Consider the following 115,343-nt stretch of genomic DNA (forward strand, 5'->3'; position numbering starts at 1 on the left):
CCGGCAGATCGGCCTGGCGATCGCCCGCCGCCGGGCCGAGGCGCCGCGCTCCGACGACGGCGGGGTCGACGGACGGCTGATGGACAAATCGCTCCAATCGCTCTCGCCGCACGAAGCGGCGCAGCTGCGGCGCGAGGTGACACGCCTCGTCGCCCGCCTCCGCAGCCGCGCCGCCCTCCGGCAGCGGCGCGGGCGGACCGGTCGGCTCGACGCCCGCCGGACGATCCGCGCCAGCCTGCGCTACGGCGGCACGCCCGTCGAGCTGCGCTGGCGCAAGCGGCGCCTCAAGCCGAGCCTCGTCCTCATCTGCGATGTCTCGACGTCCATGCGCCCCGTGGCCGAGTTCATGTTGCGCCTGATCTACGAGCTCTCCGATCAGGTCGCCCGCGCCCGCAGCTTTGCGTTCAACGCCGACCTCGAGGAGATCAGCGTCGCGATGGGCGCCCAACGCGCCGGCGACGCCGTGGCCGAGGTCCTCTACGCGATCCCGCCCGGCTACTACGCCACCGACCTCGGCCGGAGCCTGCGCACGTTCCACCACCGCCACCTCGACGCGATCGACCGCCGCACGACGCTCATCGTCCTCGGCGACGGCCGCAACAACCACAACAACCCGCGCACGGAGCTGCTGGCCGCCCTCAAGCGCCGCAGTCGGCGCCTCGTCTGGCTGAACCCCGAGGCCCCCGGCCAGTGGGGCACGGACGACAGCGACATGCTGGCGTACGCGCCGGTGTGCGACGCGGTGTACCCGGTGCGCAACCTGCGGCAGCTGTCGGCGGCGGTGGATCGCCTCCTGACGGACACCTGATCGGGTAGAATTCGAACCATGTCGAGCACCGCCAGCCCCCGCATCTGCATCCTGAAGGCCGACGGCACGAACTGCGAGGTCGAGACGGCCACCGCCTTCGACCTCGTCGGCGCCCGCCCGGAGATCGTGCCGATGAACCGGCTGCGGTCCGGCGAGCGCCGCTTGGCGGACTATGACGTCCTCGTCGCGCCGGGCGGCTTCTCGTACGGTGACGACGTCGCGGCAGGCAAGGTGATGGCCGTCGAGCTCATGCAGCGCCTGGCCGACGACATGGCCGAGTTCGCCGCGGCCGCCAAGCCGATCATCGGCATCTGCAATGGCTTCCAAGTGCTCGTGCGCACCGGTCTCCTGCCGTTCAACCAGCCCGGCGTCATGTCGGCCACGCTGGCCCAGAACGCCGTCGGCCGCTTCGAATGCCGCTGGGTCGATCTCGTTGTCGAGGCGGCAACCGTCTCGCCGTTGGCCGACGCCCTGCCGCCGCACCTCCAGCTGCCCCTGGCCCACGCGGAAGGGCGCTTCTTCGCCGACGATGCCGTGCTCGCCCGGATCGAGGCCGACCACCAGGTCGTCCTCCGCTACGCCGACCGCGATGGCCGGCCGACCGCGGCGTACCCGGCGAACCCGAACGGCGCGCTCGGCGCGATCGCCGGCCTGTCCGATCCATCGGGCCGGATCTTCGGCCTCATGCCGCACCCCGAACGGTTCGTGCGCCGCTTCCACCACCCGGACTGGCGCCGCCGGCCGGTGGATGAGCGGCCGCACGGTTTGGCGTTCTTCGAGCGCATCGTGACGCTGGCGTAGCCCGTCATCCGGACGACGATCCGTTCGAACCCCTTCGGCAACCCTGTGGGCATTCCAGCCGCATCGACTGCGCCGTCCGCACGCATCGACGTGTCCGTGATCGGAGGCACCCCCGTGAAGCTCGTGTTCATCGTCCACCAGGACCAGGAAGCGCTCGATCGCTTCGTGCGTGCCGTGGCCAAGGAAGGGGTGGCCGGCGTCACGTTCTTCCCGTCGTCCGGCATCGGGCGGAAGCCCGAGCGCACCGCCGAGGAGTTCAAGTTCGGTTTCGGCACCGCGTTCGAGTCACGCTTCGCAAAGCACACGACGCTGTTCTCGATCGTGCCGAGCGAGCGGTTGGCGCGGCTGCTCGAGCTCATGCACGAACACCTGCCCGAGGTCGATCGGTCAGGCGGCGGTCTGTACGCGGTGTTGGATGTCGCCGAGGCCGGAGGCGTGTTGTGACGCCGGCCGCCGAGCTGCTCGCCGTGTTGGCCGTCATCATCCTGGGCGCCAAGCTCGGCGGGGCGCTCAGCATTCGACTTGGTCAACCGGCCGTGCTCGGCGAGATCCTCTTCGGCTTGCTCCTCGGCCCGACCGGCCTCGACCTCATGCACCGCGCCGTCGCCGGCCGCCCGATCTTCAGCCACGGTGAGGTCGTGGTCGAAGGCGTCCACCTGTTGGCGGAGCTGGGCGTCGTCCTGCTGATGTTCTTGGCGGGCCTCGAGACCGACCCGGCCGAGATGAAGCGGGTCGGCCTGCCGGCAACCGGCGCTGCGGTCGGCGGCGCGCTGCTGCCGTTCGCCGGCGGCTGGGCGGTGGGCACCGCGTTCGGCCTCGAACTCGGTCCGGCACTCTTCCTGGGGACGATCCTGTGTGCCACAAGCGTCTCGATCAGCGCCCAGACGCTCGTCGAGCTTGACGCGCTCGACAGCGACGAAGGCCGCGCGATCCTCGGGGCGGCCGTCATCGACGACGTCCTCGGCATCCTGTTGCTCAGCATCGTCGTCGGCGTGCTCGGCACCGGCGGGAACGACAGCTCGGTCCTCGGCCTGATCCTGCGCATGCTATTGTTCTTCATCGTGGCCGTCGCCGTCGGCCGTCCGGCTCGGCGCTTGGTGCGCCGCTTCGCGCGACAGCCGGTCAGCGAGGGTCTGCTGGCGGGCGCGCTGGTCATGACGTTCGCGTTCGGCTGGCTGGCCGAGGCGCTCGGTGGGGTGGCGGCCATCACCGGCGCGTTCATCGCCGGCGTGTTCCTCGGCCGCACCGAGATGGGGCACGAGATCGAGTCGCGGGTCAAGATCGCCGTCTATGGTCTGTTCCTGCCGATCTTCCTCGTCGATATCGGACTGCGGGCCGACGCGCGTGCCGCGTTGGGCGGCGCGCTGGGGCTTGCGGTCGCAGTGGTCGTCGTCGCCGTCGTGACGAAGTTCGCCGGCGCAGCGTTGGGAGCGCGCATCTCCGGCTTCGGCTGGCGATCGAGCGTGCGGGTGGGTGCAGGCATGGTCAGCCGTGGCGAGGTCGGGTTGATCATCGCCGGAGTCGGGCTGGCGCAGGGCGTCGTCAGCCAGAACGAATTCGCCGTGGCCGTGTTAATGGTCGTGGTGACGACGGTCGTGACGCCGCCGTTGCTGCGCGCAGCGTTCAGAGGGGCGCCCGCGGCGACTTGACGTGGCGTTCTGATCCGACAACGATTGCCCTGCGGCCGGTCTGCCGCGGGGGGAGCACGAACCGGCCGACCATCGGCCACAGGCAGGGGACTGACATGGCGTGGCCAACGATCATCCAAGGCGGCATGGGGGTCGCCATCTCCGACTGGCGCTTGGCGCGAACTGTCGCCATGGCCGGTCAGCTCGGTGTCGTGTCCGGCACCGGGATCGCACCGGTCATGATCCGGCGCTTGATGGACGGTGATCCGGACGGCGACACCCGGCGCGCGCTGGCGCACTTTCCGGACGCGGCGCTCGTCGAGCAGATCCTCGCCAAGTACTACTTGCCGGAGGGCCGCCCCGAGGGCATGTCGTACAAGACGATCGTTCCGTACAGCCTGAAGCCGTCGCCCTGGCTGGACGGTGTGACCGCGGCAGCCGGGTTCGTCGAGGTCTGGCTGGCCAAGGAAGGCCACGACGGGCTCGTCGGCGTCAACCTGCTCGAGAAGATCCAGCTCCCGCACTGCGCCACGTTGTACGGCGCGATGCTGGCCGGCGTCGACTACGTCCTCATGGGCGCCGGCCTGCCCGGTCAGATCCCCGGCATCCTCGACCGCCTGGCCACCCACAGCCCCGTCCGCTACCGCGTCGACGTCCAGGGCGCCTTGCCCGGCGAGGATTACGGCATCACGTTCGATCCGACCGCCGTGTTCCCCGGCTTGGCCGAACGCCTCGGCGGACTCAAGCGGCCGCACTTCCTGGCGATCATCAGCACCGAGGTCGTCGCCCAGGCGCTGCTCAAGCGGGCCGAGGGCGTGATCGACGGCTGGGTCGTCGAGTTCCCGATCGCCGGCGGCCACAATGCGCCGCCGCGCGGCCAGCTGAAGGTGGACGAGACCGGCGAGCCGATCTACGGCGAGCGCGACGAGCCCGACCTCGAGAAGTTGGCCTCCTTCGGCAAGCCGTACTGGCTGGCCGGCGGATTCGGCAGCCGCGAGGGGCTCGTCAGCGCGCGCGAACGCGGCGCCGTCGGCGTCCAGGTCGGCACCGCCTTCGCGCTGTGCGACGAGTCCGGCATGCGCCCCGACCTCAAGCAGAAGCTGCGCGAGATGGCGCTGGCCGGTGAGGCGCCGGTGCGCACGAGCGCCTTCGGTTCGCCCACAGGCTTCCCGTTCAAGGTGGCGACCGTCGAGGGCACGGTGGCCGAGCCCGAGGTGTACGCCGCCCGGCCCCGCCTGTGCGACATGGGGTTCCTCCGCCGCATCTATCGCCGCGACGACGGCCAGGTCGGGTACCGCTGCTCGGCGGAGCCGGTGGCCGACTACGTCCGCAAGGGCGGCGATGAAGCGCAGACCGAAGGCCGGCTCTGTCTCTGCAATCACCTGATGGCCACGGTCGGCGGCGGCCAGACACGCAAGGACGGCTATCACGAGCTGCCCATCGTCACGCTCGGCAACGACATCGCGTGCGTTCTGAACTACATGTCCGACAGCGACACGGGCTACAGCGCGCGCGCCGTCGTCGCGGGCATCCTGGGCGAAACGACATCGATGGCCCCGTCGATGCCGCGGGTGGCGGCGGTGGCCGAAGTCGCCAAACGGTGACCGACGGCACGGGCGCACGGCGGTGCGGCCCCGCGCCCGCAGCGCGACGATCCACAGGGTCCGATCAAGGTACGCGCCGCATCAGTCCGCCAACGTCACATCCGCATCCGCCAGCCGCTCGTGGAGAAACGCCAACAGCCGCGGCCGCACGCCTGCCGCCGCCCCGAAGCGGGCCTTGGCGACCACGAGCAGTTGGGTCTCGTGGCCGATCAGCCCGTCCTCGCTGATCACCTGCCACGGCTCGATCAGATCCGGCAGCGCCGACATCGCCTCGCCGCGCATCGCCTCGAGTGCCAGCAGCGTCCGGCCGAGGTCCGCCGCCTTGACCCGGATCCGCACCGAGGCCGATGAGAACAGTCCGCGGCTGAAGTTGCGTACGACCCTGACCTCACCGTTCGGCACGACCAGCAGCTCGCCCGACGGCGCACGCAGGTGCAGCGTCGACAGGTTCACCCGCTCGACGATCCCCTCGACCTCGCCGGGCGCCGCCCCGAGCAGGCTGACCTTCTCGCCGACCGTAAAGCGGTCGCCGAAGATGAACGTCAGGCCGATGAAGTAGTCGCTGATCACGGGCCGGGCGCCGAGGCCGATGCCGGCCGACAGCAGGCCGATGCCCCACACGAGCGTCCGCGCATCGACGAGGTCGGACTGGGCCAGCGCGACCATCGCGGCGGCAGTGAAAGCCGTGACGCGGATGAGGTCGCGCACGAGCCCCTCGATCGTGGCGCGCCGCGCCGGACGTCCGGGCGCACGACGGGCCCACCCCGCCAGCCGCACGATGCGCCGCGAGAGAGGCGCCGCCGACCGCGCCACGATCCAGGCGACGACGAACGGGGACACGATCATCGCCGACAGCCGCAGCCACGGCGGCAGGCGGCCGAAGGCATCGACCACGGCGGACCAACTGAGGATCATCCAGCGTCACCCATCATCGTCTGGCGCAACCCGACCCGTCGCGCTGCCGTAAGCTGTGGGTACCCACCGCGGCGGATTATAGTGTCGAGGTCGGACACGGTTTGATTCCGTTCCGCTGTTTTCGATGTTGGAGGTCGATTGCGCATGACGCACTCTCGCTTGACGAAACATCCCGGCGATCGCGTCTGGGCCGGCGTGTGCGCCGGCATTGCCCGCTGGCTGGGCGTCGATCCAGTGCTCATCCGGCTGGTCTGGTTGGCGTGGGCCGTGTTTGGCGATACCGGCACCGCATTCCTGGCCTACATCGCGCTCATGATCGTCCTGCCGGACGCCAGCCGTGAGGAGCGGCGGGCCGAGGCTGAGCGCCGCGGACGGCCACGGCACACCTCGACCCACACCGCCAAGCACGCGGCCCATGCCGCCCCTGCTGCCCATGTCACGCCTTCGCCATCAGCGGTCGCTGCGGGTCCATCGATGCCGACCGGTGCGACGTCCCCGACCTCGCCCGCCCCTCGATCCCCCTCGCCAACCGCCGACGAGCTCGGTGACGTGCTCCTCAAGCTCCTCGATGCCACCGCCGCCGTCGCCGTCAACGTCGCGCGCGCCGCCGTGCTGGCCGCACGGGCTGCATTCGTCACGGGCCACGCGAACTACCGCGCGACGCAGCGGCGGTCGGAAGCGCGCCCCGGCGGCACATCGCCGACCGCTGCCGCGCCGGCCGCCCCATCGCCGCTTGCGGCCGGTGACGTTCAGCCGGCGGCGACGGTGTCGTCCGCGACATCCGCTGCGGCGACGTCGCCCGCGTTGTCCACCGCGACAGCAACACCCACACCGGACGAACCGCACATCGAGTCCGACGAGGAGCGGCTGCACCGACAGATCCGCGACCGGCTCGAGGGGCAGGTGGCCGGCGCCCGCGCCGTCATCGGCGCCGCGGGACCCCAGGCGGCGGCTCGCGAGCGCACGGCGCGGCGGGGGCGGCTGCGGCAGCTGGCTGGTTTCGGCGTGTTGGCGTTCGGTGCCTGGGGCCTCGCCACGACCCTCGGCCTCGAGCCTCTGGCACTCACCGCCGCCGCCCTCCCGACGTTCGCCAGCGCCGCCGTCGTCATCGCCGCCTCCCTCGTCTGCCTCGGCACCTACCTCCTCTGGACGGCGGTGCGGCGGCACCCCTGACGTCGTGGCCGCCGCAAGGCGCTTTCGCTCTCCGTGCGGCGCCCGGTACAATGGCCGGGCGCCGCTTTGCGTTCCCAAGGGCCGGTGGGGCCGATGGGCACGGATCGCCTCGGGCGCGTCTTGTTCGGCGAGGAGGGGCGATGCACCGGGCTGTTGGCCGAATCGGCCGATCGACGGGCCGCTGGCTCGTCGGCGGCGCAGCGGCGGCGCTCGTCGCCGGCCGGGCGATCACCGGCGGGCCGTTCGTCGAGCCGGCGCGGCTTGACTCGGTCGCGGCCGCGCCGGCCCAGGACCGGGTATGGTTCGAGCAGGACGGCGCGACGGATCAGACGCTGCGCGACGTCGCCGCGCTGGGCAGCGGCATCGTCTGGGCGGTGGGCGGCGAGGGCGAAGAGGACTGCGCGATCCAACGCTCGGAGGACGGCGGGACGAGCTGGCGGCAGCAAGGGTGCCCCGTGCGCTGGAAGCTGCAGGCCATGACGGCGATCGACGCGCAGACCGCCGTGGCCGTCGGGCTGAACGGCACGGCGATCCGGACGGACAACGGCGGCGCGAATTGGGCCGCGCTGGACGTCGACACGAGCCAGGGGCTGACGGACGTCTACTTCATCGACGCGCAGCGCGGCTGGATCACGACGCGCAACGGCGGCATCCTGCGCACGACGGATGGCGGGGCGAGTTGGCGCCGGTCCGATGTCGGCGGCGGCCTCGGGCTGTTCGGTCTGAGCTTCGTCGACGCGCAGCGCGGCTGGGCGACGGGCAGCGACGGACTCGTGCTGTCCACCGAGGACGGCGGCGCTTCGTGGCGCCGACTCCCGCGACCGGGCGATGCACGCCTCTTGGCGGTGCGATTCCTCGACGCGACGACCGGCTTCGCATGCGGCAACGTCATCCTGCACACGTGGGACGGCGGCCGCACGTGGGCGCCACGACTGGCGCGACCCGAGAAGACGCTGAACGACATGGTGTTCGCCGACGGCGCACATGCCTGGGCCGTCGGCGACGAGGGCTACATCGTCCGATCCGTGGACGGCGGGGCGAGCTGGGTCAAGGTGCCGGCCGACACGGGGCGCAGCCTGACCGCGGTATCGTTCGCCGGCCCGGACGACGGCTGGGCGGTCGGGACGGGCGGCGTCGTCGTCCGCTGGGGCATCCGGCCCCCGACGCGCACGCCGTCACCGACGATCACGCGCACCCCCACCGCCACCCGCACGCCGACGCCGACGCCGTCCCAGCCGTGGCTGACGATCGACTGGCCCGCCGGGGTGACGTTCTACGCCGGTGCGCCCGACCGCGCCCGCACCGTGCACGTGCGCTACGGCAACCAACCGGCCCCGACGGTGCTCACCGCCACGCTCACCGGCGGTCTCGTCTTCCCGAACGGCCGCGCCGTGCTGACCGAGGCGCTCTCGGCCGACTTCGGGACGCTGCGGTTCGTGCTCCGGACACCGCCCGAGGTCGTCGCTCGCCAACTGTTCGAACTGCGCGTGATCGCCGGCGGCCGCACCGTCAGCCGCAGCGGCCGCGTGCCGTGGTCGCTCTGGCTGCCCATGCTCCACCGGCTGGCCGATAGGGACGCGCCGCCGCCGGTCGAGCCGACGGAGGAACCGACGGAGGAACCGACGGAGGAACTGACGCCCATACCGTCATCGACGTCAGCCACGACGCCCACGTCACCCACCTCGCCCACGGCGGAGTCCACGCCGACGGCGACGCCGGTGGAACCGGATCCGACGTCGACGCCCGAGGTCGGGTCGACGCCGTCGCCGGAGCTCACGCCGACGGCGACGGCGACGGACATCGTAGCTGCGACGCCCGAGCCCACGTCCACGGACATGTCGACCGCGACGCCCACGGCGACGCCTGCCACGCCCCACCGCGACCAGCGCGCGCCGTCCGACCGCAACCCGTAGGGGCACGGCGGCGCCGTGCCGTTCCCCCGCTGAACAAGACCCCCCGGAGACCTCCATGCGCCGCCTGTACGTGAGCCACAACGGCGAGTTCGAGGACAACCCGGACATTGCCGGGATCGCAACCGACCTGCGCGACCTGACGCGGACGACGTGGCTCGACATCCGCCGCGATCCGAATGCCGAGGACATCGCGATCCTCCGCGAGGTCTTCGGCTTCCACCCGCTGGCCCTCGAGGACGCGCTGCACGTGCGGCACCCGGCCAAGGTCGACATCTTCGGCCGCAACATGTCGTTGATCGACGGTGACGCCGGCGCGAAGAGTACCGACCTCGACGACGACGGGACGCCGAAACTGTGCGGCGATCACTACTTCCTCATCGTCTACACCGCCCACTGGGATGCCGAGCGCCGGCGCACGTCGCTGCAGCCGCTGTCGATCTTCGTCGGCCGGAACTACATCGTCACTCTGCACCGCGGCGTCCTCGCGGACATCGAGGACACCGTGCGGCGCTGGCGCGCGCCCGACGGGCCGCTCGGCGACACGACCGGAGCGCTCCTCCACGCCCTCCTCGATACCGTCATCGACGACTACTTCCCGGTCCTCGACCGGATCGCTGACCAGCTGCAACGGCTGGAGGACGCGATCTTCGAGGATTTCGACGAGGGTCTGATCCGCGAGATCTTCCGCCTCAAGAAGGACTCGCTGCGCATCCGCCGTGCTCTGGCGCCGATGCGCGACATCCTCAACACGCTGCTCCGGCGCGACGTGCCTGTCTTCGACAGCGCCGACCTGGTCTACTTCCGCGACGTCTACGAGCACGTCATCCGCCACATCGAGTCCGTCGACATCGACCGCGATCTGCTCACGGGCGTGCTGGACAGCTTCCTGTCGATGCAATCGAACCGGCTCAACCAGGTCGTCAAGGTGTTGACGGTCGGGTCGATCGTCCTCATGAGCGTGACGCTCATCGCCGGGATCTACGGCATGAACTTCGAACACATGCCCGAGCTGCGTTGGACGTACGGCTACGCATGGGCGCTCGGCCTGATGGTGGCCATCGCGATCGGGTTGGTGGCGCTGTTCCGGCGGATGAAGTGGCTGTAAGCGGGAGGCGCGCGGACGGTTCGCGTCGCCGCTTGCTCATCGGCACGTCGTGATCACCGTCGCGATCGCGGCGTAGATCCGACCGAGGTCGTCCGTCGACGGTGCGGCGAAGAAGCGCCTGGCATCGCCGGCCGCAGCCGCGAGCAACACGGCATCGATGTCGCTCGACCGGCCGAGGCCGATCGTGAAGAGCGTCGTGCCGCGGGCGGCGGCGGCGCGGGCGGCGGCCAGGACCGTGTCCTCCTGGCGGCCGGACGGGATGGGCGTCGGGACGCCGTTCGGGAGGCCGTCCGTGAGGACGATGACGACGGGCGTGTTCGTGCTGCGGCGCGACGCGCTCTGGAGTGCCCGCTGCCCGAAGGTGAACGCCAGATCGATGCGCGTCCCCTCGCCCGACTTGGCCGCCAGGCGGTCGAGGCCGCCCAGCGCCGCGCCGCGGTCGACGGTCAATGCCTGCTCGATCCAGCCCGTGCGGTTGAACCCGACGATCGCCACTTGGTCGCCCCGCCGGCGGCGATCGCCGGTCAGCGTCAGGCGGCCGAGGAACGCGCGCGCCGCCGCGAAGGCCGCTTCGTCCTTCGTCTGTGTGCCCGCGCCGATCGTCCGCTGCATGGACGTCGAGCGGTCGAGGACGAGGACGATGTCGGCGAAGCGCTGCTCCTTGGCGCACTGGCTGCGGTTCGTGAGCGGCAGGTAGATCGCGAAGATCGCCGGCGTTGGGCTGGGCGAGGGCGTCGCGGTGCGCGATGCAGTCGCGGTGGATGTCGGCGACGGGGTTGCGGTGCGCGTCGCGGTCGGACTCGGCGAAGACGTCGCGGTCTGCGTCGGGGTGCTCGACGGCGTGACGGTCGCCGTCGCGGTCGACGACGGGGTGGTCGTCGGCGTGGGCGACGATGTCGGCGTGCGCGTCGCGGACGGCGTGACCGTCGGTCGCGGCGTCGACGTCGGGAACGGCGTGCGCGGTGGGGGAGGCGGCGGCTCCGACAGGCGGCCGCACAGGCGCTCGACGTCGCCGAGGCCGTTGTCCTCGCTGAACGTGCGCGCGCCGCGGCCGTCGTACAGTTCGAGGCGGGCGAGGCCCTCGCCCGTCGCGTTGTCGTGCCAGACGGCGCCGCCGGATGCGGCCGACAGCGGCACCATCGCGCTCGAGACCGTCCAGTCGCGCACGACCGGCCGCGCCAGGCCGCCGAAGACGATCTCGCCGAGGTGGTTGGAGACGAAGCCGGGGCCGGCGTCGCCGGTGAAGAACTCGGGGGCCGGCGTCGCCGCCCAACCGGCGGCGTCGGGACGGGCACGGACGATGTCGCCGGCGGGCAGGCCCGGCAGCTCGGGCGTCGGGATGGGATGGGCCGGCGGGTGGAGGGTCTGGTCGCCGAAGCGGTCGCGGAAGCCGAGGATCATGTCGCCGCCGTCGCTGAACTCGATGTCGCTGAGGATCGGCTGCGGCCAGATCGCGTCGATGCGGTCGGGATCGAGCGTGTCGTGGCCGCTCCGCCATCGCTGCCAACGCGCCGGCACCGCCACGCGCGCCCAGCCGCGGTCGTAGTCCAGCGGCATCGACAGCACGGCGCCCATCCGTGTGCCGACATCGCTCGACCGAAAGACGTGGGCCATCGGCCGCCCCTGCCCCGTCGGGTCGCTCGTCCCGCCGACGTCGACGACGCCGTGGAAGACGTCGTTGCCGCGCACCTTGAGGCCGAACGGCCGCGCGTCGGCGGCCCAGGAGAGCGACGCGGCGCCGTTGGCGAACGTGCCGTCGAGGACGGCGCGGTCGCCGAGGAGGTAGCGGTAGATCCGCCGGTCCGCCAGGTTCACCGCGAAGAGGTAGCCGTCGACGGGGTCGAGGTCGAGGTCGCCGAGGCCGACGCGGCCGACGGCGTTGCCGGCCGCCACGTCGGGGTAGAAGTGCGGTCGATCGTGCGGATCGGCGCCCGCGCTCGGCACCGTCGCCCAGCGGATCACGATGTCGGTCGCCAGATCAAGCCGATAGATCGCCCCCGGCCCGCCCGGCCCGAGCGGCGCGCCGCGCTTGACGAAGGCGCCCGCATACACCTGGTTGCGCGCGTCGTCCACGGCCAGGCCGTAGACGGCGCCCATGTCCTCCTGGCGCGCCAGCGTGTACCGTTCGCCGCCGGACTGCGACCACCGGAAGGCGATCAGCGCGGCGGACGATTCGGCACCGGGGCCGAGGAGGAGCGACGTGACGAAGAACGGGTGCTCGTCGAGGCACTCGGCGGCGAAGCGTTGGATGGGTGCCAGCGGGGCGGCGCGTCCGGGCCCGCCCGACAGGCACGACGACACAACGGCCACGGCGACTGCCGTGCCGCCCATGATGCGCGCGGTCGCGATGCCGAGCCTTGATGCCACGAGGCGCCCGTCCCTGTCCCAGGCGCGCGGTGCTGCGCTGCCTGACAGGACGTGCACGTACGGTCGACCGTTATGGCCGAATGGGATAGGGCCGAATGGGACGATGTTTCGGTGGAACGTCGTGCGATCGCCCGGCATCTGCAGCGCGTGCGGGCGTGATCGGGCGACGGTCCCGCCCCGTCACACCGTCACGGTGCCGTTCCGCCCGCCGCCCACGCCGCCGCCACCGCGTCACACGTCGTCGCCGCGCCGTCGGCGAGGCGGACGACCCGGATTTCGGCCGGCAGCGTAAAGTCCGGGTCGATCGTCACGCCCTCCACGGCGAACGGCGCGGCAATGTCCAGCGTTCCCTCCGCTCCCGCGAGCCGCGTCCCGGCGCGCGCGGTCCGGCCGCCGCCGTGCGCCGCGGCGACGATGGCCAGGTCGAACGGCTCGCCGCCCTGGCAGAACTGCACGCGGACGGTGCCGTCGCCGGCCGGCCGCCAGCCGGCGTGGATGAGCGGCTCGCCGGCACGGTGGACGAAGCTGTCGAACAGCGCCGCGACGTCGACGCCCGTGCCGGCCGCAGCGGCCGTCATCGCCGCTTCGAAGTCGTCCGTCGAGGCCGTCGCGTAGCGGTGGGCGGCGTAGTAGGCGCGCATCCCTTGCCAGAACGCGGTCTCGCCGAGGCGGACGCGGAGCATATGTAGGACGAGCGAGCCCTTGTAGTACGCGTTCCAGTCGAACGCGCGGACGGGGGGGTTGAGCGGTGTGCCCTCGCCGTACCGCAGGACGAGTTCGCGGACGGCCTCCATCCGCCACGCGCTCGGCTCGATCCCGGCGCCGTCGTCGACCCCGACCTGCTGGAGGAACGTCAGCATGCCCGCGATCAACCAGCTGTCGGACCACGAACGCGGGCTGACGGACGCGCCGAACCACTGGAAGGATGTGGTGTTCGCGATCCGTGGTTCGAACATGCGCGGGTTCTCCGTCAGGAGGCGTTGGTCGTCCATTGTGATCGCCGCCTGATACGACCCACCGCCGGACACCCCCGTGGCGACGAAGAGGTCGAGGCTCTCGAACGGATAGGGCGCGATCCGCCGGCTGAACGCGGCGACGAAGTCCGATGTCCTCCAGGCGGCGCGCAGCGTCGTCGCTGGGTCGTCCAGTACGTGGAAGCGGATCGGCAGCCCGCCCGGCGTGGCGTGCTCGACAATCGTGAACGGACCTACGCTGACCGCGACGCCGAACGGCGCCATCGGCTGGCGCATCTCGTAGACGAAGGTCGATGCCGCATCGCCGGCGCGCTCCTCGACGAGGACGCCGCCGGCGACGGCCCGGAACGGGTGCGGGGCGGTGAGCTCGAACCGCCAGGCCGCCTTGTCCAGCGGGTGGTCGTTCACGGGGATCCAGTTGCCGGTACCCGTTGGTATCCCGGCCGACCGCATCGTCTGCCGGCCGCCCGGCCGCAGCCCGCCGCGCACGACGCGCGGCGTGCCGGCGTAGGCGAAGCGCATCGTGAACGGCTCGCCGGCGGCCATCGGGCGCGGCAGGTCGACCCAGAGCTTCTCCGCGTTCGCGGGCTGCTCGTACGTCGCGGCCACACCGTCCACCTCGACCGCCGAGAGCGTGAGGCCGGCGCTGCCGACGACGCGCAGGAAGTCCAGGCTGAGCCGGGTCAGGTCGGTGACGACAGAGCGCGCCGCGATCGTCGTGTCCGCCTCGACTCGCTTGGCCACCGGGTCGATGCGGGCCTGGACGGTGTACGTGATCACGTCGTAGCCCGTGTTGCCGAGTGTCGGCTCGAACGGGTCGCCGATGGAGGGCTCGCCAACCGCGTCGATCGTCCCGCCCGCCGCCGGGTCCGCCGTGCGGCTGGGCGATTCGTCCGGGATCTGGGGTTCGGTTTGGGCGATGTCCTCCCCACCCGCCGGCGCACGGCCGTCGGCCGAAGGGAACGCAGGCGGCGGCAGGTCGGCGCACACCGGGAGCGCCGCGTCCCACATTGGCCGGACGACGACGTCGGCCAGGATCGCCTGCTCCGGATCGGGCGTGACGGCCTCGAGGATCCCGGCGTACGGCAGCTCGGCGAGCTGATCGGAAGCGTGGATCGCTAGGGTCGATGCGACGACGCCGGCGCTGCCGTGGAGCGCGATCGGCAGCGCGAAGGACACGGGCTGGGCCGTCCACTGGCAGATCCGGACGCGGACCTTGCCGTCGGCGCGCGACCACGCCAGGTGCATGCGCGGCACGGCAGCCTGGTGGAAGTCGACGTCCAGCCGGGCGCGCATCGCCGCCCCGTTCGGCCCGGCGGCCTCTATCGCCGCCGCCTCGAATGCCGCGAGCGACAGCTCGCCTGGCCGGAGGCCGGCGTGATAGCGCCGAAGCGCCGTCCAGAAGAGCGCATCGCCAAGGGCGAGGCGGACGGTGTGAACGCCGAACGGCGGCTTGTAGTTCGCGACGCTTCCCAGGTTACGGTCCTCGTAGACTCCCTGCAGCGTCGCGAGCGGGGCGTCCGCGGTGACCCACTGGATGTAGTCGCGCTCGAACGCCGTCAGCCTGGCGCGCACGGGCTCGGGGCCTTGGTCGCGTGCGCCGTATAGGAGGCCGAGGTAGTCGTTCAGGCCGTGGTGGAACCAGTACGTGTCATCGTACGCGACCGGGAACCACAAGCCGGCCAGCCGGACCACGGCGCTCCGGTCGACGTACCGCACGCCGTCCTTCGCGTCCGCGGAGCCGAGGACGAACATCCCCGGCAACGCCTCCGAACTCTGCGGGCCGGAGTAGTACTTCTGCGGATCCTCGGTGCCGCCGTCGATAATCCGCAGCTTCGGGTATGGCGTGCCCAGCCGTATCGCGAGCCAGTCGAACTGGCGAACGACGGCGTCGAGGACGGGCCCGCTCTGCTCGGACGGCCGTGGGCTGTACAACGTGAGCGGGATGCCCGCCGCGCTGAGCCGCTCGACGACGCTGAAGCGGCCGAAGTGCACCTTGAGATCGTCCGGCAGGATCGAGTCCGCGCGCCAGATCGAGGTCACCTGGCCCTCCGTCCGGTCCTCGCGCTCGCGCTCCGCGTTCACGACGACGGTGATCGGCTCTGGCACGGTGACGCTCAGCCGGAAGCGCACCCGGTCGTCCGCATCCGGGCTGCCCGGGTACCAACCACCTGGCCCGGCGCCCGCCCAGGCGTGGACGATCACTTTTCCGTCCGGCTGGGTGTGTCGCCAGTTGAAGCCACTGCCGTGTTCGTACGAGATCTTGAGCTCGAAGGGCGTGCCGCGTGGCGTGGCCCGCGGGAGCGCGACCCAGAGCCGATCCTTGTCCGCGTTCGATCCCCAGCGGGCCGGTGCGCCGTCGAGGCGGACCTGGACGGGTTCGTCGTTCAGGCGGAAGAACAGGAGGTCAATCTCCGACAGGCCGTCGACCGTCGTGCGGCCCCGGATCGTGACCCCGCCGGAGACCCCCATCGTTTCCTTCTGGTTCTCGCCCGGGAAGGTCACCATCTGGACCTTCAACCGGATGTCGTAGCTCTCGACGTCGTATCCCGGCTCATCGGCGGCGAACCACGCCCGCTGGAGCATCGGCAGGTAGGCCAGCGAGCGGGGGCCGGCCGGCGGCGTCGGGGCCTGGGCGGCGGGGCGGGCCGAGGCGACGGCCGAGCCGGCGACGACGGCGCCGGCGACGATCGCGGCGAGGCGGCGGAGGGCGGGCGCGGCGAGAGGCGAGCGAACCGTGGTCATGATGTAGGCTCCGAAGTCTGGGTTGCATTCGCTGGGGCAAGACTAGGCGATGGGCGCGAGCGTCGTCAAGCTGCGCCCGTTGCGCGCAGCGGCCGGACGAGCCCGGCCGGCGGATCGTCAGGGCGTCCCCCCCGCCGCCCACGCCGCCGCGATCGCGTCGCACGTCGTGGTCGCGTCGAGGTTGGCCAGCCGGACGACGCGGATGTCGGCCAGCAGCTCGACGTCGGGGTCGACGGTGACGCCCGTGACGTCCTTGAACGGGAACTCCGTCGTCGACACTTCGAGGTCCGACTGGGCGCCGGTGAGACGGCCCGATGCCCGAAGTGCCCCGAACTTCTGATGGGCCGCGACGGTGATCGGGAGGTCGAACGCCGGTTCGCTTTGGCACAGCCGCACGCGCACGACGTCGTCCGCCCCCTGCGTCCAGCCGGCGTACACCACCGGCTGGCCCGCCCGATGGACCCACTGGTCGAACGCCGCTCCAACGTCCACGCCCGTCCCGGCCGCCTCGGCCGCCAGCGCCGCCTCGAGGTCGTCCGTCTTGGCGTTGCCGTACTCGAACGCCGCGTAGTACGCCCGCAGGCCCTTCCAGAAGGCCTCCTCGCCGAGCTGGGCGCGCAGCATGTGGAGCACCCAGCCGCCCTTCTCGTACGTGTTCGTGCCGAACATGTCGGCAGGGATCGGCTGGCTGACGGGCGCGTTCGCGCCGCCGTTCAGAATCGTGTAGCGCAGGCCCTCCATCCGCCACCCAAGCGGCTCCGGGCCGACGCGGTCCGCGCGCCAGAGTTCGGCGAAGTACGTCGCGAAGCCCTCGTTCAGCCAGATGTCGGCCCATGAGTACGGGCTGATCGCGTCGCCGAACCACTGATGGGCGGCCTCGTGGGCGATCAGGCTGTGGGAGCTGCGCGGTGCGCGCGTCGTGAAGACGTTGGCGCCGATCGCCGTCATCGACTGGTTCTCCATCCCGCCGCCGAAGTCGGGCGCCGCGAAGTGGCCATAGCTGTCGAACGCATACGGCGCCACGAGGCGGCCGAAAACGCTCAGGATGTCGGGCGTGACGTCGACGACACGCATCCCGACGGCCGGATCGTTGAGGAAGTAGTGGCGGATCGTCACGCCGTCCGGCCCGGCCTGGTCGGCCGTTCGATAGCGGCCGACGGCGGCACCGGCCAGGTAGGTGCTCATCGGCTGGCGCATCTCGAAGACGGCCGTCGATTCCGTCTCGCCGACGCGCTCCTCGACGAGGACGCCATTGGCGGCGGAGCGGAAGGGCGCCGGCGCGGTGATCTCGAAGCGGAACAACGCCTTGTCGCGCGGGTGGTCGTTGCAGGGGATCCAGTTGCGTGTGCCGTTGGGCTCGGAGATCGCATACATCGTCTGCTGGCTGTGCGGCATCAGGCCGCCGCTGAAGATGTCCGTCCCGCCCTCACGCGGCTCGCCGCCGTAGACGAAGCGCATCGTGAAGGCTTGGCCGTCGGCCAGTGGTTGCGGAAGGTCCAGCCAGAGCTTGTCGACGTCCGCCGGCCGCTCGTACGCCGCCGCCTGGCCGTCGACCTCGACGGTCGTGATCGCCAAGCCGTCCTTGCCGTCCGCGCTCATGCGGATGAAGTCGAGGCTGATCCGGCTCAGGCCGCTGATCACGCTCCGCGCCTGAACCGTCGTGTCGGCGTCGACCCGTCCCGCCACCGGGTCGATCCGGGCCTTGACGGTGTAGGTGATCACATCGTAACCGGTGTTCCCGAGGTATGAGATGTACGGATCGCCGATCGACGGCTCGCCGGGGACGACGGCGTCCGGGTGCGCTTCGGCGCCCGCGGGCACGACGGCGCGCAGCGGCGGCGGGAGGTGACGAAGGGCGTGCGACCGACGGTGGGTGCCCTCGACGCCGGTCCCGTCCTCGGCTTCGCCGCCTTCGGTCGCGTCCAAATCCATGTCCACGTCGCCGTCGCCGCCGTCGATCCGGGCGTGTTTTGTGACGATCTCCGCCCCGGGCATCCCCATCGCCGCCGCCCCGCCCGTCGCGATCGCCGGCTGCGGCAGCGCGGCGCACTCGGGCAGCGGCGCCTCCCCCATCGAGTGAACGATGATATCGGCGAGGGCGATCTGATCGGGGTCGGGTGTCATCGCGCTCAGCGTCCCGTCGTACGGAATCTCGAAGACCTCGTCTACCTTGCCGATGACCAGCGTTCCGAGGGCCGTGCCGGTGCTGCCGTACAGCTGGAGCGGCAGCACGATCCCGTTTGGCTCGGTGGTGAGCTGGCAAGCACGCGCCCGGACCACGCCGCCGGCGCGCGACCAGGCGAGGTTCAGACGGGGCGTCTTGGCCGCTCGGAAGTGGATGTCGAGCACGGCACGGAAGAAGGCCGTCGGCTCGCTCGGCGGCAGGTTGTCGATCGTGGCGGCTTCGAACGCGGGCAGGGAAGCGAGCAGCTGCGGCGTCGTCTTGATGTAATCGCGCAGCACCTGCCAGAACACGTCGTCGCCGAGCCGCCAACGCACATTGTGATAGGCCCACGGCGCCTTGTTCGCCGCGACGGCCTGCGTCGACGCCGAGCCGTCGCCCGGCAGGTCCGAGAGAGCGATGTCGCGCGTGACGCCGAACGCGTAGGCCGACTCGAGGGCCGCAAGGCGGGCGCGGATGATCTCCGGTCCTTGGTCGCGCGCCTGGTACAGGTAGCCGAGGTATGTCGTCAGACCGGTGTTCAGCCAGTCGTCGCCCCGTTTCTGGACGCCGACGGCGCCGCCGAACCACTGCCGCGCGATGAGGGCGGCGTTGCGCTCCCAGTAGACCGTTCGCGCGTTCACCTGGTTGCGCCCGACGACGAACATCCCGGCCAGCGACGCCGAGCCCGTCGCGCCGGTTTCGACGAACGTCATGTTGCCGTACGGATTGCCGAACAGGCGATCGCCGAACCACTCGAGCTGGCGGGTGAGCGCCTGAATCGTCGGCTTCGCCTCGTCGACGGGCCGGAACGTGTAGCTCATCAGCGGCACGCCGCTCTCGCTCTCGGACTCGTCGACGATGTAGCGGCCGATGTTCACCATCGCGTCCGCGGTGGCCATCTGCCGCTTCGTGAAAAAGACGGATGTCGTGGCGCCGGAATCGTGGAAGTGGTTCACCCGAAGGCCGTTGGCGACCGCCAAGTACGGATCGGGCGCCGTCAGCGTGAACGAGAACTCGGCGCGATCGCGCGGGTGGTGGTTCACCGGGAACCAGCTGCTGGCGTTGCCGACTGGCGTCCAGATCTGAAGCGTGTCCGGGTTGTCCTGGCTGGCCCGCCGGACCGAGAACCCGGCGCTGCTCTTGTACTGGAACCGGATGTTGAAGCGCGTTCCGCGCGCCCAGTTCGGCGGCAACGCGACCCATACCTTGTTGCCCGCCCCGGCCCACCATCGGACCGGCGAGTCGTCGAGCAGCACATCGACCGGCCCGGACGGCAGCACGAAGTCGAGTGCGATCTGGTCGACGCGGTCGACGTTGGTGTACGCGTAGACGAACGCGACGGCGGTGTACTCGACGCGCGGCGGCTGCCCGCCCTGGCCGACCGTGCCCGGATCGATGTTGAACGCCAAGCGCACGTCATAGCTGTCGACGTCATAGCCCGGGTTGCCGAGGCCCGGCGCGCCGGGATCACCGAGCGTGCTCGTCGCCATCGACCAGCTGCGCTGGAGGACGGGCAGGTAGATCGTCGGCCCTCTTGGCGTCGGCGCGGTTGGCGTCGGCGCCTGGCCGAGCGGCCGTCCCGCTACGGGTGACGAAGCGACGAGCGACAGTGCGACGAGCGACAACGCGACGAGCTTCGCGCCGACCCCCGACGTGGACGTCATACGAGCGAGTTGGCGGCGAACGAGCGGACGGCGGGGCGACATGGGGCTACTCCAGCGGGACCGGGCCGAGGGCCGGAGCGTATCGTCACGTATCGTCGCGGTCAACCGGTCCCCGAGGAGAGCCGCCGACCGCCGGGCCGTCTCACCCCTCGGCAGCCGCGCTGGTACTCCGTCACTGGACACACTTCGGATATCCGACAGAGGGAGTTATAAGCAGACCCTGCAGTGACAGAGGACTAGCGCAGCGCATCCACCGCCACCACGCGTCCGCCACCACCCGACGCCGCGCTCTCGCCCAGCTGCCGCTCGACGCGCTTCATCACCCACGCCGCGTCCCGCCCGACGCCGCCGATCAGCTCGGAGACGCGGCTGCGCATCCACGGCAGGCCGATCGCGTACAGCCCGGGGACTTCGCCGACGCCGCCGGCCTGCCGCAGCTGTCCGTCCGGCCGGAGCGCGCCGTCGATCGCCAGCCAACCGTGGTCCGGGCGGAAGCCGGTGCACCACACCACGGCCTCGAACCCGCCGATCGCCGCGGCGGCGCCGGCGTCGTCAGCGGCCAGGAAGCCGTGGCGGGCGGCGAAGCCGAGCACGCGGCCGACAGAGCGGATGCGGCCATCCCGGAGGGCATCGCGCAGGGCGTAACCCATGATCACCTCGCCGGTGCCGAACGTCCACCGCACGAGCGGGTTGGAGGGACCGATGTAGTTGTAGCCGAGCGTCTCGCCCCAGCAGAAGATGCTGCGGCCGAGCACGGTCAGCGGCATGAAGCGCATCCGGTCGCCGACGGCGATCGTCACATCCTTGCCGGCGTCGGCCAGCTCGACGCTGATCTGTGCGCCCGAGTTCCCGGCCCCGACGACGAGCACGCGCCGCCCAGGCACTTGGCCGGGATTGCGGTATTCGCCGGAGTGGATCTGGAAGATGTCGCGCGGCAGCTGCGTCCCGAACTCGGGCACGATCGGCTGATGGCACCCGCCCGCCGCCACGACGACGGCCCGCGCCCGCCACGTACCCGTGACCGTGGCGACGACGAACCCCGGGACGCCATGGCCGGCGTGCGTGGACGCGGATCGGGCCGCGGTACGCGGCGCTGCGGCCAGCGTGACGCGCCGCACGGGCTCGCCGTACGCCACGTCGATGTCCATCGCCCGGGCGTAGCGCTGCAGATAGGCCACGATCTCGTCGCGCGTCGGGTACCCGTTGGGGCGGCCGGGCATCGCCAGGCCGGGCAGGGCGGAGAACCGGCGCGGGGTGTACAGCACCAAGCTGTCGTAGCGGTTCAGCCACGCCGATCCGGCCACATCCGCAGCCTCGAGGACGACATGGTCCAGGCCGGCCCGTTTGGCGAAATAGGCCGCCGCAAGGCCGGACTCGCCCGCGCCGATGATGACCACATCCACCGATCTCGTCTGGCCCACGCCCACGTCCTCGTCGTCCATCCCAAAGGCAGCCGTCGGGCAATTCTCGCCGCGGACGGCCAAGGTTGCCACTTCCGCCCACCCTCGCGGGCCGGCGATCGGATGATAGACCCTCGGACAATGCCGTTGACGTGCCGGCCGCGGCCGTCTATCGTTCCGCCATGTCCCACCGGAGTCCCGACGTCCTGTTGACCGAGCGCCGCGCGCTCGTCCTCGGCCTGATCGTGCGCGAGCACATCGCGCACGGCCAGCCCGTCAGCTCGCACTGGCTGATCGACCACTACGATCTCGGCGTCTCGAGCGCGACGATCCGCAACGAGATGGCCGCGCTCGAGGACATGGGCCTCCTCGGCCAGCCGCACACCTCGGCAGGACGCGTACCGACGGTCGCCGGCTACCGCCTGTTCGTCGAACGCCTGATGCGCCACGCCGCCCTCGCCCCGCGCGAGATGCGCACGATCCGCCACCAGTTCCAGCAGGCCGGCGGCGACGTGGAGCGCTGGCTGCGCCTGGCCGCCGGTGCCGTGGCCAGCGCGACGGGCGCGGCGGGCCTCGTGGCCGTGCCGGAAACGCCGACCGTCGCCGGCACGGCGGCGCTGCCGCTCGAGCTGACCGTGCCCCGCCTCTACCACGCCGGCCTGGCGGAGTGCATCGAAGCCCCCGAGTTCGCCGAGGCGGAATCGCGCCGCGGCATCGTCAGCCTCCTCGAGCGCGGCGACGGCCTGCGCGCCGTCCTCGACCGCCTGCCGCCGGAGGGCGTCCACGTCCTCATCGGCGGCGAGCCCCCCCTCGAGCACGTCCCGTACCTCACGCTCGTCCTCGCGCGCTTCGGCCGCGGCGGCCACGGGGCGGCATCGGCGGCGTCGCGGCCCGTGCCGGCGACCTGGCCCGTGGCGGCGCGGGTCGGCGGGCCGTTCCCGGACGGTGACCCGGGCAATTTCGGCGACCAGACCGGCGGGGCCCCGGGCCCGGCCCCCCCGGGGCCCCCCCCCCCGCCCGTGTTAGCGGGACGTCTGTCGGATGCCCCGCAGGCGACCTGGGACCGCGCGGCGGATCGGCACACGCGTGGCGGCCCGCGATCGGACGCCATGGCACCGACGCCCGATCCCGGGGCGCCCGGTTGAACGTCCGTTCCCTGGGTGGCCGCACGCCGCGGCGCGCTCGGTCGGGATCACGTACCGCTGGCGCTCGACCTGACGGGCCAAGCCTGGCCTTGTGCCGGCCTTGGGCGGCGTCGGGCGGAGCGGATCGGCGGCCAGCCTGGCCTCGGCGGCTCCCGGAAGTCCGCTGAACCGGGGGGACGTGCGCCTGGGCGAGTCGGGACTGGGCGGCGAGGTCTCCCGTGCGCCCTGCGGCGTCCGCATCCTGACACACCGCCACCCCATGCGCCCTGCCCCGCCTGCGCCCCGTCCCTGCCTCGCCCTCCCGGCGCCCCCGCACCCCCCTGGCGGGGGGGGGGGGGGGGGGGGGGGGGGTGCGGGGGGGGGGCCCCCCGGGCCGCGGGCCGGGCGGGCCCCCCCGCCCCCCCGCCCCGCGCCGCCCCGCCCCCCCCGGCCCCCCCGCCCCCCCCCGCCCCCGGCGGGGGATTGCCCGCTATACTCACCCGAACCCCGTCCCCAGCCGGTCGGTCCCGCGCGCCCATCGCCCGCCCACCGACTGTTTCGTGGAGTCCCAGGACAGATGGCCACCGACTTCTACGTGACCCTCGAGGTCGATCGCTCCGCCACCGACGATGAGATCAAGCGCGCCTACCGGCGCCTTGCGCGGCAGTACCACCCCGACGTGAACCCCGATCCCGTTGCGGCCGATCGGTTCAAGGCCGTCAGCGAGGCGTATGAGGTCCTCAAGGATCCCCGCAAGCGCGCCACCTATGACCGCTACGGCCACGCCGGCGTGCGCGGCGTGGCGGGCGGCGGCGCGGCCGGCGTCGACATCGGCGACATCTCCGACCTGTTCGAGCAGTTCTTCGGCGGCTTCGGCGGCCGGCAGCGGCAGCGGCCGAGCGGTCCGCAGGCCGAGCGCGGCGCCGACATGCGGCTGCGGCTCAAGCTGACGTTCCGGGAGGCCGTCTTCGGCGTCCGGCGGAGCATCGAGGTCGTGCGGCGTGAGACGTGCGAGGGGTGCGAGGGGTCGGGCGCAGCGCCCGGGACGGCGCCGACGACGTGCCCGCACTGCAGCGGCACCGGCCAGGTGCGCCACGTGCAGCAGAGCATGCTCGGCCAGCTCGTGAACGTCCGCACGTGCGCCGAGTGCGAGGGCACCGGGCTGTACGTCGAGACGCCGTGCCCGGACTGCCGCGGCCGCGGCCGCTCGCAGCGCACGCGGGCGCTCGAGATCGACGTCCCGGCCGGCGTGGACAAGGGCACGCAGGTGAGGCTGACCGGCGAGGGCGAGCACGGCCGACACGGCGGGCCGCCCGGCGACCTGTTCATCGTCCTCGACGTCGAGGCCGATCCGACGTTCCAGCGCGACGGCGATGACGTCCTGCTCGATCTGAGGATCAACCCAGCCGACGCCGCCCTCGGCGCCGAGATCGAGGTCCCGACGCTGGACGGCGTGGCAACCGTCCAGCTGCCCGCCGGCACCCAGACCGGCGACAACCTGCGGATCCCCGGCGAGGGCGTGCCACACCTCCGGCGAACGGGACGGGGCGATCAGGTCGTCACGGTCTTCGTCAAAACACCCGACAAGCTCACCCGTGAGCAGCGCGACCTCCTCGAGCAGCTCCGCAGCACGCTGCCCCGCGCCGAGGTCGTCGAGCGCGGCTCACGCAGCCGGTTCTGGGACCGTGTCAAGGAGCGCTTCTCGTGAAGCACGCCGGCAACGCATCGCCGCAGCAGCCCTCGACGGACCGCGACGAGGTTGTGCCCGGCGCGTTGTCGGACGCAATGGGATCGGACCTGACGGGATCGGACGCAACGGGATCTGACGCGGCGGTTTCGACGGCGCTCATCGAGATCGCCGTGCCGGTCGAGGGCGAACTCGTCGAGCCCGTCTTCGAGCTCTTCGAGCGACATGGCGGCGGCGCCGTCATCGAGACGCGCGTCCGCGGCGCCGAGTCGGGGTACGACGACGCACGCCCGCAGACCTGGGTTCGGACCTACCTCCCGGCCGGCGATGCCGAAGCGCGGCTGCGCGTCGAGATCGGCCTGTGGCACCTCGGACAGATCTACCCGCTGCCGGAGGCCATCGTCCGCGAGCTGGCCGAGGCGAACTGGGCCGAGGCATGGAAGGCGCACTACACGCCGCAGCGCGTCGGCCCGTTCCTCGTGGTCCCGAGCTGGATCGATGCCGATGCGGCGTTGCTCGCCGACGCCGACAGTGTCGCCGATGACAGCGGAGATGCGCCGCCGATGCTCGATGCGCCCGCTCCGATCGTTCCCCACGTCATCCGGCTCGACCCGGGCATGGCCTTCGGCACCGGCCAGCACCCGACGACGCGGCTGTGCCTGATCGCCCTCGCCGAGCACGTCCGCGGCGGCGACCGCGTCCTCGACGTCGGCGTCGGCAGCGGGATCCTGGCGATCGGCGCCGGGCTGGTGGGCGCCGGCGAGGTCGTCGGCGTGGACATCGACCCGCGCGCGGCCGAGACGGCGCGGGCGAACGCGGCGGCGAACGGCGTGCTGTTGGACGCGCGGGCAGGATCGTTGAGCGCCCTTGCAGCCGATGCTGCGGCAGACGCCCCGGCACTGACGCCGTTCGATCTCGTCGTCGCCAACATCCTCGCACCGACGGTCATCGAGTTGGCCGGCGGGCTGGCGGATTGGACACGGCCGGGGGGGTCGCTCATCGCCAGCGGCATCCTGGCGGAGCAGGCGTCCGATGTGGCGGCCGCATTGTGCGCCGCCGGCTTCGCTGCGCCCGCGGTGTGCGTCGACGGCGACTGGGTGGCGCTCGTGGCCGTTCGCAGGGCCGAATCGGCGTCCGACGCCGGTGCACGATGACGGCGGACCAGACGACCACCGATCCGCTGCGCGTGTTCGTCCCGCGCGGCGCGCTGCATGACGGCGCCCTCCGCCTCGACGGCGACGACGCCGCGGCCCTCGCGGCGCGCGGCGTCGCGGCGGGCGACCGCATCGTCGCGTTGGACGGCTCGGGCTGGTCGGCTTGGATCGACCTGACGAGCGTCGGCTCGGCCGCGTGCTCCGGCCGCATGGTCGAGCGGCGGTTGGCAGCGGCTCGTCGGACGAAGGTCAGCCTCTACTACAGCCCGCTGGACACCCCCGCGGCGCGAACGCTCGCCGGCGGCGCGACGACGGCCGGCGTCGTGGCGATTGCGCCGGTGTTCTCGTCCGCCAGCCGGGTCGACGTGATGCCCGTTGAGCCGGCGATGCTGGCGACCGTCGTGCAGGAAGCGGCCGAAGCCGCCGGCTGGGGCCGCCGGCCGCTCCTCGGCGACGCCGAGTTCCTCGACCAAGCCGTCGACCGCGCCGCACGCGCCGGCGCCGCCGTCCTCATGGGGGTCGCCGGCGCTGCGCCTGTCGGAGCCTCGCTGCCGAACCATCCGTTCACCGTTGCCCTCTTCTGCCCGACCGCCGGTGCGTACGCGCCCGATGAGCTTGCCCGCGCCGCAGCACGCGGCGCGGTGGCTGTCGCATGGCCGGATGGCGATCCGGTGGCATCTGCGCTGGCCATGCTCGGCGAGGTCTTCGCGGCGCTCGAGCCCGCATAGTTCCGGGTGCGGCCGCTCCGCGAGGCACCGACACCGCGCCTCAGATCGGCCGCCGCAAGATACCGTTCGCGGCCTTGACGGCTCCCACACCCCCGACTATCATCAAAAGGTTGAACTGCCCGGCCTCAACCCGTCGCCCGACCGGACACGACCCCGAATATGCCGAACCGCATCGATAGCGCAGAGTATTGGATCGAGGATTTCGAACCTTCCGGTGACGACCTCGAGGCCTTGTACGCCCATATGCTCGACGTCTTGCAGCCTGCCACGATGGTGGCGTTGGCGGCGACCGTGGTCCGACGGCGGGTATCCGCCGCGCTGGCGGCGCAAGCGGTCAACACCAAAGGCGACGGCGCCGTTTACATGCCGGTCAACCGGTTCGAGGTCGGCCAGAAGCTCGTCTTCCCGGCCGTGGGCGGGGCGAACGGCAAGGTTGAGGCGGTGCGGCCCGGCAACAACCCGGGACAGTACGGCGCATACGACGTCATCGCCGTAACGCTCGATGGGCGGCGGCGTGAGTTCGCCGCCGGGATCGGGTTCCCGCACGAGCTGGCGCAGGCCATCGGCGACCTGGATGCCGACGCGCTGGCCGACAAGTGGTCCCGTGTGATCGAGCCCCGGTTGCGCGAGCGGATTGGCGGCGACGGGGAGTGGTCCAACCTCGGTGACCGGTGGATCCTGAAGTCGCTTCTGCCGGAGGTCAACACCGGCCATCGCAACTTGGCGGAGGCGATCCTGATGCTGGCCGGCGAACCGTTACCCGCCAAGAAGATCCTGAAGGATCTGGACGTCGACAAGTCCGCGCCCGAGGCCACGCGCGAGCTGGGGCTTGACCTGGCGCTGTCCACCGACAAGCGATTCCGCAATGTCGGCGCCATCGAGGCGCCATTGTGGACGCTGGCTACGCTGGGCTGATCCATGCACACGATTGCCACGATCCACACTCCGTTTCACATCGACCTCAACTGGTGGGCCACGCACGGCCGAAACCTGGGGCGCTTCCTGGCTGAGATCGTCGGCGCCGAGGACGACACGCGCGCCACGAACACGGCCATCGACTTCATCCATCCCCGCACCGCCGAAGTCCGCCAGATCGATCCGCTGTGGGCACGCGTCCTCACCGAGCGCGCCTACCAGCCGGACTACATCACGCCGTCGACACCGCTGACGAACGCGCTCCTGCGCGCCCTCGTGGAGAACGTCAACGAGCCGATGACGGCCGTCGAGATGCACCGCCGCCTGAACCGCTCGAACCCCGAGACGCTGCTGCGCGTCCTCAAGACGGCCCGCACCGAGTACGGCATCGTGCCCGCGGAGAACGTCGCCCGGCAGTAGGCCCGTGGGCATCACGGACAGGCCACGGCTCCGTGCGCTCGATCCGTCGGCGGCGGCGACGATCGCCGCGTGGCTCATCGTCGCCCTTGCCCTCGCCGCTCGCCTTTTCCGTGCCGACGCCCAGAGCCTGTGGTACGACGAGGGCACGAGCGCCCAGTTGGCGACGCGGACGGCCCGTGAGATCGTCACCGCGGCGGCCGGCGACATCCACCCGCCCCTCTACTACCTGCTCCTCGCGGCGTGGTCACGCCTCTTCGGCCACGGCGTCGTGGCGCTGCGGGCGCTGTCAGCCGTCCTCGGCACGGCCCAGGTGGCCGCGACGTTGGCGATCGGGCGGCGCATGGGCGGTTCGCGGCTCGGGCTCGTCGCCGGCCTGCTGGCGGCCACATCACCCTACTTGATCTGGTACGGCCAGGAAGTGCGGATGTACGTACTGGCCGGTGCGCTCGGCGCGTGTCTCGTCGCCCTCGCGGTGAGCGATGTCGATGCGCTGGTCAGGCGTGGAGACGGGGTTCGTGCCGGGGACAGGGGTGCCGGGGACAGGGGTGCCGACGTCGCGGTGCGCCCGGTCGCCGCCGCCGCGCGCACCGCGCTGATCGCTCTCGTGGCGACGGCCGCGCTTTACACGCAGTACCTTGCCGGCGCGGCGGCCGTGGCGGTCGGCGGCGCGGTGATCGCGCTCGGCTGGGCGGCGGTGTGGCGGCGGCGCGGCGTCCTGCCGCGCGCATCGATGGGCCGCTGGATCGGCGCGTATGCCGTGGCCGCCGCGCTGTTCGCGCCGTGGATCGCAAGGGCGTGGCCGGTGCTGCGCGATTGGCCGGCGCTCGGGGCGCCGGTGGCGCTCGGGTTTGTGGGGCGGGAGGCGGTGGGGACGTACGCGGTTGGGGTGAAGGGGCCGGTGACAGGGTGGTGGTGGTGGGCGATGATGGCGGGGGTCGTGGTGGTGGGTGCGGCGTGGGCGTGGCGCCCGGGATCGTTGCGGCGCGGGCGGCCTGTGGGCGACGCGTTCGCATCGCCCCTACGCGGGGGGGTGTTGGGGAGCGACGGGGTGGCATCTGGGGCGGGGATGGGGGAGCGGTGGAGGGGGCGGTGGGCGGTGGGGGTGGCGATCGTCGTCGCGGTGGTGCCGCCGGTCCTTGTTTGGGTGGCTTCGCTGCGGCGTCCGGCATGGAATCCGAAGTTCATCATCGCGGGGGCGCCGGGGTTCGAGTTGTTGTTGGCGTTGGGGGTGGTGGGGATTGCGGAGGCGGTGCGGGGGTGGTGGACGGCGAGGGCGACGCATGCGTCGCCCCTACGCGGGGGTGCGGGGGGAGGGCGGCGTGCGGGTGATGCGGAGGATGGGGGCGACGGGGGCGGGAGGTGGCGGCGGCGCGGTGGGTCGATCGTCGGTGCGGTGGTCGGCGCGATCGCGCTGGGCATCGTTTTCTGGCCGCGGCTGGTCGTCTGGCGTGCGAACGCGTACGACGCGGCGTATCAGCGGGACAACTACCGCGGGATCGCCGCCGAGATCGCGGCGCGGGCAGGGCCGGACGACGCGGTGGTGCTGAACGCGCCGACGCAGGTGGAGGTCTTTGGATTTTACGATCGGGGAGCGCACGCGACGTTTCCGCTGCCGATCGGCCGGCCCGTCGACGTCGAGGCGACGAACGACGCTCTGGCGGCATTGGGGGCGCGCCATCGCGACGTCCACGCCGTTCTCTGGGCGACGAACGAGAGCGATCCGGACGGCCGGGTCGAGGCGTGGCTGAACGCGAACCGCTACAAGGTCGATGACCGTTGGTTCGGCAATGTGCGGCTCGCAACATGGGTCGCGGATCGCCAGCCGAGCAGCCGTCCCGTGACCGCGAATTCGGTCGTTTTCGGCGCGGTCATCGAGCTGATGGAGGTCGTCGCAGCACCGGCGCGCCCGGGCACGGGCGCATACGGCGGGGTGTCGCCGGAACGGCGGCCGTTGGTCCTGGACGCGCGTGCCGGCGACTACATGACGCTGGATGTCACTTGGCGAGCCGTGCGTCCCGCCGATGGCGACTATGTCGTCTTCACCCAACTCGTCGATCGCGACGGACGAATGGTGACGACCCGCGACATGCGCCCGCACGGCGGGATGTTGTCGACATCGGATTGGCGCGCGTCTCCGCTCGATGGGTCCACAACGCCAGCGGAACCGTACGACAGCGGGACGCCCGACGGTCCGGTCCTCGACCTCATCGCCCTGCGCGTCCCCCCCGACACCCAACCCGGCGACGGCTACCGCCTCGTCCTCGGCCTGTACGACCCCGCCACCGGTCAGCGCCTCGCGCCCGACACCGGCGGCGATGCGTTCGAGGTCGCACGCGTCACCGTGACGCCGCGCTGATCCCCCATCGCCCGTCCCGGCGCACCCCTACCCCAACACCCCCGCCACCCGCAGATTCAACGCCATCCGCTCCCCCGGATCCGCCGAATCCGGCACGAACGCCTCGCCCGTGAGGCGCTCGAACGCCTCGATGTACAGCCGGCTCATGCGTTCCGCCAGCGCGCGCGGCAGGGGCGGCGGGTCGCCGTCGCCGCGGTAGCCGGCTTCGTCGACGTACCAGCGGCGGAGGAACTCCTTGTCGAACGTCTCGGGCTCCTCGCCGGCGGCGAAGCGCGCCGCGTAGTTGTCCAGCATCCAAAAGCGCGAGCTGTCGACGGTGTGGATCTCGTCGATGAGCGTCAGCTGCCCGTCGACGTCGCCGAACTCGTACTTCGTGTCCACCAGGATCAGGCCGCGCTCGGCCGCCAGCTCTTGGCCGCGGGCGAAGAGGCGGCGGGTGGCGTCCTCCATCTGAGCGTAGACATCCGCCGGCACGAAGTCCGCCGCCAGGATCTCCTCGCGCGTCATCATCTCGTCGTGCTCCCCCGACGTCGCCTTGCTCGTCGGCGTGATGACCGGCTCGGGCAGGCGCTCGTTCTTGCGAAGCCCATCAGGAAAGTCGATGCCGTACAAGCGACGCTTGCCCTGGTCGTAGTTGAACCAGAGCGCCGTCTTCGTGACGCCCGTGATGTAGCCGCGGATGACCATCTCGACCGGCCAGACGCGTGCGTCGCGGGCGATGATGACGTTCGGGTCCGGGACATCGACGACGTGGTTGGGGACGATGTCGGCCGTCCGCTCGAACCACCACTGCGTCAGACGCGTGAGCACCTGGCCCTTGTAGGGAATCGTCCCGACGACGCGGTCGAAGGCGGACTGGCGGTCCGTCGTGACGATGATCCGCTTGTCGCCGACACGCCAGATGTCGCGAACCTTGCCCTGCTCCTTGCCGGGCAGCGGCAGGTCGACGGTCAGGACGTCCGTCGTCGGGATGGCGGCCAAGCGGGCGAGGTCGTCGGTCAGTGTCGTCATCGCATGTCCCCCACGGTCATCGTTGCTGTCCTGCCACGTAGGCGTCGATCCCGATCTCGTCGAGCCGCGCGTTCTTGGCCATCAGCCCGTCGGCCAGTTCGATGCGATACTCCTCGAGCAGCCCGGCCAGCTCCGCGTCGCCGAGCGCCAGGATCCGAACCGCCAGGTGAGCCGCGTTGCCCGCCTGGCCGATGCCGACGCACGCCACCGGGATGCCGGGCGGCATCTGCACCGTACTATACAGCGCATCGACGCCGTTCAACCCTGCCGATTCGCTCCTGAGAGGCACCCCGATGACGGGCAGAACGCTGTGCGCCGCGACGACGCCCGCCAGGTGCGCGGCCATCCCCGCCCCGCAGATGAACGCCCGCACCCCGCGGTCCGGCGCTGTCTCGACGTACTCGACCGTCTCGGCCGGCGAGCGGTGCGCGGACAGGAATCGCACCTCGTGCTGTACGCCGAAGCGGTCGAGGACATCGGCCGCGGCGCGCATCATGCCGAGGTCGCTGTCGCTGCCCATGAGGATGGCGACCCGTGGGTTGGAACTCGACATCGAACTAGCCTCCTGCGCCTGCGACCGTGGCCGGTCTACGTCAACAGCTCGCCCAACCGTCCCTTGTACGCCGCCGCCTTCAGCTCCATCGCGATCCGCTCGCCCACGCTCACCGAGCGGCCGTGCAGGTAGGCACTGTACGGTGTCGCGCCGATGCCGGGCGATCCGGGCACGCGCGGGCTGACGTCGACGACGACGAAGTCTTTCTTCGGCGGTCCGGGCACGACGATGCTCTGCAGCGCGAACGGGCCGATCACGCCCGGCGCGTACAGCCGCGCGGCCGCCGCGGCGAAGCGCTCGCCGGCCTCGAAGATGGATTCCAGCATGCTCTCGAGAACGGTCACGGCCACGTGGCCGGCTTCCTCGTACTTCGGCGCGATGTAGTCGAGGATCTCGGCCTGCAGTGTCGCCGGAACCGTCGCCAAGCCGCTGATGTTCGTCTGGCGGCGCGTGTCCGTGCCGAGGAGCTCGACGCGCCCGGTCAGGGGCGATTGGAAGAAGTTGAAGTTCACGTGCGCGCCGAGGACGAACTCCTCGATCGTCGCGGCGGCCAGCGCCGCCTCGGTGATCGTCCCTGCTGCCAGCCGCGCCTCGGCGACGCGCTCGAAGTCCTCGGGCGTGCGGGCGACGAAGAACGCCCGCTCGAAGCCGCGCGCAGCCTCGAGGACCTTGACCAGGACGGGGCGGTCGATGTCGCGGTGGCTGGCGAAAAGCCTGGGGTGGCGGATCTCGGCCGCGTCCAGCAGGTCGTACTGGTTCGGGTGCTGGTCGCGCTCCTCGATCCGGAGCAGCCGGCGGTTGCCGAACATCGGTACGTGGAAGTCGTTCTCGATCGCGTCGAGGTCGTTCACGTAGACCTCGAACGAGCGGTGCGGGACGAAGACGCAGTGGCGCGCGTTGAGTTCGGCCTGCACCTCGGGCGCCATGATCGATGCGAACCGGTCGACGAGGATCGTCGCGTCCACGCAGCCGCGGCCGGTGGCGGCGTCCGTCGCGAAGTGCTCGGCGTAGGTGCGGTGGCGGCCGTTCTCGACGACGACGAGCGTGCCGAAGCCCTGCAGCTTGGCGCCACGGCAGATCTCGAGGGCGGAGTGGCTGCCCAGGGTGGCGATCGTGAGCTTGTCGCCGGACAGTTGGGCAATGCGGTCGTCGAGCCAGTCGGTCATCGCGCGGCCTCGTTCATCGGGTCGGTGCGGCCCTGGCGATCGAATCGGTCCCATCTCGGCACGTGTCCCGTCACGATCTCACCCAGCGTGCCCCCCGCATGCGCCTCCCGCACCTCGCGCGCGATCCGCCGCCCGGTGCTCATCGGCTCGTCGAACCACAGCGCGGCATAGGGGCTGCCGTCGACGAAGAGGTTCGTGCCGGCGACGATCCGGCAGCTGATCTCGATCACGTGGAACCGCAGGTCGGGCGTGATGATCGTCTCCAGGCAGAACGGCCCCCAGAAGCCGCGCGGGTCGATCCGATCGCGCGCGGTCTGCACGACGCGCTCGCCCATTCGGTACGCCTCTTCGAGCATCGACTCCCGCAGCACGAGCGGGCTGTTGCCGACGACGACGTAGCTCGGTACGGGCTCGACGGCCTGCTGGACGTGCCACGGCAGCCGGCCGAGACCGTCGACGTTCGTCTCGTAGCGGCGGTCCATCGACAGGATCTCGAGGCGGTCGTGGACGACGCTCTGGAAGTAGTGGACGTAGAGCGTGACGCCGACGATGTAGCGCTGGATGGTGTAGCGACCGTGGCCGAGCGCAGCGAGCTGGTCGTCCAGGTGGCCGCGCGAGCGAGCGAGGAAGTAGCCCTGGCCGCCGGCCGCCCCGAACGTCTTCACGATGACCGGCCAGTCGCCCGCGCCGATGTCGTCCGCCGTGGCGAACCCGGCCGGCATCGGCACGTCCGCGGCCGTCAGCCACTCCCGCTGCAGATCGCGATCGCCCTCCCACCGGAGGACGGCGCGGCTGCCGTAGTAGCCGGCGCGCAGCGTCTGGTTCGTCGTCTCGCCGAGGTAGGCCACGAAGCTGCCGTGCGGAACGAGAAGCGCCTGGCGGTCGATCAGATCGTCCTCGAGCGCCTCGAAGTCGTCGTAGGACGGGATCGCGATGACGTCGTCGATGAACGGGTAGCGGCGGTAGAGCGTGTCCTTGCCCGCCGGCGCGACGACGGCGCACGCGAAGCCCTCGTCGTGCGCGCCGCGCAGGATCTGCAGCGCCGAGTGGCTGCCGAGCGTGGCGATGAGCGGTCGGGTCATGCGCCGGCGCCCGTGCCCAGATCGGTGTCATCCCCGATCTGCCGCCCTGCGGCGTCGACGCCGTCCACGGGTTCGACGCCGTCCACGCTGTCGCCGATCGCATCGGTCAGCGCCCGCCAGCCGATGTCGTGCCGTACGACCATGTCATCGAAGTGCACGCCGCCCGGTCCGATCGCCGCGTACGTCGTTCGGAGCGCCTCGACGACGCTCGGGCCGACGCCGGTGACGCCGAGCGCGCGTCCGCCCGATGTGCGCACGACCTCGGTGCCGTCTTCTTCGCGGCGCGTGCCGGCGTGGAAGACCTTGACGCCGCCGCGCATGTCGGCGCCGTCGAGGCCGTTCACCGTCGCGCCGGTCGTCACGGGGCCGGGGTAGCCGGGGCAGGCGAGGACGACGCACGCCGCGGCGCCGGGCGCGAGGTCGAACGGCGCATCGGCCAGACGACCGGCGGCGGCGAGCGCGAAGAGGAGGGCCATGTCGCTCTGGACGAGCGGCATTTGTACCTGGGTCTCGGGGTCGCCGAAGCGGGCGTTGAACTCGACGACCTTGGGGACGTAGTGGGGCGCATCACCGGTCAGCATGAGTCCGGCATACAGGCAGCCGGTGAACGGGTGCCCGTCGGCGCGCAGGCCATCCAGCGCAGGGGCGATGATCGTCGCCTCGATCCGCGCCATGAGCTCGGGCGTGGCGATCGGCGCCGGCGCGTACGCGCCCATGCCGCCCGTGTTCGGTCCGGTGTCCCCTTCACCGACGCGCTTGTGGTCTTGCGCCGGCGACAGCAGTCGATAGGTGTTGCCGTCCGAAATCGCCATGACGGACAGCTCCGGCCCCTCCATCCGCTCTTCGACGACGACGTGCGCGCCGGCCGGACCGAAGGCGCCGTCCTCCATCATCGCGGTGACCGCCGCCCCGGCCTCCACCGCGTCGTCGCACACCACCACCCCCTTGCCCATCGCCAGCCCATCCGCCTTCACGACGCACCGCCCGCCCAGCTCCGCGACGGCGCGCAGCGCGTCCTCGACGCTCGAGGCGGTGGCGAACGCCGGGCCCGGGATGCCGTAGCGGGCCATGAATGCCCGTGCCCAGCCCTTGCTGCTCTCGATCCGCGCCGCCTCCCGCGACGGACCGAACACCGCGTGCCCGGCGGCCCGCAGCGCATCCGCCAGCCCGGCCGCCACAGCGTCATCGGGCCCGATGACGGTGAGGTTGACGTCTGCTTGCGACGCGAGTGCGACGAGGCCGTCGATGTCGTACACCTGTACCGGCACATTGCGGCACTTTGCCTCCCGCGCCGTACCGCCGTTCCCGGGCGCCACGATCACCTCGCTCACGTGCGGCGAGCGGGCGATGGCCCAGGCGAGCGCGTGCTCGCGGCCGCCGGAGCCGACGACGAGGACGCGGGCGGGGTGGGGGATGGGCATGGGCGCTGGATCTCCTCAACGGGACAAGCCGGCCGGCGGCACAGCCCTCAGGGGCGCGATTCTATCACGTGCGGGCGAGCAGGGATCGACGACGAGCGCGGTGGAATCCCGCCGTCACCCGTCGCCCACGACGGCGTCGACAACCGCCGTCAGGTCCACCCCTCGATCGACTTGCGGCGCCACCCCCCACCCTTCCCCGACCACCCGCATCGTCTCGAGCATCAACGGCACCTCCCGCATCACCCCGCGCCGCCGAATCGCCCAAAACAATGCGTCCCCCGTCTCCCGCTTCTTCGCCCGCTCCCCCGCGATGTACGCGGCCCGCTCGGCGCGTGCGGCCGGGTCGCCGTCGCCGCCCGGCAGCGCGGCCCACAGCGGCATGAGGTCCGGCGACGCGATCGCGTACCGGCAATAGCTGACGACCGGCCCTTCGTCGACCTCGACGATCACGCGGTGCAGCATCGCACCGGACTCGGCCGGTGCTTCCGCCGTCCCCGGCCCGCGCTCGACCAGATCCCAGATCACGTCGAACCACATCTTCCCCAGCGGCCCCCACGGCAGCGCCGGGTGCAGGTTCACCCCGCGCCGTTCGGCGCACTCGCGCGGGCCCCAGATCCACATGTCGCCCAGCAGGAAGTCGAGGGCCGTCGCCGGCAACCGCTCACGGTGGGCGGTGTAGTATGCGTCGCGCCACGCCATCAGCGGGGCCGGGTCGCCGGCGGCCTCGGCGGCACGCGCCGCCTTTCGCTGCGCAGGCGCGTGGCGGACTGCCGATGTGCGGACGATCGGGACATCGGGGAAGCGTGCCGCGAGGAGGTCGACGGAGGCGTCCGTGTCCGCGCTCTCGCCGGCGACGCGGTTGACGGCGATGAAGGCGATGGCGACATTGCCCGCCCGGCCGGCGCGCACGGCGTCGACGATGGCCAGAATGCCGTCGCGGGAGCTCGGGCCGGTGAACGTCGTGAAGAGGCCGATGGGGGTGGGGGTCGACATCGGGGGGTATTCTAATTGCGCCGGATGCGGATTGCGCCGGATGCGGATCGGGCTCGGCGCCGGATCGATGACTTGCGCCGCGAACGCCCATGCGAAAGGAGCGAAGGCATGTCGGTGCGCTATCAGGACCACGTCGACGACCTCTCACCCGACCACCTGCGCGGCGGGTTCTGGGACGGGTGGTCACCCAACCCGCCTACGCCCGCGACGCACCTGGCGCTGCTGCATGGCAGCACCCACCGTATCGTGGCCATCGACGCGGCCACCGGCCACGTCGTCGGCTTCGTCACCGCCGTGAGCGACGGCGTGCTGTGCGCCTACATCCCGCTCCTCGAAGTGCTCCCGGCGTACAAGGGTCGCGGAATCGGCACCGAGTTGATGCGGCGGCTCCTGGCGGCGCTCGACGATCACTACATGATCGATCTGCTGTGCGACGAGGACGTTCAACCGTTCTACGCGCGGCTGGGGATGCAGACGACGACGGGGATGGCGGTTCGGAACTACGATCGCCAAGCGGGCGCGGACCTGCCCGCTTGACGCCTTGCACCGCTCATCCTACCATCGCCCCGCTTCCGAACATCCGTTCATCTTTCGCCCCGGAGCCGTCCATGGGCCGCGTGATCAACACCGACTCCACCGGAGCGCAGCGCTCGCGCCTGCGCCGGACCATCGCCGAGTGCCTGAACCGCCTGATGGCCAAGCCGGAGCTCGATGCCGAGGCCAAGGACATCGCCTCGCTCATCGTCCTGGCGTTGCGCGAGATCACGGACGGCGTGGCGCAGAGCGCCGACGTCTGGGACAAGCGCGGCTACTACCTGAAGAGCGACGCGCTCCGCAACGACTGGGACTGGGCCGATCGAACCGCCGACCGCATGGGCAACCTCATCCGCGTCGGCGACTGGGCCCGGCTGCCGGTCGTCCTGGCGACGCTCGTGCCGCGGTTCGCGGACGTCGACGTCGTCAAGCTGACGCGGACCGAGGCGCTGTGGCGCGGGGCGTACGCGCGGCTGCTGGCGGACGAGACGAAGCGGCGGGCGAAGGTGCAGGGGACGACGTGAAGCCGGCCGCACGGTGAAGCGGGCCGCACGCGTGCCAGGCCGTCACGCCTCCTCCTCCGGCGCGACGCGGAAGACGAAGCGCTGGTAGACATAGGCCAGTCCGAGCAGCGACACGCCGAGGCCGAGGAAGCTGAAAACGCGGTACAGCCCGGTCAGCCCCGCGACGTCGAACAAGAACACCTTGCACACGGTGATGATCATCACCGCCAGCGAGGCATAGCGCGCCGCGGGCAGCTTGCGCAGGATTCCGAGGCCGAGCAGCGCGATCCCGAAGATCGTCCAAGCCAGAGAGTAGCTGTACATCTCGCGCGTCGTCGTCTCGCCGACGGTGAGCACGCTGCCGTGGAACGCCTGACGCACCTCGAGCGACAACAGCGCGAACCCCAGGACGCCGATGAGCGCCGCGGCCGCCCGCTGCAGCCATCGATCCTCGTCGGGCCGCACCGCCCGGGCGACGAGGAAGCACAGCACCGCCGGCACGCCGTACAGGAGCAGCAACCCGTTCAACACCCGCCACGGTCCGACCGGCATCCCGTTCGCCCACGGGTTGGCGACCGCCAGGCAGGTGACGACGGTCAGCACCAGCCCCCACCACGCCAACAGCCACCCACCCATGACGACCGCCCGCCACGGCCATCGTCGCGCCGCGAATCGGAGCGCCAACGCCAGCCCGAGCGGCGTCAGGACGTGCAGCGTCCACTCGAGGATCGCCCACCGCCCGTCGCCCGGGTCCCACAGGCCAAGCTCGCCGTGGAATCCATGGCCGACGAGCAGGTGCACGAGCAGCACGGTGAGCGCCAGGGCCATCCATCGCAGCGCCTCGCTCAGCCTGGTCTCTGCGCGGTCCGTCCATGGGCGGCGCCAAGGCGCACTGTCGAGCGCACTGCCGACTGCCTTCTCAGTCGGCGCGACGGCGACATCCGCGGCGCCGGCTGATGCGACGGCGCCAGGAGCGGCGGATCGACGAACTCGCAGGCCCGACGCCCAGTGCGCGGCCGCCAGCAGTGCCGCGATCGGCACCCCATATCCGAACAGCGCCGCATTCGCAACGGGCGTCGGGCCGATCTCGAACGCTGCCGTCTCGGGAACCACGAGGAGCCGGAGCGTCACGAGCGCCGCCAGCGGCCAAGCCGTCTGCGCCAACGCCCACAGCCCCAGCCACCGCGCCGTCCAGCATGCGCCGGCCGCGATCACCGCCCATCCGACGGCCAGCCACCAGTCCTCGAGGTCGATGCTCGCGCCGATGAACAGGAGCGCGACGACGCCGATCGTGAGCGCGGCCAGCGCGCGGTCGTGCGCCGCCGGGCCGGCGACCGAGGGCGCCGCTGCCGGTGATGGGGCCGTCAGCGCTTTGCCCAACAGCGCATCGCCCGACGATGCGCCCCCCGACCGAACGCCGCCCAACCTCGCCCGCCGCCGGGCGATCGGCACGGCCGCGATCGCGAGCACGACCGCGAGCATCGTCGCGACGGTGCCCCAGGCGATCGGCATCCCGTTGGGATAGAGCAGGCTGTCCGGCCAGAGCACATTGCGGGCGACCACGAAGTAGGCGAAGCACACGCCGGCCACGAAGCCCGCCCATCGGTCGACACGCGCCGCACTCCAGCCGAGGGCGTAGCCGCCGCAGGCAAACAGGACGCCGAACGCCCCGACGAGCCAGGCCGGTACGTCGCCGTCCTGCGCGGCGCCCGATAGCAGCAGCACGGCGGTCGTGATCGCCGCCAGCCAGGGCACACGATCCCAGTCCGCGCGCAACCGGCCGAGGGCGAGCGAGCCGGCGCCGAGGAAGCCGATGAACAGCCAGTCCGTCAGCCGGTAGCCGCCGGTGTCGAGGCTGATGCCCAGCAGGAAGGCGGCGTAGATCGCGCCCGCCCAACCCGCCGCCACCGCGATCGCCTCGCGCTGCGCGCTCCACTCGTCGCCGCCCCGGCCGAGCCGGCTTGCCGCGCCAATCGTCGTCGCGGCGCCGAACAGCGCAAAGAACCCGAGGACCGTCCCGTCGCCGGGATCGTAGGTTCCACTCAGCAGCCAGAGCACAAACCACGCGGCGCCCCCGCCCAGCACGGCCAGACCGGCCCACCACCAGTCGCGCTTGCGGGCCACCGTCACGACGCCGAGCTGCAGGAGCGCCAGGTAACCGAACAGCCGCAGCGGACTCGGGTCGGGCACGTCGAGCAGCGCCGGGGTCAGGAAGCCGCCGATCATGCCGATGATCACGATCACCGGCCCATAGCGCAGCGAAAGCAGCACGGCGACCGCGGTTGTCGCCGCCATGCACAGACTGCCGATGGCCAGCGGGAACAGCCCGTAGATGTTCGTTGCGACGAGGAACGTCGTGTAGAGCACCGCGATGCCGGCCGCCGCCGTGCCGCCGGCCACGGAGCGCGACCGTCCCCGGATCCGCTCGGCCACGCCGAGCGCGCCCAGCCCGAACACGATGCCCGTCACGACGCGCGCCGTCTCGCCGAACCAGCCGTTGTCGATCGCCCACTTGAAGAAGAACACGCCGGCCAGCGCGATCAGGATCGCGCCGACCCACAGCAGGCCGCGCGTACCGAGCATCCGCTCGAACCCGCCGCCGCGCCTGGCGGGCGGTGGTGCAATGGGCGCGGGCGGTGCAGGCGGCGACACCTCTGGCGACGTCGTGGTGGCCGTCGGGACGCCCGCAGCAGCCGCGGCGACGGTCGGGGCGGACACGGGCGTCGATGGCATCACGGGGCTCGGTGTCGCAGGGCTCGAGGTCGCCGTGCGCGGCGGCTGGGGCGCCGGGACGGGCACAGGACGGCCGACCGGGGCCGGTACCGGGGGTGCCGACGTCGCACCGTCCGTGCCCTTCCGCTCGCCTCCTGTGGCCCCCTTGAGCTCGCTCACCTCGCGCTCGAGCCGCTGGACGCGCTGCCGGAGGTTGAGCACGACGACGAATGCCGCAAACGGCAGCAGCGCAAGGCCGCAGATGAGGAATGCCCCGAGGATCTCGTACCCCATCGCCCGTCTCCCCTTTGATCGGCCCGTCGTTCGCCGGCGCTGCAGCGACCGGGGTAGCATATCACCGACCTTCGAACCAAAGACGCCCGATCATCCCGGCCTCTCCCGATGATCGCCTCCTTCCCCACCGAAAGGCGCTGCCGATGTCCTGCCCGTTGCCCCGGCGCCGTCAGCGCGCCGCGAGTGCCGCCGGTACCGTCCTCGCCCTCGCTCTCACGCTCACCCCGGCTGCGTGCACGCCGGCGGCGTTGACGACGTCGCAGCCATCGCCTGACGGCGCCGTCGCCACCCCGCCGAACACCGCCACCCTCGCAGCGACGGCGCTGGCGCCCACCACCGCCCCGACCGAGACAACGGCCGACCGTCCGACGTTGCCCGCCCCGCCTGAGATCCCCGCCGGCGCCGCCCCGCCGACGCTCGCCGAGATCGGCATCACCAGCGCCGCCGCCGAGACGTTCGACGCCGTCGCGACGCTCGGCGTGTCGAGCCCGTCCGGCGACCCGTTGTGGGTGGCCTACACCACCGGCCTCCGCAGCTTCGACGCAGGCGCCGAAACACCGCACACCGTCGCCATCCTGGCCCGCGAGGGCGATGCGTGGCGGGTCCTCGATCGCATGGAACTCGGCGGCGACGTGTCCAAGGCCGATGCGGCGGCGACGCCGGATGTCGACGCGTACTACGGCCCGGACTACATGGGCGAGGGCGGCGTCGCCCAAGTGCAGATCGAACCCAATCGTCTCTGGCTGACCGTCGACGGCGGCATCGGCGCCCACAGCGGCAGCTTCGCCGTCCTCTCGTTCGACGGCGAGCACCTCGAGCTCGAAGCGCACGCATCGAACAGTTTCCCGGGCGTCGGGCACGTCGAGGACCTCGACGACGATGGGATCGGTGAGCTGGTGATCGACCAGACGGACGCCTACGTGTTCTGCTATGCGTGCGGGGTGCGCGAGGCAAGCGTAGGTGTGCTGAAGTGGGATGGCGATCGACTGCAGCCCATCGTGCTCCAGCCCGTTGCGGACGACGACAACGCCGACGATGCGCGCTACGCGCTCGACGCGGTCGCCGGTGGATTCTGGGAGACGGCGGCCGCATTGGCCCGCAGCGCCTTGCAGTCCCAACCGGCGCCCCCCGGCGCACCGGTCACCGCATCGAACGCCAATTGGGACATCCTGCGGAACAACAGCATCGTGGTCGACGCGAACTTCGAAGCCCGTGCAGCGCTGACGAGATCCGGCAACCCGTACCCCGTGCTCCATCACGTGTTCCTCGGCGACTGGCCCGGCGCGGTCGACGCCCTGCGGGCCCTCACGCCCGAGCTCCTGTTCGCGCCCGATTCGCCCCTCGTCGTCGGCACGCCCGCCGAAGGCAATGTCCCGGCGCTCGCCGAACGGATCGGTATCGCCGCAGGCAGCGCGCTGAACTATGGACCGAAGTTGGCCGGCGCGCCCACGGACTTCCAGTGGGACGCAGCCCCGATCCACTTCCTCCGCGGCTGGTCCACCTGGCTCGCCGCCCCCGGCTCCGCGGCGGCCCGCGCCGACATCGCCAGGGCCGCCGCGCTGGCGCCCGACGATGACCTCTTCACCGCCTCCGCCGCTTGGATTGCCGCCCAACCATAGCAGCAGAGTCAACGGCCGAAGCCGTTGGTTCTCCTGCGCCCGTGTCCTTTTCAGACCGCCTTAGGACCACCCCGCCCAGGCGCCCGACAACCCGTCGCCCTCCATTGGCTATAATCCGCTCCCCCCACGCCTGCCGCCCGCCGACCACCTCCCCCGGAACCCCATGGACATCGTCTGCCTAGGCCTCTCTCACCACACCGCCCCCCTCGGCGTGCGCGAACGCGTCGCGCTGGACCACGCCGCGCGCCACGATCTCATACGCGGCTTGACCGACGCCTCGAATTTTGGGTTGGCGCACGAGGCCGTTGTCCTCTCGACGTGCAACCGGACGGAAATCTATTCCGCCGGCGACGACATCGACGCGCTGTGCGCCGCGCAGCTCCACGCCTTGGCGTCGACGGCGGGCGTAGCCCCCGACGAGATCGAGCCCCACATCTACCTACACACCGGCCCCGACGCGGTCGCCCACCTGCTTCGCGTCGCCGCCGGCCTCGACAGCATGGTCCTCGGCGAAGCGCAGATTCTCGGCCAAGTCCGCACCGCCGCCGCCGAGGCCCGCGCCGCCGGCACCGCCGACCTCATCCTCACCACCCTCTTCAAGCACGCCGTGCGCGCCGGCCGCCGCGCGCGCGCCGACACCGACATCAATGCCCGCGCCGGCAGCGTGCCATCGGCCGCCGTCGAGCTGGCCGGGCGCGCGCTCTCGCAGATGCAGCGGACTCGGACCGACTCGCCGATCGTTCCGTCGACGGACGCTTCGGACCGCCCGTCGGCAGACCCGTCGGCAGACCCGTCGGTCGGCCTTTCGACCCCAACGAGTCCCCGCGTCATCGTCGTCATCGGCGCCGGCAAGATGGCCGTGCTGGCCGCCCACGCCTTCGGCAAGGACGGCACGAGCCACATCGTCGTCACGAACCGCAGCTACGACGCCGCGATGGCATTGGCGCGCCAATGGAACGGCTGTGCCGTCACGTTCGACCACCTCCTGGATGCCGTCGGCCGCGCCGACATCGTCCTCTCCTCCACCAGCGCGCCGCACGCCGTCCTGACGCAAGCCGACGTCGAAACCGCGATGCGCACCCGCCCCGACCGCCCGCTCGTCATCGTCGACATCGCCGTCCCACGCGACGTCGAGCCCGGCGTCGCCGACGTGCCGGGCGTGCGCCTGCTCGACGTCGACGACCTGCAGAGCGTCGTGGCCACCAACCTCGCCGAACGCGCCTCATCGATTCCGCTCGTCGAAGCCATCGTCACCGCCGAGGCGGAGCGCTTCGCCCGGTGGCTCGCGGCGCTCGACGTCACGCCCACGATCGCCGCCCTCAGGCAGTGGGCCGACAGCGTCCGCGCCCGCGAGCTCAGCCGCATGTTCCGCCGCCTCGACGCGCTGGGTCCGCGCGAGCGCGAGCTCGTCCAGGCGCTCTCCGTCGCCCTCGTCGGCAAGCTCCTCCACGCACCCGTCGCCCGCATCAAGGCCAGCGCCGGGTCGATGGAATCGCTCCAGCTGGCCGCGACCGTGCGCGAGCTGTTCAACATCGACAGCCTCGTCACCGACCCTGACGACGGGACGCTCGCCGACGCCGACGACGGGCTTGTGGCTGCCTCCGATGACGGGCTCGTCGCCGAGATCGTCGACCGCATGGCCGATCGTCCCCTCGCCCCCCAAGCCGCCGCTCCAGCCCATGCGCGACCGCCTCGTCCTCGCGACGCGCGGTAGCGCCCTCGCGCTCGCCCAGGCGAACCACGTCGCCGACGCCTTGCGCGCCGCATGGCCTGGTTTGGCGGTGGACCTGACGATCGTCCGAACGATCGGCGACGCCGTCACGGACCGCTCGGTCGCCGAGATCGGCCAAGGCGTCTTCGTCCGCGAGGTTCAGCAAGCCGTCCTCGACGGCAGCGCAGACATCGCGGTTCACTCCTACAAGGATCTCCCGACCGCCCCAGCCGACGGGCTGCGCGTCGCGGCCGTGCCGCTCCGCGCGGACGCCCGCGACTGCCTCGTCAGCGCGGGCGGCCGCGCCCTGTCCTACATGCCGCCCGGCGCCCGGATCGGCACCGGCAGCGCCCGCCGGCGCGCCCAGCTCCTGCGGCGGAACCGTGCGCTCATCGTCGAACCGCTCCGCGGCAACGTCGACACCCGCCTCGGCCGCGCAGCCGCCGGCGACCTGGACGGTATCGTCCTCGCCGCCGCCGGCCTGCGCCGCCTCGGGTTGGCCGACCGGATCACCGAGGCCTTCGACACGGACGTCATGGTCCCGGCCCCGGCGCAAGGTGCGCTGGCCCTCGAGATCCGCACGGACGACCTGAGCACCGGCGAAGCCGTCGGCGCGCTGCACGACGATTGGACGGGCGACGCCGTCGCCGCCGAGCGCACATGCCTCGCGCTCCTCGGCGGCGGCTGCCATGCCCCGATCGGTGTACATGCCGTGACGGACGGTGAGACGATCGCGCTCGTGGGCATCGTCAGCCGACCGGATGGCAGCAAGTCGGCGCGGCTGCGCTGGAAGACACACACCCAGAGCCCGACCGAGGCCGGCTCGATGCTGGCCGATCTCCTGATGGCCAGCGGCGCGGGCGCCATCCTGGCCGAGTCCGAGCGCGGCGGGTTCGCGTGACCGTCGAGCTGACGCTTCCGACGCCTCGCCCGCTCGCCGGACGGCGCATCGTCGTGACCCATCCGGCGGACCGCGACGACGCGCTCGCGACGCGCCTCCGCGCGCTGGGCGCCGTCGTCCTGTCCGCACCGAGCATCGCGTTCGCCGTTGCCCACCGGGATGAACCGTCGCCGCTCGACGCCCACCTCGCGCGCCTTGAGGAATACGATTGGCTGATCTTCACGAGCGCCACGGCGGTGCAGGCCGTCGTCGATCGTCCCACGTGGGCCGCCCCGCCCCGCTCGGGCGCCTCGTCCGCCGCCGCTTCGCGCTGGCCGCGGGTCGCGGTCGTCGGGATGGCGACGGCGGCGGCATGTCGGCGCGCCGGGATCGACGTCGCCCTCGTCGGCGAAGGCGGCACGGCCGAAGGCCTCGTCGCACAGCTTCGCGCTGCCGCACCGGGTGGTTCATCGACAACGCCGCGGTCCGGCAACGCCACCGAGACCGACGATCAAGCCCCCCGCGCCCTCTTCCCTCGCGCCGATATCGCCCGCGCCGACCTGCCGGACGGGCTGCGCGCCGCCGGCTGGCACGTCGACGAAGTCGTGGCCTACCGGACGACGAGCCTTGCGCCCGGTCCCGACGTCGTCGCCGCGTTTGCCGAAGGCGTCGATGCGGTCACGTTCGCGTCACCGAGCGCCGTACGGGCTCTCACGGAAGGGCTCGACGCTGCATCGCGTGAGCGGCTGTCCGGCGCCGCCACCGTGTGCATCGGTCCGACGACGGCGGCCGAAGCAACGGCCGCGGGGCTGACGGTCGCCGCCGTGGCGCGGCAGCGGTCGACGGATGGGTTCGTGGCGGCGGTGATGGAAGGGCTGGCTGCCCGCTGGGCGAACGAAGGAACGGCCGAATGACGATCCGCAAGCCGAACATCGACCCTTCCGACGACTCGCTCATCGAGTTCCTCACCCACCGCCCGCGCCGCCTCCGCCGCCTCCCCGGCTTGCGGCGGCTCGTCCGCGAGACCGTCCTCACCCCCGCCGACTTCATCTACCCGCTGTTCGTCGTCCACGGGACCGGCATCGAGCGCGCCATCGAGGCGATGCCCGGCCAGGCGCACCGCTCGATCGACCGCCTGCCGGCGGCCATCGACGCCGTCGTCGCGGCCGGCGTGCCGGGCGTGATCCTGTTCGGCCTGCCGGCCGCCAAGGATGCCGTCGGCACCGAGAACTTCGCCGCCGACGGCATCGTCCAGCAAGCGATCCGGGCCATCAAGGCGCGTGCGCCGGAACTCGTCGTCATGACGGACGTCTGCCTGTGCGAGTACACGGATCACGGCCACTGCGGCGTCCTCGGCGTCGACGCGCACGGCCACGGTCCGATCGTCCTGAACGATGCGACGCTGCCCGTCCTCGGCCGCGTCGCGGTCAGCCACGCCGCGGCAGGGGCGGACGTCGTCGCGCCAAGCGGCATGATGGACGGCATGGTGGCCGCCATCCGCGGCGCGCTGGACGACGCAGGGCATGACGACGTCGCGATCGTTTCCTACGCCGCCAAGTACGCGTCCGCGTTCTACGGCCCGTTCCGCGAGGCGGCCGACAGCACGCCGCAGTTCGGCGACCGGCGCGGCTACCAGATGGACCCCGCCAACCGGCGCGAGGCGCTGCGCGAGATGGCGCTGGACGTGGACGAGGGCGCCGACGTGCTCATGGTCAAGCCGGCGCTGGCTTACCTGGACGTCATCGCTGCGGCGCGCGACGCCTTCGACCTGCCGGTGGCCGCCTACAACGTGTCGGGCGAGTACGCCATGGTCAAGGCCGCCGCCGCCCGCGGCTGGCTGGACGAGCGGGCGAGCGCGCTCGAGACGCTGCTGTCCATCAAGCGCGCCGGCGCGGACATGATCCTGACGTACTGGGCGCTCGAGGCGTCCGCGTGGCTGGCGGAGGGGCGGGGCGATGTCGGCTGAGACGACGGCGGGTCCGACGGCCCTGCTCGCCTCGGCCACCGACCGCTTCCTCAGCGCCTGCCGCCGCGAGCCGGTCGACGCCACCCCGATCTGGCTCATGCGCCAGGCCGGGCGCTACATGCCGGAGTACCGCGCCCTCCGGGAACGCTACGACATCCTCGAAATCATCCGCACGCCCGAGCTTGCACTCGAGGTCACGCTCCAGCCGATGCGCGCCTTCGACCTCGACGCCGCGATCATCTTCGCCGACATCCTGACGCTGCTGCCCGGAATGGGTCTGGATCTATCGTTCGCCCGCGGCGAGGGGCCGGTGATCCACAACCCGCCGCGCCGCCGCGCGGACATCGACGCGCTCACGGACGTGCCGATCGAAGAGAGCGTTGGCTTCACCCTCGAAGCCATCCGGCTCGCGCGCCGTGCCCTCGACGGCCGCCGACCGCTCATCGGCTTCTCGGGTGCGCCGTTCACGCTGGCGTGCTATGCGCTCGAGGGCGGTTCGTCCCGGCACTACACGCACGCCAAGGGCATCCTGTTCGACGACCCGGCCGCCTGGGACGCGCTGATGTCCCGCCTGGCCGAACGTGTCGGCCGCTACCTGCTCGCCCAGGCCGAGGCCGGCGCGCAGGCGCTCCAGATCTTCGACAGCTGGGCCGGCGCCCTCTCGCCGTCCGACTACCGCGCCCACGCGCTGCCCTACACCCGCCGTGCGATCGAGATCGCCCGCGCGGCCGGCGTCCCGATCCTCCACTTCGGTACCGGCACGGCCGGCATCCTATCGGACATCGCCACTTCCGGCGCCGACGTCGTCTCCGTCGACTGGGCCATCGACCTCGACCGGGCGTGGTCGCAGCTCGGCGATCTGGCCGTGCAGGGCAACCTCGACCCCGTCGTGCTGCTCGGCGATTGGCCGGCGGTTCAGGCGCGGGCGGACGACGTGTTGGCGCGGGCAGCGGGACGGACGGGACACATCTTCAATCTCGGCCACGGTGTGTTGCCCGCGACGCCGATGGACAACGTGCGGCGGTTGGTGGATCACGTGCATCAGGCGAGAGAGGCCCTCACCCCCCGACCCCCTCCCCCAAGTCTGGGGGAGGGGGAGGTCGTGTAGCGGAGGGTGGCGACGTCGATCGGTGTCGGTCGCGTCGTTGCAGCGAGGCACGACGATTCCGTTGATCCCGTTGGCCGCATCGTCGTCGTCGGCGGCGGGATCACGGGATTGGCGGCGGCGTGGCATGCCCGGCGATTGGCGGCGGAGGCTGGACGGTCGGTCGACATCGTCGTGCTCGAGGCGGGCGATCGCATCGGCGGGAAGGTGCACACCGTTCGGCGCGACGGCTGGGTCATCGAGGCCGCACCGGACAGCTTTCTGACGACGAAGCCGTGGGCCCGCGACCTGGCGTTGGCGCTGGGGCTGGGCGATCGGTTGGTCTCGCAGCGGCCGGGCGGGCGGCGGGTGTTCGTGCTGCATGACGGCGCCCTCGTGCCGCTGCCGGCCGGCTTCCGCCTGGCCGCACCGACGGACCTCGGCGCGTTCCTGCGCACACCGCTCGTGTCGTGGCCCGGCAAGCTGCGCGCGCTGCTCGACCTCGTGCGCCCGGCGCGGCGCGAGGAAGGCGACGAGAGCATGGCGGACTTCGTCCGGCGGCGGATGGGCCGCGAGGTGCTCGAGCGGCTGGCGGCGCCGCTCATGGCCGGCATCCACGTCGGCGATCCGGAGCGGCTGAGCATCGAGGCGACGTTCCCGCAGCTCGCGGCTCTCGAACGGCGCCACGGCAGCCTGATACGCGGTCTGCGCCGCTCCGCCACGGATCGCCCGAAGGACGGCGCGGGCGCGGCGGCGACGTTCGCGAGCCTCTCGGGCGGCGTCGGTGACCTCGTCGACGCGTTGGCGACCGATCTCGGCGGGATCGTGCGCACGCGGTCGGTGGTGGCGCGGATCGCACGGGACGGGCGGGTCGGTGCCGCCCGCGATGACCATACCCCGTTCACGGTGACGCTGGCCGACGGGTCGACCATCGGCGCCGACGCCGTGATCGTGGCGACGCCGGGTCCGGCGACGGCCCGGCTCATCGCGGACGTGGCGCCCGAGGCGGCGCGAATCGCGGGAGCGGTGCGCCACGTCTCGTCGGCCACGGTTTCGCTCGGCTACCGCCGCGACGACGTGGCGCACCCACTCGACGGACTGGGGATCATCGTGCCCCGTTCCGAGGGCGTGCGGTGGCTGGCGTGCTCGTGGTCGTCGTCCAAGTGGGACGGGCGGGCGCCGGACGGCCATGTGCTCGTGCGGCTGTTCTACGGGGGCGATGGGCGCGAGTCCGAGGCCGAGCTGGACGAGGGGACGCTCGTCGAATGGGCCAAGGAGGACGCGGGCGCGGTGCTCGGCGCCACGGGTGCGCCGGTGATCGCCCACGCATTTCGTTGGGTGAAGGGCAACCCGCAGTACGACGTCGGTCACGAGGGGCGGGTCAACGCGGCGGCGGCGGCATGCCCCGCCGCGCTCGTGCTTGCGGGCGCGACGTGGCGCGGGGTTGGCGTTCCGGACTGCGTGCGGCAGGCGATCGGCGCGGCGGAGACGGTGCTCGGTGCAATCCATCCCCGATCTGACGGCCAATCGATCTGAAAACCTGCCTGACCACCCGCTGACGAAACCTTAAGGGTATTGACACGGACCCTCCGGATCGTTAGACTAACAAGGCTCTTGCCCGGGTCGTGTTCGGTGCATCTACGCAATCGCGCCAGCACCATGGCCAGGCCATACGCGACTGCCCCTGGCGGGTGGTCGCTCATTATGTCGGGGACAGTCGCCAACTCGTCGCGGCGACGCCGACGGAACCGAAGGGTTAAGGGGGAAGACAGTGCCGGAAGCAGTGTGGGAGCTACCGTCCTCGGACGGGGCGCTTGGACCGATGGCGCTGTCAGACCATGACATGCAAACTCATGACCATGACCACGAAGCCGATCACCGACCTGCCGCCGACGAGGCCGTGCCGACGGACGAATGGGCCGACATCGAGCACATGGCCGACGCGATCGACGAGATGCTCGCCGACTTCGACGTCTCGCAGAGAATTCTCACCGATGAGCTGCTGGACTTCGACCTCGACTCGCTGCCCGTCCACATCCGGCACCATGCCTACGACCTGACGGGCATCGATTCCGATGACACCGTCAGCCTCTACTTGCGCGAGGTCGGCAACATCCCGCTCCTCAAGGCCGAGGAGGAGGTGGATCTGGCCCAGCGCATCGAACGTGGCCTCGAGGCGGCGCTGCGCCTTTCGGCCAACGGCGTCAACGGCGCGGCCCACCATCAGTTCGCCGCGCTCGTCGACGATGGAGAGGCGGCGCGGCACCACCTGACGAAGGCGAACAGCCGCTTGGTCATCGCCATGGCCAAGAAGTACATGAACCAGGGCGTACCGTTCCTCGACCTCATCCAAGAGGGCAACCTCGGGCTGATGAAGGCGGTCGAGAAGTTCGACTGGCGACGCGGCTTCAAGTTCAGCACGTACGCCACGTGGTGGGTCCGCCAGGCGATCACGCGGGCGATAGCAGATCAAGGGCGCACGATCCGTGTGCCCGTGCACATGTCGGACCGCATCCGTCGCCTCTTTCAGGTCAGCCGCCAGCTCGAGCAGACGCTGGGCCGCGAGCCGGCACTCGAGGAGTTGGCGGCCGAACTCGACCTGCCGGTGAAGAAGGTGCAGTGGATGATGCGCATCGCGCGCAATCCGCTGTCCCTCGAGAAGCCGGTCGGCGAGGACCAGGACTCGGAGCTCGGCGACTTCATCGAAGACGACGACCAGCCATCGCCAGCCGAGGCCGCTGCGTACGCGATGCTGCGCGACGAGATCGAGACGATGCTCATGGCGCTACCGCCGCGTGAGGCGCGCGTCCTCGAGCTTCGGTTCGGGTTGCTCGACGGCCAGACCCACACGTTGAAAGAGGTCGGCGAGAAGTTCGGGGTCACCCGCGAGCGGATCCGGCAGATCGAGACCGAGGCGCTTGCCCGACTTCGCGACACCCACCGCGCCGGCCGTCTCCGCGCCTTCCTCGAGGCCGACTGACCCCACACGTGGACGACGACCTCAGTCCAAAACCCCCCTCGGCCTCGGTTGCACGGTCCGTCTTCCTGACGTTCCCGAACGACGCGAACGTCCACGGCACCGTCTTCGGCGGCCGCGTCATGAGTTGGATCGACGAGATCGGTGCACTGGCCGCAATGCGCCATGCCCGCAAGCCCGTCGTCACCGTCCTCATCGATGCCGTGGGTTTCTGCGTCCCGATCCGCGTCGGTGACTTCGCCGTTGTCGAGGCCGTCGTCACCCGAGCCTGGACAACCTCGATGGAGATCTGGGTGAAGGTCGAGACCGAGGACCCGTTCGAAGACACCCGCCAGAACGCCGCCCAGGCGTTCCTGACGTTCGTCGCCGTCGACACGGCTGGCGCGCCGCAGCCCGTGCGGCCCGTCCTGCCCGAGACGGACGACGAGAAGACCCGCTTCGCCGAAGCCCAGGCGCGCCGCGAGCAACGCCTCGCGGCGCGGCGCGGCTGACGGCCCTCCCCCGTCCCGCCCCCTGACCACGGCCACCACGATGTCCGCCGTCGATCTCACGTCATTCGCCGCCGCCTTTACCATCGGCCTGCTCGCGGGCTGGCTCGGCCGCCCGTGGTGGTCGCGCCGTCTCGGGCGCATCGGCCTCGTCGATGTGCGCGACGAGGCGCTGCGGACGTTCGTTGCCGCCGAATCCGGCGACGAGACACTCGGGGAGTCGTCGATCGAGCGAATCGAGGAGATGTTCGAGGGCGTCGTCGAGCTTGGACAGGCCAAGGCGCGCGAGGTGATGGTGCCGCGTGTCGACATCGTGAGCATTCCGGATACCGTGACGCTCGACGAGGCACTCGACTGCATCATCGCCGAAGGGCACTCGCGGATCCCGGTCCACCACGAGACGCTCGACTCGGTGGTCGGGATCCTGTACGCCAAGGACCTGCTCAAGCGCTTTCGCGACCGGGACTTCAAGGCCTCGGTGACCGATCTCGTCCGTCCGCCGACGTTCGTTCCCGAGAGCAAGCCGGTCGACGAGCTGCTGCGCGAGCTGCAGGCCAGCAAGGTCCACATCGCCATCGTCGTCGACGAGTACGGCGGCACGGCCGGCCTCGTCACGATCGAGGACATCCTCGAGGAGATCGTCGGCGAGATCCGGGACGAGTACGACCCCGAGGAAACGGACGTCGAGTCGCTCGACGCGATGGCCGGGCGCGGCACGTTCAAGGCCACCGCCCACATCGACGCGGTGAACGATCTCCTCGATCTGCACCTGCCCGCCGACGACGACGTCGAAACGGTCGGCGGCCTCGTCTTCTCAGCCCTCGGCCGCGTGCCGAGTCCGGGCGACAGCGCGACGATCGGCGACGCGCGCATCGAGGTTCTCGACGTCGAAGGTTCACGCATCCTGCGGGTCCGGGTCGTGCGCCTTCGCACCGAAGCGGCCGCTCGGCCGGATCCAGGCGCGAACGACGGCGCACGGCCGTTGTCGTCGCACGCCTGACGCCCCCTGCCCGTGTCCCCGACCGCCCTGCCCGACCTCGCCGCCCTCGTCGCTGTCGCCCGTGCGGCGCGCGCGAACGCGTACGCACCCTATTCCCGCTACGCCGTCGGCTCCGCCGTTCTGACCGACGATGGCCGCACGTTTTCGGGCGTCAACGTCGAGAACGCGTCGTATGGCGCCACGGTCTGCGCCGAACGAGTCGCCGTATGGACCGCGGTCGCGGCCGGGGCACGGCGCGTCGTGGCCGTCGCCGTCGTGACCGCGGGCGGGGGATCACCGTGCGGGCTGTGCCGCCAGGTTCTGGCCGAGTTCGCCGACGCAGCGATGCCGATCGCCATGGCCGCGCCGGACGGTGATCCGACGGTCCGGACGCTCGGCGAGCTGCTGCCGCTCGCCTGGACGGCCGCCGACCTGACGCGGTAGGGGTCGCTCCGGAACCACGCCGGCCGACCGGAGGCCGGCCACGGCGACGATGGACGTCGGCGGCGTCCCTACGACCCGGCGACGGCCCGCATCCGGTCGGCGCGGGACAGCGCGCTGACGTCGATCGGGTTGTCGCGCAGGGTGTACGCGCCGCCGGCCAACGTCGCCATCATGCCGGGCGGCAGATCCGCATCCAGAACGACGCCCGGGCCGACGATGCTGTTCGGGCCGATCTTGCGGCCCGGAAGGAGGACGGCGTTACAGCCGGTGCGGCAGTCGTCGGCCATGATCACGCCGAAGTACGGACGGCCGGTCGATACGATCTCGTCGCCGACCGCGACGCGGATCGGGCCCTCGTCAAAGCGCAGGTTGGCGGTGATCGTCCCGGCGCCGAGCGAGCAGTTGTCCCCGATGACGGAGTCGCCGACATAGTTCATGTGCGTCCAGGTGTGATCGCCGATCATGCTGTGGCTGATCTCGGTGCGGTATCCGACGACGCAATGCGCCCCCAGACTGACGCCGCCGCGGATCAGCGCCCCGTTGCCGACGATACAGCCGGGCCCGAGGTACGCCGGCCCACGGATCACGGCGTGCTCGAACACGCGTACGCCTGCGGCAAGGATCACGTCGCCATCGATGACGGCCGAGTCCGAGATGCGGGCCGTCGGGTCGATCTGGCGGCACCGCGCCCGCTCGAACAGCACGTCGCCGACCGCGAGCACGTCCCACGGGTGCTTGAACGACGCGAACGGGCCATCGTAGGGCAGCCACTTCGCGCTCCCGCGCGCGATGAGGCTGCCGTATGCGCGTTCGAACGCATCGTCCGTCGGCCCGTCGGGGGTGGCGTCGAGCGCGGCCCAGATCGCATGGCTGAAGCCATAGACGCCGACGACGGCGACATCACTTGGCGCCGCCTGGCGCGGCGGCTTCTCGACGACACCGACGAGGCGAGGGCCTCCGGCTGCCGATGGATCGGCATCGTCGCCCGCTCCATGGACCGAGTCCTCGTCGCCGTCGAAGACCATGATCCCAAATCGCTCCGGCTCCGTCGTCCGCCGCCCGACAAGGACGACATCGCCGCCCGACTCCACGGAGCGGACGACGCGCGCAAGCACGCGCGGGTCGTAGGCGTCGTTGGCGTTGAGGACGAGGACCGGACCGTCGCCCGCCTCGGCGCGGGCCGCACGGAGGGCATCGGCTTGGCCGCGCGGAGAGGCCTGGGTCGCATAACGCAGCGCCACGCCGAAGGCGCGGTCGCCCAAGGCCGTTCGTATGCCTCCCTCGCCCGGCCCGGTGACGATCACGGCATCCGGTACACCCGCGTCGGCCAGCGCTTCGAGCACCCAGCCGATCAGCGGCCTGCCGAGGAGCGGGAAGAGCGACTTCGGGCGCTGAACGCCCAGCGGATGGCTCCGGTTGCCGGCGCCGCCGGCGAGAACGATGGCGCGCATCGTGGTCCTCACGGGAAAAGGCAAGAGCCGTCGGGCCGCAGCGGATCGACGGACCCGAATTGTACCGGATGGGCAACGGGTCGGATCGGGAGCGAATCGGATCGGGAGCGGAGCGGGTGGTGAGCGGACGGGCGGGCGATCGGACCGGGCGGCGCGTTCGCGTCGCCCCTACCTGGCGCAGCGAACCGTGGCCACCGCGTTGTGCAGGGCATCGTCCAACCGCGAGCCGTCGAGACCCGCGACGCCTTCCGGCGGGTTGTCGGCGATCGCCCGGAGAAGCGGCCAGTTGGGCGCAGGCCCGACGCCGATGGCGATGACCGTCACGCCATGGCGCCGCGCTTCGCGCGCAGCATCGAGGACGGGCGCTTCGCCGCCGGGGCCGATCTGGACGCCGTCGGTGATGAGGATCAGCGCCCGGCGGCGCTCGCCGGCCGGCGTGCCTTCCTCGAGGTGCGCGACGCCCGCATGCAGGGCCCGATCGATCCGCGTGCCGTTGCGCGGGGTGAGCGTTCGGAGAGCCGTTTCGACAACCGCTCGGTCGTGCGTGAGCGGCGCCAGAACCTCGACCTGGCTGTCGAAGCCCAGCACGGCCATCCGGTCGACGGTCAGGTCCAGCTGATCGAGGAAACGCGTTGCCCGGCCGATCGCGCCCGTCAGCCCGCCGGCGCCCATGCTGGCCGAACGGTCGACGATGAGCACCAGATCGGTCGGCCGTGCCACCGGCGCGCAGCCGGGGCTCATCGCCAGCGGCAAGTAGAGAGCTTGCGGCCTCCGTTCGGGCTCCGCGCCGCACGGGTTGACGACGAGCGTTGCCGGGGTGAGGTGCGACGTCCACACCTTCCCTTGGCGATCGGTGATCTCGACCGTTGCAGCACCCAGATCGTACACGCCGGGGCGCAGCGCTGTTACGCGGTGTCCGACCTCGACGTGCGCATTGATCTCGTTCGACAACTCCATCGACCACTGGTTCTGCTGGCTCGGACCCGCCTGGGTCTGCTCGGCGCCGGCAAACGGGACGATGCCGTCGGGCAGATCGTGGCGCAGCAGCAGGTGCTGGATCGCGCCTCGGTCGGAACCGTCCCCGCAAACGGGGTCGAGGGCGAAGCGGACCTCGACGGCATCGTTCGGGCACGCCAACTTGCGCGGCAGGATCGCGCGGCCGGTCACGCGACAGTCCAGGGTGTCCTGTTCCGGTTGGATCACATCCGCATGGAGCGCCGATGGGCGCAGCATCACCCAGCCGGTTGCCGCAAGGACGGCCGCCGCCGTGGTGGTGACGAGCGCCCATCGGATCACGGCGACGACCCTGCCGGCGGTTCGAGCCCGCCACCCGATCCGACCTCGCTCGGCCCAGCCGGATCAGGCGATACCGACGTCGCCGCAGGCGCATCGGCGGGTGGTGGAATCACGGGGCACGCCTGGCGGAGGGCGAACTGGACGGTCGTCGCTTCCGGCCCCGGCAGCGATGCTTCGAAACCTGTCGACGGGCACGCCGCCCAACCCTCGGACGCGCCCTCCGGCAGGATGACGAGCTGCGTAACCACCGGCCATTCACTCGGGGCGACGCACGCGCTGAACGTCACCGTGACGTCGCCCGCCTCGGTGTAGCGCACGTCGTCGGCCAGGATCGTCGTCTCGCCCGACACGTCAGGCTGCGTCGCCGAGAAGTAGCCGACCTGCATGGCCGGCATCGACCGCATCATCGCCGCAAGGACATCGCGGTCGCGGTCGTCGAACTGCCCGTCGCAGCCGGCACAGGTAGGATTGTCGCCACCGGCGACGTCGGCGACGATGCGCACCGAGATCGCCACGGTCGTGCAGGGCGACACGGTCGGCGCCGCCGGAGCGGCGGTCGGCGCAGCCGTTGGGATCCCCGTCGCGTGGGCGGTCGATCGATCCTCGGGCTTCGGGCGCGACGCCGGAGGATCGCCGGCGCTCGGGGGTGGCGGGTTCGCTTGGCCGCCGCCATCCCCCTCGGGCGCCGACGCGGTGATGCCGGCGCCGCTGCTCCGCGGGCCGCGACCCTGGGGAGCGCCGATGGGGCGCCCGCCCCCCGCGTTGTCGAGTCCGACTTCGTCGTCGCGCGCGGCAACATCCGGCGGGACTTCAAGGTCGATCGGGCGAAGCCGCGCCACCGCGGTCGGTGCCCCCGCCAGGGCGAGTTCGTCACCGGTCAGACCCTGGGCACGGCGCGGATCATCGTTGTGCGCGCCGGCGTCGTCCCGACCGCGTTCATCCGCGACGGGCGGGAACGCGCCGGGATGCCGGCCGCCCGGGTCGACGACGCCGGCGCGCCACACGCCCCATGCGGTGAGGACGGTTGCGGTCGCCAGAACGAGCCAGACGAGCCGTTCGGTGAGCACGGGGGAGAGGGACATCGGCGCAGCGGCGGATGTCGGGAGCGCCAGCAAGCGTGCTTCGAGGCCGGGCGGCGGCTCTCGCAGCGGCAGGCTGCGCAGCCTTGCCACCGCAAGCTGCTGTTCCGCCATCGCCCCGCCGCAGGCGGCGCACGTCCGCAAGTGGGCCGCAACGGCTTCCGCCGTCGACGGGGCGAGGGTGTCGCGCTCGGTCAGTGACGACCGCACGTCGCTGCACCTCACAGGTCGAACCCTTTGAGCGCCTGGGCCAACGCTTCGCGCGCCCGCTGCCGTCGCTTGCGGGCGGCTTCCGGCTTGATGCCGAGTGCCTCGGCGACTTCCGGCGCCGAGAGCTCGGCGAACTCGAACAGGTTGAGGATGACGCGATGATGCGATGCGATCGCGGCCATCGCCCCTTCGATCGCCAGTCGCCGCAGTCGCTCGTCCTCGTTCTCGCCGTCGGCACGAAGGGACGGCGCGAGGCCGAGCAGCTCGGCGGGTCGCCGCTTGCGACGGCGAAGCTCGTCCGTCGCGGCGTTCGTGGCGATGCGGTAGAGCCACGCTCGGAAGTTGGCATCGCGCGGCAGGCGCCGCAGCGCGCGGTAGGCGCGCAGGTAGGCATCCTGGGTGACGTCTTCAGCCACGGCCGCATCCCAAACGATGCGATAGACGTAGTTGTAGATCGCCCGGTGCTGGGTGCGCACCAAGTCGGCGTAGACGGTTTCAGCCTCAGTGGGGCTCAACCGACCCGTCTCCGCCACGGTCATCGCCTCGTTCGGCAGGGTAATCGCCATCATCGCCCTGTTGAAACGCGCATCGTCCGACGTGTGTGACCTCCGCCCGCAACGCCCGGTCATGCGATCGACCGCACCGGCCCGACGACATCACAGCAGTAGCCATGTGGAACGACGATCATAGCATGCCGGTTCATCGGGTCATCGAGGGCCTCGGGCGGCCGATTGAACCGGCAGCGGACCGTTCCCGTTGGAATGGGCAGGGGACGCGGCCCCCGGGAGTGACGGCGGCCGCTCAAGGAGGTGTCGATACAATGGCTTTTCGCGCAAGGCCTTCCGAGCGATCCATGCAATCCGATGGGTTGGGCGTTCCGTCCGATACGGCCCAGCCCGATGCCGAACCGTCCGATGCCGAGCTGATCGACCGTGCCAAGGCAGGCGATGCAACCGGGTTCGCCGGGCTGTACGCGCGCCACCACTTGGCTCTCTACCGCACCGCATTGGCGATGACGCGCCACCAGGCGCGGGCAGAGGAGCTCGTTCAGGAAGCGTTTCTGCGCGCCTACCGCCATATGGGGCAGGTCGTCTTGGCGCCGAGCGCATCGCTTCGGCCGTGGCTGCAGAGGATCCTGATCCACCTGGTCTACGACGACGCGGCACGACGAATGCACGCGACCGTGCCGCTCGACACGGTACAGGAGCGTGTCTCGGCACCCCTGCAAGTGCCGACCGAGCGTCGGATCGAGGCGCGCGAGCTGCGCCGCACGATCGCCGCCGCCATCCAACAGCTGCCCGAGAAGCACCGCCTCGTCGTCGTCCTGTTCTACCTGCATGATCTCGATGTCGGCGAGATTGCCGAGACGCTCGGCGTGCCGCCGGGAACCGTGAAGTCACGGCTGTTCTACGGCCGCTCTCGGCTACGGGAGCTCTTGGCGTCCGAGGACCCAACGGCCGAGGGGCGTGTCGGCGCGATCGGCGCGGTGGGCGCGGTGGGCGCGGCGATCGGATAGTGGGATCGAGTCCACCACCACTGTCCACCACCACTACAGAATCTCCGGGATCCGCACTCCGGTGGCAACCCCGAGCGTGTCCAGTGGTGGTGGACTGGCCGCTTTGCGCCGGCCGCCAGCCTGTACTAGAGTGACGCTTGGGATGAATGAGCCCATCATCGGTGACGCTGAGTTGGTTGCGCGCGCGGCGTGTGGGGACGGCATGGCGTTCGAGACGCTCTATCGTCGCCACCACGTGCCGCTGTTCCGCACGGCGCTCGCCATGACCGGGCAGGCCAACACGGCCGAGGACTTGCTGCAGGACGCATTCGTGCGCGCCTACCGCCACATCGGTCGCGTGCAGCTCGCCGAGGGCGCATCGCTGCGGCCATGGCTGCACCGCATCGTCGTCAACCTGGCCCGAGATCTGGCCGCACGACGCGAGCCGACCGTCACCAGCGACACCGACCTCGAGCGCTTCGCGATCGGTGGGCCGTCGCTGGAACGTGCGGCCGAGCGGCGCGAAGTGAACCGGATCGTGGCCGAGGCAGTAGACAAACTACCGTTCGATCAACGGCTGGTGGTCGTGTTGTTCTATACGCAGGACATGGACGTGGAACAGATCGCGGCGACGCTCGGGATCCCGCCGGGGACCGTCAAGTCCCGGCTATACTACGGTCGGGTTCGCTTGCGCGCAGCGCTGACCGAGGACGTTCGGCTGGTGGCTTCGCGGGCGATGGAACAGGTGTACAGCGATGGACGAGGCTAGTGACATGAAGCGGAAGTCGGCGCGCGCGGGTGGCGGCGCGGTGCGGCACCCGTGGTATGACGATCGGCTCGGACGCGCCGTGCGCACCGGGCTGGTCGACGTGCGCAACGCGCGGCCGTCGGACGACGTGTGGCTGCGCATCGCCAGCGATCTCGGCATCCCGGCGGACGCGGGGCTGGCCGTCGGACTCGCGGCGACCCCGAACGGCTGGCTCCGGCGCGTCGAGCGATGGCGCGCCGATCTGATCTCCCCCTTCCGGCGCTTGGCGTCGATCAGCGCCATCGCGGTGGCCGTGCTCGTCGTCGGACTGAGCTTCGATGTCGTTCTGTCGGGCCAGTCGGGTCAGTACGGTGGCCCGGTCACATGGACGACCGCCGGCCTCCATCAGATCGGCGTTCCGGAGGATGAAGCCGGCATCCAGCCCTCGCCACAGAACCGCGCCCCGGCCGACATGTCGGCGGCGCGCTGGTGGCCGGATGACATTGTCACTCGACGAAGAATTCGCGATGGGTCGCGCGGTTCGCCGCTCGTCCTCGCTCCAGCGTATGCCGGCCGACCCCCTGCGCGCGTCGTTGTCCCTCGCTAGTACACCACCCCTGCAGAATCTCCGGGTTCCACGCTCTGGTGGCAGCCCCGAGCGTGTCCCGTGGTGGTGTACTAGGATCGCCAGCCGAATCGTCGGCCTCGGTCTCGGCGCGGCCGTACTCGGCTGCGGGATCGCGCCGCCTCGGCCTACGGTCGAAGTCGATGGCGGCACCCGCCTCGAAGGCGCGGCACGTCCGTCCGCGACGCGGACGCCTGACGAGGACGCGCAGTCCCGTGCCGCGGGCAGCGAAGCGTCGGCCGCGGGATCCGCTGCGCCAAGCACGGCCCTGCCGCGAACCGGCGGCACGCTCCGCCTGCCCGGGGCGGCGCCGACGACGCTCGATCCACATCGTGCCCGCGACGTCGTCTCGGCCGAGTACATCTACGAGGTCTTCAGCGGGCTCGTCACGCTGTCCAACGATCTGAAGGTGGTGCCCGATCTGGCCGAGCGATGGACTGTGTCGCCGGACGGCACGGCCTTCACGTTCACGCTGCAGCCCGCGCGCTTTCACGACGGCACGGCGGTGACGTCGGAGGACGTGCGCTGGAGCCTCGAGCGGGCGTGCGATCCGGACACCGCGCCCGACCTCGCCGCCACCTATCTGGGCGATGTCGTCGGCTGCGCCGACAAGCTGGCCGGGCGCGCGGCCACGCTCGCGGGTGTGACGGCCGACGATCCGACCCACATCACGATCCGGATCGACACCCCGCGGGCCGACTTCCTGGCCAAGCTCACGTACCCGACGTCGTTCGTGCTGGACAGGCGGCAGCTCGAAAGCGACCCGGACTGGTCGGACCACCCGATCGGGACCGGTCCGTTCCGGCTGACGAGCCACGAGGCCGAGACGCGCATCCGTCTCGAGCGACACGCCGGCTACCACGGCGCCCGCGCCCTGCTCGATGCCGTCGAATACGACCTCCGCCCGCTGGACCCGGTCACGCGCTTCGAGAACGGCGAGCTCGATGCGTCGCCGGTGGGAGCGTCCGATCTGGCGCGCGTCCAGGATCCGCTGAACCCGCTGTCACACCTCGTCGTTCAAGGACCGGGCGATCTCGGTGTCAGCTACATCGGGTTCAACACGCGCATGGCGCCGTTCGACGACGTCCACGTCCGCCGCGCGTTCAGCTTGGCGGTGGACAAGCCACGCCTGGCATCGTTGGTCCTGCGCGGCGCCGTCCGCCCGGTCGACACGATCCTGCCGCCCGGCATGCCCGGGTTCGACGCGGCGCGCAGCCCGCTCAGCCACGATCCGCCGGACGGACCCGCGCTCGCCCGAGCCGAGCTCGCCGCATCACGCTACGCCGGGGCGTTGCCGCCGATCACGATCGTGGCCAGCGGCGGGGGCGGCAACAGCCCTTCGACGCTGGCCGTCGTCGAGGCATGGCGCGACGTGCTCGGCGCCGAGGTGACGATCGAACAGGCGCCGTGGGACACCTTTCAGGCCGACATCGACCGCGGCGCCTACCAGGCTTGGCCGCTGGGCTGGGTGGCGGACTATCCGGACCCACAGAACTTCCTCGACGTCCTGTTCCACAGCAGCAGCGCCCTGAACGCGACCCGCTACGCGAACCCCGAGGTCGATGCGTGGCTGGTGGCAGCCCGCACAGAACTCGACGCCGACGCGCGGCTGGCCCTGTACGCGAAGGCGGAGAGCCAGATCCTGGCCGACGCACCGTGGCTGCCCCTCGTGTCGGGCATCGAGACGTGGTTGGTGGCGCCCAACGTGCGCGGCTTCACGGTGCCGCCGATCGTCGTCCAACGGCTGGGGCAGGTCTGGTTCGCCTCCGAACCCAAGGGTCAATGAACCGACGTCGCGGTGCGAACGTTGATCCTAGCGATTCGTGTCGACGAGGACGGAGCAGGGCCCACCGGCCGCACCACCCACTCGGCAGTTCACAACCCGGTTGACGGTCCGGCGCACCATGTTACAATGGCCGCGCGCTCCGGGGGCACCTTGCCCTCCGGTGGATCGTACCTTCGGACCGGGCTGTGTGCCCTCGAGCGTTCGGTGTGGGCCAGCGGACGGCACCCTTTCCCCCGTCCCGTCACCCACCGACTTAGTCGGTAAGACCAGGAGGAGAACGCAACGTGAAGACCCCATTTGCAAGCAAGCGGCTTGCCCTAGCACTCGGCATGGCGATGACGGGACTGCTCGTCGCCTGCACGCCGCCGGGCGACCAGAGCGGTGAAGCCCCGGAGGGCGATGAATCTGCGGCCGTCACGGAAACGGCTGCGGTCGACACCGCGGCGATGACGGAGCCCGCCGCGGCGGACGCCGAGACCGGCGCCGACGTGATGGCCTACGACAAGACGGCGACGAAGGGCGCGGACGGCACGCTCGTCATCGGCCAGGCGCAGGAACCGGACGTGCTCTACACCCACGGCGCCACGATGCTGGCCTCGACGCACGTCCTCAACTCGCTCTACGACGGCCCGATCGAGGGGCTGTCGTACGACTACCAGGCCGTGACCGTCAAGGCGCTGCCGAAGATCGAGAACAACGACGGCTCGGCATCGCTGGCGATGGTCAGCGTCGATGCCGGCGGCAAGTACGTCGACGCGACGACCCAGGAGGTCACGACGGCCACGGCCACGGTGGCCGACCTTGGCCAGCTGACCGTCCGGTGGACCTTCGTCGACGGCTTGATGTGGCAGGACGGGACGCCCGTGACTGCTGAGGACTCGGTCTGGAGCAAGACGCTGGCGTGCGACATCGACTCGCCGACGAGCAAGTTCCTGTGCGACCGCACCGTGAGCTACAAGGCGATCGACGATCACACCGTCGAGTGGGTCAGCCTCCCCGGCTACACCCCGCAGGACTACTTCACGAACGTCTACACGCCCCTCCCGCGCCACCAGCCCGGCGCCGGTGGCAAGGCGATGTCCGAGATGACCGCCAAGGAGATCCTCGAGGACAACGAGTTCAACCGCAAGCCGTGGTCGTACGGTCCGTTCATGATCGAGGAGTGGTCGGACGGCGACTACATCAAGCTCACGCGGAACCCGAACTACTGGCGCGCGGCCGAGGGCCTGCCGATCCTCGACACCGTCATCCACAAGTTCATCAAGGACTCCAACGCGCTCCTCGCCGCGCTGCGCACCGGCGACATCGACGTCGCGACGCAGGACGGTCTCGACATCACGATGTTCGATGACCTCGAGGCCGCCAATACGGGTGGCGAGGCGACGCCGTACTACGTGCCCGGCACGGTCTGGGAGCACATCGACTTCAACCTGCAGCCGCTGGACGATCGCCCCGCCTTCGGCGCGTGCAAGGACGTCCGCCTGGCGATCGCCTACGGCACGGACCGCGCGACGATGGCCGACGAGATCCAGAAGGGCAAGACGACGGTCGCCGACACGATCATGCCGGCTGAGCACTGGGCCTATCCGCCCGAGGGCATGCTGACGTCATACCCGTACGACTCGGAGAAGGCGATCGAGATGCTCGAGGCGGCCGGGTTCACCGATCCGGACGGCGACGGCACGCGTACGGCCGCGCAGGACATCACGTGCTCGGTCGTCACCGGCGTGGACGGGGCGACGACGGACAAGGTCATCAAGGCCGGCACCCCGCTCGAGCTCAAGCTGAACACGACGAAGGGCAACGTGATGCGCGAAGAGACGACGCTGCTCTTCCAGCAGAACATGACCGACATCGGCGTCAAGGTCAGCCTGGAGTACCTGCCGGCCGACACGCTCTTCGCCAAGAACGAAGAGGGCCCGCTCACCGGTCGCCGCTACGACCTCGGCGAGTTCGCGTGGGTGTCCGGTGTCTCGCCGAGCGTCGGGCTCTACTGGTGCGACCAGATCCCGTCGCCGGAGAACAACTGGGCCGGCCAGAACAACCCCGGCTACTGCAACCCCACTTACGACCAGGTCTCGAAGAAGGCGGACAACACCCTCGAACGTGACGAGGCGTTGCCGATGTACCACGAGGCGCAGAAGATCTTCAGCGACGAGCTGCCGGTCCTGCCGCTGTTCGCCCGGGTGAAGGTCATGGCCACCAAGCCGGAGGTCATGAACTTCATGCCGAACGCCACGGTCAGCAGCGAGACCTGGAACATCGAGACCTGGGGCTTCGCAGCCGCGCCGTAATCCTGCTCGGCGGTCGCTCTGACCGCGACCAGGTTCGCTGGATGTAAAGATGAGCCACGCTGGGCCGGCGCCACGCCAGGTGCCGGCCCAGCGTGCTCCCGGCGACCGGACACTTCCCGGTGTCTGCCGGGCGTTGCCAAGGGGAAAGGGAACCCATGAGCGCCTACCTGATCCGCCGCCTGATCCAAATGGTCATCGTGCTCATCATCTCTTCGATGGCGATCTACACGCTGCTCAACATGGTGCCGGGCGGCCCGTTCGACGGGCTGATGCAGAATGCCGACGCGAAGACGCGCGTGACGCCCGAGCAGATCGAGCGCATGAACGCCATGCTCGGCCTCGACAAGCCGCCGGCAATTCGCTTCATCGCGTGGGCCACCGGCGATGATTGGATGGGCGTACTCGACGAGGCATGGGCAGGCGATGGGCGCGGCATCATCCGGGGCGACTTCGGGATGTCGTTCAAAGAGCGCCGCCCCGTCCTCGAAATGATGGGGGACCGAATCAAGAAGACGGTCGTCATCACCGGCTTGTCGGCCATCCTGGCGATCGTCATCGCCATCCCGATCGGCATCTTCTCGGCGGTGCGCCAGTACTCCAAAGCGGACTACGCCGTGACCCTGTTCACGTTCATCGGCACCGCGATCCCCGGGTTCTGGTTCGCGCTCATGGCCATTGTGCTCTTCGGGATCAAGTTCCAGGACTGGGGGTTGCCACAGCTGCCCACGAAGGGCTGGGCTTCGCTACGCGCCCCAAGACCGGGAACGTTGACGCACACCCTCGGGGTCACGCAGGGCTCGTTGGCGGACGTCGCCCTGCACCTGATGATCCCGGTGGTCGTGCTCGGCCTCCTGCAGATGGCCGGATGGACCCGCTTCATGCGCTCCAGCATGCTCGAGGTCCTGCAGCAGGACTACGTCCGCACCGCGCGCGCGAAGGGCCTTGGTGAGCGGTTCGTCGTCATCAAGCACGCCCTTCGCAACGCGCTCATCCCGCTGGTGACCATCGTGACCTTCGAGCTGCCGTTCCTGTTCGGCGGGACGATCCTGTTGGAGCAGATCTTCTCGATCCCCGGCATGGGCCTCATGTACTTCGAAGGCCTGAGCCAGTTCGATTGGCCGGTCGTCCAAGGCTACCTGCTCATCTCGGCCGTGTTGACGGTGATCGCGACGCTGCTCTCGGACATCTTGTACACCGTGGTCGACCCGCGGATCCGGCTGGGCTAGTACCCTCTCGAGGAGGATCCTCATGGCCGTTGCAGAGCTGACATTTGGACGCGAGGAACTGGCGGCCGCGCAAGACGAGTCGCAGTTGTCGGTGGTCTGGCGTCGATTCCGACGCCACAAGCTCGCCGTCATCGGGCTGTCGATCGCGATGCTGTTGGCGCTGACGTGCTTCATCGGGCCGGTCGTGTCCCCGTACGCGGCGAACAAGATCGAGGCCGGCGGCGTCGCCTACCGCGGTCTCAAGAAGCTCGGTCCAGGCACGGCAGTGACGCTGGAATGGGATCGCGGCGTTCCCGAACGGGCGAACGATGACCGCATCGTCGCGTTCGCGACGGGTTGGGTCGGCGCCAAGGATCCGGCCAACGAGATCGAGCATCGCCTGTACATCCTTGGCACGGACAACTCGGGACGCGACACCCTCACGCGGCTCATGCAGGGCGGGCGGGTATCGCTCTCCCTGGCGCTGATCGTCGTGCTCATCCAGCAAGTCCTCGGGACGATCATCGGCGCAATCAGCGCCTACTACGGCGGCTGGGTGGACAGCGTCATCATGCGCGGCGTCGATTTCCTGATCACCCTCCCGTCGCTGCCGATCTTCATGGTGCTGCAGGTCATCTTGCGCGACAGGGGGATCCCGGGCGGTTCGATCGGCGTGCTCGCGGTCGTGTTCATCGCGCTCGGCTGGACAGGTTCGGCGCGCCTGGTGCGGGGGATGGTCCTTTCGCTCAAGAACCAGGAGTTCGCCGAGGCCGCGCGGGCAATGGGCGCATCGGACCGTCGAATCGTCCTGCGGCACCTCATCCCGAACGCGCTCGCCCCGGTCCTCGTCTCGGCCACGCTCGCCATCGGCGGGATCGTCGTCGGCGAGGCATCCCTCTCCTACCTGGGCTTCGGCGTTCAACCGCCGGACCCAAGCTGGGGCAACATGCTCTCCAACGCCCAGCAGCTGATCCTCGATCAGCCGTGGGCGGTGTTCTACCCAGGCATGGCGATCTTCCTCACCAGCCTCAGCTTCAACTTCATGGGCGACGCGCTTCGCGACGCACTCGATCCCCGCGGACAGATCCGGTAAACTACCCGCCCTGCGGGCAGCGGCCACAGCAACCACATGCCGCGTCTCTGCAACGACCGGTCGCCAGGCAAACTTGAGGTACCACCTTGACCAGCAACGGCACAGCACATGACACCCTGCTCGAAATCCGGGGGCTGAAGACGTACTTCTTCACCGAAGAGGGCGTCGTGCGTGCCGTCGACGGCGTCGACCTTTCGGTGCGCCGCGGCGAGACGCTCGGGGTCGTCGGCGAGTCCGGCTGTGGCAAGAGCGTCACGATGTTCTCCGTCATGCAGCTCGTCGGCCACCCCGGCCGCGTCGTCGATGGTGAGATCCTGTTCGACGGACGTGATCTGCTCAAGACGTCCGCCCGTGAGATGCAGGATCTGCGCGGCAATCGGATATCGATGATCTTCCAGCAACCGCTGTCCAGCCTCAACCCGGTCTTCCGGATCGGCGATCAGGTGGCAGAGGTATACGAGATCCACCAGGGTCTTTCGCGGGACGACGCGCGGGTGAAGGCCATTGAGATGCTTCAGATCGTCGGCATTCCGGACGCGGCGCGCAAAGCGAAGGCGTTCCCGCACGAGATCTCGGGCGGCCAAGCGCAGCGCGTGATGATCGCCATGGCCCTGGCCACCCAGCCCGAGTTGCTCATCGCGGACGAGCCGACGACCGCGCTCGACGTGACGATCCAGGCACAGATCCTCGATCTCATGCGCGGTCTGCGCGATCGCACGAACGCCGCGATCATCTTCATCACCCACGACCTCGGCGTTGTGGCCGAGATGGCGGAGAACGTGGCCGTCATGTACGGCGGCCAGATCGTCGAGTACACGGATGTCGGCACGATCTTCAAGTCGCCCAAGCATCCGTACACTGTCGGCCTGCTGGAGTCCATCCCGGTCCTTGGCGACATCCGCGACCGGCTGGCGGTCATCCCGGGAACCGTGCCGACGCTGATCGACCTTCCGCCCGGCTGTCGCTTTGCCGGGCGCTGCGCCTCGCGCATCGAGCACAACCTCTCGATCTGCACGGCCGTCGACCCTGACCTCTTGCCCGTGGAAGAGGGTCACGTCGTCCGATGCTGGCTGTACCACGATCATCCGCCGAGCGACCACAAAGCTCCGCTCGCCACCGGCCGGTCAACCGATGAGGCCGCGCGCCGCTGGGCGCCGTGACCGGCCCCGGACGACGCACAGCCGCCTGACCGAATCGAACGCGAACCCCCGACCGCAAGCTGGAGCAAGGACATGGACAACGCCGCACCCGACGCGCAGGTGATCGCGTCGCCGACATTGCACGCCAACGGCGCCGACCCGTCGATTCTGCAGGTCGAGAACCTGGTCAAGCACTTTCCCGTGCGCAGCGGCGTGTTGCAGCGGGTCGCTGCCTGGGTCAAGGCCGTCGACGGCGTTTCGTTCGACATCCGCGAGGGCGAGACGTTCGGCTTGGTCGGTGAGTCGGGCTGCGGCAAGACCACCGTCGGGCGGACGATCCTGCGCCTCGTCGAGCCGACGGCGGGCAAGGTCATCTTTCGGGGGCAGGACGTCTTTGCGACGAAGCGGCGGGACATGAAGCTCCTCCGCAAGGACATGCAGATCATCTTCCAGGATCCGTTCTCGAGCCTTGACCCGCGCATGCCCATCGGCCAGAGCATCGGCGAGGGCCTGCACGTCCACGGGATCACCGGTGCCGCAGCCGACCAACGGGTGCGGCAGGTGCTCGACGAGGTCGGCCTGCACCCCGAGCACAGCCGCCGCTATCCGCATGAGTTCTCGGGCGGCCAGCGGCAGCGCATCGGCATCGCTCGAGCGCTGGCGCTGCGGCCCAAGCTCATCGTGTGCGACGAGCCCGTTTCGGCCCTCGACGTGTCGATCCAGTCGCAGGTCCTCAACCTGTTGAACGATCTGCAGAAGGAATACGGCCTCACCTACCTCTTCATCGCCCACAACCTGAGCGTCGTCGAGCACATCTCCAACCGCGTCGGCGTGATGTACCTCGGTCGCATGGTCGAGCTGACCGATCGACGCGAGCTGTTCGTGAACCCGCTGCACCCGTACACCAAGGCCCTCATCAGCGCCGTTCCCGTGCCCGACCCAACGCTGAAGCGCGAGCGGATCATTCTGCAAGGCGATGTTCCAAGCCCGCTCAACCCGCCTTCCGGCTGCCGCTTCCACCCGCGCTGCCCGGTCGCGGTCGAGCGCTGCAAGCACGTCGAGCCGGCTTGGCGCGACGTCGGTTCGGCCGGCACCGAGCACTGGGTGCAGTGCGATCAGGTCGAGCCCAAGATCGAAGGCTAGCGCGTCGCCAGCGACGCGCTGCGGACGGGCTCCCCGGCGGTGATCCGGCCACGTGATCGGGACAAAGCTGACGTTTCTCTGACCATGACTGCTTGACGGTGTCGGGGAATCGGTGTATTGTGGACGGCCCGCAGGGCCGCTGACCGCACCTCGCACGCTCCCCAGGCGCGGTCGCAACTCGGATTGATGCGCCGGAATCCCGCTTACTTGGCCCTGCCTTGTCGAGGAGGAAAACTTGAAGCGCCTGTTCCCGCTGCTCGCCACCGCCGGGCTGGCTTGTCTCGCCCCGCTGTTCGGTGCTTCCGGTGCAACCGCTGCACCGCGGCAGATCACGTGCGCGAACCCGCTGCGTGCCATCGCCCCTGCCAGTCAGGACACGTTCGTCGTCACCAACGTGGAAGGCGTCGGCAAGCAGGGCGAGATGGTCGCCGGGTTGCAGACCAACATCGAGCACTTTGCCTTCGTGCAATTTGCTATGCCGGCCGGGATTCCGCCGGACGCGCAGCTGTGCGAGGTCCAGCTCGAGCTCTTCTGCAACAGGTATGTGGGTCAGAACGCCCCCGCGCGGAAGGTCACCGAGCTTCTGTTCGCCAACGCGAATCGAAGTTGGGACGAGAACACGCTCCGGTATGCCGGCATCGTGCCGAAGAAGTCCGCACCGCAATGGACCACGGACCTTGGCGAGTGTGCCGAGGGCGGCGAGTTCAAGCGCATCATCGCCAAGCCGGACGTCCCAGCGAATGATGGTCTGCTCGAGAGCGTCCAGGGATGGCTGGACGGCGAGATCGACAACAACGGGTTGATCATCGGTCCGACGCGGAACGACAACCTGGATGACCATCGCTTCTTCTTCGCCACCCGGGACGGACAACTGCCGCCGCCGGCGGGCAATGGACCGCGGATCTTCATCTTCTACGCAGGCGGCGCAACCCCGACGTTCACGCCATCGGCATCGCCGACCGCCTCGAACACGCCGACGCCAAGCGTGACGCCGATTCCGTCGGACACACCGACGCCGACCGACACGCCGATTCCGTCGGACACGCCGACGCCGACCGACACGCCCGAGCCGAGCGCGACGCCGACCGAAACGCCGGTGGTCTCCCCCACGCCGAGTCGCCGCATGGTCTACCTGCCGATCGGCCTCCGCACGGGCACGCTGTACCTGAACGAGGCACAGGCCGCGCTGATCGCTTCGGATGGCCGGCTGCGGCGCCTCTGGCATCGGCTTTCGATCCGCTGACATCGCGATCCGTTTCGACATCCGTTGCGAAGGCCCGGTGCTGCAGCACCGGGCCTTCGTTCGTTCACCCAGCCGGCGCCGGTCGCCTTGTCGGTCGCCTTGTCGGTCGCCTTGTCGGCCGCGCGCCTGGTGCTATAATGGCGCCCGCGCGTTCCAACACCACAACATCTTGTGGTCAGCACCGTGCTGGGGGTCCAGCAGTCGTTATGGCCAGCGAACCGATCGAGCGCCGCGCACGGACCAGCCGGAACGGATCGGGGCCGGCGTCGGCCCACGGCACGAGCGACACCGTCACGCCGACATACGTCGAGCCGCAGCGCGGACGGCCAACGGATGGTGATGCCGTTCAGCTGGCAGCAGGCGCGCTCGGCGCCAGCACGCAGACCACCGGGCTGGACTTGGCCGCGCTGATCGAGGCGATCCTCTTCGTCACCGACCGGCCCGTTGCTGTTTCCGAGATGGCGAAGGTGCTCGAAGTGCCGAGGCCGATGGTCGAGCGCTCCTTGGGCGAGCTGTCGGCCACGCTGGTGGGGCGCGGGGTCCGGCTGCTCCGGCGCAACGGCACTGTCCAGATGGTGTCCGCCCCAGAGGCGGCCCCCGTGGTACAGCGCATCCTTGGGTTGACGCAGGACGGACGCCTTTCCCGCCCGGCGCTCGAGACCCTTTCGATCATCGCCTACCGCCAACCTCTTACCCGGCCGGAGATCGAGTCGCTGCGTGGCGTCAGCTCCGAGGGCGTGCTTCGAACCCTGCTCTCTCGCGAGCTGATCGAACCGCTTGGGCGGCGGGCGACCGTCGGGAACCCCGTCGAATACGGCACGACGCTCCATTTCCTGGCCTATTTCGGGCTGACGTGCGTGTCGGACCTGCCGCCCATCGAGGCATATGCCGCGGCGGACCGCGAGACCGGCAGTGAAACGGATCGTGAACCCGACAGCGAAACCGACCATGCGAACGGCGATGCGCCGGTCGACGTCCGCTTGTAGCGGCTGAGCACCTAGCGGCGTGGCGCGGGAGCGTTTGCAGAAGGTCATCGCCGCGGCCGGGCTGTGCTCGCGCCGTCGGGCGGAAGAGCTGATCGCAGCAGGCCGCGTCCAGGTGAACGGCGAGGTCGTAGCGGTGCTTGGTGCGACCGCCGACCCGCACACGGACACGATCGTGGTGGACGGCGCTGAGTTGACGGCCGAGCCATTCGAGTTCTGGGCCGTCCACAAGCCGCCCGGCGTCGTCACCACCCTCAAGGACCCGGAAGGGCGGCCCCAGGCGCGCGATCTCGTGCCGACGCGCGCACGGGTCTACCCGGTCGGCCGCTTGGACGTCGCCTCGTCCGGCCTGCTCCTGTTCACGAACGACGGCGCGCTGGCGCACCGCCTGATGCATCCGCGCTTCGCGCACACCAAGGTCTACGAGGTCCTCGTTTCCGGCTATCCCAGCGAGGACGTGCTGAACATGTTGCGCGGCGGCATCACGTTGGACGACGGACCGACGCTGCCGGCCGAGGTGCGGCAGCTGAAGACGACCGGCGACGGCACGTGGCTCTCGATCACGCTGCGCGAGGGCCGCAAGCGCCAGATCCGACGGATGCTCGAACACGTCGGCTATCCCGTGGTCCACCTCAAGCGGGTCGCCTTTGGGCCGGTGAAACTCGGTCGCTTGCCCAGCGGCCACGCCAGGCCGCTCGCCGGCCGCGAGTTGGCGGATCTGCGCCAACTGGCCGGCGTCGCCGCGCCGCCGCGCACCGGCAACCCGCGCAACACCGCGCTTCGTGCAACCAACAAGCGCCCGCCACGCGCGGCGGCTGGTGGTACCCGCGGCAAGCCGGCGGGCCGATCGAGGTTTGGGCAGGAGTCGGGGCCACCGACCGGTCCGGCAGGCAAATCGCGGAGTCGCCAGGGCGGAGATCCGAAGCGCCCCCGCCCCGCCCGCCCATGAGCGCGCCCGATTCACCGCCGGCGCCCGCCGCTCGTCTTCGGGCGACTTGGCCCCGGGCGATCGCGATCGACGGTCCGGCGGCTGTCGGCAAGAGCACCGTCGGGCGGGCGTTGGCCGTTCGGCTTGGCTATCTCTACTTCGACACCGGGGCGATCTACCGCGCCCTGACGTGGTTGGCGTTGGAAAACGAAGTGCCGGTCACGGACGGCCCGGCGCTGGCACAGCTGGCGACAGCGCACCCGATCGTCGTTCAGCCTTCTGCCGACACGCCGGACGGCTACCGCGTCACCGCCGGCGGACGCGACATCACCGACCGGTTGCGCGCTCCGGCCGTCGACGCGCAGATCTCGTCCGTCAGCCAGCACACCGCGGTGCGCGCCGCACTGCTCGACGCACAGCGGGCGGTGGCGGACGGGACCGCCGTCGTCATGGTCGGCCGGGACATCGGCACCGTCGTGCTGCCCCACGCCGGACTCAAGATCTTCCTCGAGGCTTCGCCGATCGAGCGTGCGCGGCGGCGATACCGCGAGCGTCTGCGTCGCGGCGAGGCCGCGGACTGGTCCGATGAGCTGGCCAGCACGGTCGCCCGCGACGCCCGCGACCGCGGACGGGCCAACGCCCCACTCGTGGCCGCGCCGGACGCGATCGTCCTGCACACGGACGACCTCGATGCAGCCGGCGTCGTTGCGGCGATCCTGGTGCACATCGACATCGGCTCGTGACGGGCACGGGCGCGAACGCGGCGGGCGCCTCGGCACCACGGCGCACGGTGGAGCGAAGCGCACGGCCGACGCCCGGGTCGCTGAATCGCTGGCCGCTGCCCGTGCATGCCGTGCTGACCGTCGCCGTCCTCGTCGCCCTCGTCGCGGTGAACGTGTCGTTCGTCTGCAGCCCGCTCTACCTGCGCTTGGCCTACGGCCCGCTGCGCCCGCCCGGCGCGCCGCTGGCCGGACCGCCGGACTGGGTCGCCGACGCGGCGAATGCAACCGCCGGCTACGTTGCCGCCCGCCGCGGTCGCGATGCCGTGGCCATGCTCGTCGACGCCCCTTCCGCGGTGGTCAGCGACCGCGCCTTGGCGGATGGCGTCCCGACGCCCGCGCTCGCGGAGCGCCCCCCGGCCCGCGTCGGATCGACGGATGCCGGCGCGGCAACGGGCATCGTGCCCGGCCGTACGCTGTTCGATCAGGCCGAGTTGGACCACCTGGCCGATGTCCGCCGCATCATCGAGCGGTTGTTCGCGCTCGGCATCGCCGCCCTCGCCGTCCTTGCGCTGGCGCTGGCCGCCGATGCCGCCACCGGTCGACGACGGACGCGAGCGGCGCTCGTGCACGGCGGTCAGCTGGCCGTCGGGCTCACCGTCATCGTCGGCGTGCTCGTGGCGGTGGCGTGGGACGGGCTGTTCACGACGTTCCATGTGCTCCTGTTTCCGCCGGGCACGTGGCAGTTCCCGTCCGACAGCCGTCTGATTCAGCTCTTCCCGGACTGGTTCTGGCAGAGCGCGGCGGCGGTGCTCGCCGGGTTGCTCCTGGCCGAAGGGCTCGTGGTCCGCCGCGTGGCAGGCCGTCCTCGGGCGGGCCGTCCTCGGGCAAGCCGATGACAACGCCGTCGGCCCGCCGCACCGCCGGATCGACACCGAGCGCGGCCGACGATCGCGCACTCCTGGCGGCCGTACCGGCGACGCACCCGATGGCCTACCGGCTGGCCTTCTGGTTCATGCGCCAGCTGTTCGACCACTACCTGACGACGCACATCGCCGGCCGCGAGCACCTGCCGCCGCCCGGCGTTGGCGCAATCCTGGCGATCAACCACACGAGCGCGCTCGACTATGTGGCCGGTCACGCCCTGGGCCGCCCCGGCTTCGTCGGGATCAAGCGTGAGGCCGCTTATCGTCCGCTGCGCTGGATCGGCGGGATTCCGGTGAAGCGCGACGAGCAGGACATGACCGCGCTGCGGTCGATGCGGGCCGTCCTGGCCGGCGGCCACGTCCTCGGCATCGCCCCCGAAGGCACGCGCAGCCGCGACGGTCGGCTGCTGCCGTTTGATCCGGGCTTCGTCTGGTTGGCGCTGAAGGCCGATGTGCCGGTGATCCCGTGCGCGATCCACGGTGCGCATGTGCTGTTGCCCCCCGGACGCCGCTTCCCTCGCCGCGGCCGGCTATGGGTGCGCATCGGCCCGCCGCTCCGTTGGCCCGACGCCGGCCCCCGACCCTCTCGCGACGCGCTGCAGTCGATGGCGGACGAGACGCGCCAGGCCATGTTGGCGCTCCTGGCCGAGCTCGAGGTGGAGAGCGGCGTCGCGAGCCCGGCGCTGGCGTGGGAGCGAGCGGCCGGGGCAGGGCCTCACCGAGGGTGATTGATCGGCGGCGGGGTCCGACGGAGGCACACGGATCGCGAGCTTATGACCGCGCCGGGGCTGCCGGACCGTGCTCGACCGACCGCACCGTCCACGCGACGACATCGAGGCGCCGCGCGAAGTGGGCCAGCGGCGCGGGCTCGGGCAGCGCAATGCCGATGGGCTCGGCCATCGTGTTCAGCGCAACGTCGGCGGCGGCCGGCTGCAGCGGCCACGGCACGTGGTCGATCTCCCCGCAGCCGACCCGGCCGCGGCGGTCGACGCTGAACAGGGCGTAGCGCTCGGTCAGCCAGTGCTCGAGCGTGCCGTGCGCTGCGAGGGCGACCGGGCCGGTCGGACCGTAGCGGCCCGCGAACGTCGCGGGCGGGGCGCCGCGGTGGGTGCGGGTGCCGGCATAGCGAACGGCATCCCCGTCGATGGAGTCGGCCTCGATCCGCGCGTCGAAGTACGGCAGGCCGAACCAGGCCCGGGCGGCGCGAACGGCCAGCGGGCTCGTCGCGTCCAGGCTGAAGAACCAAACGCCCGTCCGGCCGTCGGGGGCGACGGCGTAGGTGCGGACGTTGATCTCGGGGAAGGCGGCGGTGCCGGGGATGGGGGGCAGGCCGCGCAGCCGGATGCCGGACATCCGGAACGGGACGACGCCCAGCCACGCCCGGCCGTCGAACGTGTCGAGCCGCAGGGGCGGTGGGATGAACCCTTCGAGCGCCGCGGGAGGGACCGGCCAGTGGAGGAAGAGAAGGTCGTGCCACGTCATCGCCATCGCCCAGGGACGCGCTGGTACGGGCCACGGGCGGTGGCCACGGGCGCTGGCCGTGGCGGCGCCGCCGATGTCGCCGCTGTCGCCGACCTCGGCGGGCGGCCTGGCCCCGCGATCGAAGTCGCGCCCGGTCATCGGAATGCCGTGACGAGATGCAGCGCGCCGAGCGCCGCGAACGCGGCCATGACGAGCCAATCGCCACGACGGCGACCGAGGTAGCGCTGACTGGTCGCGCGCACGGCATAGAAGCCGGCGATCCAGGCGGCAAGGAGTCGCCCGTGCGGCGTCGTGATCCAGCGCGCGGCGAGGACGTCGGCGACGCCGATGGACAGGATCGTGTAGCTCACGCAGTGGTTCATCACCCAGGCGATGCCGTGGACATCGCCGCGCGTCGTGGCGTAGGCGAGGCGGGTGCCGGGCAGGCGCAGCGGGCGGAGCGGCGGGCCGTCGGCGGGGATGGCGGCGCGGAAGTCGAGGAGCCGCGGGAAGAAGAAGTGGAGCGCGCCGAGGCCGACGGCGAAGATGCCGGCAAGGCGGAGGGCGGTCAACAGCGCGGCGTCCATCATCATGGCCGTCAGCCCTCCCAGGCGACAGATCGAGTCATCCGACGGGGCGCCGCCGTCGATCACAAGCCGCATCACCCGCCGCCGCGTCCCGGTTTGCCGTTCGCCGCGACGGCGGGCGGAATGGTCATGCGATCCTCGGCCCATTCGATCGATGTTCGGAATTGTAGGCGAACGACCCGCGATGGCGTCCAGGTGTCGGACACCCATCAACCGTCCGCGTCCCGTCAGTATCCCGTCAGTCACCACGGCCGTGCGATGCGCGTCTTGCTCTTTTGCCGGCCCGGCGCCGGTCACGGCCCATCCGAGCGATGGGTCCCCCCAACTCCCCCCCCAAGGAGACCGCAGATGACCTCCCCCCTCCGCACGATCCGCACGATCGTCGCCGCCCTCGCCCTCGCCCTCGCCGCCACCGTCCTCGCCGCCCCGCAGGCCGCCTTCGCCGCATCCCCCGCCGGCGGCGCCCAGACAGCCGTTCTGGCCGACCACGCCGTGCTCGCGAACATGAACGGCGGCGCGCATGCGTCGTACTCGCCGGTACTGCAGGCCTGCAAGACGTACACGGTGCGCCTGAACTACGACATGCGGCCCAACGGCATGCCCGTCGAGGAGGCCATCGGCTTCCAGGTCTGGAACAACGGCGGCGACGCGCTGCTGACGGACAGCCCGTACGGCGAGCGGGTCTGGGAGGGGTCGTCGCAGCAGTATTACCTGCAGAGCGTCCGCCGGGCCGACAACGCCTGGATCGAAGAGGTGACGTTCCACGTCCCGTGCGGTGAGACGAACCCGAACTATTCCATCCAGGTGTTCAACTATGCCGCGGAAAGCACGCTGCACTTCACGCTGAGCCTGCCGACGGACATGCAGTAGACCCCGAACACGGTCCGAAGCAGTCGCGACAACTGGCACGCCGGCCGACGGACGCGTCGGCCGGCGTGCATCTCTCCGCAATCTGCGCGATGCGCGATCACGTTCCCAACAGCGCGACCACCTCGTCGTGCCCACCCGCCTCCGCCACCTCGCGCGCCGTCTTCCCCTGGAAGTCCTGCCACGCCAAGTCGGGCGTGTCGTTGGCCATCAGGTAGCGGACGATCGGCGCGTTCCCGCCGCGTGCCGCATTGTGCAGCGCGAACGAGACACCCTCGCGCGCGCCGCGTCCGTGGAGGAGGGCGACGACGTCGGCGTCTCCCGACAGGGCGGCATGGGCCAGGAGGGGGATGGCGTGCGCGCCGCGCTCGGCGATGCGCGCCCGGTCATCGGCCAGCAGCCGCTCGATGTCCGTCGTCCGCCCGAGCATTGCCGCGGTGCATATGGACAGCGGCGCGCCGGCCTCGACCAGGAACTCGGCGATCGCTGCGTTGCCGACGTGGGCGGCGGCCATGACGGCGGTCTCGACATCGCCCGGCCGCCACTCGTGGCCCATGTCGAGCAGCTCAGGGTGCTCGACGAGCATGGAACGGACCGCGTTCAGATCGCTGTGGCCGGCGATGACGAACGCGCGAACGAGGTCGGGCGATATGGGTTCGGGCATCGAAACGCTCCTCGGCAGCTCGGCGGGCATGTCGGATCGACTTCGACGATACTCTACGTCGATGCCGCGAAGATCACCCAACGGAGTCAGCCGATGTCCGGTTCACCCGACCGCAGCCGGATGGCCGGCACGCGCTGGGATCCGACGCAGTACATGCGCTTCGGAGACGAGCGGACGCGCCCGGCGGTCGAACTGCTGGCGCGCATCCGCCACCCGAACCCCCGCGTCGTCGTCGACCTCGGTTGCGGCGCGGGCAACATCACGCGGCTGCTCGCCGAGCGCTGGCCGGCGGCCGAGATCGTCGGCGTCGACCATTCGCCGCAGATGCTGGCTGCGGCCGCGGCCGAGCCATCTCCCATCCGGTGGGTCGAGGCGGATGCGTACGACTGGCGGCCGGAAGCCCCGGTCGACGTGCTCTTCAGCAATGCCACGCTGCAGTGGCTGACGGGTCACGATGTCCTCGTGCCGCGGCTGATGGGCTTCGTGGCGCCGGGCGGCTGGCTGGCGATCCAGATGCCGCTGAACTGGGCGGCCCCGTCGCATCGGCTCATGCGCGAGACGCTGGCCGACGGCGGTCCGGGCGGCGGTCCGCTCGGTGCGCCGGAGCTGCGGGCGTCGCTCGACGTGCCGTGGGTGGCCGAGCCGGAGCGGTACTTCGACATCCTGGCCCCCGTCGCCACCGACATCGACATCTGGGAAACGACCTACCTCCACGTGCTCGAGGGAGAGGACCCGGTCGTCGAGTGGGTGAAGGGTACTGGGCTCAGGCCGGTCCTGAGCGGCCTTCGCGACGACGAGCGGGCGACGTTCTTGGGCGCGTACGCGCGGCGTTTGCGCGAGGCCTATCCTCGGCGGGGGGATGGGTTTACGGTGTTTCCATTCCGGCGGTTGTTCATCGTGGCCCGTTCCGTGTAGGGGCAGCCCCTACATGGGGGATTCGGCGGCTTGACGCCACACGGCCATCGCCGTCCGCGTCGCCGTGAGCCGCGACTGCCAGGCCGCCCCGTACACACGCCAACACGGATGCTCCGACGCCCACCGTCCGTACGCTGCCGACGCGGTCGCCCAGCGCACGTCGAGCGTATCGAGCAGCCGTGCGACGGCATCGTGGCGGCCCGCGGCCTCGAACAGGCCGCGCAGCATCCACCGCCGGTCGCCCAGCCCGACGGGCAGGTCGAGTGCGGCGGCGCACCGCGCGATGTCGGTTCGGCTGAGGAAGAGCCCGGCGTCCCGCGGGTAGAGGAGCGCGTCGAGGATGTCCCGCAAGCGTGCATCGCCGGTGGTCGGGCTCGGGTCGTCGAGTGGAGCCCCACCGACATCATCATCCGATGGCCATGACGGCACGCCGTCGCCGGTCTCGTTGGCGCGGTATCGCGGTCGCGGCGGCAACGCCGGCACGATGTCGTTCGCTGTGGACGAGAGGGCCGTCGGCGGCAACTGATCGCCACGGGCCAGCACGACGTCAACCGTCGCCCGCGCCGCGGCGGCATAGAGCGGGTGGACGTCGGCGTGGGCGATGGCGTCGGCGAAGAGGGGCAGCCAGACGAGAAGGTGGTCGGTGAGGACCGCCGTGCCGCGATCGCCAAGGCCGGAGAGGGCCAGGAGTTGCACCCCCAGATGGTCATCGGCCGGCACCCGCAGACCCGACGGCGGCGACCAGCCGGCACGGGCGAGCGTCGCCCGCCAGCGGGCGGTCGACGGCGCGTCGAGCATCGCCGTCGGGTCGACGAAGACGCTCTCGTGCGGCGCTACGTGGCGGCTGACGAGGTCGAGCCATGCGACGGCGAGGTCGAGGCGCACGACGTCGTCGCCGTCGCCGCACGAAGGGACGTGCTCGGCCAGGCCCGGCGTGCGGCGGAGGGCGGCGATGAGGTCGGCGTCGGGCTCGGCGAGCCAGAGGCGGGCGAGGAGGTCGAGGTCCGTTTCGGAGACGCGCGTGCTCAACGGCGGGGTTGAATTCGCTCGATCGGAACGTCCGTGCTCTCCGATGCCGGGACGTCAGTCCTCATCCGGTGTCGGCAGGCTGGCGATATACGCCTGGATTGCATCGAGCTCGTCGTCGCTCAGTGCGGCCGAGTAGTCCTCCCACGGCATCTCGTCGGGGTCGATCTCGTTGTCGGTCGGGTCGACGCCGGTGCGGATCGTGTCGCGCCACTCCTTGGCCGTCCACTCCTCGGCATAGACCGTCAGGTCGGGCCCGCTTGGGCCGTTGCCGCCGTCCCGGCCTTGCAGGTCCTCGCCGTGGCATTCGGCGCAGGCCATGATCGTCGTCAGGTACTTGCCCCACTTCTTCGGCGAGTCGGTGTCCGGCGGATCGATCTCGTCCTCGATCGGCTCCTGGACCGCCAGCGGGAACATCCCGGCGCCGATGAGCAGCGTGCCCATCGGCCCGATGACGCGCTCGGGCACGTCCTCGTCGATCTCGGGCTCGGTGCGGAGGTAGGCGATGATCGCAGCCGTATCCTCATCGCTCATGCTGTGGAAGAAGGCCGACGGCATGATGATCAGCGGCCGGCCGTCGATGCCGACACCCTCGCGGATCGCGCGCGCGATCCGGCCGTCCGAGCGATCGGCGAGCGGACCGCCGGGCGTGAGGTTCGGCGGGTAGAGATCGCCGAGGCCCTCGAGGAAGTTGTCCTCGCCCCCGTCCAGCGGGGGATCCCCGGTGCTGGAGTGGCAGCCCGCACACGCCTCGGCCAGGAGCGCGCCGCGCGCGATCGCCTCGGCCGAGGCCTCGACCTCGATGTCGGAGATCGGATGGTCATCCTGACTGCGCAGCCGATAGAGCCCCGCCATCAGGACGACCGCCGCCAACGCCGCCGCGACGGCCACGAGCCAGCCGACGATTGCGCCGATCCACCGCCCCCACGGGTTCTCGACCTTCCACGCCCGCCGCGCAGCCCAGAAGGCGACGCCGGCCAGCGCCGCCGCAGCCACCACCAGCCATACCACGCTCATGTTCATCCTGCGCCTGCTCCTCGCTACGCGTTCGGATCCTCGCGCTTCGACAACCGGTACGCATCGCGCTGCGGTCGGTACGCCCGCAGCAACCAGTACGGCCGCCGCGTCCCGTCGGGCGAAACGTCGTCCGCGCCGCGGGTCATGGCGAGCCACTCGCGGTAGACCGCCATCGACCGCGCCGTGTCCACATGGACGTCGCCGAGTCGATCGTCGGGCCGGGCCGGCCCGATCGTCACCTTCTGGTGCCAGCAATGCATGCCGGTCACCGGGTCCGGGTGGACCGGGAACGTCAGGTTCTGGTGGACGCCGACGTCCTTCCACCACACGCGCGACGAATCCGGATCGGCGCTCTCGAACGGGCCGGCGCCCTTGATCCGCCGCATCGACCATGCTTGCCCGTCGCCGTCGGTCGACGAGGATGACGACGCTGCCGACTCCGACGGGCCGTCGACGACCGGCACGCCCCCCCGCGTGAAGTCGACGAGCGCCGTGCTGAAGTGCCCGCCGCCGTCCTCCGTCAGCCGCCACCGCCCGAGGTGGTGCGAGCACGCGGCGACGCCGGGGCGGATGCCTTCGGTCACCCAGAGGCGGTCGATGAAGTGGCCGATCTCGGTCGTGATCCGCACGAGGTCGCCGGTCTGCAAGCCCAGCCGTGCGGCGTCGCTCGGGTGCAGCCAGAGCGGGTTGTTGTGGCTGATCTCATAGAGCCACTTGCTGTTGCCGGTGCGCGTATGGATGAGCGTCGGCAGCCGGAACGTGCTGATGAGGACGACCTCGCCCTTGGCGCGGTCGACGCGGCTGGGATGGACGTGGCTGGGCGTGTAGCCCGGAAGCGCCCACTCCGGCCAGCCCCATTCGGCCAAGGTGGGCGAGAAGAACTCGAGGCGGCGGGAAGGGGTATCGAAGCCGCGACGGACGGTGGCGGACGCATCCATCACCCGCCCCACGATTCGCATCCCGTCCGCGCCCGCCGGAAACGCCGGGTGCGGCGTGATGTTCGCGCCGTGCGCCGCCGGTGCGGGCGACCAGACGACGCCGTCGGCATCCACGCGGGCACCGGCGAGGAGGTCGGCGGCCACCGGCTGGTCGTACGGGGCGCCGGGGCCGCGGCGGAGCTCGAAGGCGCCGTACTTGCGCATGTAGGCGAGCGGGGTGAGGCTTTCGGCGGCGGCGGCCTCCGGCAGGCCGGGGACGTTGTTTTCGAACAGCCAGCCGTAGTAGTCGTCGACGGTCATCCGCTCGCCCGGCCGGTGCGGCGACTCGAAGTGCTTCCGGATGCCGAGCGAGCCGTCCGGGTCGATCTGCCAGGACAAGGCGATGAAGAACTCCGTCTCCTCCCAGACCTCGCCCGGGTTCGCCTGCCATGTGAACTCGACCGGCCGCCCCATCTTCTCGAGCGCGACACGGCGCACGGGCTGGCGGAACGCGATCCAGCAGCCGGCGTGCGTCTCCTGGCTCATCACGTCGTGGCGCTCGCTGGAGTGGCCCATCGGCAGGACGTAGTCGGCGAAGTGGGCGGTTTCGCTCCACGTCGGGGTGAGGCAGACGTGGAGGCCGACCTTGGACTCGTCGGTCAGCGCCTCGATCCACGTCGCACCGTCCGGGTTCGTCCAGACCGGGTTGTAGACGCGGGTGAAGTACGTATCGAGCTTGGCCCGTCCTTCCTTCAGGAAGTGGGGCAGCAGGAACGACAACTCGAAGAACGTCAACGGGTACTCCCGCGGCCACGACAGCTCGTTCCAGCGCGGCGGGTTGGGCGCCAGCTGCGGCGGCCGCGGCACCCACTTGTCCCAGGCGTTCATCGACGTCCCGCCCGACGTGCCGACGGAGCCCGTCAGGACGTTCAGCAGGAACAAACACCGCGCCACCTGCCAGCCGCCGAGGTTGCCCGCCGTCGCGCTGCGCCACGTGTGCGCCGCCAGGCGCGAGCCCGCGTCGGCGACGATGTCGGCGACCTGCGCGATGAGCGCCGCGTCGACGCCGCTCTCCGCGGCCGCGAACTCGAACGTGTACGGCGCGTACAGCTCAAGGAACCGCCGCTCGAACTGCTCGAACGTGCGCTCGTCCCCCGGATGATCATGCGCCAGCCAGGCCTCCCAGTTCACCCACGTGCGCACGAAGTCGCGGTCGTGCTTGCCCGTGGCGACGATGTGGCGGGCGATGGCGAGCAGGATCGCCGCCTCGCTGCCCGGCCACGGCGAGAGCCAGTGGTCGGCGCGGCTGGCGGTGTTGGACAGGCGCGTGTCCATGACGATCAGCTTGGCGCCGTTGAGCTTGCCCTCGATGATCCGCTGGGCGTGCGGGTTGAAGTAGTGGCCGGTTTCGAGATGGGCGCTGATCAGCAGGATGACGCGCGCGTTCGCGTGGTCCGGCGACGGCCGATCGAGCCCCGTCCAATACGCGTACCCGGCGCGCGCGGACGCCGAGCAGACGTTCGTATGGCTGTTGTGCCCGTCGATCCCCCAGCCCCAGAGCACGTACTCCATCAACCCGTCGTGCCCCGGCCGCCCGACGTGGTACATCACCTCGTCGTGCCGCTCCTCGACGAACGCCTTGCGGATCCGAGAGCCGATGTCGGCCAGCGCCTCGTCCCACGTCGTCCGCACCCACTTCCCCTCGCCGCGCTTCCCGGCGCGCTTCAGCGGGTAGAGGATCCGCTCGGGATCGTGCACCTGGTTGTGCGTCGCCGGCCCCTTGGCGCAGTTCCGGCCGCGGCTGCCGGGGTGCGCCGGGTTCCCCTCGAACTTCTGGACGTCGAGCGTCTCGCGGTCGACGTACGCCAGCAGGCCGCACGCGCTCTCGCAGTTGAAGCAGACCGTCGGGATGAGCATGTAGTTCCGCTGGACGCGGCGCGGCCAGGCGCGGGGGTCGTGCTCGGTCCAGTCGTCCCAGCGGTCGGTGGGGGGGTAGGGGCGGAGGGGCGGGGTGGGCGAGGCGACGCCGGCGGCGGTCGCCGGGTCGGATTGGGGCGGCATCGCGAGTCCTTATGGGCGGCGCGGCGGGATGGGATCAGGACGGGACGGATGAGAGGATGATGCGCGGGTTTGGCTCGATGCGCTAGGGAGGGCTCCAAGGGTCCTTGAGATAGAGGAGCAAGTACCCGATCCAGCCCAGGGCAGTCCAGACTGCTTGGCACGTCACCGCTTGACCACGTGTATACCTGGTGCTTGGGCGCGCGATGAAGTAGACAGGCAGGAGCGTGATCGGGACGGAACATCCGACCATGAGCCAGAAGAATGAGCCCGCCGCAGCATGCCCAGCACCGAGTGCGAGCGCCGCCAGAAGCATGCCGGGGCCAGCCAACAAGACCCACCAGATGACGATCGCGGCCGGAGCCAACAACGGCACTTGCATGAGCTTCGCCACGCCGAAGAATGCGGCGAGGGCGCCGTAGCTGGCGATGACGCTGACGGCGTAGATCAGCGCGGCGCGGCGGTGGGGAAGAGGAGAGCCGACGGTCATCGCGCCAGTCTATGCCGGCGGCGCGGAGCGCGCCAGCCAGCTATAATTCGCGGGCATGGACTTTCAGATCGTCGGCGACATCGTAGACGTAGAAGTCATCGCTTCCGGTCGGTCGATCAGGGAGCTCCGGCGCTTGGCACGGTCGCACGGAGTCGGCCGCTGGCGTAAGATGAAGGGCAGCGCGACGGTCCGCCTCCGTGACGGCACCTATCGCTTGGCGGAAGTTCACTGGTACGAGGCTGCCGGGATCGGCCAGCGAGAGCACAAGCTCAAGCTGCCGTTTCTGGACTAGAGGAAGCGACTGATGGTCGAACACGAAACACAATCATTCGCCGTGTGCATCAACAGCTCCGGTTACCCGGCTTCGCTCGAGGTCGGAAAGATCTACCGCGTCATCGCGGATGCAAGTGCGGCGGCGGCGGGCCTGATGCGGGTCGTCGACGAGAGCGGGGAGGACTACGCCTTTGCGGCCGACCGCTTCTATCCGATCGTCCTGCCGGCCGAGTTGGAGCGGGCGCTGATCTCGGCGGCTTGATCGGTGCATTGCGGTGCCTCATCGAGATCGCGAGGCGTCGCGTGCCGATAGCTACCTGATATGTCGTTTCAAAGCCCGGCCTCACGATGCGATCAGGACGAGCGCCCCCGTGGCGACACCGTGGCTCCAGCCGTCCACGTCCGGCGGGGCCACGCCCAGTGCAGTGAGCATGCTCTTGATCTGCTCGCGGTGCTCCGTCGCGTGGTTGATGACCTGCACCATGACGACCCACGGCTCCACGAGATGGCCGTCCCGCGTCCGGATGCGCTCGGGCCAGTCCGCGTTCCGCTCGTCGCGCGCCAGGGCCACGAGGCCACCGCCGGAGTGCGCCAATGACGCCGACAGCGCGTCGAACGGCAGCGGGTCGACGGGCCGCGCCTCGACGGGAAGGGTGAGCAGCGCATGGTAGCCCCGCTGGGCAAACACGAGATGGGTCAACGTCTCGCGGATGCTCCCCTTCGTGGCGGTCTGCGGCTCGGCGTCGAGCTGCGCGTCCGTCAGCGCGGCGCAGGCCTCGACGATCCGGCGGTTGGCCCAGTTGTTGTGCTCGAACAGCTGCACGAGAACGTGCTCGCCCATCGTGGTGCTCCTGGTTGCGACTCGGTTTCGTCAGCGGCTCAATAGCCACGCTCCTCCACGCATTCCACGATCCGCACCCGCGGCCCCGTCATCACCGTCCCCTCGACCTGCTGCCAGATGCCGCGCATCTTGGCCACGAACGCTTCGGCCATCGGCTGCGTGTCGAAGTCGAGCTCGATGATCACGTAGCGCGGGTCGTCGACGGGACGGTAGACGCGATAGCGCCGCACGCCCGACACCTCGCGGCCGGCGGGGTCGCGATCGAAGGCGGCTTTCCAGCCGTCGTAGTCGGGGACGGGGTGTTCGATCTGGACGGTGAGCATCGGACGACTCCTGACTTTCACGAACGGGTGCCAGTCGACCTCAACGCATCGCGGCGACGAAGTCCTCCGCGGTTACCTCAGCTTGGCGCAATACGCCGGCGAGCGTGGCCGTTCGAGCGCCCGCACCGCCTCCGCTCCGGAGACGCGGGGCAGTCTAGGCATTGGCCGGAACGGTGAACGTCGTGACTACGGGGTGGCCAACCCTGCGCAGTGGAAACTCCGACAGGAATAGCAGCGTTGCCTCACGCAGGTTGGCAACCGCCTCCTCGATCGTCTCCCCCTGCGTCGTGGTCCCGGTCTCGGGGTTGAGCGCGACGAAGCCGCCCTCTTCGGCGGGCGTGAGCACGGCGGTCAGTTCCATGGATGTGCTCCTGTGGGCCGGCTGCCCGGACGTTGGCGCGATCGCGTTGCGCGAGCGATGACCACGCACATAATAGACCGGCCGGCCTGACCGTCCATCACGGCAGGCAGGGGTGCGATTCCAGCACCCATGTGTACGTGACCAAGTACACATGCCGACTTTGCGCGATTCCACATGCCGAATCCCCCCGCCCCCCGCGCCGTGACCGAGCCACCCCGCCGCCTCTTCGTCGCCGTGCCGCTCGACGCCCCGACGCGCCAGGCGATCGAACGCCACCTCGCCCGCCTCGGCCCGCTACCCGGCCGCCCCGTGCCGCCCGCCAACTGGCACGTGACGCTGCGGTTCCTCGGCGATGTGGACGCGCGCGGCGAAGCGGCGCTCGTGCGCGCCTTGGACGATGCGGCGTGGCCAGCCGCGTTCGCGATGACGTTCGGCCGCCTCGGCGCGTTTCCGACGGCGGCACGGGCGCGCGTCCTGTGGCTCGGCGTCGACGAGGGCGCAGTGGCGCTCGCCCGGCTGGCATCCCTCGCGGACGGTGCAGCTGAGTCGGCGGGCCTCGGATCGGACGGCCGCTTCGCGGCTCATCTCACGCTCTCGCGCCTGCGTCCGGGCACACCTGGCGATGTGCGGCGGCTCGTCGATGCGGCGGCCGCGGCGAGGATTGCGACGACGGTGACCGAGGTCGTGCTCTACGAGAGCGAGCTCGGCGGCGGGCCGGCGCGCTATGCCGTCCGGCATCGGGTGGCGTTGCCGGCGGCCGAGCGTCCGGTCTAGCGTCGCGGGCCGATCACGGCTGCCGGGATGGCCCGGTTCCACCGTCCGTGGCTATACTCCCGCGCGCACCGCCAGCGACGTCACCGCTGTGCCAATCGCCACACCGGCCGGCCGTCATTCGGCGCATCCGGCGAACCACCGAGGGGAACCGTCCATGAACTGGCTGATCATCGTCCTGCGCCTGATCCACATCCTGTTCGGCATCTTCTGGGCCGGCTCTATCTTCTTCATCGTCAGCTTCATGCTCCCCGCCGCCCGCGCCGCCGGGCCGGGCAGCGCCCCGTTCATGCAGCGCTTCGCCCGCTCGGGGTTCCTGCAGGCGGCGCTCGGCTCGGGGTCGCTCACCGTGCTCTCGGGCGTGTGGCTGATGTGGCTCGTCGCCGGCGGCAACAGCGAGTGGTTCGGCAGCCCGACGGGCATCACGCTGTCCATCGGCGGGCTCGCCGCGATCGTCGCGCTCACGTTGGGCTTCGTCTTCCAGCGGCCGACGATGAAGCGCCTTGCCGCGATCGCCACTGCGGTCGAGGCGGCCGGCGGGACGGCGACGGCCGAGCAGCAGGCGGAGCTGCCCGCATTGCAGGCCCGCATGGGCAAGATCGCGCGGGCCGCGGCATGGTTGCTCGCGGTGGCGGTGGTCTGCATGGCGGTCGCGCGATACCTCTAGCGCGTTGACATCGCCCGCCCCACACCGTCTGTCCCCGTGACGGGCGATGTCGCGACGGCAGTGCACATCCCCGCGTATACAGCGCGTCCGCCGATCCGACCGATCCGACCGATCCGACCCTCACATGCCGATCCACATATGGAGACGCCGCCGCCATGCCGTACGTAGAGATCCTCAAGCGCGCTTGGACCCTCACCTGGCGGTACAAGATCCTGTGGCTGTTCGGCCTGCTGGCAGGCACGGGCGGTGGGATCAAGTTCGGCGACATCGGCAACGGAATCAGCCGCCGTGCCGGGTCGGCGGGCGGCCGTGGCCGGATTCCGGGAATGCCCGAAGGGATGGGCGACAGGATGCCCTGGCGGGACGGCGGCTTCGGCCCGCTGGCGATGCAGTGGCTGCTGGACAACGCCGGCATGATCGCCCTCGTCGTCGGCATCGCCCTCATCCTCGGGCTCGTCCTGCTCGTCCTCGGCATCGCCGCCAAGGGCGGGCTCGTGCACCTGTCCGCGCGCGCCGACAGCGGCGAGGCGGTGGCCGCCGGCGACGGGTGGCGGGTCGGCTTCCGGTACTGGTGGCGTACGTTCGGCACACACCTGGCCATCTTCCTGCCGATTCTCGCGATCATCATCGCCGGGGCGATGGTCCTCGGGGCGGTGGGGATCGGCGCGATGGCGGCGTGGAACGCGGAACGCCAGGGGATTGCCGGCACCGGGGCCGTCGCTTTCATCGGACTGATGCTGCTGTTCTCTCCCTTCCTGTTCATCGCCATCTTCGCCGCCAACCTCCTCCTCGAGCTCGCGCTGCGTCACGCGATCCTGGCCGACCAACCCGTGTTCGACGCCGTCGGCACCGCGTGGCGCAACCTGCGGGACCGCTTCCTCGACGTCTTCCTGATGTGGCTCGTCCAGTTGTTGTGCACCCTCTTGTTCGGCTTCGTGATCGCCGTCATCGCCGGTGTTGTGCTGGTCCCGGCGGTGATCGCGGGGATCGCCGCCGAGAGCGTCGGCCTCGGCATCGCCTTCGCGCTTCCCGGGCTGCTCTTGCTGCTCATCCCGGTCGCCATATACGCCGCCTGGCGATCGACGGCCTGGACGGTGTTCTGGCGCCAGCTGGTCGGGCCATCGACCGCCCCATAGTCGCCTTCGCCCACGCCGACGCCTGGACGGAGTGGCTTGCCGAGCACCACGCCGTGTCGCCCGGCGTCTGGCTGCGCCTCGCAAAGGCCGCGTCCGGCATCCCGTCGCCCACCTACGCCGAGGCGGTCGAGGTCGCCCTGTGTTATGGCTGGATCGATGGCCAGGCGAAGAAGTACGACGACGAGACGTGGCTGCAGAAGTTCACGCCGCGCCGGCCGAAGAGCATCTGGTCGAAGATCAACCGCGAACGGGTGGCCGCGCTCATCTCCGCCGGCCGGATGCAACCGTCCGGCCTCGCGAGCGTCGATGCCGCGAAGGCGGACGGGCGCTGGGACGCGGCGTACGACTCGCCGCGGACCGCCACCGTGCCGGAGGACCTGCAGGCCGCGCTCGACGCGAACCCGGCGGCCACGGCGTTCTTCGGCACGTTGAACAGCGCGAACCGCTACGCGATCCTGTCGCGCATCCAAACGGCCAAGAAGGCCGAGACGCGGGCACGGCGGATCGAGCAGTTCGTGGCGATGCTGGAGCGGGGCGAGAAGCTGCACCCGTAGGAATCCGCCCGGGAGAAGCGTCGACTCAGGGCGATCCTCGTCGCTGGTTTGCATTGTGTGATTCGATGGATATAGAATCGGATCCAGTCGATTCGATTCTGCAAACCAACGAAAGACGAGCCCGACGATGGACAACACTGAGACGGACAACGCTGAGATGGACAACGTGGAGACAGAAGCGCTGAAGCACCTCGCCGCGCGGTTCGACGAGCTGAGCGCATGCTTTGCCCGCGAGGCCGAACACAAGCTGACGCTGGCCCGCTCCATGCACGACGAACAGGCCGCCGTCCGCGAGCACATCAAGATCGAGGTGATGCGCGCGGCCCGCAAGATGTTCGCCGGCAGCTACCGCGAGGCGACCGGGCAGCGCGGGTTGGTCGTGGACGGATGAGCGCCACGGGGACCGCCGAACGGGAACTGGAGACGCGCGCCGAGCTGTTCAAGGCGCTCGGGCACCCGACGCGGCTGCTGCTCGTCAACCTCATCGCCGCGGCGCCGCGGCACACCGAGGAGCTGGCCGACATCGTCGCCCTGAGCCCAGGAACGGTGTCCCACCACATCGGCCTGCTCGTGAAGGCCGGGCTGCTCACGTCGCGGCGCGACCAGTATTACCGGGTGTACAGCCTCGTCGGCGAGGCGATGGACCGGCGGCTCGGCGAGCTCGTGCGGTTGTCGCAGCCCGGATTCGGCGCTGGCGCCACGCAGGACGCGTGGCGCCAGCGCGTGCTGGACACGTTCTTCGTCCGCGGCCGGTTGACGCACATCCCGGCCCAGCGCAAGAAGCGCCGCGTCGTGCTCGACCGCCTGGTCGAGGATTTCGAGCCGGACCGCGACTACCCCGAGGCCGAGGTGAACCGGGTCCTCGTCGATGCGCACGACGACGTGGCCACGCTGCGGCGCGAGCTCGTGGCGGAGCGGTTGCTTGTGCGCGCTGGCGGGGTGTATCGTCGGGTGCCGTGAGGCTCGCCGCGCGAGCGGCCGCTCGACGATCTAGTTTCAAGGGCGCAATCGACGTTGGCTCCCTGAGACCTCAACACCACCCCCGTGCACCAGGAGGCCTTCACCGCCATGCATGTGCCACACATCGGGCTGATCGTAACCGCTGGGCTCTCGCTCTTGGCACTCGGCGGCGCCTCGCTGCGGAACGAACCGTACGGCAACGGGGATCGCGGCGGAAGGGCCAACGCGGCGCTCGCCGCAGTTCATTCAACGGCGTACTTGCCGCTGACCCTCGCCGACGCGTCGCCGGAGGTCAGCCCGGGTACCGTCGAGCGTGCCATCGGCCGCGACGGGCCGCTGGGCCGTTGGGCGAACTTCAGCAGCACGACACCCGCCAGCGCGATCGCCTTGACGCCCGACGGCCGAACGCTGTGGCAGGCCAGCTCGGGCGGCGCGGTTCAGTGGGACATCCTGAGCGGGCGGCCGACGGTGTTCACAGCGCTCGACGGGCTGCTCTCCAATGGCCAGCTGGAGGTCGCCGTCGGCCCGGACGGCTCGACGTGGTTTGCTGCGGAAGACGGCGTCAGCCGCCGCGATTCGGCTGGCGCTTGGACCGTCGTTTCGCGCCGCGACGTCCCCGCCTTCAACCAGCTGCGCACGGTGGGCGTGGCACCGGACGGCACCGTGTACGCCGGCGGGTGGGGCGGCCTGTCGCAGCGCATCGACGACTCCTCGTGGACGCCCGTGCCCGGGGCGCCGAACGGGATCATCCACGACATCGCGTTCGCCCCCGATGGCACGATCTGGGTCGCGACGGATCACGGCGCTGACCAGCGATGGACCGATGGGACGTGGCACCATCATGGTCTTAGCGACCGTTCGACGGCCCGAGAAGCGTCCATCGCCGTCGCCGCGGACGGCACCGCCTGGCTGGGCACGATCGACTCGAACTGCGGCTCCGCAACGGTTTGCGGCGCTGCGGCGCGCATCTCGCTGGACGGTACGGTGACGGTCTGGACGCGCGACGACGGGCTGCCGATGTCGGCGGTCAACGGCGTCGCCGTCGATGCCGACGGCGGTGCCTGGTTCGGCGCGTACGCCCATCCGACAACCCAGGTCCGGACCGACGGCCTCGCCCACCTCTCCGCCGACGGCACGTGGTCGACCATCGCACCGACCGCGGACGCGGCGCTCGATCAGGTCCTCGACCTCGCCATCGATGGCAGCGGCACGCTCTGGGCCGCCACGGGCCGCGGCGTCGCCCGTCGCGCCGCCGACGGCAGCTGGCGAACGTGGAGCACCGTTGCCGTCGACAGCCTGCCGATCCCGGACGCCCAAGCCGGCGTCGTCTTCGACGCGGCGTCCGACAGCACCGGCCGCTTGTGGTTCGGCACACTGTCCGGCCTGGTGCTGCGGGAGGCCGACGGTGCCTGGCGACACCTGCCGGTACCGAGCGACGTGCAGGCGCAGTTCGTCGAGGCCGTTGCGGTGGACGCGCGCGGCGACGTCTGGGTGGGCACGCGGCACGGGCTATTCATCTATCGACCCGGTGGCGACCCGGCGTGGCGGGAACCGCTGGGCGGCCGGTTCATCGTGGATGGGTGGGTCCAGGACATCGCGATCGGACCGGACGGCGACGTTTGGGTCGGGTTGTTCGACGGCCTGTTCCATCGATCGCGTCCGGACGGCGGCTGGACGATCTTCTCCGGTCTCGACCTCCTCCCGGACGACAACGTCCTGGACGTCGAGGTCGATCGCGACGGGCTGGCATGGATCGCGACGATCTCCGGCGTCGTCACGATCGATCGCTCCGACAACGTGACCCGCCTGGTGGCTCCCACTGCCCCGGCATGCCAGACGCGGGATATTGGCATCGGGCCCGACGGCACGGTCTGGTTCGGCCCCAACGGCTTCGGCTGCTACACGATCAGCCGCCGCGCACCGGACGGCACATGGTCGCACATCCCATACGGCACGCATCCGCTGGAATCGGTGGCCGATATCGCCGTAGATGCCGCGGGCAACACCTGGTTCGGCTCGATGTGGGAACGCGGCGGCATCGCCGTCCATCGTCCCGACGGCACGTGGCAGCACTTCGACCCGCGCGACGGCCTGGCTGGCGGTTCGGTCTGGTCCGTGCTGGCCGCCGTCGGAACCGGCGGGGAGAACGACGTCTGGGTGGGAACGTTCAACGGCCTCACCCGGATCAGGCAGCCCGGCACGCCGGCCACCGACCCGACGGCCGCGGCCATGCCGCCCACCCCGACGGCCATCGCCAGCGCGACGCCCGACCGGAGCGGCGGCCTGCCGCCGGTGCGCGGCCGGTGGCGCCATGAGACGGACGCGAACGGTGTGGTGGCACTCGACATGAAGCGGGGCGACGCGCATACGCTTTGGGCCGCCACGTGGGGCGGCCTCGTGGCCTGGGACTTGGCCACGGGGCGGAGCACCAAGTTCACCGTAGCGGACGGCTTGCCCGACCACACCGTCTCGGCCGTTCGGGTGGCGGATGACGGTACGGTATGGATCGGCACGCGCTCGCACGGCGCGGCCCGCCGCTGGCCGGACGGGCGGATCGAGCGGCTGCCGAGCAGCGAAGCGGCGCGTTCAAACGACATCCTGGCCATCGAGATCGCTCCGGATGGCAGCGTCTGGTTCGGGCATGGCCGCGGCGCCGATCGCTTGCCGACGACCGGGATCCGGGAGCGGTTCGACTTCGAGGACGGGACGATTGCACCCACCATCACATCCATGGCTTTCGATGCCAAGGGCAACGGCTTCTTCGGAAGCTACGCTTCCGGTCTTAGCGTGCGCAGTGCGGACGGCCGCTGGAGCCGACTGACCGAGCGCCAGGGGTTGAGGTCGGACCAGATCTCGACCGTTGCTGCGGCTCCCGACGGGGCGGTTTGGATCGCCAGTTACGGCTATGCTGACAATCGCGCCGTCCGCTTCGTGGACATCCTCAAGCCTGACGGTTCCGTATCCCCTCTTGCCCCGGTTCTGCCGGGCGGCGATCCTGTGATCCGACGCATTCGGTTCGACGCCGCCGGCCAGGCCTGGATCGCGACCAGCCAGGGGCTCTTGGCGCCCGACCCGGCCGGCGGCTGGCATCTCGAACCGGTCGACGACTCGGCCCGGCCAGGGGCGGACGACGTGTTCATCGGCTCCGACGGGGCGGTGTGGGTCGCCACGGCGGCCGGTCCGGCCCGCCGCACGCCCGACGGCCGCTTCGCCGTGCTGTCACGGCCCGACGAGCTGCCGAGCAACGACGTCTACCGCATGACGTTCGATCCGGCTGGCCGGCTGTGGGCGGCCATGCGCGGCGGGCTGGCGGTCCGTGAAACCGACGGCCGGTGGCGGCGCGTTGGCGTCGATGACGGGGCGCCGGTGAGCACAAGCGTCGCGGACGTCGCGGTCGGAGCCGACGGTGCGGTGTGGGTCTCGGGCGACAAGGCCGTGAGCCGCCGCGCGGCCGACGGAACGTGGACCCGCTGGTCCGCCGCCGACGGCCTCCCGGACGGCCCGACCGGTCGGCTCGTGCTGGCGCCGGACGGCACGCCGTGGTTGGCGGTGCACGCGGAGCCGGGGCGCGGCGGCGTGGAGGGCGTCACCACGCTCGGCGCGGACGGGCGGTGGACGGTCTTCACCAAGGCCGACGGGCTGCCGCGCATCGGCGCCGTCCACGCCATCGCCATCGATCCCGATGGGCTGCCGTGGGTCGGGATGCGCCTGTGGCAGAGCCTGCCGCCGGCCCCGCCGGTCAATCTCGCCCGCCGAACCGCGGACGAGCGGTGGGAGGCGATGACCGTCCCCGGGTCGAGTGAACTCGAGCACGTCAACGCGCTCGCCTTCGATGCGGCCGACAACCTCTGGGCGGCGCTGTACGGCGGCGTCGCGATGCGCACGCCGGTCGGCGCCTGGACGACGTGGGCGGACGACGCACAGCTCGCGTTCGCATCGGATGTCGTCCACCCCACAGCGCGCGGCGACCTATGGTTCAGCGACGGCTACGACCGCGCACGGGTGCGACGGGCCGACGGATCATGGGCCTCGGTCGGCCGAGCGGATGGCCTTGCGTCCGAAGGGATGCGCGACATCGCCGTCGCTGCGGACGGTAGCGTGTGGTTCGCGGGGGGCGGGATCAGCGTGCTCGAGCCGGAGACGCGATGATCGGCGCCTCACCGATGCCCGCAGCACCGCGCTACGCGTTCGGCACCCCCTGCGGCGCCATGACGTACGCGTACTCGTAGCAGAACAGCCCGACGATCGCCGCCGCGCCCGCAACAGCGATGCCCGCGAGTCGCGCCTCCGCCGGCAGCGACGACATCGCCATGAGCGCGCCGACGAGTACGAGCGGCACGACGTGTCCGAGGCCGATCGCGCCCCACCAGAAGTGCCGCCGATAGCGCCCGTGCGTGATCTCGCGCGCCGCGATCGCGCCCTCCCGCGTGGCGTGCGGCATGGCGAACTCGCCGCCGAAGATGAGCAGCGCGTCGACGACGAGGGCGATCGCCATCGCCCAGAACGCGATGCCGAACGCGCGCAGACCGACCTCGGCGAACGGGACGTCGAGCGGCACGGCGAAGGCGTCGACGACGAGGAGGGCGGCGGCACCGGCGGCGATGGCTTGGACGATCAGGTGCGCCGGCAGCAACTGGCTCTGCCAAAGATCGCGGCCCTCGGCTTGGCCGAACAGGAACGCGGTGTAGGCTGCGCTGGCTGCGGCGAGCGCCGCACCGGCGGCGAGGAGCGTCGCGCGCAGCGGGCCGAGGGCGCCGGCGGCGATGAGGCCTGCCCACGTCGCGCCGGCCAGCGCCGTGTTCGCCGTCGCGACGAGCGCCGAATCCCATCAGGATGAACGCCCCGCGCGTCAGCCAGGACCGCCACTGCGGCCGCGTGAGGATCCGCAGGAACCGCTCGGGGCGGTCGAGGTCGGCGACGAGGAGGCCGGCCGTGATCGCCGTGAACAGCGCAGCCACGGCCGAGGCGATCGTCGCCCACACGGGGTCGTCCGCGCGACCGGTCAGCGACAGGGCCGCAAGCAGCATGAACGCGCCCGACCCGATCGCCTTCGTCACGAGGTACGCCGGCACCGGCCAGTGCCACGGCGCCCTGTGCTGCGCGTTGTAGCCGGTCTGGACCATGTGCCCCGCCATCGTGCCGCCGAGCGAGATCGGGCCGGTGGCGGGCGCGCCCTGCGGGACGGGCGAACGGAGCGGCGTGCCGCTGGCCGAGTGGCGGCGGGACGACGGGTCGCCCCGATCGTGCGACAGCGTGTGGTCGGGGGCACCCGACGCGCCGTGGGCCGATAGCGACGTCGACGATGCCGATTGGCCCTGCACCGCCGTCGGATCGCGGTCCGCCCACATGTAGGCGCCGGCAGCCGACGACATCGTCGGCACGAGCGTCACGGCATCGGCGTCGATGTAGAAGACCTTCGGCAGCGTGCCCTGCTCGGGCTTGCGGACGGAGACGTCGTGGCGGCCGAGGAGCTGGCGGATCGTGCTCGACGGGTCGTCCAGGTCGCCCGAGACGATCGCCTGGGTCGGGCAGACCACGCCGCAGGCGGGCTCGAGGCCGAGGTCCGTGCGGTGGCTGCAGAAGTGACACTTGGCGGCGGTGCCGGTGTCGGGGTCCATGTAGATCGCGTCGTACGGGCACGCCTGCAGGCAGGCTTTGCAGCCGATGCAGACGTCTCCGTCGAACTCGACGATGCCGTCCGTGCGCTGGTACATCGCCGTGACGGGGCAGATCCGGACGCACGGCGGGTTCGCACAGTGGTTGCAGCGCGTCACCTGAAAGAAGCGCCGCGTGTCCGGGAACGCCCCCTTTTCGACGTACTTCACCCAGGTGCGATTCACGCCGAGTGGGACCTGGTTCTCCTGCTTGCAGGCCGTCGAACAGGCATGGCAGCCGATGCACTTCCGGTTGTCGATCAGAAAGCCGAAGTTCATCGCATGTGGCCGATCATCGCAGCGTCCTCGACGTCGGCCAGGGCGAACACAGCCGACGCCGGCCAAGGCGACGACATCGACGTGGCCGGCCAGAACAGCCCGCCGCCGCACGGCGGCGGGAGGAAAGACAGCTCGCGGAAGATCCGGGCGATGTCCTCCGCGTCAGGCGCCACGTGATAGTGATCGCTGTCGCCCGCGACGGCCACCATCATCGTGTTCAGCGGATCGGCGCCGATGCCGACGACGTGGAGCGCGATGCCGTTCGCCCGCGCCTCGTCGCCCGCCCCGACCGTGACGCTCCGCCGCACCTCTTCGATCTCGCCATCCGTCACGGCGGCCATCAGGCGGATCGTGTCCGGCGGCGTGGCTGAGAGCAGCGCCGTGGCGGCGCGGATGCCCGTGTCGAGGCGCGAGCCTTGGGCCGTCGTCAGGCCGTCCAGCGCCCGGCCGAGGGCGGCGCGGTCCGCGGTCAGAGGCGAGAGCACCGCCGCGTCGGCGTTGAAGCGGACGATCGCGATGCCGTCCCCGGCGACGCCGCGCCCGAGGAGGGCGACGACCTGTCGAGCGGCGTCGACCGCCGCGTCCCGCTTCGGCCGGCCGTCGCGCGTCAACGCGTCCATGCTGGAAGACGCGTCGATGACGAGCGCCAGCGCCACCGGGCGCAGGTCGACGACCGGGCAACGCTCGCGCAGCGCGAGGGGCAGGTAGAGCGCACGCGGCGTCGGCGTCGACGTTGACGTCGGCGTTGCGGTCATGGTGGGCGTCGGCGTCGACGACGGCGTTTCCGTCGGCGGGGCGGTGTCCGTGGCGGTCGGCGTCGCCGTCTCCGGCTCCGGTGTGCTCGTCCGGCTGGCGACCGGTGTGATCGACGGCCGGACCGTCGGCGTCGGCGTCGGAACGGTGATGCAGATCGATCCCCGCCCGCCGTTGTTGTTCCGCCCGTTGCCGTCTCCCCTGCCGCCGTCGACGCTCAGCGCCGACGCGCTGTGGCTGCCGACGATGTAGGTCATCTTGATCCGACCGCCGCCCCCGCCGCCGCCCCCATCGTCCGAGTCTGCGCCGATCCCGCCGTTCGCGTCGATCCGGCCGCTGTGCTGCAGCCGCCGCGCGCGGATCAGGATGCCCCCGCCCGCGCCGCCGCCGCCGGAATCGTTCGCCGAGACGAGCCCATCCTCGCCGTTCATCGTGATCGTGCCGCTCATGAGCACCGTGTCGGCGATGAGCGCGACGGCCGCGCCGCCGTTGCCGCCCCTGGCCGTGTCGCCGCCCGAGTCCGCCACGCCCGGCGCACCGCCGGCCGAGCCCGGTTCGATGTCGTCGCCGCACGCCGTGCCGTACGACCGGCCGCCCGTGGCGCCGCTCGTCGGCACGCCGTCCAGCACCCCGTCGCCGCCGCGCCCGCCGTAGCCGCCGCCCGCGCCGCCGTCGAACGTCTGTCGGCCGCCCTCGCCGCCGCCCGGGCCTTCACCGGTGTTCCGCACGATGCCGCGATAGCCGGCCTCGTCGCCCATGATCCGCGACGTGCGGTCGATCTCGATCCACTGCGCGTGGATCTCGAGGCGCCCGGAGTCGCCGGTGCCCGAGTAGCGCTGGACCTCGATGACGCCGCGGTTCTTCAGCACGACGCGGCCGAACGTGTGCACACCGGCCAGCTGGACGCGGCCGCCGTCGAGGATGAGGTCGGGGGGCGAGGTGGGCGAGGCGTCGGGGGTGGGCGAGGCGTCGGTTGTCGGAACGGGCGTCGAGGTCGGCGACTGGGCGCCAACGTGGCGTGTTGGCCTCGCGGTGAGCGCGCCCGTGCCGATGCCCGTCGCGACAATCACCCCCAAGGCGATCGAGACGTTCGACACTCGCTTTCGGCCGGTCATTGGGTCACCTCCCGCCACGGATTCCGCATCGTCTGCATGAGCACCGGCGTGCCGATCTTGATGTTCTCCCGCCGCGTCACGAGCCAGAGCACGAGCTCGGCGATGTCCTCCGGCAGGAGGCAGTTGGCGGGCTCGACGCGCCCGAGATCGCCCGCCATGTCGGTCAGGACGACGCCCGGGCAGACCGTGTTCACCCGGATCCCGAGGTCCTGGTTCTCGCGCTGGATGTACTCGCCGAGCGCGTTCAGCGCATGCTTGCTCACGCCGTATGCGCCGTTCGTCGGGTAGTGCTCGATGCCCGATTCGGAGCTGATGTTCACGATGTGCCCCCGCGCCTGGGCGCGCATGATCGGCAGGACGGCGCGGCTCATCAGGAACGGCCCGCGCAGGTTGGCGGCCATCACGCGGTCCCAGGCGTCGACGTCGTGGGCATGGATCGCGCCGCCCTCGAACACGCCCGCGTTGTTCACCAGAATGTCGACCGCCCCGTAGTTGTCGTACGCCTCGGCAACGACGCGCGTCACATCGGCCTCGACACCGACGTCGGCGGCGACGGCCCGCATCGTCATGCCCGCATTCGTGGCCTCGCGCGCGAGTTCCGTCACGACGTCCGCCCGGCGGCCGCAGATCACGACGTGCGCGCCGAGCGCCGCCATCGTCGATGCGACGGCGCGGCCGATGCCGCTGCCACCGCCGGTGATGATTGCCACTCGTTCTGCCAAGCCGCTCATCCGCCCCGTCCGTTCATCGTCCGCGAAACATTGCCCGCGACCCATTGCCAATGGATCGTCGCATCGGAATGTGGCGGATCATATGGGAGGTCCGATCAAAGGGCGAACGCACGGCCAATTGCGAATCGATCTCAATAAGACGATGATTGGCCCGATGAACCACCCACCGCTTGCCACCCCGCTCGCCGACCGTCTTGCGGCCGCCGGCCTGCGCTTGACCGCGCCGCGCCGCGCCGTCGCCACCGTCCTCGAAACCAGCGAGACCCACCTCGCGCCGGCGGAGGTGCTGGAGCGTGCACGCGCGATCTGCCCCGACCTCGGGCGCGCGACGGTCTACCGGACGATCGACGCGCTCGTCCGGATCGGCGCCCTCCGCCCGCTCTACCTCGGCGACGGCCCGGAGCAGCGCTTCGCCCTGGCGGAAGGCGGCCACCACCACCTTGTCTGCGCCGCGTGCGGCACCGTCGTCGAGTTCGACGATTGTCCGCTCGGCGACCTCGAAACGACGCTCGCGGCGCGGACCGGCTTCCGGATCCACGGCCACCTGCTCGAGCTGTTCGGTCGATGCCCGGCCTGCCCGTGACCGCCCCGATCCTCACCGTCGAGGACCTCTCCGTCCGCTACGGCGTCCGCGTCGCGCTCAGCGGCGTCACGCTGACCGTCGATCCGGGCCAGCGCGTGGCGGTCGTCGGCCCGAACGGCAGCGGCAAGAGCACGTTCCTCAAAGCCATCGTCGGCCTCGTCGAGATCACCGGCGGCCGGATCACCGTGCACGACCATGCGCCGGGCCGGGACCGCTGCGTGGCGTACGTGCCGCAGCGCGCCGGCCTCGACTGGCGCTTTCCGGTCACCGTCGAAGACGTCGTCCTCATGGCGCGCGCGCACCGCGTCGGCTGGCTGCGGCGGCCGGGGGCGGCGGACCACGCGGCGGTGGACGCGGCGCTGTCCGCGGTTGGCATCGCCGACCTCGCGCACCGGCGGATTCGCGACCTCTCCGGCGGCCAGCAGCAGCGGATGCTCATCGCCCGCGCGCTGGCCCAGGAAGCGCGCCTCGTGCTGATGGACGAACCGCTAAACAACCTCGACACGGGTTCCGCCGAGACGATCGTCGATGTGATGGACGACCTCGCCGCGAACGGCGTGGCGGTCCTCGTCGCGCTGCACGACTTGGCGCTGGCGGAGGCTCGCTTCGACACCGTGCTGCTCGTGTCGGGACGGATGATCGCGTACGGCCCGCCATCCGAGGCGCTGTCGGAAAAGAACCTGATCAGCGCGTACGGCGCCGGACTGCAGGTCGTGGACGGCACCGACGGCCGCCGTGTGGTTTCCGATCCCGGCTGCTGCGATGACGGCCACGCCGCGCACCTTGCGCCGGCCATCGCGCCCCGCTCGGCCGTCGGATTGCCCTCGGTGGGCTGGACGGCCGGCGGCACGGCGGCCCAGGCCCAGCCCGACGAGTCGCGCACCCGCGGTCACGGTCACCGCAGTGGCTGAGTGGACCGGTGCGGCCGTCGATTGGCTCGCGGGGCCGTGGCAGGCGGCGTTCATGCTGCCGAAATTCGCCGCCGTTGCGATCCTCGCTCCGGTGTGCGGCGTCGTCGGTCCGTTCCTCATGCTCCGGCGGATGGCGTTCTTCGGCGACGCGCTGGCGCACGCGATCCTGCCGGGCGTCGCGATCGGCTACTACGCCGGCGGGCCGAGTGCCGGGGCGATGTTCGGCGGGGCGCTCGTCGCCGCGCTCGTCGCCGCTCTGGGCATCAGCGCGATCCGCCGGCGCGCCGACGTCGGCGAGGACAGCGCGATCGGCATCGTGTTTGCGGCGATGTTCGCGCTCGGGATCGCCCTGATCTCCCGGCGCGGCGTGCGGATCGACCTCTCGCACATCCTCATCGGCCAGCTGCTGGCCGTCGGCTGGGCCGACGTGCTGCGGATGGCCGTGGTGGGCGGCGGCGTGCTGGCGGTCATCGCGCTGCTCTACAAGGAGCTCGTCATCGCCAGCTTCGACAGCGTTCTGGCCACGACGCTTCGCCTGCCGACGGCCAAGCTCGACGCGCTCCTGCTCGTGCTCCTGGCGCTGACCATCGTCGTCGGCCTGCAGGCGGTCGGGGTGGTGCTGATGGTGGCATTTCTCATCACGCCCGCGGCGACGGCCTACCTCGTCACCGACCGCTTGCCGTCGATGATCCTCGTCAGCGTCGGGGTCGCCGCGCTGTCCGGACTCGTCGGCCTCTACCTGACGTACTACGCCTCGATCGCCGCCAGCGCGGCGATCGTGCTGCCGTGCACGGTGTGTTTCGGCGCGGCGTTCGTTTGGACGGGGGTTGTCGAGCGGGGGCGGGGGGGCGCGCCAGGCCCATCCGTGTAGGGGCGGCCCTTGTGGCCGCCCGCACGCAACCCACGCTCCGATTCGCCGAACGTCACGGGCAGACGCATGCATCGCCCCTACATGAGGGCGCTGTCGCCCCGCCGTCGTCGCGCCACCTTGATCCGCGCCTCGGCCCGCCGGAGCGCATGAATCATGTCCAGCCGCTCGGCCTGCGCCGGCGCCTTGGCGAGCGCTTCGAGGGCCTCGGCCCGCGCCCGCTCGGCACGCGCCAGGTCGATCTCATCGGACTGCTCGGCCACATCGGCCATGATGAGGACCTGCGGGCCGCGGACCTCGACGAAGCCGCCACCGATCGCCAGGATGTCGCGGCGGCCGGGGCGGACGATCTCGATCTCGCCCTCCTTCAGGGCGGAGAGGATCGGCTCGTGGCGCGGCAGGATGCCCATCACGCCCTCGCTGCCCGGCACGACAACGATCTCGACATCGTCGGCGTTGTAGACCTCGCGCTCCATCGTCACGATGTTGAGCGTTAGCGGCACGGTTGACTCCTTGACCGGTCGCGCGCGATGCGGCGCGCATCGTCAGCGGCGACGATCACCGAGGCGACGATCACTGCAGCGTCTTCGCCTTCTCGATCACATCGTCGATGCCGCCGACCATGTAGAACGCCTGCTCGGGCAGGTCGTCGTGCTTGCCCTCGAGGATCTCCTTGAAGCCGCGGACGGTCTCCTCGCGCGGGACGTAGCGGCCGGCGATGCCGGTGAACTGCTCGGCCACGCGCATCGGCTGGGAGAGGAAGCGCTCGATCTTGCGGGCGCGCGACACGAGCATGCGGTCGTCGTCGGAGAGCTCGTCGACGCCGAGGATGGCGATGATGTCCTGGAGGTCGCGGTAGCGCTGCAGGATGCGCTGGACCTCGCGGGCGGTGTTGTAGTGCTCTTCGCCGACGATCAGCGGGTCGAGCACGCGGCTCGACGAGGCCAGCGGATCGACGGCGGGGTAGATGCCACGGTCGGAGATCGCGCGCTCGAGCGAGATCGTGGCGTCCAGGTGGGCGAACGTCACGGCCGGCGCGGGGTCGGTGTAGTCGTCGGCGGGGACGTACACGGCCTGGAGCGACGTGATCGCGCCCTTCTTCGTGCTGGTGATCCGCTCCTGGAGCTGGCCCATCTCCGTGCCGAGCGTCGGCTGGTAGCCGACGGCGCTCGGCATGCGGCCGAGGAGCGCCGATACCTCGGAGCCGGCCTGGACGAACCGGAAGATGTTGTCGATGAACAGGAGCACGTCCATGCCCTGGTCGCGGTAGTACTCGGCCATCGTGAGAGCGGTGAGCGCGACGCGCAGGCGGGCGCCGGGCGGCTCGTTCATCTGGCCGAAGACCATGACGACGTTCTTCATGACGCCGGCTTCCTTCATCTCACCCCAGAGCTGCGTCCCCTCGCGGGAGCGCTCGCCCACGCCGGCGAAACAGCTGACGCCGGCGTGCTCGAGGGCCATCGTCTGGATCATCTCCATGATGATGACCGTCTTGCCGACGCCCGCGCCGCCGAAGACGCCGGTCTTGCCGCCGCGCGTGAACGGTGCCACCAAGTCGATGACTTTGAGGCCGGTCTCGAAGACCTCGGTCTTCGTGCTCTGCTCGTCGAACCGCGGCGCAGCGCGGTGGATCGGGTACATGACGTCGGCCTTGACCGGCTCGCCGGGGTCGAGGACCTTGCCGAGCACGTTGAAGATGCGCCCCAGCGTCGGCGGGCCGACGGGCACGGTGATCGGTGCACCGGTGTTCACGACGTCGGCGCCGCGCGCCAAGCCGTCCGTCGAGCCCATGGCCACGCAGCGGACGGTGCCGTCGCCGAGGTGCTGCTGCACCTCGACGGTCAGCGGATCGCCCGCGCCGACCGCGATCTCGAGGGCGAAATAGGTCTCGGGCATGGCGTCCGACGGGAACTTCACGTCCACCACCGAGCCCAGGACCTGGGTTACCTCACCGACGTTCGCATTGCCGTTCTTGGCCACGGCTGTCCTCCGCAATCTGCATATCGTCTGGGGCGGCCCGCGGCCGCGCCGAGTACTGTCGAGTCACGTCGCCGCATGAGGCTGCCGACGCAGTCACGCCTGAACGGTGGGCCTATGACTTCTTCATCGACTGCCGGAGCGCCTCGGCGCCGCCCGCGATGTCGAGGATCTCGTTCGTGATGCCCGACTGGCGGGCCTTGTTGAAGACGAGCGTGAGCGAGCTCACAAGCTCCTTGGCCGCGTCCGTTGCGTTGCGCATCGCGACCATGCGGGCCGAGTGCTCGCTGGCCTGCGCTTCGAGCAGCGCTTGGTAGATCCGGAGCTCGACGAGCCGCGGCAAAAGCTCATCGAGCACGGCTTCCGGGCTGGGCTCGATCTCGAATTCGGAGGGCATCGGCTCGACGTCCGAGGGCAACACGACCGGGAGAAGCTGGACGAATGTCGGCTTTTGCCTGGACGCGCTCACGTAGTCCGCGAACACCAGATGCACCGAGCAGAGCTCTCCACCGAGGAAGCCGTCGATCGCGAGCCTTGCGGCGCCGGTGATGTCGATCGGCCGCGGGTTGTCCGGCAGCGGAGCGAAGCCGGCGATGAGGTCGCGGCGGGCGCGGGCCAGGAAGTCGCGCCCCTTTCGGCCAAGGGCGATCCACTTCAGGTCCTTGCCCAGCTCGGCCTCGGCCGACCGGATCGCGAACCGGATCAGCGTCACGACGAGGCCGCCGGTCAACCCGCGATCGGGCGTGATGAGCACGATGCCGGGCTTGCCCGTGACATCCGTCCGCAGGAGCGGGTGCCGCACGCCGACGCCGCCAGGCTGGGCCTGCAGGTGCGCCATCACCTCAGCCGCCCGGAGCGCATACGCCCGGCTGCGGAGCGTGGCGTCCTGCGCCCGGCGCATCTTGGAAGCGCTGACGGCCTCCATCGCTCGGGTCACCTTGCCGATGTTCGACACCGAGCGGATGCGGCGCTTGATCTCACGGGCACCACCGGCCACGGGATTAAGCGCCCCCGCCGCGCATGGTTTCCCACGTAGCGTTGTAGGCCTTGAGGGCCTCGTCGAGCTGGCCGCGCAGGTCGTCGTCGAGCTGCTTCTTCTCTTCCACGTCCCGGCCGATGTTCGGGTACGTGTCGCGCATGAACTTCACGAGCCCGTCCTGCCAGGCCTTCATCCCGTCGACCGGCACCCCATCGGCGTGGTTGTTCGTCACGGCGTAAATCACCTGGACCTGGTCGGCGAACGACCAAGGCTGGTAGAGGCCCTGCTTCAGCACCTCCTGCAGCCGCAGCCCTCGGTCGAGCTGGCGCTGCGTGGCCGCGTCCAAGTCGCTGCCGAACTGGGCGAACGCGGCGAGCTCGCGGAAGCTGGCCATCTCAAGGCGCAGCTTGCCGGCGACCTGCTTCATCGCCTTGAACTGCGCGTCGCCGCCGACCCGGGACACCGAGAGGCCGGTGTTCACGGCCGGCCGGATGCCGAGGTTGAACAGGTTGGGCTCGAGGTAGATCTGGCCGTCCGTGATCGAGATGACGTTCGTCGGGATGTAGGCCGACATGTCGCCGAGCTGCGTCTCGATGATCGGGAGCGACGTCAGGCTGCCGCCGCCGCGCTCGTCGGACAGCTTGGCCGAGCGTTCGAGGAGGCGGGAGTGGAGGTAGAACACGTCGCCCGGATACGCCTCGCGGCCCGGCGGGCGGCGCAGCAGGAGCGACACCTGGCGGTAGGCCGTGGCGTGCTTCGAGAGGTCGTCGTAGACGATGAGGGCGTGGCGGCCGGATTCGAGGAACTCCTCGCCCATCGCCGTGCCGGTGTACGGGGCGATGTACTGGAGCGCGGCCGACTCCGACGCCGACGCGACGACGACGATCGTGTGCTCCATCGCACCGTTTTCCTCGAGAAGGGCGACGATGCGCGCGACCTGCGACCGCTTCTGGCCGACGGCGACGTAGATGCAGATGACGCCGGAGCCCTTCTGGTTGATGATCGCGTCGACCGCGACGGCCGTCTTGCCGGTCTGGCGGTCGCCGATGATCAGCTCACGCTGCCCGCGGCCGATCGGGATCATCGTGTCGATCGGCTTGATGCCGGTCATCACGGGTTCCTTCACGTTCTGCCGCTCGGTCACGCCCGGGGCGATGCGCTCGATCGGCCGGGTCTTCTCCGTCCGGATCGGGCCCTTGCCGTCGATCGGCTGTCCCAGAGCGTTCACGACGCGCCCGACGAGCGCGTCGCCGACCGGGACGCTGATGACGCGGCCCGTCGAGCGGGCAATGTCGCCCTCTTCGATCGCCGTGAAGTCGCCGAGGATGACGATGCCGACGGATTCCGTCTCGAGGTTGAGGGCGATGCCGTATACCGACCCGCCCTCCTTGCCCGGGAACTCGACGAGCTCGCTCATCAGGCAGCCGCGCAGACCCTCGACGCGGGCGATGCCATCGCCGACCTCGACGACGGTGCCGACGTCGACCGCCTTGGCGGTGGACTCGAACCCTTCGATCTGTTGCCGCAGCATGGCGGCCCAGTCGCGCACGTTTGCTGTCACGATCCTCACCCTTTCCACACGGTCCACACGAGGCGTGCTCGCACGTTCAGGTCACGTCGGCACCGGTCGGAATCCGAACGGCACCGGTCGGCGGGCGTCACGGGCGACGCATGCGTCGCCCCTACCCGGTTTGTGTTCCCGTCAACGATGCGCGCAGCTGGCCGAGCCGCGACGCCACGCTGTCATCGATGTAGCGATCGCCGACGCGCACGATCAGCCCGCCGAGGATGGCGGCGTCCACGCGATAGTGGATCGCCAAGTCGTCCCCGTAGCGTGCCTTCAAGCGTTGGTCGATCGTCTCGCGCTCGCTCTCGAGCAGCGGCACGGCGCTCGTGACGTCGGCGTCGATCCGCCGGTCGCCCTCGTCGCCGCCCTCGAGCTTGCCGAGCATGCGCTTGAGGTCGTCGAGGTTCATCGACTTGGCCGCCTCACCGATGAGGTCGCGCGCCTTGTCCTTCAGCCCCTCGAGCAGGTCGCTCATGCCAATTCGCCCAGCTTCTGGCTGAGGAAGCCGTCGACGAGCTTGCGGTGCTTGCCCGCGTCGATCGCCTCGCCCAGCACCTTACCGGCCGCCAGCAGCGCCAGATCGGCGATGTCGTTCTGCATGCCGGCCAGCGCCTGGGCGCGGGTCTGCTCGGCCTCGGCCCTCGCGCGGGCCAACAGCTGCTCAGCCTCAGCCGTCGCCTCGGCCAGTCGGCGATCCGCCGCCTCCTCGCCTCGCGCCACGGCCTGCCGCAGCCGATCCTGGCTCGTGCGGCGCTCCTCGGCGATCTGCGACTCGAGCGTGGCGCGCTCGGCGGCCGCCTGCTGCCGGACCTTGTCGGCCTCGGCCATGCTGCTGCGGATCTGCTCGGTGCGCTTCTGCATGTAGCCGAGGATCGGCTTGTACAGCAGGGCCCTGAGCAGGACCAGCAGCAGCACGAAGTGCAGAATCTGCAGCCCGAGCAAATAGATGTTGATACCCAGTTTTTCCACAACGCGCTCCTTACGATCGGCGGCGGGTGCCCCGGTCGCAGACGGTCGAGATCACGAAAGCTAGATGACGAAGAGCAGGACGAGCGAGATGACGAGCGCCAGGATGGCCAGCGACTCCGCGAACACGATGCCGAGGAGCATCGTCGCGCGCAGGTCGCCACTCGCCTCGGGGTTGCGCCCCATCGCCAACAGCGCACCGTTGACGACCAAGCCGATGCCGATGCCCGGCCCGATCGCACCCGTGCCGACGGCGATACCGGCGCCGATCAGCTTGCCAAGCTCCTTGGCTGCTTCAAGTTCCATCGTTCAGTCTCCTCCTCATGGACAGGACGATTGCGTGTCGTTGCCGCGCAGGCCGCGGATCACGGGGTGAACCCGGCGCTGCACTGTGGCCGGTGACGCTCGGTGCCTAGTGATGCTCGGCCGCGTGGTCGCCATGGTCGGGACCGTGGTGCGCCGTGATCGCTTGCTGCATGAACGCCAGGATCAGGATCGCGAAGACATAGCTCTGGATCAGGCCGACGAACAACTCGAGGCCGTAGATCGGCAGCACCATGAGCGCCGGGACCAGGAACGGAAAGACGAACAACAGCGTCTGCCCGGCGAACACGTTGCCGAACAACCGGAAGCTGAACGTGATGATGCGCATGATCTCGCTGACGAGCTCGAGCAAGCCGACGCCCATCATGATGCCGCCCTCTTTGAAGTTGAAAAACTTCCCGAGGTAGCCGAAGCCGAGGGCCTTGAAGCCGGCGAACTCGATGACGAGGAAGGCGATGAGGGCGAGTGCGAGCGGCATGTTCAGGTCGGAGGCGGCAACGCGGAGGAACGGGACGAGCACCCGACCCTCGGCGTGCTTCTCTTCCTCCGACGCGTCCTCCGGATAGCGGGCCGTGATGAGGCCGATGCCGTTCCAGTCGGTGACCTTGAAGTAAGTATGCGTCGGACCCTCGGGCGCGGCGTGCTCTTCGCCCTCGGCGGCCGCAACGCTTTCGGCGGCGGGTGCGCCTTCCTCGGCGTGGTCGTCCGCGGCCGCATGCGCCGCGCCGGGCTCGCCCGGGCACTCGCCCGCCTTGCACAGGATGCCGATCGTGTCGAAGCCCGGCAAGAAGTGCGAGTAGTTCGAGAACCAGACCATGAAGAACACGGTGAGGACGAGCGGCAGCCAAGCCCGCGTCATCTTCTCACCGATGTGGTTGAGCGACTGCGTCTGCCAGAAGTCGATCACGATCTCGAAGAAGTTCTGGAGGCCGCGCGGGACCATCTCCAACTTCCGCGTCGCCAGGAAGGCCATGACGATGAGGACGACATCCGCCAGCAACAGGGCCAGCATCGTGTTCGTGAACGGCACGGGGCCCATCATGAACAGCGTTTCCGGCGGCACCTGGATGTGCGGCAGCGGGACCTTGATGTAGAACGCGCTGGCGATCATGATCGCCAACACCACCAAGCTGATCCAGAACTTCTTGCTCTTCAACCAGCCCACTCGGAATCCTCCTCCGGGCCCTCTTCAGCGACGCCGTCGCCGTCCGGCCGCGGTTCGCGCGGCGCCAAGGCCTCGTAGTGTCTCAACACACGCCGTGTGATGCCGATGGTCGCAAAAATGATCCCGGCAAGCGCACCTACCAGGATCGCCCACGGCGCGGTGCCGAATCGGCGATCGATCAAGACGCCGACACCGGCCGGAATCAACACCATGAACGCCAACGTCCATGCCAACTGCGAAGCCAGCAGCGCGACCTGCCCGTTCGTCATCGGGCACCTCCGCGCGGACCCATTTCGTTCCGGCGCGGGAGTATATCATGCGCCGGCGGTCGGGCAAGTTTGCGGTCGATCAACCCGCCGGCTCGCACGGCAGCCACGCCCCCCACGCCGCGTAGCCAACCGACCGGACGGCGCCACCGACGAGCGTCCGCGCCGTCGCCTGGCTCAGGACGGCCTCGGCGGCGCTGATCTCGACATCGACGACGCCGAGCCCTCCCGACGCCAGCTGCGCCAGAACGTACTCGACCCCCTCCGAGCCGACACGCTCGGCCGCGGCGTAGCTCACGATCCCGTCCGGCGAAACGACCGCCGTGAAGATGTCGCTCGCCCCGTCGTCACCGGCGGCCGCGGCCAGGACGACGGCCCGGCGTTCGCCCTCCGACGACACCCAGACACGCGGGCCGCTGCGTGTGCCGTTCACGGGCGCCTCGCCGGCCGAAGCGCCGCCACCCGTCCGGGATTCCCCCCCGCTGCCGCCGCCCGGTGCGATGGCCGCCAGCCGCCCGAGCGTCAACTCCGCCTGTCGCCGCACGTCCTCGTCCGAATGGGCGCGCGCCGCAACCGCGATCGAACGGCGCGCGGGACCGGCAGCCAGCCGTTCGACGGCCGCCAGCGCAGCGATGGCGACGTCCCGGTTGGGCGAGCAAACGAGCGGCCCAAGGATCCGACCGGCATCCGGCGCGCGCGTCGCGACCAGGTCGTGGCAAAGCTCGATGATCCGCCCATCGTCCCAGTCGGCCAGCGTGTCGAGGAAGTGCACGAGGGCCGCTGGCGACACGCTGGCCGCGACGGCATCCGCGAGCGACGCAACGGCCAGCGCACCGGGGTCGTCCAGCGACTGCGCCAGCTCGACGTCGTCGACAGGCTCGCCGAGCAGCATGAGCAGGCCGGCGGCGGCGATCTTGTTCAGATCGTTCACGCCCGCCTCGCGGATCAGCGCGTGGAGCGCCTTCGGCAGCGCCGCCGCCAGCGGCAGGGTGGACCAGCGGCGCAGCACCTGCACGGCAGCGTTCAGCTCGGCGGCGTTCGGCGCGTCGTGGAGCGCGCGGAACACGGCCGGCAGGGCCGCAACCTCGCGGCCGTCGAACGCGCCGATGAACGCTTCCGCCTCGGCGAGGCTGAGCCCCGGACGGGCAAGAACCTGGATCAGGCGGTCGATCTCGCGGTCGATCATGGGGGTGAAGTATAGGGCAGGCCTGCGTCCGGCCGAGGGGTGGGTCGACAACGTCGACGGTTTCTCGGTCCTGCCGTCCGGTCCCAGCACTCTGTCACTGGACACGCTTCGGATATCCGACAGAGTCAGTGATCCGCGGACCGTGCAGTGACAGAGTACTAGACAGTCCTTCATCCCCCGGCTAGAATCCCATGCGAACGCGTGTTCGCATCCCGTAGTCGTCTCGCGAGGATACATTCGCCCGATGTCCGATCCGCAACCGCGTGATGCATCCGCCGTTCCGGCCGCCGTCCCCATCACCGACGGCGCGATCGGCTACGTCATCGGCGAAGTTCGGACGGATGCGTTCCAGTTCGTCACGACGACCGACCTGGCGCCGCCGCGCCTGGAGTACCTCGTGCTCCGCGACGTCCCGGAGCGGGTCGACGATGGGTTCCGCACCGTCGACGTCCTGGCGCAGGTGACCCGGATCTCCGTCCACAACCGCCTCCTCGCATCCGGCATGAACTACAACGAGGTCGAGGCGATCCTGCGCCGGCTCGGTGCGGCCCCGCCCGTCATCGTCGGCGACGCCAAGGTCATCGGCTACTACGACGGGCGCGACGTCCGGGTGCCGCGCGGCGCCGCGATGCCGGGGCACGTCGTCGAGCGGGCGCCGGATGACCTGCTCCAACGCTTCTTCACCCGCAACGTGAAGAGCGGGATCGAGCTCGGCGCACTGATCAACCGACCGCAAGTGCCGGTTCTGCTCGACCCGGACGGCCTGAACCGCCACTTGGCCGTCATCGCGCAGACCGGCGCGGGCAAGAGCTACACCGTCGGCGTCGTCCTCGAGCAACTCCTCGAGCTCGGCGGCACGGTTCTCGTGTTCGACCCGAACAGCGATTACGTTCTCATGCGCCGCGATGCCCAGCGCCGGGCCACCCCGTTCGCGGAACGTGTGGCCGTCTACCGCGTCCCGACGGACGGCGTCCACCGCCTGAGCGACGACGCGATCGGCGGCACGCGACCGATCACACTTCGGTTTTCCGATCTGAGTCCCGACGAGATCTGCGAAATCGCCGGCATCGACGAGAGTTGGGCCAACCTGCGCGATGCCGTGCACGTCGCGCACAAGCGGCTGACCGGGGACTTCGTTCCCCGCCAGCTCGTGGCGGAGTTGCGCCGGCTGGCCGCCGGGGCGGTCGAGACCGACTTCGACATCGGCCCGCTCAGCGCAGCGGGCGGCGGAGGCGATGACTGGGACGTCGTCCCTGGCCTCGACGACCTGGACGTCGACGTTGCGCCCGACGCGTCGGGCAGCGTCGCCGCCGACGCCTTCTTCGGCACCGACGCCGACCGCCTGACCGCCGCGCGCGACGACGCCGGCAAGGGCGCCGGACGCGGCAAGGGCCGACGGGGCAAGCGCAGCGGCGACAATGACGAGGACGGCGACCCCGCACCGACTCCGAGCCTGATGAGTGGCGCGGACAAGGCGCTCAAGCGCATCAACCGCATTGCGTCGATGCCCATTTGGGGCTTCGAGAGCATCCCGCTTGACGAGCTGCTCCGCCCGATGCAGCTGTCGACGATCGATCTCGCCGGTGTCGATCGGCGCGTGAGCGACGTCCTCGTGAACAAGGTGCTCAAGGAGCTCTGGGACGTCGCCGCACGCCGCGGCCTCGACCGGCCGGTGTTCGTCGTCCTCGAGGAGGCGCACAACGTCGTGCCCAGCGGCAACAAGGAGGGAGGGAAGGCGGCCTGGCAAGTCAAGCGCATCGCCGCCGAAGGCCGGAAGTTCGGCGTCTTCCTCGTCCTCGTCACGCAGCGTCCCGGCAAGGTGCACGCGGACACGCTGTCCCAGTGCGGCAGCCAGATCATCATGCGCCTCACGAACCCGGACGATCAGAGCGCCGTCCGCCGCGCGTCGGAGAGCGTCTCGGAGGCGCTGCTGGCCGACCTGCCCGGCCTGAACGTCGGCGAGGCCGTCGTGCTCGGGCCGCTCGTGCGCGTGCCGGTGATGGTCCGGGTGGCGGGCCGGCGAAGCGCCGAGGGCGGCGCGGACATCAAGGTCGCCGAAGCACTGGAGGCCGCGCGCGCCGCGGCGCTGACCGAGGGCGTCATCGCCCGCCGCGCCGCCGAGCGGGCCGAACGGCCGCGCGAGGCGTGGCGGGAGGAGATCTGACGCGCGTGCCAACGCTCATCTTCGCCTCCGACAGCCACCTGAACAAGCACTACGCCCGCATGACGCCCGACCAGCTGGCCGAGCGCCGGCGCCGCCTCCGGCTCGGCCTCGAGCGGACGATCGACTACGCGATCCAAGAGGGCGCGCACGGCTACATCCACGGCGGAGACCTGTTCGACGGGCCGAACCCGCGCGCCGTCGAGCTCGTCTGGGCCGCCGCCCAGTTCCAGCGCCTGGCCGATGCCGGCGTCCGGAGCTTCCTCATCGGCGGCAATCACGACATCCCGAAGTCGCGCCACGGCGGCGCCACCCCGCAGCGCTTGTTCGACGCCGTCCGCCTGGCGACCGTCTTCACCGACCCGTCCACCGTTACGTGGTGGTCCGGCGACCTCGACGGCGTCCGCGTGGCCGTCGGCGGCCTGCCGCCCGACCCACGCATGGCCCTGGACGCGGACCCGCTCGCCTCGGCTGCCGACGCGGTCACGCCGCCGGAGGCCCACGTTCGCATCCTGGTGACCCACTATGCCCTCGAGGACACGCTCCACCCGCTGGCCGAGGAGCCAACGATCCGCAAGTCCTCCATCGCCGCCCTCGCGGGCCGCGTTGACGCCGTGCTCATCGGGCACATCCACGAGGCGCGCATCACCGAGGTCGCCGGCGTCAAGGTGATCTTCCCGGGCCCGACGGAGCGCCTCAGCTTCGGCGAGATGGACGTGAAGTGCGGCTTCGTGCGGCTGGACATCGCCTCGGACAAGCGCGGTCCGGCCGCCGTCACCGCCACCGCGCTGCCCCTCGACCCGCAGCCCATGCGCCGTCACACGCTCCGCGCCACGGACGTTCCGGCCGATGAGCCGACGGCATGGCTCATCGACCAGATCCGCAGGCTGGCGTCGCCCGATCAGATCCTCCAACTGCGCTTGGAGGGACCGCTGCCGCGCGCCACGTACCACGCGCTCCGGCTGCGCGAGGCCTGGCACGTCGGCAACGAACTGAACTTCTACTTCGACCTCGACCGCCGCCGCCTCGTCGTGCGCGACGACGACGCCGTGGCCGTGCGCGCCACCGGCCGCGTCAGCCCGCGTGCCGAGATCGCCCGCATCGCCGACGTGCTCGCCGGGCGCGCCGACTCGCCGGCCGAACGCGACCTCGTCGAAGCCGCCCGCTCCCTCGTCCTCGAACGCTACGGGCAGGGGGCGATCCACGACGACGGGCGGAGCGACGGCACGGAGGGGGTCGCGATCGGCGATGGCGACGTCAATACGATCGGAATCGACCCCAACCAAGCGGAGGCCGCGTGGACGCCCTGACCGTCAGCGAGCTCTGCCTGCGCGTGAAGTCCGTGCTGCGCGCTGAACCCGGCCTGCAGGACATCTGGGTCGAGGGCGAGGTCTCGAATGCCCGGCCGGCCGCGAGCGGCCATTGGTACTGGACGATCAAGGACGCGGCCGGCAGCTTCAAGTGCGTCATGTGGAAGGCGGTCGCGCTGAACCAGATGACGCTGCCGGCGGACGGGATGGCCTTCCGCTTCCACGGCAAGGTCGGTCTGTACGAGCGTGGCGGCGAAGTTCAGCTGGACGTCGACTTCGTCGAACCCGCCGGCCAAGGCGATCTCTGGCAGGCCTTCGAGCGTCTCCGACGGCAGCTCGAGGCCGAGGGCCTGTTCGACGAAGCGCGCAAGCGCCCCCTCCCGCCCTATCCGATGCGCATCGGCGTCGTCACGAGCCCACAGGCGGCGGCGCTGCGCGATGTGGCGCAGACGATCCAGCGCCGCTGGCCCTGCGCCACCGTCCTCGTCGCGCCGACGCGCGTCCAGGGTGCCGAGGCGCCGGCCGAGATCGTCGCCGCCCTCACGGCCATTGCCCGAGCCGCGGTCGACGTCGTCCTCGTCGTGCGCGGCGGCGGCAGCATCGAGGATCTCTGGGCGTTCAACGACGAGGCCGTCGCCCGAGCGATCGCCGCCTGTCCTGTGCCAACGGTGTCCGGCGTCGGCCACGAGACCGACTTCACGATCGCCGACTTCGTCGCCGACCTGCGCATGCCGACCCCGACCGCCGCCGCCGAGCGCGTCACGCCCGACGCGGCCGATCTCCGCCAGGCCGTCGACGATCTGACGGATCGTCTCGCCCGCCAGCTTGGGTGGCGGCAGGACACGGCCGGCAGCGGCCTGGCATCCTTGACCCACCGACTCGCGCTTGTCTCGCCCGCGCGCACCGTCGCCGATCGCCATGCCCGCGTCGACGCGAACCGTGCCCGTCTGAAGCGCGCCCTCGCCGGCCGCCTCACCGTCGCCAACGCCCACCTTGATGGCCACCGCCAGCGGCTCGAGGCGCTGAGCCCGACCGCCATCCTCCGCCGCGGCTTCGCGCACGTCACGCACATCTCCGACGGCCGAACCGTTCGGCGCCCGTCCGACGTCAAGGGCGGCGACGGGCTGCGAATCCGCCTCGCCGACGGCGACGTGCGCGCCGTCGTCCAAGGTCAGACCCGCCTGTTCGAGTAGCCGCGCAGCACCGCGACCCGCTGGTGCCGTCGGGTGCCCGCTCCGCATCGTGTCAGCCTTCGAATCCTGTCCGCCCAGATCCGCTCCAAGGAGACCGTCGATGGACCGCCGATTCAACCCCACGCACGTCGCTCGCCACCCCGACGTGGCGGCCGCCCCCGAATCGGCGACCGAAGACGTGGCCGCGCTCGGCTTTGAAGACGCGTTCGCCCGGCTCGAGACCACCGTCCAACAGCTCGAGAACGGCGATCTGCCGCTGGAGCAGGCCGTCGCAGCGTACGAGCGCGGCCTGGTACTTGCCCAGCGGTGCGCGTTGTTGCTCGAGCAGGTCGAGCTGAAGATCCGCCAGGTGGATGCGTCGGGGAACGATGTGGGGGCGGTGAACCTGTAGGGGCACCCCCGGCCCGTACCGCCCCAGGAAGTGCACCCGCGCCGAATACGGCAAGTACGCCGGACGCAACGGACGCGGCGTGCGCGTCGGCGTCGACGTCGGGCCGACCGGCGTCGCGGTTGCCGGCTCAGGCGTCGGTGTCGGGCCGGTGGGCGATGCGGTCGGCGTCGGGCCGGTGGGCGATGCGGTCGGCGTGGCGCTGGCTCGCGGGGTCGGGCTGGCGGGGGGCACGCCGGGCAGCGTGGCGCTCCAGCCCCAGGCCATGACGAGCGCGTTCGCGAACGGCACGCCGTCGATCGTCTGGTTCGGGTTCGCGATGGCCAGATCCGCCACGCCATCGCCGTTGAAGTCGCCCGCCGCCACGGCGCTGCCGAACCCAAGGCCGTTGGCCAAGGCGGACCGCAGCGGCCAGATGTCAGGCGCCACGCCGGCCGCGGCCCGCGGCTCGACGCCGTGCGCCGAGTTCCAGACGGTTGTGACGAGTCCGACGCCCGGCAACCGCCGCCGTTCTTCGCCGGGCGCGCCGATGATCAGATCGGGCAGCGCATCGCCGTCGATGTCGCCGAGCGCCAGCGACGCGCCGAAGCGGTCGCGCGCCTGCGCCTCATCGGGCAGCAGGCCGCTGTCCTGGTGCACGGCAACCGTCCGCGCCGGGTCACGACCCGTCGCGCTGCCGAAGAGCAGCGTCACGTCGCCCGCCTCGCGTGCCTCGGCCACGGTGGCGTTCGGGTCGGGGACGATGAGATCGCCGAAACCATCGCGGTCGATGTCCGCGACGTGGAGGCGTGCGCCCCAATTGTCGGCCCGCAGCGCCTCGTCCGGGACATCCGCATCGCTGCGATCGATCGTCGAGACGGCCATCTCGTCGAACGTCAGCGCGCCGGTCATGTCCTCGCCCATGCTCTTGAAGACGATCAGCTGGCCGGCGCCGCGCGCTCCGTCCACCTCGGCCTCCGGAACGCCAACCACGATGTCGGCAAGGCTGTCGCCGTCGAGGTCCGACAGCGCGACCGAGGCGCCAAAGCCCTCTCGCGTGGTGGGGTCGCCCGGGACCTCGTCGAGTGAGCGGTCGAGCGTGAGCGCGCCGCCGATCGTCGGTCCGGCATCGAGGCGTCCGGCGAGGACGTAGACCCGGCCGGCGCCCGGCCGGCCATTCACGTTCGTGCCCGGCGCGCCGGCGATGAGGTCGTCGATGCCGTCGCCGTTCACGTCGCCGACGGCGAGCACTGCGCCCAACTGCGCGCCGGCGCCAACCGCCGGGCCGAACGGCAGCGGCTGGCTGCGCATCCCGTTCACCGAGCCGTCCCACAGCCAAAGGCCGCCGGCATCGTTGCCGAGCCGGTCGCTGCGCGGGTAGCCGATGACGAGGTCATCGTTGTCATCGCCGTTGAAGTCCCCCACCGCAACCACCGCACCCCACTGGCCGTCCGGCTCGGCCATCGTGGCCGTGGAAAGGCGCCGCGGGAAGTCGCTGCCGCCGAGCGCCACGCCGAGCCAGCCGGCCGCCGCCGCCCGCTGGCTGTCCTGCGGCGCGCCGATCACGAGGTCCATGATGCCGTCGCCGTTCACGTCGCCGCTGGCCATCAGCTGGCCGAAGCCCGTCTGCGACGCGTTCGGTCGGCCGAAGTCGCGGCCGTCGAGGGTTCGGAACGTCAGGCCGGCGGCCCAGACACTCGGCCCGACCCGCGTCACCGCCACGGCGTCGGCACCGTACAACAGCGCGTCGACAAGCGCCACCTCGTCGGCCGGATCGTGCACCGCCACCTGCAGTCCAGCGACCTTGGCGGCCGCGATGTCGGCATTCGTCACGAGTTCGCCAGGCATGGACACCCCATCCGCACCAGCCGCGCGCGCCTGCGCCCAGTCGGCACCGCGGTCGACGCGCAGCCAGCCGTGTGTGCCGGACCGCGCCGCCTTCACCGCCGCCAACGAGGCCGAGCGGTCGCTGACGACCGTCACGTCGATCGATGCCGCGCCCGCCAGCGCCGCGACCACCGCCGCATCCCCGTCAGATCCGGCGTACGCCAGATCCACGATCAGCCGGGCGCCGCCGAGCACACCGACGACATCGGCGAGCCGCGGGACGCGTTCTCCGCTGAATCGGGCATCGAACTTCGTGCCGGCGTCGCATGCCGTAACCTGCGCAGCGGTCTGCGCCGCGACCTCACCCTGGCAGCCCGAGGTGCGATCGAGCGTCGCGTCCCGCAGCAGCACCGCCACGCCGTCGCTCGTCACCCGGGCATCGACCCACACCGCACCAGCTCCCTCGGCCACTGCCTGTCGAACGGCCGCCAGCGTGTTCTCGGGCGCCACGGCGCTCGCCCCCCGCAGCCCCACGATCCGCGCCGCGATCGGCGGACGGGCGCGCTGGCCGGACGCGATGTCGGCGCGACGGACATGCGGCATCGTCGCCAACGTCGCGACAGCGATGATCGTGATCGCTCCACCCCCCATTACCCTGCGCACAGCACCGGCCCATCCGCACACAACAACATCCCATCGTGCTCGCAGCTGCCGCAGATCCCGATCCCGCAGCGCATGTAGGCCTCCCATGACAGCTGACTCGGCACGCCGGCGCTGCCGGCCTGGTCCCGCAGGGCGGCCAGCATGCCGTGCGGCCCGCACGCGTAGAGCGTAGCCGGTCGATCGTC

At 70.8% G+C, this 115,343-nt stretch carries 99 protein-coding genes and 1 pseudogene (2 of these 100 running past the window's edge); 59 read left to right on the forward strand and 41 right to left on the reverse strand.

Annotated elements, in window-relative coordinates; all coding sequences use genetic code 11:
• The 5 genes from IPG72_15150 to IPG72_15170 form a co-directional block, all read left to right on the forward strand.
• A protein-coding gene (locus tag IPG72_15150; protein MBK6770313.1) for a VWA domain-containing protein crosses the window boundary here: on the forward strand, window positions 1-808 show its 3' portion. 572 nt of this gene lie to the left of the window's left edge; only the last 808 of its 1,380 coding nucleotides appear in the window; its start codon lies off the left edge, out of view; it ends in the stop codon at window positions 806-808.
• Window positions 809-826: 18 nt separating this feature from the next.
• Window positions 827-1,609 carry a phosphoribosylformylglycinamidine synthase I gene (purQ, locus tag IPG72_15155; protein ID MBK6770314.1) on the forward strand — a complete coding sequence of 261 codons (783 nt, stop codon included), beginning with the start codon at window positions 827-829 and terminating at the stop codon, window positions 1,607-1,609.
• Window positions 1,610-1,723: 114 nt separating this feature from the next.
• Window positions 1,724-2,053 (forward strand): hypothetical protein, encoded by a 330-nt coding sequence (locus IPG72_15160; GenBank protein MBK6770315.1) that lies wholly within the window; start codon window positions 1,724-1,726, stop codon window positions 2,051-2,053.
• Complete coding sequence (locus tag IPG72_15165) at window positions 2,050-3,258, forward strand: cation:proton antiporter (GenBank protein ID MBK6770316.1); 1,209 nt, start codon at window positions 2,050-2,052, stop codon at window positions 3,256-3,258. The genes IPG72_15160 and IPG72_15165 overlap by 4 nt, the downstream gene beginning before the upstream one ends.
• Before the next feature lie 125 nt (window positions 3,259-3,383).
• On the forward strand, window positions 3,384-4,841 hold the full coding sequence (locus tag IPG72_15170; GenBank protein ID MBK6770317.1) for a nitronate monooxygenase: 1,458 nt from the start codon (window positions 3,384-3,386) through the stop codon (window positions 4,839-4,841).
• Window positions 4,842-4,922: 81 nt separating this feature from the next.
• Here the strand turns inward: IPG72_15170 and IPG72_15175 are convergent, their stop codons facing one another.
• Window positions 4,923-5,756 carry a mechanosensitive ion channel gene (locus tag IPG72_15175; GenBank protein ID MBK6770318.1) on the reverse strand — a complete coding sequence of 278 codons (834 nt, stop codon included), beginning with the start codon at window positions 5,754-5,756 and terminating at the stop codon, window positions 4,923-4,925.
• Between the two features lie 144 nt (window positions 5,757-5,900).
• On the opposite strand from IPG72_15175, the pseudogene IPG72_15180 reads away from it, so the two are divergent.
• The 3 genes and pseudogenes from IPG72_15180 to corA all read left to right on the forward strand — a co-directional run bounded on the left by IPG72_15180 (window position 5,901) and on the right by corA (window position 9,947).
• A pseudogene (locus tag IPG72_15180) lies at window positions 5,901-6,083 on the forward strand (PspC domain-containing protein).
• A gap of 986 nt (window positions 6,084-7,069) precedes the next feature.
• The gene (locus IPG72_15185; GenBank protein MBK6770319.1) at window positions 7,070-8,842 is read left to right on the forward strand and encodes a hypothetical protein; all 1,773 of its coding nucleotides are present in this window, start codon (window positions 7,070-7,072) and stop codon (window positions 8,840-8,842) included.
• A gap of 55 nt (window positions 8,843-8,897) precedes the next feature.
• Entirely contained in the window at window positions 8,898-9,947 is a 1,050-nt protein-coding gene (gene corA, locus IPG72_15190; protein MBK6770320.1) for a magnesium/cobalt transporter CorA, read from the forward strand.
• Between the two features lie 36 nt (window positions 9,948-9,983).
• Here corA and IPG72_15195 read toward each other — a convergent pair whose 3' ends face one another.
• From IPG72_15195 to IPG72_15210, 4 genes are all read right to left on the reverse strand, one after another.
• Entirely contained in the window at window positions 9,984-12,371 is a 2,388-nt protein-coding gene (locus tag IPG72_15195; protein MBK6770321.1) for a VWA domain-containing protein, read from the reverse strand.
• 131 nt (window positions 12,372-12,502) lie between these two features.
• Window positions 12,503-16,033: a hypothetical protein gene (locus tag IPG72_15200; GenBank protein MBK6770322.1), complete on the reverse strand. Its 3,531-nt coding sequence runs from the start codon at window positions 16,031-16,033 to the stop codon at window positions 12,503-12,505.
• A gap of 117 nt (window positions 16,034-16,150) precedes the next feature.
• Window positions 16,151-19,903: a hypothetical protein gene (locus IPG72_15205; GenBank protein ID MBK6770323.1), complete on the reverse strand. Its 3,753-nt coding sequence runs from the start codon at window positions 19,901-19,903 to the stop codon at window positions 16,151-16,153.
• 194 nt (window positions 19,904-20,097) lie between these two features.
• A complete protein-coding gene (locus IPG72_15210) occupies window positions 20,098-21,354 on the reverse strand; it encodes an NAD(P)-binding domain-containing protein (GenBank protein ID MBK6770324.1) in 1,257 nt (418 codons plus the stop codon).
• A gap of 89 nt (window positions 21,355-21,443) precedes the next feature.
• On the opposite strand from IPG72_15210, the gene IPG72_15215 reads away from it, so the two are divergent.
• The 7 genes from IPG72_15215 to IPG72_15245 all read left to right on the forward strand — a co-directional run bounded on the left by IPG72_15215 (window position 21,444) and on the right by IPG72_15245 (window position 29,645).
• Complete coding sequence (locus IPG72_15215) at window positions 21,444-22,406, forward strand: hypothetical protein (protein ID MBK6770325.1); 963 nt, start codon at window positions 21,444-21,446, stop codon at window positions 22,404-22,406.
• Window positions 22,407-22,962: 556 nt separating this feature from the next.
• Window positions 22,963-24,093 carry a molecular chaperone DnaJ gene (dnaJ, locus tag IPG72_15220; GenBank protein MBK6770326.1) on the forward strand — a complete coding sequence of 377 codons (1,131 nt, stop codon included), beginning with the start codon at window positions 22,963-22,965 and terminating at the stop codon, window positions 24,091-24,093.
• Window positions 24,094-24,170: 77 nt separating this feature from the next.
• Window positions 24,171-25,226, forward strand: a complete 1,056-nt coding sequence (locus IPG72_15225) for a 50S ribosomal protein L11 methyltransferase (GenBank protein ID MBK6770327.1) — start codon at window positions 24,171-24,173, stop codon at window positions 25,224-25,226.
• Window positions 25,223-25,954 (forward strand): hypothetical protein, encoded by a 732-nt coding sequence (locus tag IPG72_15230; protein MBK6770328.1) that lies wholly within the window; start codon window positions 25,223-25,225, stop codon window positions 25,952-25,954. The genes IPG72_15225 and IPG72_15230 overlap by 4 nt, the downstream gene beginning before the upstream one ends.
• 159 nt (window positions 25,955-26,113) lie before the next feature.
• The gene (locus IPG72_15235) at window positions 26,114-26,869 is read left to right on the forward strand and encodes a hypothetical protein (GenBank protein ID MBK6770329.1); all 756 of its coding nucleotides are present in this window, start codon (window positions 26,114-26,116) and stop codon (window positions 26,867-26,869) included.
• 3 nt (window positions 26,870-26,872) lie between these two features.
• Window positions 26,873-27,289, forward strand: coding sequence for a hypothetical protein (locus tag IPG72_15240; GenBank protein MBK6770330.1), 417 nt, complete (start codon window positions 26,873-26,875; stop codon window positions 27,287-27,289).
• Between the two features lie 4 nt (window positions 27,290-27,293).
• Window positions 27,294-29,645: a glycosyltransferase family 39 protein gene (locus IPG72_15245; protein ID MBK6770331.1), complete on the forward strand. Its 2,352-nt coding sequence runs from the start codon at window positions 27,294-27,296 to the stop codon at window positions 29,643-29,645.
• 27 nt (window positions 29,646-29,672) lie between these two features.
• Here the strand turns inward: IPG72_15245 and IPG72_15250 are convergent, their stop codons facing one another.
• The 6 genes from IPG72_15250 to IPG72_15275 all read right to left on the reverse strand — a co-directional run bounded on the left by IPG72_15250 (window position 29,673) and on the right by IPG72_15275 (window position 35,871).
• Complete coding sequence (locus IPG72_15250; protein ID MBK6770332.1) at window positions 29,673-30,656, reverse strand: phosphoribosylaminoimidazolesuccinocarboxamide synthase; 984 nt, start codon at window positions 30,654-30,656, stop codon at window positions 29,673-29,675.
• 16 nt (window positions 30,657-30,672) lie between these two features.
• On the reverse strand, window positions 30,673-31,209 hold the full coding sequence (purE, locus tag IPG72_15255) for a 5-(carboxyamino)imidazole ribonucleotide mutase (protein ID MBK6770333.1): 537 nt from the start codon (window positions 31,207-31,209) through the stop codon (window positions 30,673-30,675).
• Between the two features lie 35 nt (window positions 31,210-31,244).
• Complete coding sequence (locus tag IPG72_15260) at window positions 31,245-32,375, reverse strand: DUF1297 domain-containing protein (GenBank protein MBK6770334.1); 1,131 nt, start codon at window positions 32,373-32,375, stop codon at window positions 31,245-31,247.
• Window positions 32,372-33,457, reverse strand: coding sequence for a formate--phosphoribosylaminoimidazolecarboxamide ligase (locus tag IPG72_15265; protein MBK6770335.1), 1,086 nt, complete (start codon window positions 33,455-33,457; stop codon window positions 32,372-32,374). Before IPG72_15265 ends, IPG72_15260 begins: the two co-directional genes overlap by 4 nt.
• On the reverse strand, window positions 33,454-34,878 hold the full coding sequence (gene purD / locus IPG72_15270) for a phosphoribosylamine--glycine ligase (protein MBK6770336.1): 1,425 nt from the start codon (window positions 34,876-34,878) through the stop codon (window positions 33,454-33,456). The genes IPG72_15265 and purD overlap by 4 nt, the downstream gene beginning before the upstream one ends.
• A 114-nt stretch (window positions 34,879-34,992) precedes the next feature.
• Window positions 34,993-35,871 (reverse strand): hypothetical protein, encoded by an 879-nt coding sequence (locus IPG72_15275; protein MBK6770337.1) that lies wholly within the window; start codon window positions 35,869-35,871, stop codon window positions 34,993-34,995.
• A 108-nt stretch (window positions 35,872-35,979) separates the two neighbouring features.
• Between IPG72_15275 and IPG72_15280 the strand changes: the two genes are divergently transcribed.
• Window positions 35,980-36,408: a GNAT family N-acetyltransferase gene (locus IPG72_15280; protein ID MBK6770338.1), complete on the forward strand. Its 429-nt coding sequence runs from the start codon at window positions 35,980-35,982 to the stop codon at window positions 36,406-36,408.
• Between the two features lie 71 nt (window positions 36,409-36,479).
• Window positions 36,480-36,929, forward strand: a complete 450-nt coding sequence (locus IPG72_15285) for a hypothetical protein (protein MBK6770339.1) — start codon at window positions 36,480-36,482, stop codon at window positions 36,927-36,929.
• Between the two features lie 42 nt (window positions 36,930-36,971).
• Here IPG72_15285 and IPG72_15290 read toward each other — a convergent pair whose 3' ends face one another.
• Entirely contained in the window at window positions 36,972-39,914 is a 2,943-nt protein-coding gene (locus tag IPG72_15290) for a DUF2339 domain-containing protein (GenBank protein MBK6770340.1), read from the reverse strand.
• 143 nt (window positions 39,915-40,057) lie between these two features.
• Between IPG72_15290 and IPG72_15295 the strand changes: the two genes are divergently transcribed.
• The 11 genes from IPG72_15295 (at window position 40,058) to cdd (ending at window position 52,062) form a co-directional block, all read left to right on the forward strand.
• Window positions 40,058-41,533 carry a hypothetical protein gene (locus IPG72_15295; protein MBK6770341.1) on the forward strand — a complete coding sequence of 492 codons (1,476 nt, stop codon included), beginning with the start codon at window positions 40,058-40,060 and terminating at the stop codon, window positions 41,531-41,533.
• A 163-nt stretch (window positions 41,534-41,696) separates the two neighbouring features.
• The gene (gene hemA / locus IPG72_15300) at window positions 41,697-43,247 is read left to right on the forward strand and encodes a glutamyl-tRNA reductase (GenBank protein MBK6770342.1); all 1,551 of its coding nucleotides are present in this window, start codon (window positions 41,697-41,699) and stop codon (window positions 43,245-43,247) included.
• Window positions 43,213-44,145 (forward strand): hydroxymethylbilane synthase, encoded by a 933-nt coding sequence (gene hemC / locus IPG72_15305; GenBank protein ID MBK6770343.1) that lies wholly within the window; start codon window positions 43,213-43,215, stop codon window positions 44,143-44,145. The genes hemA and hemC overlap by 35 nt, the downstream gene beginning before the upstream one ends.
• Complete coding sequence (locus tag IPG72_15310; protein ID MBK6770344.1) at window positions 44,142-45,038, forward strand: uroporphyrinogen-III synthase; 897 nt, start codon at window positions 44,142-44,144, stop codon at window positions 45,036-45,038. Before hemC ends, IPG72_15310 begins: the two co-directional genes overlap by 4 nt.
• Window positions 45,035-46,090 carry a porphobilinogen synthase gene (gene hemB / locus IPG72_15315; GenBank protein MBK6770345.1) on the forward strand — a complete coding sequence of 352 codons (1,056 nt, stop codon included), beginning with the start codon at window positions 45,035-45,037 and terminating at the stop codon, window positions 46,088-46,090. Before IPG72_15310 ends, hemB begins: the two co-directional genes overlap by 4 nt.
• Complete coding sequence (gene hemE, locus IPG72_15320) at window positions 46,080-47,198, forward strand: uroporphyrinogen decarboxylase (GenBank protein MBK6770346.1); 1,119 nt, start codon at window positions 46,080-46,082, stop codon at window positions 47,196-47,198. Before hemB ends, hemE begins: the two co-directional genes overlap by 11 nt.
• A 6-nt stretch (window positions 47,199-47,204) precedes the next feature.
• Window positions 47,205-48,710, forward strand: a complete 1,506-nt coding sequence (hemG, locus tag IPG72_15325) for a protoporphyrinogen oxidase (protein ID MBK6770347.1) — start codon at window positions 47,205-47,207, stop codon at window positions 48,708-48,710.
• A 286-nt stretch (window positions 48,711-48,996) separates the two neighbouring features.
• Complete coding sequence (locus IPG72_15330; GenBank protein MBK6770348.1) at window positions 48,997-50,154, forward strand: sigma-70 family RNA polymerase sigma factor; 1,158 nt, start codon at window positions 48,997-48,999, stop codon at window positions 50,152-50,154.
• Between the two features lie 8 nt (window positions 50,155-50,162).
• On the forward strand, window positions 50,163-50,642 hold the full coding sequence (locus IPG72_15335; GenBank protein MBK6770349.1) for an acyl-CoA thioesterase: 480 nt from the start codon (window positions 50,163-50,165) through the stop codon (window positions 50,640-50,642).
• Window positions 50,643-50,682: 40 nt separating this feature from the next.
• Window positions 50,683-51,639, forward strand: coding sequence for an HlyC/CorC family transporter (locus IPG72_15340; protein MBK6770350.1), 957 nt, complete (start codon window positions 50,683-50,685; stop codon window positions 51,637-51,639).
• A 12-nt stretch (window positions 51,640-51,651) separates the two neighbouring features.
• Window positions 51,652-52,062 (forward strand): cytidine deaminase, encoded by a 411-nt coding sequence (gene cdd, locus IPG72_15345; GenBank protein MBK6770351.1) that lies wholly within the window; start codon window positions 51,652-51,654, stop codon window positions 52,060-52,062.
• A gap of 68 nt (window positions 52,063-52,130) precedes the next feature.
• Here cdd and IPG72_15350 read toward each other — a convergent pair whose 3' ends face one another.
• From IPG72_15350 to IPG72_15365, 4 genes are all read right to left on the reverse strand, one after another.
• On the reverse strand, window positions 52,131-53,513 hold the full coding sequence (locus tag IPG72_15350) for an NTP transferase domain-containing protein (protein MBK6770352.1): 1,383 nt from the start codon (window positions 53,511-53,513) through the stop codon (window positions 52,131-52,133).
• 168 nt (window positions 53,514-53,681) lie between these two features.
• Complete coding sequence (locus tag IPG72_15355; GenBank protein MBK6770353.1) at window positions 53,682-54,809, reverse strand: VWA domain-containing protein; 1,128 nt, start codon at window positions 54,807-54,809, stop codon at window positions 53,682-53,684.
• Complete coding sequence (locus IPG72_15360) at window positions 54,806-56,098, reverse strand: hypothetical protein (protein MBK6770354.1); 1,293 nt, start codon at window positions 56,096-56,098, stop codon at window positions 54,806-54,808. Before IPG72_15360 ends, IPG72_15355 begins: the two co-directional genes overlap by 4 nt.
• A gap of 11 nt (window positions 56,099-56,109) precedes the next feature.
• A complete protein-coding gene (locus tag IPG72_15365; protein ID MBK6770355.1) occupies window positions 56,110-56,667 on the reverse strand; it encodes a sigma-70 family RNA polymerase sigma factor in 558 nt (185 codons plus the stop codon).
• A 284-nt stretch (window positions 56,668-56,951) separates the two neighbouring features.
• Between IPG72_15365 and IPG72_15370 the strand changes: the two genes are divergently transcribed.
• The 15 genes from IPG72_15370 to IPG72_15440 all read left to right on the forward strand — a co-directional run bounded on the left by IPG72_15370 (window position 56,952) and on the right by IPG72_15440 (window position 73,153).
• The gene (locus tag IPG72_15370) at window positions 56,952-57,614 is read left to right on the forward strand and encodes an RNA polymerase sigma factor (GenBank protein ID MBK6770356.1); all 663 of its coding nucleotides are present in this window, start codon (window positions 56,952-56,954) and stop codon (window positions 57,612-57,614) included.
• A 61-nt stretch (window positions 57,615-57,675) separates the two neighbouring features.
• Window positions 57,676-58,362, forward strand: coding sequence for an RNA polymerase sigma factor (locus IPG72_15375; GenBank protein ID MBK6770357.1), 687 nt, complete (start codon window positions 57,676-57,678; stop codon window positions 58,360-58,362).
• 4 nt (window positions 58,363-58,366) lie between these two features.
• On the forward strand, window positions 58,367-58,948 hold the full coding sequence (locus tag IPG72_15380) for a hypothetical protein (GenBank protein ID MBK6770358.1): 582 nt from the start codon (window positions 58,367-58,369) through the stop codon (window positions 58,946-58,948).
• Window positions 58,908-60,752, forward strand: a complete 1,845-nt coding sequence (locus tag IPG72_15385; protein MBK6770359.1) for a peptide ABC transporter substrate-binding protein — start codon at window positions 58,908-58,910, stop codon at window positions 60,750-60,752. Before IPG72_15380 ends, IPG72_15385 begins: the two co-directional genes overlap by 41 nt.
• Before the next feature lie 284 nt (window positions 60,753-61,036).
• Window positions 61,037-63,046 (forward strand): peptide ABC transporter substrate-binding protein, encoded by a 2,010-nt coding sequence (locus IPG72_15390; GenBank protein MBK6770360.1) that lies wholly within the window; start codon window positions 61,037-61,039, stop codon window positions 63,044-63,046.
• Window positions 63,047-63,201: 155 nt separating this feature from the next.
• A complete protein-coding gene (locus IPG72_15395; protein MBK6770361.1) occupies window positions 63,202-64,272 on the forward strand; it encodes an ABC transporter permease in 1,071 nt (356 codons plus the stop codon).
• Between the two features lie 22 nt (window positions 64,273-64,294).
• Window positions 64,295-65,344 (forward strand): ABC transporter permease, encoded by a 1,050-nt coding sequence (locus IPG72_15400; protein ID MBK6770362.1) that lies wholly within the window; start codon window positions 64,295-64,297, stop codon window positions 65,342-65,344.
• 86 nt (window positions 65,345-65,430) lie between these two features.
• A complete protein-coding gene (locus IPG72_15405; protein MBK6770363.1) occupies window positions 65,431-66,504 on the forward strand; it encodes an ABC transporter ATP-binding protein in 1,074 nt (357 codons plus the stop codon).
• Window positions 66,505-66,576: 72 nt separating this feature from the next.
• Window positions 66,577-67,626 (forward strand): ABC transporter ATP-binding protein, encoded by a 1,050-nt coding sequence (locus IPG72_15410; protein MBK6770364.1) that lies wholly within the window; start codon window positions 66,577-66,579, stop codon window positions 67,624-67,626.
• 235 nt (window positions 67,627-67,861) lie between these two features.
• Window positions 67,862-68,869, forward strand: a complete 1,008-nt coding sequence (locus IPG72_15415) for a hypothetical protein (GenBank protein MBK6770365.1) — start codon at window positions 67,862-67,864, stop codon at window positions 68,867-68,869.
• Window positions 68,870-69,075: 206 nt separating this feature from the next.
• A complete protein-coding gene (scpB, locus tag IPG72_15420) occupies window positions 69,076-69,855 on the forward strand; it encodes an SMC-Scp complex subunit ScpB (protein MBK6770366.1) in 780 nt (259 codons plus the stop codon).
• A gap of 19 nt (window positions 69,856-69,874) precedes the next feature.
• Window positions 69,875-70,801 (forward strand): rRNA pseudouridine synthase, encoded by a 927-nt coding sequence (locus IPG72_15425; protein ID MBK6770367.1) that lies wholly within the window; start codon window positions 69,875-69,877, stop codon window positions 70,799-70,801.
• Window positions 70,798-71,523: a (d)CMP kinase gene (gene cmk / locus IPG72_15430; protein ID MBK6770368.1), complete on the forward strand. Its 726-nt coding sequence runs from the start codon at window positions 70,798-70,800 to the stop codon at window positions 71,521-71,523. Before IPG72_15425 ends, cmk begins: the two co-directional genes overlap by 4 nt.
• Entirely contained in the window at window positions 71,520-72,398 is an 879-nt protein-coding gene (locus IPG72_15435) for a DUF1461 domain-containing protein (protein MBK6770369.1), read from the forward strand. Before cmk ends, IPG72_15435 begins: the two co-directional genes overlap by 4 nt.
• The gene (locus tag IPG72_15440; GenBank protein MBK6770370.1) at window positions 72,395-73,153 is read left to right on the forward strand and encodes a 1-acyl-sn-glycerol-3-phosphate acyltransferase; all 759 of its coding nucleotides are present in this window, start codon (window positions 72,395-72,397) and stop codon (window positions 73,151-73,153) included. The genes IPG72_15435 and IPG72_15440 overlap by 4 nt, the downstream gene beginning before the upstream one ends.
• 43 nt (window positions 73,154-73,196) lie before the next feature.
• Here the strand turns inward: IPG72_15440 and IPG72_15445 are convergent, their stop codons facing one another.
• Window positions 73,197-74,045 (reverse strand): DUF2071 domain-containing protein, encoded by an 849-nt coding sequence (locus IPG72_15445; protein ID MBK6770371.1) that lies wholly within the window; start codon window positions 74,043-74,045, stop codon window positions 73,197-73,199.
• Window positions 74,042-74,479, reverse strand: a complete 438-nt coding sequence (locus IPG72_15450; GenBank protein ID MBK6770372.1) for a hypothetical protein — start codon at window positions 74,477-74,479, stop codon at window positions 74,042-74,044. The genes IPG72_15445 and IPG72_15450 overlap by 4 nt, the downstream gene beginning before the upstream one ends.
• Before the next feature lie 342 nt (window positions 74,480-74,821).
• On the opposite strand from IPG72_15450, the gene IPG72_15455 reads away from it, so the two are divergent.
• A complete protein-coding gene (locus IPG72_15455) occupies window positions 74,822-75,343 on the forward strand; it encodes a hypothetical protein (protein MBK6770373.1) in 522 nt (173 codons plus the stop codon).
• A 97-nt stretch (window positions 75,344-75,440) separates the two neighbouring features.
• Here the strand turns inward: IPG72_15455 and IPG72_15460 are convergent, their stop codons facing one another.
• A complete protein-coding gene (locus IPG72_15460) occupies window positions 75,441-76,004 on the reverse strand; it encodes an ankyrin repeat domain-containing protein (GenBank protein MBK6770374.1) in 564 nt (187 codons plus the stop codon).
• A 120-nt stretch (window positions 76,005-76,124) separates the two neighbouring features.
• On the opposite strand from IPG72_15460, the gene IPG72_15465 reads away from it, so the two are divergent.
• The gene (locus IPG72_15465) at window positions 76,125-76,919 is read left to right on the forward strand and encodes a methyltransferase domain-containing protein (GenBank protein MBK6770375.1); all 795 of its coding nucleotides are present in this window, start codon (window positions 76,125-76,127) and stop codon (window positions 76,917-76,919) included.
• Between the two features lie 9 nt (window positions 76,920-76,928).
• Here the strand turns inward: IPG72_15465 and IPG72_15470 are convergent, their stop codons facing one another.
• The 4 genes from IPG72_15470 to IPG72_15485 all read right to left on the reverse strand — a co-directional run bounded on the left by IPG72_15470 (window position 76,929) and on the right by IPG72_15485 (window position 82,427).
• Window positions 76,929-77,948: a molecular chaperone TorD family protein gene (locus IPG72_15470; GenBank protein ID MBK6770376.1), complete on the reverse strand. Its 1,020-nt coding sequence runs from the start codon at window positions 77,946-77,948 to the stop codon at window positions 76,929-76,931.
• Window positions 77,949-78,002: 54 nt separating this feature from the next.
• The gene (locus IPG72_15475) at window positions 78,003-78,968 is read right to left on the reverse strand and encodes a c-type cytochrome (GenBank protein MBK6770377.1); all 966 of its coding nucleotides are present in this window, start codon (window positions 78,966-78,968) and stop codon (window positions 78,003-78,005) included.
• Window positions 78,969-78,985: 17 nt separating this feature from the next.
• Complete coding sequence (locus IPG72_15480; GenBank protein MBK6770378.1) at window positions 78,986-81,940, reverse strand: molybdopterin-dependent oxidoreductase; 2,955 nt, start codon at window positions 81,938-81,940, stop codon at window positions 78,986-78,988.
• An 82-nt stretch (window positions 81,941-82,022) separates the two neighbouring features.
• Entirely contained in the window at window positions 82,023-82,427 is a 405-nt protein-coding gene (locus IPG72_15485; protein MBK6770379.1) for a hypothetical protein, read from the reverse strand.
• A gap of 55 nt (window positions 82,428-82,482) precedes the next feature.
• Here IPG72_15485 and IPG72_15490 point away from each other — a divergent pair, with 55 nt between their 5' ends.
• Together IPG72_15490 and IPG72_15495 are read left to right on the forward strand one after the other, a co-directional pair.
• Window positions 82,483-82,719, forward strand: a complete 237-nt coding sequence (locus IPG72_15490; GenBank protein MBK6770380.1) for a hypothetical protein — start codon at window positions 82,483-82,485, stop codon at window positions 82,717-82,719.
• Between the two features lie 12 nt (window positions 82,720-82,731).
• A complete protein-coding gene (locus IPG72_15495; protein MBK6770381.1) occupies window positions 82,732-82,962 on the forward strand; it encodes a hypothetical protein in 231 nt (76 codons plus the stop codon).
• 81 nt (window positions 82,963-83,043) lie between these two features.
• Here the strand turns inward: IPG72_15495 and IPG72_15500 are convergent, their stop codons facing one another.
• From IPG72_15500 to IPG72_15510, 3 genes are all read right to left on the reverse strand, one after another.
• On the reverse strand, window positions 83,044-83,541 hold the full coding sequence (locus IPG72_15500) for a DinB family protein (GenBank protein MBK6770382.1): 498 nt from the start codon (window positions 83,539-83,541) through the stop codon (window positions 83,044-83,046).
• A 38-nt stretch (window positions 83,542-83,579) separates the two neighbouring features.
• Window positions 83,580-83,864: a hypothetical protein gene (locus IPG72_15505; protein ID MBK6770383.1), complete on the reverse strand. Its 285-nt coding sequence runs from the start codon at window positions 83,862-83,864 to the stop codon at window positions 83,580-83,582.
• Between the two features lie 154 nt (window positions 83,865-84,018).
• Complete coding sequence (locus IPG72_15510) at window positions 84,019-84,225, reverse strand: type II toxin-antitoxin system HicB family antitoxin (GenBank protein ID MBK6770384.1); 207 nt, start codon at window positions 84,223-84,225, stop codon at window positions 84,019-84,021.
• Between the two features lie 174 nt (window positions 84,226-84,399).
• Between IPG72_15510 and thpR the strand changes: the two genes are divergently transcribed.
• The 6 genes from thpR (at window position 84,400) to IPG72_15540 (ending at window position 92,462) form a co-directional block, all read left to right on the forward strand.
• Window positions 84,400-84,999, forward strand: a complete 600-nt coding sequence (thpR, locus tag IPG72_15515) for an RNA 2',3'-cyclic phosphodiesterase (GenBank protein MBK6770385.1) — start codon at window positions 84,400-84,402, stop codon at window positions 84,997-84,999.
• A gap of 154 nt (window positions 85,000-85,153) precedes the next feature.
• On the forward strand, window positions 85,154-85,663 hold the full coding sequence (locus tag IPG72_15520) for a hypothetical protein (GenBank protein MBK6770386.1): 510 nt from the start codon (window positions 85,154-85,156) through the stop codon (window positions 85,661-85,663).
• A gap of 124 nt (window positions 85,664-85,787) precedes the next feature.
• A complete protein-coding gene (locus IPG72_15525) occupies window positions 85,788-87,353 on the forward strand; it encodes a YdeI/OmpD-associated family protein (GenBank protein ID MBK6770387.1) in 1,566 nt (521 codons plus the stop codon).
• A gap of 157 nt (window positions 87,354-87,510) precedes the next feature.
• Window positions 87,511-87,744 carry a hypothetical protein gene (locus IPG72_15530; GenBank protein MBK6770388.1) on the forward strand — a complete coding sequence of 78 codons (234 nt, stop codon included), beginning with the start codon at window positions 87,511-87,513 and terminating at the stop codon, window positions 87,742-87,744.
• Window positions 87,741-88,313, forward strand: a complete 573-nt coding sequence (locus IPG72_15535; protein MBK6770389.1) for a metalloregulator ArsR/SmtB family transcription factor — start codon at window positions 87,741-87,743, stop codon at window positions 88,311-88,313. The genes IPG72_15530 and IPG72_15535 overlap by 4 nt, the downstream gene beginning before the upstream one ends.
• A gap of 108 nt (window positions 88,314-88,421) precedes the next feature.
• Complete coding sequence (locus IPG72_15540; GenBank protein MBK6770390.1) at window positions 88,422-92,462, forward strand: hypothetical protein; 4,041 nt, start codon at window positions 88,422-88,424, stop codon at window positions 92,460-92,462.
• Between the two features lie 8 nt (window positions 92,463-92,470).
• Here IPG72_15540 and nrfD read toward each other — a convergent pair whose 3' ends face one another.
• The 3 genes from nrfD to IPG72_15555 are packed head-to-tail and all read right to left on the reverse strand — an operon-like array spanning window position 92,471 to window position 96,845.
• Complete coding sequence (gene nrfD, locus IPG72_15545) at window positions 92,471-94,246, reverse strand: polysulfide reductase NrfD (protein MBK6770391.1); 1,776 nt, start codon at window positions 94,244-94,246, stop codon at window positions 92,471-92,473.
• Entirely contained in the window at window positions 94,243-96,114 is a 1,872-nt protein-coding gene (locus IPG72_15550; GenBank protein ID MBK6770392.1) for a VWA domain-containing protein, read from the reverse strand. Before IPG72_15550 ends, nrfD begins: the two co-directional genes overlap by 4 nt.
• On the reverse strand, window positions 96,111-96,845 hold the full coding sequence (locus IPG72_15555) for an SDR family oxidoreductase (protein ID MBK6770393.1): 735 nt from the start codon (window positions 96,843-96,845) through the stop codon (window positions 96,111-96,113). Before IPG72_15555 ends, IPG72_15550 begins: the two co-directional genes overlap by 4 nt.
• Before the next feature lie 154 nt (window positions 96,846-96,999).
• Here IPG72_15555 and IPG72_15560 point away from each other — a divergent pair, with 154 nt between their 5' ends.
• Genes IPG72_15560 through IPG72_15570 form a run of 3 tightly spaced genes read left to right on the forward strand, consistent with a single transcriptional unit; the run spans window position 97,000 to window position 99,210 of the window.
• Window positions 97,000-97,428 carry a transcriptional repressor gene (locus tag IPG72_15560; GenBank protein MBK6770394.1) on the forward strand — a complete coding sequence of 143 codons (429 nt, stop codon included), beginning with the start codon at window positions 97,000-97,002 and terminating at the stop codon, window positions 97,426-97,428.
• The gene (locus IPG72_15565) at window positions 97,410-98,339 is read left to right on the forward strand and encodes a metal ABC transporter ATP-binding protein (protein ID MBK6770395.1); all 930 of its coding nucleotides are present in this window, start codon (window positions 97,410-97,412) and stop codon (window positions 98,337-98,339) included. The genes IPG72_15560 and IPG72_15565 overlap by 19 nt, the downstream gene beginning before the upstream one ends.
• On the forward strand, window positions 98,332-99,210 hold the full coding sequence (locus tag IPG72_15570; protein MBK6770396.1) for a metal ABC transporter permease: 879 nt from the start codon (window positions 98,332-98,334) through the stop codon (window positions 99,208-99,210). Before IPG72_15565 ends, IPG72_15570 begins: the two co-directional genes overlap by 8 nt.
• Before the next feature lie 77 nt (window positions 99,211-99,287).
• Here IPG72_15570 and atpC read toward each other — a convergent pair whose 3' ends face one another.
• The 10 genes from atpC to IPG72_15620 form a co-directional block, all read right to left on the reverse strand.
• Window positions 99,288-99,710, reverse strand: a complete 423-nt coding sequence (atpC, locus tag IPG72_15575) for an ATP synthase F1 subunit epsilon (GenBank protein MBK6770397.1) — start codon at window positions 99,708-99,710, stop codon at window positions 99,288-99,290.
• Between the two features lie 70 nt (window positions 99,711-99,780).
• Window positions 99,781-101,187, reverse strand: coding sequence for a F0F1 ATP synthase subunit beta (gene atpD, locus IPG72_15580; protein MBK6770398.1), 1,407 nt, complete (start codon window positions 101,185-101,187; stop codon window positions 99,781-99,783).
• Window positions 101,188-101,299: 112 nt separating this feature from the next.
• Window positions 101,300-102,181 (reverse strand): ATP synthase F1 subunit gamma, encoded by an 882-nt coding sequence (gene atpG / locus IPG72_15585; protein MBK6770399.1) that lies wholly within the window; start codon window positions 102,179-102,181, stop codon window positions 101,300-101,302.
• Between the two features lie 4 nt (window positions 102,182-102,185).
• Window positions 102,186-103,694, reverse strand: coding sequence for a F0F1 ATP synthase subunit alpha (locus tag IPG72_15590; protein MBK6770400.1), 1,509 nt, complete (start codon window positions 103,692-103,694; stop codon window positions 102,186-102,188).
• A 151-nt stretch (window positions 103,695-103,845) separates the two neighbouring features.
• The gene (locus IPG72_15595; GenBank protein MBK6770401.1) at window positions 103,846-104,205 is read right to left on the reverse strand and encodes a F0F1 ATP synthase subunit delta; all 360 of its coding nucleotides are present in this window, start codon (window positions 104,203-104,205) and stop codon (window positions 103,846-103,848) included.
• Complete coding sequence (gene atpF, locus IPG72_15600; GenBank protein MBK6770402.1) at window positions 104,202-104,699, reverse strand: F0F1 ATP synthase subunit B; 498 nt, start codon at window positions 104,697-104,699, stop codon at window positions 104,202-104,204. The genes IPG72_15595 and atpF overlap by 4 nt, the downstream gene beginning before the upstream one ends.
• 60 nt (window positions 104,700-104,759) lie before the next feature.
• A complete protein-coding gene (gene atpE / locus IPG72_15605; protein MBK6770403.1) occupies window positions 104,760-105,002 on the reverse strand; it encodes an ATP synthase F0 subunit C in 243 nt (80 codons plus the stop codon).
• 106 nt (window positions 105,003-105,108) lie between these two features.
• Window positions 105,109-106,185, reverse strand: a complete 1,077-nt coding sequence (locus IPG72_15610; protein ID MBK6770404.1) for a F0F1 ATP synthase subunit A — start codon at window positions 106,183-106,185, stop codon at window positions 105,109-105,111.
• Complete coding sequence (locus tag IPG72_15615) at window positions 106,173-106,454, reverse strand: AtpZ/AtpI family protein (GenBank protein ID MBK6770405.1); 282 nt, start codon at window positions 106,452-106,454, stop codon at window positions 106,173-106,175. The genes IPG72_15610 and IPG72_15615 overlap by 13 nt, the downstream gene beginning before the upstream one ends.
• A 79-nt stretch (window positions 106,455-106,533) precedes the next feature.
• A complete protein-coding gene (locus IPG72_15620) occupies window positions 106,534-107,637 on the reverse strand; it encodes a hypothetical protein (GenBank protein ID MBK6770406.1) in 1,104 nt (367 codons plus the stop codon).
• Window positions 107,638-107,881: 244 nt separating this feature from the next.
• Between IPG72_15620 and IPG72_15625 the strand changes: the two genes are divergently transcribed.
• Genes IPG72_15625 through xseA form a run of 3 tightly spaced genes read left to right on the forward strand, consistent with a single transcriptional unit; the run spans window position 107,882 to window position 112,301 of the window.
• Window positions 107,882-109,801, forward strand: a complete 1,920-nt coding sequence (locus IPG72_15625) for an ATP-binding protein (GenBank protein ID MBK6770407.1) — start codon at window positions 107,882-107,884, stop codon at window positions 109,799-109,801.
• A 5-nt stretch (window positions 109,802-109,806) separates the two neighbouring features.
• Entirely contained in the window at window positions 109,807-111,108 is a 1,302-nt protein-coding gene (locus IPG72_15630; protein MBK6770408.1) for a metallophosphoesterase, read from the forward strand.
• A complete protein-coding gene (xseA, locus tag IPG72_15635) occupies window positions 111,096-112,301 on the forward strand; it encodes an exodeoxyribonuclease VII large subunit (protein ID MBK6770409.1) in 1,206 nt (401 codons plus the stop codon). Before IPG72_15630 ends, xseA begins: the two co-directional genes overlap by 13 nt.
• Window positions 112,302-112,353: 52 nt before the next feature.
• Here the strand turns inward: xseA and IPG72_15640 are convergent, their stop codons facing one another.
• Window positions 112,354-115,098 (reverse strand): FG-GAP repeat protein, encoded by a 2,745-nt coding sequence (locus IPG72_15640; GenBank protein ID MBK6770410.1) that lies wholly within the window; start codon window positions 115,096-115,098, stop codon window positions 112,354-112,356.
• A gap of 47 nt (window positions 115,099-115,145) precedes the next feature.
• On the reverse strand, window positions 115,146-115,343 hold the 3' end of the coding sequence (locus tag IPG72_15645; protein ID MBK6770411.1) for a dihydroorotate dehydrogenase electron transfer subunit. It continues 510 nt past the right edge of the window; 198 of the gene's 708 nt are visible here — the last part of the coding sequence; its start codon lies off the right edge, out of view — the gene reads right to left on this strand; its stop codon occupies window positions 115,146-115,148.

It is taken from the genome of Candidatus Avedoeria danica, assembly GCA_016703025.1.
GTDB classification, from domain to species: Bacteria; Chloroflexota; Anaerolineae; order Epilineales; family Epilineaceae; genus Avedoeria; species Avedoeria danica.

Bases quoted from the DNA above. Each gene is read 5' to 3' on its own strand.
- IPG72_15265 (MBK6770335.1), bottom strand. From the start codon at position 33,457: ATGACCCGACCGCTCATCGCCACGCTCGGCAGCCACTCGGCGCTGCAG.
- IPG72_15500 (MBK6770382.1), bottom strand. From the start codon at position 83,541: ATGGGCGAGCACGTTCTCGTGCAGCTGTTCGAGCACAACAACTGGGCC.
- IPG72_15280 (MBK6770338.1), top strand. From the start codon at position 35,980: ATGTCGGTGCGCTATCAGGACCACGTCGACGACCTCTCACCCGACCAC.
- scpB (MBK6770366.1), top strand. From the start codon at position 69,076: ATGGCCAGCGAACCGATCGAGCGCCGCGCACGGACCAGCCGGAACGGA.
- purQ (MBK6770314.1), top strand. From the start codon at position 827: ATGTCGAGCACCGCCAGCCCCCGCATCTGCATCCTGAAGGCCGACGGC.
- IPG72_15440 (MBK6770370.1), top strand. From the start codon at position 72,395: ATGACAACGCCGTCGGCCCGCCGCACCGCCGGATCGACACCGAGCGCG.
- IPG72_15445 (MBK6770371.1), bottom strand. From the start codon at position 74,045: ATGACCGGGCGCGACTTCGATCGCGGGGCCAGGCCGCCCGCCGAGGTC.
- IPG72_15185 (MBK6770319.1), top strand. From the start codon at position 7,070: ATGCACCGGGCTGTTGGCCGAATCGGCCGATCGACGGGCCGCTGGCTC.
- nrfD (MBK6770391.1), bottom strand. From the start codon at position 94,246: ATGAACTTCGGCTTTCTGATCGACAACCGGAAGTGCATCGGCTGCCAT.
- IPG72_15235 (MBK6770329.1), top strand. From the start codon at position 26,114: ATGCCGAACCGCATCGATAGCGCAGAGTATTGGATCGAGGATTTCGAA.
- IPG72_15260 (MBK6770334.1), bottom strand. From the start codon at position 32,375: ATGACCGACTGGCTCGACGACCGCATTGCCCAACTGTCCGGCGACAAG.
- IPG72_15275 (MBK6770337.1), bottom strand. From the start codon at position 35,871: ATGTCGACCCCCACCCCCATCGGCCTCTTCACGACGTTCACCGGCCCG.
- IPG72_15485 (MBK6770379.1), bottom strand. From the start codon at position 82,427: ATGACCGTCGGCTCTCCTCTTCCCCACCGCCGCGCCGCGCTGATCTAC.
- thpR (MBK6770385.1), top strand. From the start codon at position 84,400: ATGCCGAATCCCCCCGCCCCCCGCGCCGTGACCGAGCCACCCCGCCGC.
- atpE (MBK6770403.1), bottom strand. From the start codon at position 105,002: ATGGAACTTGAAGCAGCCAAGGAGCTTGGCAAGCTGATCGGCGCCGGT.
- hemB (MBK6770345.1), top strand. From the start codon at position 45,035: ATGACGATCCGCAAGCCGAACATCGACCCTTCCGACGACTCGCTCATC.
- IPG72_15170 (MBK6770317.1), top strand. From the start codon at position 3,384: ATGGGGGTCGCCATCTCCGACTGGCGCTTGGCGCGAACTGTCGCCATG.
- IPG72_15590 (MBK6770400.1), bottom strand. From the start codon at position 103,694: ATGCTGCGGCAACAGATCGAAGGGTTCGAGTCCACCGCCAAGGCGGTC.
- IPG72_15475 (MBK6770377.1), bottom strand. From the start codon at position 78,968: ATGAACATGAGCGTGGTATGGCTGGTGGTGGCTGCGGCGGCGCTGGCC.
- IPG72_15175 (MBK6770318.1), bottom strand. From the start codon at position 5,756: ATGATCCTCAGTTGGTCCGCCGTGGTCGATGCCTTCGGCCGCCTGCCG.
- IPG72_15350 (MBK6770352.1), bottom strand. From the start codon at position 53,513: ATGCGCGCCATCGTTCTCGCCGGCGGCGCCGGCAACCGGAGCCATCCG.
- IPG72_15230 (MBK6770328.1), top strand. From the start codon at position 25,223: ATGACGGCGGACCAGACGACCACCGATCCGCTGCGCGTGTTCGTCCCG.
- IPG72_15620 (MBK6770406.1), bottom strand. From the start codon at position 107,637: ATGATCGACCGCGAGATCGACCGCCTGATCCAGGTTCTTGCCCGTCCG.
- IPG72_15540 (MBK6770390.1), top strand. From the start codon at position 88,422: ATGCATGTGCCACACATCGGGCTGATCGTAACCGCTGGGCTCTCGCTC.
- IPG72_15465 (MBK6770375.1), top strand. From the start codon at position 76,125: ATGGCCGGCACGCGCTGGGATCCGACGCAGTACATGCGCTTCGGAGAC.
- IPG72_15240 (MBK6770330.1), top strand. From the start codon at position 26,873: ATGCACACGATTGCCACGATCCACACTCCGTTTCACATCGACCTCAAC.
- dnaJ (MBK6770326.1), top strand. From the start codon at position 22,963: ATGGCCACCGACTTCTACGTGACCCTCGAGGTCGATCGCTCCGCCACC.
- corA (MBK6770320.1), top strand. From the start codon at position 8,898: ATGCGCCGCCTGTACGTGAGCCACAACGGCGAGTTCGAGGACAACCCG.
- IPG72_15400 (MBK6770362.1), top strand. From the start codon at position 64,295: ATGGCCGTTGCAGAGCTGACATTTGGACGCGAGGAACTGGCGGCCGCG.
- IPG72_15450 (MBK6770372.1), bottom strand. From the start codon at position 74,479: ATGATGATGGACGCCGCGCTGTTGACCGCCCTCCGCCTTGCCGGCATC.
- IPG72_15640 (MBK6770410.1), bottom strand. From the start codon at position 115,098: ATGCCGCATGTCCGTCGCGCCGACATCGCGTCCGGCCAGCGCGCCCGT.
- IPG72_15295 (MBK6770341.1), top strand. From the start codon at position 40,058: ATGTCCTGCCCGTTGCCCCGGCGCCGTCAGCGCGCCGCGAGTGCCGCC.
- IPG72_15525 (MBK6770387.1), top strand. From the start codon at position 85,788: ATGCCGATCCACATATGGAGACGCCGCCGCCATGCCGTACGTAGAGAT.
- purD (MBK6770336.1), bottom strand. From the start codon at position 34,878: ATGCCCATCCCCCACCCCGCCCGCGTCCTCGTCGTCGGCTCCGGCGGC.
- hemE (MBK6770346.1), top strand. From the start codon at position 46,080: ATGTCGGCTGAGACGACGGCGGGTCCGACGGCCCTGCTCGCCTCGGCC.
- IPG72_15460 (MBK6770374.1), bottom strand. From the start codon at position 76,004: ATGCCCGAACCCATATCGCCCGACCTCGTTCGCGCGTTCGTCATCGCC.
- IPG72_15330 (MBK6770348.1), top strand. From the start codon at position 48,997: ATGGCGCTGTCAGACCATGACATGCAAACTCATGACCATGACCACGAA.
- IPG72_15560 (MBK6770394.1), top strand. From the start codon at position 97,000: ATGAACCACCCACCGCTTGCCACCCCGCTCGCCGACCGTCTTGCGGCC.
- IPG72_15385 (MBK6770359.1), top strand. From the start codon at position 58,908: ATGCCGGCCGACCCCCTGCGCGCGTCGTTGTCCCTCGCTAGTACACCA.
- IPG72_15505 (MBK6770383.1), bottom strand. From the start codon at position 83,864: ATGCTCACCGTCCAGATCGAACACCCCGTCCCCGACTACGACGGCTGG.
- IPG72_15250 (MBK6770332.1), bottom strand. From the start codon at position 30,656: ATGACGACACTGACCGACGACCTCGCCCGCTTGGCCGCCATCCCGACG.
- IPG72_15395 (MBK6770361.1), top strand. From the start codon at position 63,202: ATGAGCGCCTACCTGATCCGCCGCCTGATCCAAATGGTCATCGTGCTC.
- IPG72_15370 (MBK6770356.1), top strand. From the start codon at position 56,952: ATGCAATCCGATGGGTTGGGCGTTCCGTCCGATACGGCCCAGCCCGAT.
- IPG72_15535 (MBK6770389.1), top strand. From the start codon at position 87,741: ATGAGCGCCACGGGGACCGCCGAACGGGAACTGGAGACGCGCGCCGAG.
- IPG72_15410 (MBK6770364.1), top strand. From the start codon at position 66,577: ATGGACAACGCCGCACCCGACGCGCAGGTGATCGCGTCGCCGACATTG.
- IPG72_15290 (MBK6770340.1), bottom strand. From the start codon at position 39,914: ATGGGGTACGAGATCCTCGGGGCATTCCTCATCTGCGGCCTTGCGCTG.
- IPG72_15565 (MBK6770395.1), top strand. From the start codon at position 97,410: ATGCCCGGCCTGCCCGTGACCGCCCCGATCCTCACCGTCGAGGACCTC.
- purE (MBK6770333.1), bottom strand. From the start codon at position 31,209: ATGTCGAGTTCCAACCCACGGGTCGCCATCCTCATGGGCAGCGACAGC.
- IPG72_15550 (MBK6770392.1), bottom strand. From the start codon at position 96,114: ATGACCGGCCGAAAGCGAGTGTCGAACGTCTCGATCGCCTTGGGGGTG.
- IPG72_15510 (MBK6770384.1), bottom strand. From the start codon at position 84,225: ATGGAACTGACCGCCGTGCTCACGCCCGCCGAAGAGGGCGGCTTCGTC.
- IPG72_15480 (MBK6770378.1), bottom strand. From the start codon at position 81,940: ATGCCGCCCCAATCCGACCCGGCGACCGCCGCCGGCGTCGCCTCGCCC.
- IPG72_15205 (MBK6770323.1), bottom strand. From the start codon at position 19,903: ATGTCGCCCCGCCGTCCGCTCGTTCGCCGCCAACTCGCTCGTATGACG.
- IPG72_15495 (MBK6770381.1), top strand. From the start codon at position 82,732: ATGGTCGAACACGAAACACAATCATTCGCCGTGTGCATCAACAGCTCC.
- IPG72_15365 (MBK6770355.1), bottom strand. From the start codon at position 56,667: ATGATGGCGATTACCCTGCCGAACGAGGCGATGACCGTGGCGGAGACG.
- IPG72_15530 (MBK6770388.1), top strand. From the start codon at position 87,511: ATGGACAACGTGGAGACAGAAGCGCTGAAGCACCTCGCCGCGCGGTTC.
- IPG72_15520 (MBK6770386.1), top strand. From the start codon at position 85,154: ATGAACTGGCTGATCATCGTCCTGCGCCTGATCCACATCCTGTTCGGC.
- IPG72_15625 (MBK6770407.1), top strand. From the start codon at position 107,882: ATGTCCGATCCGCAACCGCGTGATGCATCCGCCGTTCCGGCCGCCGTC.
- IPG72_15555 (MBK6770393.1), bottom strand. From the start codon at position 96,845: ATGAGCGGCTTGGCAGAACGAGTGGCAATCATCACCGGCGGTGGCAGC.
- IPG72_15340 (MBK6770350.1), top strand. From the start codon at position 50,683: ATGTCCGCCGTCGATCTCACGTCATTCGCCGCCGCCTTTACCATCGGC.
- IPG72_15455 (MBK6770373.1), top strand. From the start codon at position 74,822: ATGACCTCCCCCCTCCGCACGATCCGCACGATCGTCGCCGCCCTCGCC.
- hemC (MBK6770343.1), top strand. From the start codon at position 43,213: ATGCGCGACCGCCTCGTCCTCGCGACGCGCGGTAGCGCCCTCGCGCTC.
- IPG72_15380 (MBK6770358.1), top strand. From the start codon at position 58,367: ATGAAGCGGAAGTCGGCGCGCGCGGGTGGCGGCGCGGTGCGGCACCCG.
- IPG72_15285 (MBK6770339.1), top strand. From the start codon at position 36,480: ATGGGCCGCGTGATCAACACCGACTCCACCGGAGCGCAGCGCTCGCGC.
- IPG72_15595 (MBK6770401.1), bottom strand. From the start codon at position 104,205: ATGAGCGACCTGCTCGAGGGGCTGAAGGACAAGGCGCGCGACCTCATC.
- IPG72_15490 (MBK6770380.1), top strand. From the start codon at position 82,483: ATGGACTTTCAGATCGTCGGCGACATCGTAGACGTAGAAGTCATCGCT.
- IPG72_15215 (MBK6770325.1), top strand. From the start codon at position 21,444: ATGTCCCACCGGAGTCCCGACGTCCTGTTGACCGAGCGCCGCGCGCTC.
- cmk (MBK6770368.1), top strand. From the start codon at position 70,798: ATGAGCGCGCCCGATTCACCGCCGGCGCCCGCCGCTCGTCTTCGGGCG.
- IPG72_15615 (MBK6770405.1), bottom strand. From the start codon at position 106,454: ATGACGAACGGGCAGGTCGCGCTGCTGGCTTCGCAGTTGGCATGGACG.
- IPG72_15225 (MBK6770327.1), top strand. From the start codon at position 24,171: ATGGGATCGGACCTGACGGGATCGGACGCAACGGGATCTGACGCGGCG.
- IPG72_15200 (MBK6770322.1), bottom strand. From the start codon at position 16,033: ATGACCACGGTTCGCTCGCCTCTCGCCGCGCCCGCCCTCCGCCGCCTC.
- hemA (MBK6770342.1), top strand. From the start codon at position 41,697: ATGGACATCGTCTGCCTAGGCCTCTCTCACCACACCGCCCCCCTCGGC.